This window comes from Paenibacillus sp. BJ-4 (assembly GCF_020404765.1).
Taxonomy (GTDB): Bacteria; Bacillota; Bacilli; order Paenibacillales; family Paenibacillaceae; genus Paenibacillus.
Genome location: NZ_JAIVEM010000030.1, coordinates 1 through 96,510, shown reverse-complemented (window position 1 = coordinate 96,510; position 96,510 = coordinate 1). Strand labels below are relative to the sequence as shown.

Sequence of the window (96,510 nt, the reverse complement as noted above, 5' to 3'; positions counted from 1 at the left end):
CAACGATTTCAGGCCAAACTCAAACAGCGCGCGCCGATTGAGTACCGGCACGCGCTGGCTGCTTAGCCTTTTTTCACTTGTCTACTTGACAGGGGTATGACCAGGGGATTGCCTTTTTCTATTTGTATGCCCTTATTTTCATGAAGACTGGGGCAAGTCTCAGGCACAAGTATCCCAAAGCTCCATTAATTTAGTTATGGCTGCATCAATGTTGTCTAGGGACACACCATCTCTGGCTTCCGTAGATATACCTTCCAGAAAGGTAACGAATAGCGTGGTTAACATGCTAACATTTGTGGATTCTTGAAGTTCTCCGTTCTTGGTAGCTCGCTCAATACGAGCATAGAACTTGTTCCTTGTCACTGCTCTTTGCCTGATCAATAGTTCTCGAATATGAGTGTTTTCCGGCGAACATGTATTTGCAGACAATATGACTAAACAACCCAAGGGGTGGGTCTGCTCAGTCTGCATGATTGCTGAACGTCTTAAGGCTAATTCAATAGCAGTGCGCGATGAAAGTGAATAGTCTGTAAGGCATGTCGATACTTGTCCGAATGTAGCCAAATACCGATCCAGCGCTTCTTTGAATAGTGCGTCTTTTGATTCAAAAGCTGCATAAAAGCTGGCGGAGGAGATGCCGCCCATCGCCTTTTTGAGTTGAGCCAAAGAGGTCGATTCAAATCCATGCTCCCAAAACAACATCATAGCTTGGGAGATCGCTTCATCACGACTGAATTTACGTGGTCTTCCGGTTCTAACCATGGAGTAGCCCCCTTTTACCTTGTACTTATATACTAATCGATCCAAAAGTAATTGACAAGACTGGAAGGTATCTTTAAAATATGGAATGATCGATCCATAAATAAAATAAAAGGAGGGCAAATCATTGGCATATGTGCTTGATTTTTCGCTTGAACTTGTTTTGAAATCGATATTAAGGAGCTGCGCTAATGTCCAGCAATAACTCTTCTACTACTACAAAGATTGCTTCTTCCGCCTCCTCTGAGCGCTTTCCCTGGCTTGGTCTGCTTGCTTTGGCTATGACAGGATTCATCTGTATTATGACGGAAACAATTCCGGCTGGTTTGCTTCCGCAAATAAGCAGGGGACTTTATATTTCAGAGGCAATGGCGGGTCAACTGGTCACTGTGTATGCCATCGGTTCCTTAGTGGCTGCCATCCCTGTAGCTATAGTTACCCGTCAATGGCGGAGGCGTCCGCTGTTACTTCTGGCTATCTGCGGGTTCCTAGTTTTTAACAGTGTGACTGCTATTTCTTCCAGCTATATACTGACGCTGGCTGCCCGCCTGCTGGCAGGAGTTTCGGCTGGAGTTCTATGGGGTATGATCGGCGGTTACGCTCTTCGCATGGTATCTGCTACATTGAAGGGGAGGGGGATGGCAGTTGCCATGGTTGGAACGCCCATCGCCTTGGCCATTGGTGTCCCTGCGGGAACGTTTCTGGGGAACCTCATGGGTTGGCGTTCCGTTTTTGGAATCATGTCGCTACTGACTGTTATACTGATCGCGTGGGTGCTTTGGAAGGTGCCGGACTATCCGGGACAGTCCTCCGATAAGCAAACTTCGATCTATGCAGTCTTCCTTACACCGGGTATTCGGCCCATACTTATGGTTGTTCTGACCTGGATGACAGCCCATAATATTCTCTATACTTATATTGCTCCATTTCTTACCTCCAATGGGATGGGTGAGAGAGTTGGTCTGGCGCTGGCTTTCTTTGGCATTGCTGCTCTCGTAGGTATATGGATAACTGGCGTATTCATCGACCGTTGGCTGCGTAAGCTTGTCCTTATTAGTCTTATTTCCTTCGTCTTAATTTCTATTGCCATGAGCTTTAGCAACTCCAATGTCTTTATGATCTATATCATTGTTACGGTATGGGGTTTAACTTTCGGCGGCGCAGCAACGCTATTGCAAACGGCGCTTGCTCAGGCTGCAGGGGAGAGCAAAGTGGATATGGTCATGCCGATTAACACGACCGTATGGAATCTGGCTATCGCCGGCGGCGGGATGGCTGGGGGTATTTTACTTGAAACTTTTGGTGTGGGATCATTTGCATGGGCATTATTCATACTCTTATTCCTTGCGCTTCTCGTGGCTTGGGGTGGCAAAAAGCATTCGTTCCCTCCACAGTAATCTGGTATTAGTGAGGAGTTTTTTAAAATTTCGCTTGCTATAACTTCTAACTTTAATGCACAGAAGATACTGTCCCAAGGGCAGTTGCAATAAAATAAAGAGCATTGTCTAAGCCGATGTTGTCGACAGAGCAATGCTCTTTGTGCTTGCATTCGATCTTACTATAAAAAAATGAAGTCCTGCTTATTTTCAGAGAAGGGCTGTATTCACTTCGTTTTCTAGTGAAATATTCGCTAAAAATCAATTTTGATTTTTTAATGAGATATTCTTGTTTTTGGGGGAACAAAAAGGTATTCTGCATTCAAAATTATGGAACTATAAGCATTTAACTCAAACCTTTATCTCTATTAAGAAGGAGAAGATGAATATGAGTATCTTAGAAGATTTATATTACGGAAAATGGTATCCAAGTGAAAGAACTAGACCGATAAACCCTGAGCTTGAATCAATCCATCAGAAAATAACCGCTTCTATGAAAACTCTAAAAGCAAGATTGTCGGAACACGATTATGAATTAATTGAAGAACTATCCGATTTAAATGATGTTTTAATTTCTATATTATCTGCCTCAGATTATATTTCTGGATACAAAGCAGGGGCTTTGACGATGGTTGAAATATTTGATGGAAAAATCATATAAACTAAGTATAAATCCATGTTTTTCATATAACAATTAGTAATGAATTTTGTGGAAAAAACGACTATTAGGTAAGTTAATAATGAGATTGTGGCTTACGAGCTTGGAAAACGTAATGACAATGAACTTGTACTCTAGACGTTTGCCAAAGCTTTTGCCAAAGCTTTTGCCAAAGCTTTTGCCAAGGCAAAAGACGTGACCGGGCTGATCGTTCATAACGACTAGGGGTTCCAGATACAAAAATAACAATTGTTTATTAAATATCTGAAATTTCCAAGCAGTAGTATTGTCACCATGTTGACGATAATACAGAATGCTGTTATTGTAATTATAGTCAACATGATGACAATAAAAAGAAGAGGATATATTTATGGAATATTCTAAAGCGCTTAGAGAGTTATATATAATGCAACAAACTTACGCTACTTTTTTTTCCGTTACTAATAAGTTGCAAATACAAGGCGATAACTATTTTGAGAATTTAACATCACGACAGTACATGATCATGCTGGCAATAGCTCATTTGCCAGAGGATGAAACAACACTTGTTAATATTGCAAGAAAGTTAGAAACAAGCAAACAAAGTGCACAAAAGCTTATAGTCAATTTAGAGAATAAAGGATACCTGATTACGACACCGAGCAAACGGGACAAACGTGCCATTAACGTAGAAATCACGGAATTAGGGAAAAGAGTCATGCTGGAATGTGGTGAGAAAGCAATATGCCTAATGGCAGATATTTTTAATGAATTCACAACTGAAGAATTAGAAGTGTTATGGAGTTTATTGAAAAGAATATATGGTACCAACAACGAAGAGTACGTTGGTTTTGAGGAAGATGTAAATTATAAATTTGAAGACTTGGAAGGGTTTCAAGAAGCACAAATTCGAGCTTTAGATAGTTTTATTTTACGGAGAAAACATATTTAAATGATGGGAATTGAAATAGATAACATTTTTCCATCAAAATTTTCTATACTATCTTTGGGGGTTGCGAGATGAAATTACAAGTACAACCAAGAGTTGCACTTATTGATGAAAAAATTGATTTTTGTGTCACAGGGTTACCACCAAGGGGCAAAATGAAAATAACTGCATCCATGCATTTTCCATGGGCTGTAAGTGAAAAGTATCAATCATTCGCTTGGTTTACTGCGGATTCAAACGGTAGTGTTGATTTATCAAAACACAAACCTGATTCTGGAACTTATGATTATATAGATAGTATGGGGCTTATTGCTTCTTTACAAAAGATTAGTAGTGAGGGAGGGAATATTGCTCTTAATATTTCAATAGATGATAGTGTATTTATTGACATAGTATGTGAAAATGGACAAGATCGAGAATACGTAAGACTAGAGCGTATGTTTAAGTTACCGGAAGTGAAAAGACAACAGATTACTGGTGAATTTGTGGGAGAGTTGTTTTACACTGAAAACTCAAATAATAAAACGATTGTAGTATTGGGTGGATCTGATGGTGAACGAAATGGTCTTTCGCTTTTGTCAGGACCATTGGCATCTAGAGGTTTTAATGTTTTAACCGTTGGATATTTCAATGAAAAGGGATTGCCTAAAAAACTCGAGGAAATTCCCCTTGAATATTTTGAGAAGGTGTTCTCTTGGCTTAAAAAGAATCCATTAACACATGCTACCGAAATATATGTACATGGTACATCTAAAGGTGGAGAATTGGCGTTACTTTTGGCTTCACGATATAATTTCATTTCTAAAGTTGTGGTTTCTGCACCTCATGCATATTGTTTTCAAGCTTTGGATGGTATGATGAGTGGTAAAAATGTTTCATCATGGTCATATGAAGGGAGATCATTACCATTTATACCAGTTGATAATGACATTTTTTATGAGCATCAGCGTGATTGCTTAGAAAAGAATATACCTTTTGGGTTTACTACTACATATAAAAAAAGTGTGGAAAGGGCAAGAAATAAAGAAGAGGCTCGAATAAAAATAGAGAATGCACATGCAAATTTACTGCTAATTGCAGGTCAGCGAGATAATGTTTGGAATACTTACGATGCATGTGTAGAAATGATGAGTATTTTGAAAAAAACCAATTATAAATACAGATACAATCTTTTAGACTATAAGGATTTAGGTCACTCATTACCAATACCGTATATTATCCCCTTAAGCGAAACATTGAACTTAAAAATGGGTTTAGGCGTGTTTACTTGTGGTGGTACGTTAAAAGGAAATTCTTATGGTCAATCAGATTCTTGGCAGAAAACAATAGAGTTTTTTATGAATTAATATAACAATTGATTAAAGGGAGATTTTTAGTTTAATTTAGTGCGTTATAATAGGGAATATTATGCTCATGAAGGCTGGTATAAGGAAAGTCCGTGGGAAGAAAGCTAAGATACTCGAAATTTGGAGGGTTAAGAATATGATTCAATCCATAGTTCATATCGCGTTGGTTGTAAAAGATTATGATGAAGCAATAGATTTTTATACTAAGAAGCTAAATTTTACATTAGTTGAAGATATCTATCAGCCAGAACAAGATAAACGATGGGTAGTAGTATCACCTCCCGGTTCAGTCGGTACTACAATATTGCTTGCAAGAGCATCTAAGCCTGAACAGGAGTCATTTATAGGTAATCAGTCGGGAGGTAGAGTGTTTCTATTCTTAAACACTGATGATTTTTGGAGAGATTATAATGAAATGATTTCAAGAGGAATAGAATTTGTGAGAGAACCCAAAAGTCAATCATATGGGATGGTTGCAGTATTTAAGGATTTATACGGGAATCTGTGGGATTTATTAGAGCTGAATGAAGATCATCCGATTTCTAAGCGAATAAAGTGAAATAATCTGAGTGATATTACACTAACTTCTAGCTGTGTAAAATTGCACAGAAACATACCTTCCAGTATAGATAGTAAATGTCCATAGAAATATTAGCATATCTAAAGTGATGTGAACCGAAACCGACCCTATAATTGGAGTCGGCTTGTATTTGATGAGCATGTTGCGGAGGAACACTATACTGCCCAGCTGTTATAGGAATTTCTTCATTTCATTAAATGCTAATTCCCTGTGACCTGCTTGGCAGTGTTGCTCACCCCCCGTTTCTTTAGTAAATACTTTGGTTGTAATGGACGCAGCATTTATTAATTCTTGTTGGATTTGTGCGAGTCGGCTAATAGGCACGTATTGATCATCTTCTCCAGCTAATAAAAGAACATCTTGATTAATGAATGCCCCAATGCCTTGCATCGTGTGCTTTTCGAAATTTTAGATCAAAAGGCGTTGCTTCACCGGTATTTTCCATCCCTTTGGTAATCTTCCAATGCAAATCAATATTGTGAGTCATCATCTGTTCGAATAATGAATTCACTTGATCCACTTCATTATGATCGACTAGCTGCATCATACTCTGATACGTTTCTTCTGGCATACCCATTCTTAATGCATCTAGACCACAATAGAAAATATTAAAAGCAACTACTTTATCGATTCTCTTTTCGAAGGCTGCAGCACGCATAGCCAAATATCCTCCCCAAGAAGCACCTAGGAGGCTTACACGATCTAATTTGAAATAATCGATCACAGCTGATATGGGCTTTTCCCAGTTGTGAATGAATTTAAGACCTTTTTTTAATGCAGTTCCTTGCCCTGGACCATCAAACACAACAATATTGTAATCAATTCCTTTCATAAATTTCATCATTTTAAGCATCTCTTCCATGTAAGAATCATACCCACCAAAGACAAGCAATGTTTTCGTAGCGCCAGGTGTCAATAATTTTACAGCAGGAAGATAGGAATCTTCATAGGGAATCTTGTAGGATTCATAATCAAAATCATGAAAGCCTTTATAGAAGGTTTCTCTATATTTTTGATACATTTTTTCTTTATTGGGGTCTGTGGGTGCAAGATAAAATTCTGCAGCTTGATAGTAGACTGAGGCTAAGTCATAGTCCTTGCTATCTTCACGTTTCTTTGCAAAATTGAGCCAAGCTTCATACCAGCCATGGGTGTCGATTAATTTCGGAATGATTATTTCCAAATCCGTTGCGGCTCGATCATCTTCTTGATAATAATCATTGATAAAACGGTTAATTTGAAGATTGAATTGCTCGTTATTTACATAGGGTTTAAACATATATTTTCCTCCTTCAATTTGGGTATGTGCTTACTATAGAGTATAGTTACTACATAAAAAATAATTAGTATCGCATCATCTGTAAGATATCTTACACGGTATATATGAAGTGTTCGAAAACTTACACATAAGGAGCAAGTGGTTAAATGAATGAAGATATCAGAATTTATAAAACAAAAATAGCTATTGAGCGAGCTTTCATTGAATTACTCCAACAGCAGGATTTTAAAGATATTACGATCAAAAAAATTTGTGATCAAGCTCTTATCGGACGTTCTACTTTTTATAGTCATTATTTGGATAAGTACGATTTGCTAGAAAAAATAGTTAAACAGTATGCTTCTGATTTTAAAGTTGAGGTTGAACATCGTTTTGATGCAATGAAAGATGGTAAGGTGGCTAATGCCATAGAACTTGTAACCGATCAAATGATTAAAAATAAGTTCGAAATTTCAACATTATTAGCCATTCATGAAGTAACGGCTGATCTACGTAAGGAGTTTGAACAAATTTTGTTTAGGACTTGCTTAGCTTATTTAAAGCAACAGAATTCTTCAACTTCGATCGCATTGGAGTATTTAGCAGAACTATATGCTGCTAACTCAATGATGTCTATTCATTGGGTTTTGAAAAATGGCAAAGATACTAACATCATTCTTCTTTTAGATCAAATGCAAGAATATATTTTTGGCCAGTTAAAGTCTGATCTATATAAAAATTAGTATGCGTGGATGAAGCTTTTATCGACATGTCATTGATGATGGGTGCAGGAATTTTTTACAAATATAATTCTTGACGAAATTAGTTGTTATAGCTATTATATTTATGACAACAAAAATAAGGCGGATTATTCAAATGACCAATCATAAATATGACTACACACAATTGATCGGATTTAAAATTATTAAGGGAGAAGTTCTCATAAAGAGAAAGCTTCTAAGCGCCTTCCTGGAAAAGGGATATGACATCACTTTTGAGCAATGGACAGTTCTTAATGTGCTGTACGCAGAACCGGGCCTGATTCAAAGTGAAATTGCAATTAAAACGTACAAAGACAAAACAAATCTGACCAGAATTTTGGACGTTCTTTCTAAAAAAGACTATATCGTAAGGGAGACCCATGACAAAGATAGGAGAAGCATCCGCATTTACCTGACTGATACAGGAAAAATGATGTTTCACGATCTGATTCCTTGTGCGAAGTCCATTAACGAACAATTTCGGGAAGGCATATCAGACGAAGAATTGAAAGTATTTATGAGCGTCCTTGAAAGAATAAGTGGCAATGCCGAGTAATTTTTTTAACCATATAGTTGCTATAGCTATTATAGTTAAAGCAAACAAAATTTTGAGGAGGAATTGCTTTGGTAAAGTTGTCCCTGCGAGAGAAGTTTGCCTTTAAGTTTATTTTTAATGAAAAGAATGTGTATCACAGATGGTACGGAAGATTCTTATCTTTCGGAATTGATTTGGGAAGATTGAAAAGAGTCGTCGCCAGAATTCCAAATTGGATGCAGTGGTGTGAAGAATGGACGAAGGAAGGGGATGAACTTTATAGAAAAGCCGAACAGGCTTTAAATGAAGGTTATCGTACTAAGGCCAAAGCATTATTTTATGCGGCAGTAGGTTGCTATCATGTTGGCCAACACATCTTCTTTATTGATTCCAGTCAGAAAGAAGGATCTCAAGAGAAAGCCAGAAGAAGCTACAAACAAGCCATCCGTTTATATGAAGACAAAGAAAAACCAATTCGGATTGAGATTCCGTTTCAAGGTGTAAAAATTCCAGCTTATTTACGGCTTTCAGGAATTCCGAACCAACCCTTGGTCATTTTTGTGAATGGAATGGATAACATTAAGGAAGCTGAAGGTCATTCCCACGGCAACATTTACAGGCGGCATGGATTCAATTTTATTGCTTTTGATGGCCCCGGGCAGGGAGAACTGTGGAAGGACATGAAATTTGAGGTCAAGGAATATCACAAAGCGGTTTCCGCAATTATCGACTGGTCGGAGATGCAGCAGGATTATCAAATGGATACTCAAAAAATCGCCTTGACAGGCTTTAGCTTAGGAGGATATTTAGCCCCGGTGTCTGCGGCATATGACAAACGAGTAAAATGCGTGGTAGGTAACAGTGGGCTGGTTTATACCGGGGGTCTCCAAGGTTTAAAGCAATTGAATCCAATCTGGCAGCGTGGCGTCACTTACATGACTGGATGTAAGACACTTGAAGCAGCTGTTCATCAATTTGATTGGGATATTGAAATGGCTCCGAATCTGCAAGTCCCTCTATTGTTTTATCATGTAGGGAAGGATGAAGTGATGCCCTCGCCAAAAATTCATTCAGAAAAGATGATGAGATGGGCACAGGGAGACAAGCAACTTAAATATTACGAAGACGGGGAACATTGCACCATGGATTATCTGGATGAGGTGTTCCCGGAAATGATAGACTGGCTTAAACACAACCTGGAAATGAACTAAACGAATACAATCGGGATGAATGAATCAAATGAAGAGGTGGTCAATGCTATGGATAAAAACCAGCAGGAGCTTCATGCTACGATTCGAACTGTACCCATAGACAGGGCAATTACTAATGGATTTGATTTAGTTGATTATTTGAAGCTTATGGAAGAATACCGGCAGGGGAGAGACTATGCTGACACATGCTTTAAGATTGCAGAAACTGCACAATCGCTTGCGGAAAAGGCTTTAAAAGATGGCCATATTTTTACTGCAAGGACATTCTTCTTAAATGCAACAGCAGCATATAGGGTTGGGCAATATACAATAATTCATGATACGGAAAAAAAGCTGGATATGTATCGCAAATTAATTACCTGCTACAGCGAAGCAGCAAAATTATATACTCCACAAATCGAAAAAGTTGAAATTCCATACAAGGGATCTCAAATGGTAGGTTGGTTAAGAATGCCTGAAAAAGTACGCGGTCGGGTACCTGTAGTTATTTCTATTGGTGGTGCTGATGGATGGCGTGAAGAGCATCACAATTACAGCCATTTTTATGCTGAGCGAGGAATAGCCTATCTCATGATGGATGGTCCCGGCCAAGGTGAAACAAGATTATTCAATAAACTGTATATGGAATTGAACAATGAAGAAGCTCTAAATGAAATCATTGAGTATGCATTCAAGGATCAACGTTTTGAGAAAATTGGGATGATCGGTTATAGCTTTGGAGGATACTTGGTTGCCAGAACTGCAGCAATTAGCGACAAACTAAATGCTTGTGTTATTAATGGAGGCTCATATTCTCCCAAAGAAATACTGTCCTTCTTGCCTCACTTTTCCAATGTATTTTCTGCTTTGACTAATAAAAAAGATCAGGATTTGGAACGGTTTATGAATGGCATGACCATGGAAGAATACGCTAACCGGATCAAATGTCCGCTTTTTTTGAACCACGGAAGGCTTGACCCCTTATTTTCAGCCTCCGGTATTCAAAGAATGTATGATGAGTCTACTTCTGTGAATAAAACAATTAAACTATGGAATGATGGCAACCACTGTGTAACCAATCATGCAACTGAAGTTATTACAATGATAACAGACTGGTTTATGGAAGTTTTTTAGAATTGTCTAGCGTTTATATTAAGATCGTAGATAGAGCCGTCTTCGTTGTATATATACTTCATAGTTACCTGATAAGCCAGTACCAACTAATTGTTCGAAATTCCTAGTTTTTTGTCTACTGACAGGCATAGTTGAGTCTCCGAAGTCCTCATCATTAACCTTTACATTGAGAAACTGACGAGGAACCATTATTTTTAACATATATATTCAAATTTTTACCGTTTTGAGGAGAAAGAGTGAAAGGGTATTGAAAAGCTCCTTTTCCTCTATGGTGAACAGAATTTATAGGTAAAAAATCCATAGGACTATTGGTTGGAGTATATTTAACTTCGTTTTCATTTATTTTACCATGGTCTTGAGTCGCAAATATCGACTGCTCCGCATTTGCTATGTAATTGTTATCTTCAAAAGACGCTCCTGACAAAGATAACATTAATGTAGTTGATAGTGAAAATGCAAAATAAAATCTATATTTTGTGAAATATAAAATAACACTTTTGTTAAAGTTTTTAATTTTGACAAAGTGTTATTTGAATATATTGTAGATATGTTATATCTAGTGGGTCTGTCAATAATTTTGTGTAAACTCTTTTAAGCATAGATTCCCCCGAGGGGGAAAACGCGAATCTAACGAAGTGTTGACCGACCCGATCAGTGAAAAAGACGGAAAACTGGAGGAGCATTTGTCCCCAGTTCTGGACACGTCCTGTCCATTTTCGAGTGACATCGGCGGTGGCCAGATAAAGCATCTTAAGCAGAGCTTCATCGGTAGGAAAGATACTTTTCCCCTTTGTCACTTTACGAAGCTGCCGGTGGTAATTCTCGATCATATTCGTCGTGTAGATGAGTTTGCGGATCTCAGGTGGGTACTTGAAAAAGGCAGCAAGTTCGTCCCAATGGGTCCGTCAGGAGCGGATAATGAGGGGATATTTCGTACCCCAGACTTCCTCGAAACGGTCGAGTTCAAGCAAAGCCCCTTCTTCGGTTGCTGCTTGTAAATGGGCTTTCAGTCGGCAGTTACTTTCTTAATATCCTTGTACGAAACGTACCGGGTGGAGCTGCGGATCTGGTGAATGATACACATTTGGATTTCGGTTTGGGGATAGCAGGCCGCAATCGCCTGAGAAAATCCAGACAGGTTATCTACGCAGATAATGAGTATGTCTTGAACCCCGCGATTCTTGAGTTCATTCAGGACACTCAGCCAGAACTTGGAGGATTCATTCTCGCCAATCCACATGCCTAAGACATCCTTATTTCCGTCCAGATCGATGCCAATGACCATGTAGGCTGCCTTATTAATAATGGCCCCGTCTTGCTTTACTTTGAAGTGAATGGCATCCAGATAAACGACTGCATAAACGCCTTGCAGAGGCCGACTCTTCCATTCTTTAATGAGAGGCACAATCTTATTCGTGACATTGGAAATGAGCGTAGGAGAGACCTCAATGCCGTACATCTGTCCCAAATGATCTTGGATTTCCCTGGTGCTGATCCCTTTGGCATACAGGGCAATAATTTGCTCTTCGATGCCGGTTACGTTCGATTGATGCTTCTTGACAACCAGGAGCTAAAACTCACCCAGGCGATCTCGAGGAATGCTGATTTCCTGTTCGCCGTACTCACTGACTACTGTTTTACGACCCTTTCCGTTGCGGCTGTTCGGGGTAAGCTTCGCCTTTACCTCATGCTTTCCATAGCCCAAATGGGTGTCCATTTCGGCTTCCAGCATCTCCTGAATCGTCTCTGCAAACAGGTCTTTTAACGCATTCTGTGCATCCTGTGCAGTGACTAAATTGTTCTCTTTAATGAATTCCCGAAGTTGCTGTTTTGACCAGAGTCCCATAGTGTTCCCCCCAACCTTTCTCTTACTTCCATTTTAATGGGTTTGAGAGTTTACACAATATATTTTACAGACTCTTTTGAGGCAATGGAAGACGGTAAGGTAGCTAATTCCAAGAACTTGTTACCGATCAAATGATCCTTGGGTAAGTCCTAATATCTGATCATTAACATCTGCATTACTTAATCCCCCGTGATAACAAACCACGGATGAAATGTCGAGATCAAAATACTTTTTCAATGAGAGACGAGCTGCATTCATATCCGGTGTGGTGGGACATGAATTCCAGCGAGAATCCCGTTTACACTGTACATCGAATCCCCCGCAATGAGAGTCTTACTTTGTCTTAAATAAAGGCTAATATGACCATGGGTATGCCCAAGGCGTATGGATGACTCGAATCCTACCGCAAAACGGCAGTTCCTGACCATCTGTTAAGGTATTGTCCACTCTGCCCTTCGGGGGATTCTCAAGGTGACTATCTTTTAAAAGAGGGATCTCCCCCTGAATATACGGCTTATCCAGTTCGTGTGCATATACTTTAATATGATTGCCACACTCCTGCAAAATCTCAGAAGACAACCTATATGATGCACATCCTGATGCGTCAAAATCACAGCTTTTAGTTTGTCGAACGACACGCCTCCCTTTTCCATGGCCACGCGTAAATCTTCAATTTGCCCTGGAAATCCTGTATCTATTAATACAGCCATTTCTCGATCCCACAAAAGAATGGGGTGAATTATATTCCCATGAAAATCTAGCTGAAGTATTTCTACTCCCTGTGAAATTTCCAATAATATCAGGCTACCGTAAAATGAAATTGCCACCCATACGGCTCGCCGATCCCACAAGTCACGAAAGGATCGCGTGACTTGTGGGATCGGCGAGTGCCTGTAATACTATAATTTGATCATGGGGCGAATCCAACTCTGTAGGGTTGCCGTTCTTTAATGTCTATGGATACGGTGCGAATGGACGTAATAGGAATAACAAGCGTCTGATATTGCGTAAGATATTTAACAAACTAGTCGTCAATCTGATCCAATATCCCGTCGCATGTATTTGTCCCATCTATGAATTGAATAGTTACTTCCTTGCCTTGTAAGCTTGCTAACATGATATCAACTCGTATTTTTTCTTGAAGTACGATCCTTTATAGTCTGGAATAGATATCGTACGATCTTTCATCTTGAGCGGTTTGCTCGACAATATAAGGAACATAAACACTCATTTTTATACCCCCAATTTCCTGTTTTCAGTTGATTTCTCCTTGTAAACGAACCTAGGCCGTAAAAAGATACGGAGGTTTCAATGGAAATACGATTTACGTAAATGGTGTAACTTTTACAACCACTTGTTCGTTTACGTTGAAGGTAGCAAAAGGCTTTGCTCTAGGAAAGGGCAGAATAAGACCGTGGAGGAGAGGACCTATGCGCATAAATGATTCTATACAAATGACAGATAATATAATAAACATCGAGAACTTGGAGGAATTACAGGCGGTCCTGAAACGTTACTGTCTGTCGCTTACGAAATCAAATTGGGATGCGGAAGAACTGGCTCAAGACACTGGATAAAAGCATTAGGTAAGCTAAATAGCTTCGAGCATACAAATCCCAAAGCGCTTTTGCTGCGGATTGCTAAGAACACCTGGATTGATGATATACGGAGAAAAGCAGTCTACACTCGGATATTGAATAGGGAACAAGCGAAAGTAATCGCACCGGATCATGGATCTTTTGAAATCGAGTTAGCGTTTCAGTCCTTATTGAATCATTTATCTCCGCTTCAGAGAACTGTTTTTTTGCTGCGAGATGTGTTTGGCTATTCGATTAGTGAAACATCTGACATGCTCGAAACAACGGTGGGAGCGGTAAAAGTTGCACTCCACCGGGCACGAAAATCGCTTGGAGCAGTCAAGGAGGATCTCCTCAAAGGAGAGTTATCCTTACCGGAAAGTGAAAACTCGAAAACATTTCTAAGGGCATTCACGGTGGCATATCAGATGGAGGATATTGCAACATTGGTTATGCTCTCCCATCAGGATGTAATGGAGCCGGACGTGGTGATCGGAATCGTCAATCATAAGCTGCTCCGGGGTCTCGCTTCAGTAAAACAAACGGATTGCCATACCATGAGTATGATGGCGGCGTAGTTTGCGAAGAGAAATGCGGAGCTGATCATAGAGGTTGTTTCTGATGAAACAAGTTCCAGCCAATCCAATTTACAGCTCTCGGCTGGGAATAAAATGAAGTATATTAAAGAAGGTCGAGGAAGGAGAATATATAAATAGGTGAGTTTAGAAAATTTGCTAGAAGATAAGAATCCCATAGTTTTATATCATGTAATAACACGTATTGGAAGATAAGCTGTTAGGTCATTATATGGTGGGAGACTTAGCAATAGCGACTTTGATAAAACTTGGAGAAAAGGAAGATGAAATATCTGGATTTAGAATTTTAGATGAATTTGAAAAAAAGATGGTCTGTGCCTCCACGTTCAGGGAAAAGTATTGAAGAGTGTTGGTTAATGGTGGCTGATCCCAGGTGAGCAGAAGTTATGCTATACTTGCAAGGTAAAAGGGGGTGCCTACTGATGGAGAATCTGTTAGGATTGTCTGTGACTTCTTACACTCATGCAAAGCCAATTATTGGGAAAGCGTTACTTTGTATGGGGCGAATCAATTTTTAACGCTGAACAAGCTTTTTTAATATTTTTGGCTTTGCACCTTATTTTACAAAATCAAAATAAGGGGCGAGTAAAATTGAGATATACGAATGCTACAAAAGTTTTACCTCAAAAACTAATTATGGAAATCCAAAAATATGTTCAAGGAGAGACTCTGTATATTCCTAAGCCAAAAACGGAATATATGGATTGGGGAAGTTTGAGTGGCGGGAGAAGATTGCTTGAACAGCGAAATGCCGCAATCAGAAATGCTTTTCAAAATAGCAGCAGTATCGAGCAATTAGCTAAGGAGTTTTTCCTCTCTACCGAAACCATTAAGAAAATTGTTTATTCACATAAAAAGTAGATGGACATAACGTGATGAGCTTAGGGCGCGACCGGATGATCGCTGTGAACGACCAATCCGGTCGCGTCTTTTTGTTTGGCAAAAGGTTTGATGTGTCTTCGCATTCCCACATCCAGATTCCGAAATACTTTTTTGACATTTCATTTTCTCACTATTTGTTTTTATGTCAAAAATGATTCTAAATCGTTGTTTTCATTTATAAAGCTTATTTTAATCTTTAAAATATGAATATAAACGACAGCAACAATTGAAGGGGAATATGTATTGATTCATTGTCTTTAAAACAAGAAAGTGAGGAAACGATTACTATGGGGGAGCAAAAAAGTAGAAGTAGACATCTAATTGATCCAGAAATTATCAGTGCAGTTGATTTAATACCAACAACCGATCTTACCGAATCTACACTAATGGAAGCACGTAAAAACCAATCTCAAATGATGCAACAAATAGATGTAACGCAGATGTTCCCCATTACATTAGAAAAAAAGATTGTGCCAAGTTATTTTAGTGGTCCAGATATTCAAATAGAAATCATTAAGCCCAAACAATCTAAGCAAAATAAGATGCCTCTATATTATTCGATACACGGAGGCGGGATGGTCTTAGGAAGTCCAGTCGTGGATCGTCCTGCTAATGCATCTCTTGCTGTACAACATGGTTTCTGTTGTGTATCTGTGTACTATCGCCTAGCACCAGAGCATGTACAGCCAAGTCAGTTACAGGATTGTTATTCGGGCCTAAAATGGTGTATTGAACATGCGGAAGAGTTAGGGATAGATACTCAGAAAGTTGCCGTAGGGGGCAGCAGCGCTGGCGGCGGTTTGGCGGCTGGCCTAGCCTTGTACATTCGTGATCAGAAGGAATTCGAAATCCATCATTTAAGATTAATGAGGCCAATGCTAGATGATCGCACAAGTACCGCACCAGAGCACCCATACGCAGGAGAGTTTATTTGGACAAAACAAAGTAATTATTTTGGCTGGAAATCTGTATTGGGGGATGAACCTGGTCAGGAGGAGGTAAGTGAGTATTATGTGCCGGCCCGTGCTAAGTCATTGGCCGGATTACCACCGACTTATATAAATATAGGTACCATTGATTTATTTATTGATGAAGCTTTGTTTTTTGCAAAACAACTGGCCTTTAATGGTGTCTTGGTGGAATTACATGTCTATCCCGGGTACCATCATATGTCGCCCGCGTTTCCGGATGCACATTTTTCAAAAGAAGGGGCCAGAACAAGTGAATACGCCTTACTGAAAGCTCTGGAGATATTTGATATAAATTCTAATGAGTATAATGCTAAACGCTAATAAGGTACGACTACAGTAAATAAAGCACTGATGGAGAATATCTATCAGTGCTTTTTCATACCTACTCATGATCTGAATAAAACAATTTATTGATAGATTCGGTTGATAGTCATTATCTTTTTTCATCCCTTCCGACTTTTACCACCCATTTAGGGTAAAATAATACCAAGCATAAAATCTAACTACGGAAGTGGTGATGCCCCATGTCAACGAGCAGCAAACCGAATAGATTAGCCAAGGAAAAATCACCGTATTTGTTACAACATGCCCACAATCCGGTAAACTGGTTCCCTTGGTCAGATGAGGCTTTTGAAATTGCTAAGCGTGATAACAAACCTATTTTCTTATCTATTGGCTATTCAACATGTCATTGGTGTCACGTAATGGAGAGAGAATCTTTCGAGGATGAAGAGGTTGCAGAGGTATTAAACCGGGATTACGTATCCATTAAGGTGGATCGGGAGGAACGTCCGGATGTGGATCATATCTATATGTCCATCTGTCAGACGATGACGGGGCATGGGGGCTGGCCACTGACGATATTGATGACCCCGGATCAGAAGCCTTTTTTTGCAGGTACGTATTTGCCCAAGGAGCAGAAGTTTGGCCGTGTCGGACTGCTGGAGCTGCTGAACAAAGTGGAAACCCGGTGGAAAGAACAACCGGAAGAGCTGGTGGAGCTGAGTGAGCAGGTGCTTACCGAACATGAGAGGCAGGACTTGCTTGCAGGTTATCGCGGTGAACTGGATGAACAGAGCTTGAATAAAGCTTTCCATGAATACAGCCACACCTTCGATAAGGAATATGGCGGCTTCGGGGAAGCTCCCAAGTTTCCTTCTCCGCATAACTTGGCTTTTTTGCTGCGATATGCACAGCATACGGGGAATCAACAGGCATTGGAAATGGCAGAGAAGACACTGGATGCGATGTCACGGGGGGGAATCTACGACCATGTAGGCATGGGATTCTCACGGTACTCCGTAGATGAGAAGTGGTTGGTGCCGCATTTTGAAAAAATGCTGTATGACAACGCATTGCTGGCTATCGCGTATACAGAGGCTTGGCAGATAACGGGCAAGAAAATGTACCGACGAATTACGGAGCAAATCTTTACATATATCGCAAGGGACATGACGGATGCAGGAGGCGCCTTTTATTCGGCAGAGGATGCGGATTCCGAAGGAGAAGAGGGGAGATTCTACGTCTGGGACGACTCCGAGGTAAGGGCTGTACTGGGTGATGAGAATGCCGCCTTTTTCAACGATTTGTACGGGATTACACCTTACGGCAATTTTGAAGGCCACAACATTCCAAACCTGATTGATATCAATCTGGAAGCCTACGGGATCAAGCATGACTTGACCGAGCAGGAACTAGAGCAGCGGGTTAGTGAGCTACGCGCCAAGCTGTTTGTTGCCAGGGAGAAGCGGGTTCATCCTCACAAGGATGACAAGATTTTGACCTCATGGAACGGGTTGATGATTGCTGCTTTGGCGAAGGCGGGGCAAGCTTTTGGAGACCCCAGATATACAGAGCAAGCTCAGAAGGCTGAGACGTTCTTGTGGAAGCATTTGAGACGAGAGGACGGACGGCTGTTGGCACGTTATCGTGACGGCCAGGCAGCTTACCCCGGCTATGTAGATGATTATGCTTTCTATGTGTGGGGCTTGATCGAGTTATACCAGGCGACCTTCGATGTACAATATCTGCAACGGGCGTTGACGCTCAATCAAAATATGATCGACTTGTTCTGGGATGAGGAACAGGACGGATTATTCTTTTACGGGTCAGATAGCGAGCAGTTGATTGCCAAGCCTAAAGAAATCTATGACGGTGCGATGCCGTCGGGTAACAGCATTGCGGCTCATAATTTTGTGCGGCTTGCACGACTAACGGGTGAATCTCGATTGGAGAACTATGCAGCCAAGCAGTTTAAGGCTTTTGGCGGCATGGTTGCTCATTATCCGTCAGGCTACTCCGCGTTGCTTAGCGCATTGTTGTATGCGACGGGAACGACGAAGGAGATTGTGATTGTGGGTCATAGGGACGATCCGCAGACCGTACAGTTCATTCAAGCGGTTCGAGCTGGGTTCAGGCCGAATACGGTCGTTATTTTGAAGGATGAAGGGCAGTCGGAGATTGCAGAGACGGTTCCTTATATCCGTGATTACGATCTTGTGGAAGGCAAACCAGCCGTATATGTGTGTAAGCATTTTACCTGTCAGGCACCTGTTACCAGGCTTGACGATCTAAAGGTGTTGTTGGATGGAACTGAATAAAGCGAATCGGACCTAATCCCCTTGGGAGTAGCAAACATATGGTGATTTTCGAAAATGACCCTATGTTTGCTACCTTCAAGGGGATTATTTTCATGTTAAGAGGTAGGTATAGTGAGTGAAACTAACATTTCCTTAACATGTGCCATGCATTTTTTTTAATACTTTTTAGGTATATTATATCAAAGAACCGGTTCCTATCAGCTTTGCTGTTTTCAAAAATAAGTACATATACCTATTTAACTAGCGTGTTTATATCTTTTATGTCCAAGCGTTTTAGCAGCAGATGTGAAAAATGTGAAAGAGAGTCTGTCGGGTGATTGTCGTCATCGGCAAGACGAAGAGGTTCGCCATAGGTTAGGAAATCCAGGTAATGAAATGGAGATGTTTATTAATGAAGAAGTTATCGGGGAAAAAGGGGCTAGTCGCAAGGATGCTCAGCAAAAATTTTAAAACGAAGCTAATGGTCGCCTTTATTGCATTTCTGATTTTACCGTCCATGATCGTGGGGGCTTTGTCGTTTATAAGCGCGAGTCAGCAGATTCGAAACCAGATTGAAGAAAGTGCCGAGCAGGCTATTGTCCGCACTAATTTTATTATTAATAGTACTATTGAACCCAAGGTACATGACGCAGAATATTTTGCAGAAAGACTAAAAGGCAATCGGGTAGAGACGGAGGAACAAGCGGCCAAACTGGAAGAGTTTTTCAAGCAATATGCTGCACTTCATCCTGAAGCAGAATCCATTTCTTATGGTACGAAGGACGGTAAATTTACAACCTATCCACAGAAGCAATTACCGGATAATTATGATCCACGAGTCAGACCTTGGTACGATAAAGCGATAAAGGAGCAAGCAAAGACAGCGATTAGTTCTCCCTATCTTTCGGCAAGCTCGAAGCAAATGACGGTTACGGTGTCCAAGGCAACGTTAGATGGATCGGGTGTTATTGGCATTGACCTGAAAATAAGTGGTATTAAAGAGACGTTGAACAATATTAAAGTAGGTCATGAGGGTTATGCTATATTGCTGGACAGCAACCATACTTACATTGTACATCCGACGAAGGAAGCAGGCACCAAAATTACAGATATTGAATCACGCATGTTTCAGAGCGATGCTGGTGAATACGAGTATGAGTATGAAGGACAGCCCAAATATATGAACTATGCGACTAACAAGCTAACTGGCTGGAAGATAGGCGGAACGCTATATTTGTCTGAAGTCGATGAGGCAGCAGGACCGATTTTGATCAGCACTTTACTAACCATCATCGGTTGTCTTGTGATTGGTATTTTCATCGTTTATTTCCTGATCCGTTCCATCATCAAACCGATTTTAAAGTTAAAAGAACAAGCGGTAAATGTGAGCGCAGGAGATCTGACACAGGACATTCAAGTAAAGAGCGAGGACGAGATCGGAGAATTAGGAGTGGCTTTTCAAAATATGCAGAATAACTTGCGATCAGTCATTCAGAACGTAGGGAACAGTGCAGATCATGTGGCAATTTCTTCGAATGAACTGACAATAAGCGCGGAACAAACCAGTGCTGCAAGTGAGCAGGTGTCCCAGGCTGTGCAAGAAATAGCCAGTGGTGCAGAGAAGCAGACTACAGGGCTGGAAAATAATTCGGTGGCCCTCGATGAAATTGCACAGGGGATCACCCAAATCGCTGAACGCTCGATTTCGGTAGCCGATTTGGCCAAACGATCTGCCTTGCAAGCCGAGGAAGGACGAAAGTCTGTTGAGCAGACAGGTGAGCAAATGAATTCCATTCATCAATCAGTAGAGCGTTCCAACCAGATGATTCAAACCTTGCAAGCCCGCTCTCATGAAATCGGTGAAATTACGAAGGTTATCGGCGATATCTCCAATCAGACAAACCTGCTGGCATTGAATGCAGCTATTGAGGCAGCTAGAGCGGGTGATCATGGAAAAGGCTTTGCCGTCGTTGCTGATGAGGTGCGCAAGCTGGCAGAGCAGTCTCAGACATCCGCCACACAGATTGCCACCTTGATTGCCGAAATTCAGCATGAAACCGAAACAACAGTGAAGACGATGGACAGGGTTACGACTGAGGTGCAGGATGGACTGCAGATTTCCAAAGCAACCATTGTCAAGCTGGGTCATGCGATGGAAGGCATTCGAGAGACAACACCTCAGGTAGAGGAGGTCGCTGCGATTGCACAGCAAATATCAGCCAGTGTACAAGAGATTGCAGCGACAGCCAACGAACTGGCGACGATTGCAACCGGTAATGCCGCCACATCTGAGGAAGTTGCCGCCTCCTCACAAGAGCAGCTGGCTTCCATGGAGGAAATATCAGCTTCTGCACAGTTGCTTTCAACCATGGCTACTGATTTGAAGGTGATGATCAGTCGTTTCAAATATTAAAACGAGCTTGAACCCTATGGAATCTATAGTACAATGAATGCTCGGGACAGTTCTTTAAGCCTTATGGCATAAGGAATCTGTCCTGAGTTTTTTTATATTTTCGATTTATCGTACAAAACATGGAAGATTATAAGGGGCGAACACTTGGTTCGAGATTTAATGCTATGTGCTATCGTGATATTATTGTTAGTTTTGTTTTTTCAGCGTCAACTTGTTCGTCAGACGATCACAGGTGTATTTTATGGAGTGGCGGGAATGTTGTTCTTATGTTTTGGCATAAGCGATAAAATACTGCTGACCTGCGTGCTGGAGCTAGGGATTGGCCTAATGTTCATGATTCTGTTTGTGCACACTTTAACCACCGCTAAGTATACATATGGACAACGTTTGTTAAACAAAGAGCGTGATCTGCTGAATTTACTTCGGGTCCAACCGGGCTTTATCTTCAGGCTGGAGAAAAGCGGTAATGAATTTTATTATAGGCTGCTTGAAGGTGAATTGCTGGAGCGCGTGGGTCTGAATCTGCAAGTCAACTACAATAAAAGGGAGCATGTGAAGCGCCTCGGGGACATTTTGGAGCTTTCCTCTGAAACGATGGAGCAGCTTAGTCAATACTACAAACAGGCCTGGTTCGGTGATCGAACCGTATTTGAATTGGAGTTTTGGGAATATTCGGCTCTCATTACCTTAAATCCGGTTAAGGAGGACGGGATTACTAGGTATGTTATCGGTCACGTGTTGGATATTACAGAGTATAAAGCCTCCGAGCAGAAGAGAATGGAGATGGACGAGGCTAACCATGCGAAAAGCATTTTTTTGGCTCATATGAGTCACGAAATCCGCACCCCGCTGAATGGAATCATCGGTCTGTCAAAGCTATTGAATAAGACTGAACTGACTGCCGTTCAAAGAGATTACCTCCACAAGCTTGTTGCCTCCTCGCGTACCCTTTCATCCATGCTCAGTAACGTATTGGATTTTTCCAAAATGGAAGCCGGCAGTCTGGAACTGGAAAAGGTAGAATTTGAGCCGGAAAAAATGCTTCGGCATCTCGCAGATACTGTTGGAACTTTGCTGGAAGATAAGGAAATAGAGATCGTATTTATAACGGACCTGACGTTACCGAAAAGGTTTAAGGGTGATCCGCTTCGAATAGAGCAGGTGCTTTCAAATCTTCTGACCAACGCCATCAAGTTTACGGATCAGGGACATGTATTGTTACAGGTAAAAATGCTCAGTCAGCAGGGCGGACGAGTAGGCGTTTCTTTTATGGTAGAAGATACGGGAATAGGAATTTCCGAGACGTGTATGGACAAGCTATTCGTCCCTTTTATCCAGGCGAGTACCTCAACCAGCCGCAGATATGGGGGCTCTGGGCTGGGTTTGGCCATTAGCAAGCATTTGGCTGAAGCTATGGGCGGGAAAGTAGAAGTGAAAAGCCGATTAGGAGAGTACAGTCAATTTTACTTTAATGTCGAGTTGGAAACCGGGGAATTGAATGCGGGAAGCACACGAATAGAAAAACCAATCGAAGGCAAAGCCTTAATTGTTGCACAGCATGAACTGGTGAGATACAACTTGAACGAACTACTGCAAGATTTGGGATTAAAAACATTCACTATTTCATCCTTCCAAGAAAGTGTGGACGCCCTTCAAAAGGGTGAGCATTTTGATTTTGTTATCATTGATATGGGGATGGAAGGTTTTAGAGAACTGGACTCCCGGAGGCAATGGCTTCAAATGCTGGATAGGCAGATAACTCAGAGCATTGGACTTACAACCGTGTTTGTGATGGAAGGGATAGCGGCCGGGGGTGCGGATAGCAGCGTCGATGCCTTTTTGTCCAAGCCCGTGACTCGGAATGCTCTATTGGAGGTTATCCGCTGGAGACTGGAAAAGGAAAATACAGTGTCTGTAAATGTTAATCCTCTGGATACACCTATGATGATAAGTTCTCGTTATGAAGGAGAGATTGCAGCGCAGAAGTATCAAATTCTTATAGCGGAGGACAATGAGATTAACCAGGTGGTGATTACCGAGTTCCTGAAAGAGCGCGGTTTTGAAGTAACGATGGTTGCCAACGGAAGAGAGCTGTTAGAGTCACTGGAGCTGCGTCCTTGGGATATGGTCATGCTTGATCTGCATATGCCGGAGATGGATGGCTTTGAGACGACTAGACATATTCGCAAAAAGAAAGCTTTTAACAGACTTCCAATTATCGCCTTTACGGCCGATGCCGCGCAGCATGAACAGGAAGTTTGTCTTCGTTCAGGCATTAATGCTGTGCTGCTCAAGCCTGTCCATGAACTGAATGCTGTAAAAATGTTAAACAGCTGGATTCATTTAGCGTGGCTGCAAAAATTACAAGGTGTTCACGCAGAACAGGCGATAGCTGGTATGGATGGAAAGGTATATATTTTTCAATTTGCCCTTTACAAATGGATTCAGGAATATCAGCATCTCGATAAAAGGGTAACGAGGAAAATGGACAACGGGCAGTTATCTGCCGCTCTCCGATTAATCCACTCGCTTAAGGGAGGAGCAGGGAACCTGTGCGCGTCTGAGCTGCTGACAAAGATCATCGAGCTGGAAGAGGGATTGAAGCGAAGCCATGAAACCTCAGCAGGGGAGTTGTATCCAGACTGGCGAGAGCAATTGAGGTTAGTTCAAAAGGAGATTAACTATATCAAGTCATCGGTTCCCTGGAGCTGATCGTGTTACTGCATAAATTTATAACCAATTCCCCAAATGGTCCTGATCAATTTTGGATTTTTAGGGTCTTTTTCGATTTTTCTGCGCAAATGGTTGATATGTACGTCTACAGCCCTCTCATTAATAAAGGAGTCTGTGCCACGAAGAGCTTGAATCAAGGCATATCTGCTGAATACAATTCCCCGGTTCAAATAAAAAAGCTTCATAAGCTCAAATTCCGAAAATGTCATCTCCACAATCTGCCCATTAACGGTAATCATTCTTCGAGCCAGATCCAAAACTATGTCCGTGTCAGGCTCGGCTTCAGGCGCAAGGCCTCTTCCCTGTAGCCGTGTAATTTTAATACGTCGGAAAAGAGCCTCGATTCGTGCCTTTAGCTCCTGCATACTAAAAGGCTTGCAAATATAATCGTCTGCTCCCAACGTAAGTGTACGAATGCGCTCTGAGATGTTGTTTTCTGAAGAAATCACGATGATTGGCACATCCGTATGCTTGCGTATCAGTGGGCAGGGATTCACGCCGTCTAGGTCTGGAAGCAACAGATCTAGCAAAATAATATCAGGCTGTACGATATCAAGCCGGGCAATCCCCTCAGTCGCTTGTGACACTCTGGTTACGTTATAGTCTTCTCCTGTCAAATATAAGGAAAGAGTGTCGCCCAGCATATTATCATCTTCAATAATTAAAACATTAGACATATTGATGTTTCCTTATCTTTTTTAAATTTGGCACGTTCTTTCTGAATAGAGTAAACTCCTTTGGACAGTCTGTCAAAAGATCAGGTAGGTTGTGGCAACCTTATAGTCAAGAAACTCGAATTTATATCTATTTGATATGGAAATGTACTATTTTCGAGATTTGTATCCATAATACGACAATTTTCGAATGGTTTTAACAATATACTGCAAGTCTATCGACCTCAATTACAAAAAATTAACAAATCACACCAGAAACATGCATTGACTTCAAAAAAATTCATGGTATTTTATTACATAGGAGTGACATCCACTGATAGGCCCCTTAGAAAACCCCACCACTCATCTTTTGAATGTAATCTACTCTCAACATGCTAATCTATATTTTATTTTTCGAACTCTAAACGTTTCCGTGATCGTACTTATGCATTCTTTGGTGTGGCAGCCCCATTGCGATTCAGACTGTCTTCTCTTTTTAGATTACATATTTACATTTTTTGCTTACCATGCTTGTATTTTTTCCAAATCAGGTCAGCGGGAGGACGAGAAATCAATGAACACATTCGAAGCACTTGAGTCCAATGTAAGATCGTATTGCAGAAGCTTTCCGGTTGTTTTCAACAAAGCCAAAAACGATGTGATGTACACGGAGGCTGGAGAGGGATATATCGACTTTTTTGCTGGAGCAGGGGCCTTGAACTACGGGCACAACAACGATTTTATGAAAAATCGGATTTTGGATTATTTAACCTCCGATCGGATCATGCACGGTCTGGACATGTATACGACGGCGAAGCAAGAGTTTATGGAGTCCTTTTCCGAGCGTATTCTCCAGCCTAAGGGCTTGAATTATAAGCTGCAATTTTGCGGACCAACGGGAACCAATGCAGTGGAGGCAGCACTGAAGCTTGCACGCAAGGTCAAAAAAAGAAATGGTATTTTTGCTTTTATGGGCGCGTTCCATGGCATGTCGCTTGGCAGTTTGTCTGTTACCAGTAACAATTCCATGCGTGAGAGCGCCGGTGTATCTTTGGATAACGTCACCTTTATTCCTTTTAACAGTACGTTTAATGGAATGGATACCATTTTGTATATGGAGCAGCTTTTAACGGATACCCATTCCGGGGTAGAAAAGCCAGCTGCGATCATTCTGGAAACGGTACAAGCTGAAGGCGGTATTAACATTGCAGATACCGAATGGTTGCGTGATTTGCGGCAGCTGTGCGATGATCATGATATTTTACTGATTATTGACGATATACAGGTCGGCTGCGGTCGAGTTGGCTCGTTCTTCTCGTTTGAGCGCGCAGGTATCGTTCCTGATATGGTTATTTTGTCCAAGTCGATCAGCGGATACGGACTGCCGATGTCTCTTTTGCTGCTCAAGTCGGAATTGGATATATGGAGTCCTGGTGAGCACAATGGCACCTTCCGTGGAAATCAACTTGCTTTTGTCGCTGCAAAGGCAGCGCTGGAGTTTAGGGATACGGTAGGGCTGGAAGCACAGGTGAAGGAAAAAGAGGCTTTTGTCCAGCACTTTTTGCGTGAACAAATTCAAACCATCGATCCTCTCATCGCAATTCGCGGCTTGGGTCTGATCTGGGGGATTGATGTATCACACCTGGGAGAAGCATTCGCCAAGGAAGTAGCTACTCTCTGCTTTAAAAATGGCCTTATTATTGAACGGGCTGGACGTAACGATACCGTCATTAAAATTATGCCTGCGTTAACAATAAGTTTGGAAAACTTGCGCAAAGGCTGCAACATTATTAAAGAATGTATGGTTCAGGTGTCCAGTACCTTAGTTACTTTATAATATTTTTTTGTAAACCATTGTAAAGTGATTAGTAAATCCCCTTGGCTGAAGCTGTTTGTCTGCTAAGAAGCAGAACATGTCAACTACGTCCAAGGGGATTTTAACGTAAAAATTAAGAAATAACTGTTTGTGCGTATTTCTGCGCGGATTGCTCGAGCTGCTCATCGGTCAGAACCGCGGCACCATATTGTACGAAATAAGGCAGCAACTTGGTACCAACCATATGGCCTGTAGCTTCCAGAGGTCTCAGCAACTCTTCAATCGTATATCTATTCCGTCCGTCATGTTGATAATTTTCCTCAACGCTGGCAGCAGACAAGGCGATCAGCAGCTCTTTGCCCTGCAGCTTGCCGCCTTCACTTCCATAGGCCCAGCCGTAGGTTAGAACCTTATCCTGCCATTTTTTCAGCAGAGAAGGAGTACTATACCAGTACAAAGGGAATTGTAGAACAATACGGTCATGCTGCTCCAACAGTTCCTGCTCCTGAGCGACGTTAATTTGCTCGTCCGGGTATACTTCATACAAGTTGTGAATCGTTACGCCGGGTTGCTTCTTGAGCTCTTGCACCCATCTTTTGTTAATGCGAGACTCCGCAAGATTAGGGTGGACGACAATTACGAGTGTTGACATTATAAAAAACATCTCCTTAAAACTAATTTTTTGTAAGTAAATTACCAATATATATGTAATCATTTTAGTTTCAACTAATAAGATTGTCAACTCTATAAATTTTTAAACACTACATACAAAAAAACTCCGGCAAGCTCATACCGGAGTCTCATCAAATGAATTATTTTTTTACTTTAAGCGATATGGTTAAGCTCAGCAACAATCTTATTTTTTCCAGAACGCTTGGCTTGATACAGATTGTCATCTGCTCCCTGAAAGAATGTATCTTTGTTCATTTCTTCCGAATAGCTTTTTAATCCGATGCTTACGGTCACGGAAACGCTTTGCATTTTCTCGACAAAGGTCATCTTCTCCACTTCACGACGGATGCGCTCGACAATCTGATAAGCTTCCTCAAAAGTATGCTCGAACATTAGAATAGCAAATTCCTCACCGCCATATCGGGCTGGAATGTCATTGGCTGTAATCTGTTCTGTAATGATTTGCGAGATGCTCTCCAAAATTTTATCTCCAAACTGATGTCCGTAAGTGTCATTAATTTTCTTGAAATTATCAATATCTACTACCGCTAAATGGATGATAGCACCTTGTTCAGCATATTCAAGTGCTTTCTCATAAAAAGTTTGAAACGATATATGATTATATAGCTTCGTCAGTCCATCAGTCATTGACATTTTGCTTATAATCGCGTTGCTGATCATTAGCTCCTGCTGGGCATGCTGTGTTTTATGCAAATCCACTAGCAGATCACGGCCACTGGCCTGAATTATAAGTGCAAGAAAGGTGGACATCGTCAAAAAAGCCGGAATGGCTACGATGTCAAAGTCCGACAAGTAGGTACGGAAGGAGCCATCAATTGCCAGTAAGGAAAAAAAGACCACAACTTGTAAGACAAAAGAAAGCCATATCAGGCGACGATTGAAAAACAGGATGGATGAGAAAATAGGCAACAAGCACAATGCAGTAATAATCCGGATATCATAGTTTAAACGAATAATGATCCAGCAAATAACTGTACTTGCTATAAACAGGATCACGAAAGAAAACCTGTTGCATTTATGATGAGCCAGCTCTGCAAGAAAGTTGGAACCACACATGATTAGCGTGGGAACAATAAGGATTCTCACGTAAAATTCATAAGGTGTAGCAGAATAATCGAGAAATAAATAACTGCCTAGCTGGGCAATGAAATGTACTGCTATAATCATCCAGTAAAGCAATAGCATTTTGCGTACCCAGCGGCCTTGCTTTGTAATATAATCCATTGTTTGAGTATCCCGTTTTGTCTTGTTCATGATGTCACCACACTTAATGTATCTTTAGCCATTCTCGTATTATAAGATACTATGTGATGAAGTTGAAGCTAATTTTTTAGAGGGTCACGCACTTGTCATCCCAGCAACACTTTTACCTGATGGACAGCACCGTCCCCTGCAACCGGCAAAATATGATCCATAAGGACAGTACCGTCTACAGTGATTGCAGCTACGCCCTTGGATACATGCTGTGGATTCATGATATGAATCACGTAGGTATCGCCGCGAAAGACGCGGGTGACCGTATATCCATCCCACCCCTTAGGAATGCATGGATCAATGCGCAGACCATTCCATTCCGGTTGGATACCAAGTATGGATTGGGTAATGGCTATAAAATTCCAGGCCGCTGTACCTGTCAGCCAAGAATTTTTGGCTTCTCCTTCACGAACTGCATCTTTGCCTGCAATCATTTGTGCGTATACATACGGCTCAGTGCGATGAATGTCGCTGATGTCCTCCAGATAGGCCGGAGCAATTTTGCTATACAGCTCAAAAGCACGATCTCCACGCCCAATGACAGCCTCTGCCATCATGATCCACGGGTTGTTGTGACAGAAAATCCCGGCATTTTCCTTATATCCCGGCGGGTAAGAAGAGATTTCGCCTAGATTGATGTAGTAGCGGGAATAAGGCGGATTTTGCAGTACAATACCACAGGGAGTTTCCAGCCGAGCATGTGTGGAATCGAGAGCTTTTTGGGCCAGACCTTCCTCGACGCCAATTCCTGCCATGACACAGAAGCCCTGAGGTTCAATGAAAATTTGGCCTTCCTCACAATCCGTACTGCCTATTTTATGTCCATGGTGGTCGTAAGCACGTAAGAACCATTCTCCGTCAAAACCATGCTCCAAAGTGGATGTCCGCATTCGATCCACATGTGCTTGAGCTGTTGCTGCTTCGTTATCCAACCCTCTGCGCTTGCAAAGCTCAACGAACTCTGGTCCTGTGTATACAAATAGTCCGGCGATGAACACCGACTCGGCTATGCGGCCCTCCAAATTTTGTGTCGTCTGATAGGACTCATCCGGTGTAGAGGAGAAACAGTTTAGATTTAGACAATCATTCCAATCAGCCCGGCCAATGAGTGGAAGACCATGCGGGCCGAGATTGCCCACAACATGGTAAAAAGATCGCTTCAAATGCTCAAATAGCGTTGCAGTATGATCTGCATTCCCGTCGAAAGGTACCTGTTCGTCCAATATATCAAAGTCTCCTGTTTCTTTGATGTATGCTGCAGTACCGACAATAAGCCATAACGGATCGTCGTTAAAGCCGCCGCCAACCTCGTGATTTCCTTTTTTGGTTAGAGGCTGATACTGATGATAAGCTCCGCCGTTTTCAAATTGAGTAGAGGCGATATCAATAATCCGTTCGCGTGCCCGCTCTGGTATTTGGTGAACGAAGCCAAGCAAATCCTGATTTGAATCCCGAAAGCCCATACCACGTCCGATTCCGGATTCGAAATACGAAGCGGAGCGTGACATATTGAACGTAACCATACATTGATACGGGTTCCATATGTTTACCATTCGATTCAGTTTATCATCGTGGGTTTGAACGGTGTATTTGGACAGGAGGTTGTTCCAATAGGCTCGCAGCTCGCTCAAGGCTCGTTCTACATCGGATTCATTCGCAAATTGCGCAATCATGGCATGGGCCTGTTTTTTGTTAATGACTCCAGGGGACTCCCATTTTTCATCCTCCGGATTTTCCACATAACCGAGTATAAAGTTATAACTGGTTTCCTCGCCCGGCTCCAGTATCACCTCGATACAATGTGACCCAATGGGGGACCAGCCGCTGGCAATAGAGTTGGAGGCCTGCCCCGCGATGACCGTCTGAGGTTGATCCAGACCGTTATAGAGTCCCAGAAAAGCTTCACGGTCTGTATCGAATCCTGCCAGCGGACAATTTGCAGAGAAAAAAGCATAGTGATTGCGGCGCTCACGGTATTCCGTTTTATGATAAATGACAGAGCCCTGTATTTCGACCTCGCCTGTGCTCAGGTTGCGCTGAAAGTTGGTCATATCGTCATAGGCGTTCCACAGGCAAAATTCTACAAAAGAGAAGAGTTTGATCTTTTTAGTCTGTGAAGCAGTGTTCTGAAGCTTGACTTGATGTACTTCACCGTCAAAGGATAACGGCACAAAAGCCAGTTGCGTAGCCCGCCATTATCGACAGGGATATTGTTGTATCGATACCGTGTTAACCGACGCAAGCGAGCATCCCGGTAAAATGCATAGCCGCCAGCTGTATTGGAGATCAGTCCAAAAAATCGTTCGTTGCCTAAATAATTAATCCAGGGATAGGGGGTTTGAGGGGTGTGGATGACATATTCTTGATGGGAATCATCAAAGAAACCGTACTTCATGCGTAGAACTCCTCTCGAATTGAAAAATAAGACCCAACACTTGATTATATTCAAACATAAAGCTGTTCTTCCTGAAAAAAGACATTTCCTGCCTAAAGCAAAAGGTACTTGATTTCCCCAACCCTTTTTCTGGAATTTGCAAAATATTTGAAATGGGTAAATATCCCTTTTTATGCTAAAATGAAAAAGTTAGGATTCAGTAAGGCGGGAGGTTGCAAAATGGCACCTATTACATTGTTTTTCATTCCATATGCAGGTGGATCGGCGTCAGTCAGCTTCAAATGGAAAAAGCTGTTGTTGCCACAGATTAAGCTTGTTCCACTGGAACTGGCGGGCAGAGGGGTTCGTTCCGGAGAACCGCTAAAGGATAGCATCGAGGAGATAAGCGATGATCTACTGCATAAGATCGGGCAAGAGATAGCCCACGGCGACCCTTATGCCATATATGGTCACAGTATGGGGACGATGATTGCCTTCGAGTTGTACTACAAGCTGGTGGCTGGCGGATATGGCGAGCCTGCTCATTTATTTGTTTCCGGTGGACGAGCACCGCATGTCCCAAGAAATTTCCCGTGGTCACATGATCTGCCAGCAGATCAGTTCAGGACGCATTTGCAGCGGTACGGGCAGCTTTCTGAGGCCATTTTTGATAATCGGGAATTGTACGACTATTTTATGCCGGTGTTAAGAGCAGATTTCAAAGCCGTCGAGACGTATAAGTTCACAGCCAAACCCGTGCCTTTACATTGCCCGATTACCGCTTTGACGGGACTGGCCGATAACACGATGACCTTGCAGGATGCGGAGGCATGGGCGCAGCATACGGATCAGGAATTCCGTATTTTCACCTTTGACGGAGGACACTTTTTTATTCATGATGAAATGGAACGAATTACACATATCATCAATGAGAATTTGGAACGTAGTGCAGTAGCAAACAGAATACAACATTAAAAAGAAGAGGTGATTTCTGTGACTGTAGGTGTATTGGCACATTTATTTGGCAAGTTGCCATATCGAGAGTTGGCTGCCAAGGTAGGCGCAGCGGGCTTTACCCATGTTCAGCTGGCTCCGTGGAGAGCGATCAGTGATGTGGATTTTAATAAACCGGGCAAGTTTAGCCCAGGATTGGCATTGTCTATCGCAGAAGAGTTTCGCAAGCATGGAGTATGCATATCGGTGCTCGGGTGCTATCTGCATTTTTTTGTACAGGATGAGGAATTGTTGCGTGAAAATGTAGAGCGCTTCAAAGAGCTGATTCGATACGCGAGTCTGTTAGGAGCACCCATCGTCGCAGCGGAAGTCGGACGCAATGAGGATGGCAGCGCATATACGGAACGTGACTGGAGAGTTGTCAAAGAGGTTGTGCGTGAATTGGCAGATGAAGCGGAAAAGTGGGGCGTATTCGTAGGATTGGAAGCCGCTAACGATCATTTGGTCGGAACAGCTGCAGAACTGGCAGCCTTGCTGGAGGAAGTACCTTCGTCACAGATCGGTGTTGTCATTGATCCGGGGAATCTGCTGAAGACGGAAAACCTGGCACAGCAGGATGAGATCATTCGCGAAGCTTTCCGACTGCTGGGACCTCGGATTATCGCAGCACACGCCAAAGACCGTCGGTTATCATCGTCAGGTGAGATCGAAACGGTACCGCCGGGGTTTGGTGACATGAACTACGGCCTCTATATGGAACTGCTGGAGCAGTATAAGCCGGGGGTTCACATCATTATGGAAGCTGCACAAGAACATCAAATGGCCGAATCCAAACGCTATATCGAAGGCCATCGGTTAACGACTCAGAAAACGCAGGAAGTACAGACGAAGTAATACTCTCCTTCCTATTACGGAAACTGTTCAAGAGACTTGGAAGCGCCTACTTTTCCAAGTCTCTTGTGTTTGGCAGGGCTTAGCCTTGCATAACCGCCACGATGACAAGCACCCAACTTGCCAAAAAAGCAAGCCCGCCAAACGGGGTGATCGCTCCAAGCTTTTTGACGCCAGACAAGCTAAGTGCATACAGACTGCCGGAGAACAGGAGAATGCCCACCAGCATAACCCAGCCTGCGGTTACAATGAGAGCGGAATGAACAAAATTCCCTGCAATCGCTCCAAGTAGAAGCAGACCCAGTCCATGAGCGATCTGATATTGAATGCCCGTCTGGAATATACTCATCATGTCTGCGGAAAGTCTCTTTTTCAAAGCATGAGCCCCAAACGCACCGAGAGCTACAGCTAAAAACATGATGATACAACCAAGCAACAGCAAAATTTTCATGTTTTAACCCTCCTTGTGAAATAGTACCGATTTGAACCGATTTCGTCAATTTCCTAGTTAAACTCCAAACATATTGAATTTTTCGACTCTCATTTGAGAGCTAATATGTTATATTTTTCCTAGGGCCAATGTGAAGCATTTGGAGCCATGGACAGCGCGTCCTCCACCTTTTTACGGAAGAAAGTGAGGTGATGGTGCTGTCTTTTTGTGCTGTCGTTTTTCGGAACAAAATCTTGTGTAGGGCCAAAATTGATAATGGAGAGGATGAATGCAAAAGTGATCAGAAGAAAATCTGTGTTAAGGAAATCTGTCTCTATGGTCATGTCAGCCATTTTGGTGCTTCCGCTAACCTTGGGCATATTTCAGGCCGAGCCTGATCGTGCATCGGCTGCAACACCGGAATCGACACGCTTCCTTCAATTGTATAAACAACTGAAGGACCCGGCCAGCGGATATTTTTCAAAGGAAGGCATTCCTTATCATTCCGTTGAAACACTCATGAGTGAGGCGCCGGACTACGGGCATTTAACGACCTCGGAAGCCTATAGCTACTGGATGTGGCTAGAAGTGCTGTATGGTCATTATACCGGGGATTGGGAGCACTTAGAATCCGCTTGGGACAACATGGAGAAATACATTATTCCAGTTAATGAAGGGGATGGCAAGGAAGAACAGCCTACGATGAGTAACTATAACCCCAACAGCCCCGCCACCTATGCCGCTGAGTATCCGCAGCCGGATCAATACCCAAGCCGTCTGAGTGGTCAGTACAGTGGTGGCAAGGACCCGCTGGATGCAGAGTTGAAGGCAACCTATGGCAACAATCAGACCTATCTGATGCATTGGCTGCTGGACGTGGATAATTGGTACGGTTTTGGCAACCTGCTGAATCCGTCGCACACGGCCACCTATGTGAACACCTTCCAACGCGGAGAACAGGAATCGGTTTGGGAAGCCGTCCCGCATCCATCGCAGGATAATCAAAAATTTGGTAAACCTAATGAAGGCTTCATGAGCCTGTTCACCAAGGAGAATAATGCTCCTGCACAGCAATGGCGCTATACGAATGCGACCGATGCGGACGCACGGGCGGTTCAAGCCATGTACTGGGCAAAAGAACTGGGATATGACAACCCGGTATATTTGGATAAAGCGAAAAAGATGGGAGACTACTTACGCTACGGTATGTACGATAAATACTTCCAAAAAATCGGAAGCGCTTCCAATGGGGCTCCAAGCGCTGGTTCCGGCAAGGACGCCAGCCATTATCTGATGGCATGGTATACGGCATGGGGCGGCGGACTGGGCCAAAGCGGCAACTGGGCTTGGCGGATTGGCGCAAGCCATGCGCACCAGGGCTATCAAAATGTCGTTGCTGCTTACGCGTTATCCGATAAGGATGGCGGATTAATACCCAATTCACCAACGGCAGGACAGGATTGGGCAACCTCGCTGAAGCGCCAACTGGAATTTTATACCTGGTTGCAATCCGATGAGGGAGCCATTGCAGGTGGAGCAACGAATAGCTGGGATGGTGCCTACAAGGCGTATCCGTCTGGCACAAGCACCTTCTATGGAATGGCTTATACAGGTGCTCCTGTATACCAAGATCCACCGTCCAACAACTGGTTCGGAATGCAGGCTTGGCCGGTCGAGCGGATTGCTGAGCTATACTACATTTTAGCCCAGAAGGGCGATACTTCGTCCGATCAGTTTAAAATGGCTAAGCAAGTGATTGAAAACTGGGTAGCGTGGTCCAAGAGCTATGTATTTGCCAATGAACGTCCTGTGACAGACGCGCAGGGATACTATTTGGACGCTCAAGGCAAGCGCATTCTGGGTGGTAAAAATCCGAAGGTAGCCACTAAAGCGGCTAAAGGCGAGTTCTGGGTGCCAGGCAATCTGGAATGGAGCGGGAAGCCAGAAACCTGGACCGGCTTTGCCAATCATAAAGGGAATGCGAATCTCCATGTCGTAACAAAGAACCCGGGACAGGATGCCGGAGTACTGGGCAGTTATGTTAAAGCGCTTACTTTCTTTGCTGCTGGCACGAAGGCTGAAAAAGGCGACTACACCGAACTGGGCAAGGAAGCCAAGGATTTGTCCAAAGCTTTGCTTGATGCTGCATGGGGCTATAACGATGGCGTAGGTATTACTACAAAGGAAGCACGCGAGGATTATTATCGCTATTTCACAAAAGAAGTGTATATTCCGAACGGCTGGAGTGGTAAAACGGGGCAAGGCAACACCATCCCAGGTACAGACGCGACTGCTTCTGACCCGTCTAAGGGTGGAAACGGCACATATTCCAGCTATACCGATATTCGGCCTAACATTACGAAGGACCCGCAATGGTCTTATTTGAAGGATAAATACACGACATCCTGGAATAATCAGACGAAAAAATGGGATAAGGGCGCTCCAGAATTTACGTATCATCGTTTCTGGTCCCAAGTTGATATGGCGACAGCTTATGCTGAATATGACCGTCTCATTAACGGCAGCGGACCAGCCGAGCCGACAGCTCCCAAAGCACCCGCGAATGTGAAGGCAAGTGCGGGGGATGCTCAGGTTACACTGACCTGGAGCAAAGCAACGGGCGTGGATAGCTACACAGTTAAGCGGTCAACAACCAGTGGGGGACCTTATACGACTGTAGCAACGGTAACAGACAGCACTTACAAAGATACAGGGGTGGTGAATGAAACCACTTATTATTATGTAGCAAGTGCAACTAATTCTTTAGGAACCAGCCCGGATTCTGCCGAGGTCAGCGCCAAGCCGACAGCAGCGCCGATGCCGGCAACGGGCGATGTAATTGCCCAATACCGTGTGGGTGATACGAACCCGGGAGATAATCAGATACGTCCGCTGTTCCGTGTGGTCAACAAGGGGAAAGAAGCAGTTGATCTGAAAAATGTCAAGCTGCGGTACTACCTTACTGTAGATGGTGATAAATCACAGGAATTCCATTGTGACTATGCACAGCTGGGTAGCGACAATGTCCAGGGACGCTTTGTCAAACTGGATAAGGCGGTTACGGGCGCAGATTATTATCTGGAAATTTCCTTTGGAGCTGGTGCGGGAAGTCTGGCAGCAGGGGCAAATACAGGGGATATTCAGATTCGCATGAACAAAACGGACTGGAGCAATTATAACGAAAGTGATGATTTTTCCTATGATGCAACCAAGACATCATATACGGATTGGGATAAGACACCTCTATACGTAAACGACAAGCGTGTCTGGGGTCTGGAGCCTTGAGTTTAAACTAATTGGAGTGAGACGGGTGGAGTGAGAGAGGGAATTGAGCTCATATTCCGCCCGTTTTTTTGTGGTTGGATTCGTGGTACACTAGGAACGTTACATATTATATACATGACCGAGGTGACCTGAGACATGAATGACAAATTGGCACAGGCTCTGAATGAGCAAATGAACTTTGAATTTTACTCCGCTCATGTGTATCTGGCGATGGCTGCTTATTGCTCCAGTGAAAGTCTGGATGGGTTCGCGAACTTCTTCCTGGTACAAGCGGAGGAGGAACGTTTTCATGCGATGAAGCTGTACAAATATATTAATGACCGCAGAGGACGCGCTACTTTGGCAGCATTACCGGAGCCAAACAATAGCTATGCTTCCATGCTGGACGTATTTGAGCACGGCTACAAGCATGAGCAGCAAAACACACAGAAATTTTACCATTTGGCTGATCTGGCTCTAGACGAGCGTGAGCATGCGACAATCCATTTCCTGAAATGGTTTATTGATGAGCAAGTGGAAGAGGAAGCCCTGTTCGACAGTGTTATCCAAAAGCTTAAGCGCATTGAAAGAGACAGCAACGCTTTTTATATGCTGGACAGCGAGTTTGCCAAACGCAGCTTTACAGTCCCTGCAGAATAATACAGACTGTACAAGTTTTATTTAAACTTGTACAGCCAGCTTCCCAAAGAGTATCGATGCCATTTACCGCCAAGATACAATTTACCACAGGAAGAGGACTGATGAACAACGTGAAATATAATCGTTTGGGAAACAGTGGGCTTCAGGTGTCCGCACTTGGCCTCGGCACCAATTCTTTCGGCAAGAGAGCGGATCAGCAGACTTCGATGGATATCATCCATGCTGCGCTCGACCAGGGAATTAATTTTATGGATACCGCCAATATTTACGCTGGTTCGGAATCGGAAAGAATCATCGGGCTAGCGTTGGAAGGTAGACGGCAATCTGTCGTTCTTGCCACCAAAGCGGGCCTACCGAAACACGAAGGACCGGGAGGGAGCGGATCTTCCCGCCATCACCTGATGCAGGAGCTTGAGGGCAGCCTGCGCCGTTTGAAGACGGATTATGTTGATCTGTACCAGATTCACACATTTGATCCCTACACCCCGCTGGAGGAAACGCTACGCACGCTTGACAATATGATCTCCGCAGGTAAAGTGCGTTATATCGGTGCTTCCAATTACGCGGCCTGGGAAATGATGAAGGCGCTCGGGATTAGCGAAGCGCAGAATCTGGTCAAGTACGTCTCGATTCAGTGCAGCTACTCCCTCGCCGACCGTACGCCAGAGAAAGAGTTACTTCCGCTCTGCCTCGATCAAGGAGTCGGAATCATTCCCTACTTCCCGCTTGCCGGTGGTATTCTCACCGGCAAATATGCCGGGGGTGGTGCCGTACCTGCTGGCTCCAGAGTCGAAACCGATCCAAACTTCAGCCGCTTCCTTACCCCCGAGCGAATTGAACTCGGCAACCAAGTAAATGAAATCGCTGAAGAGTTGGGCACTTCCCCCACGGCGCTGTCATTGGCCTGGCTGATAAGCAGACCTGCTGTTTCTACCGTTATTGTAGGAGCCACCCAGGTAGAGCAGGTGCAGCATAATCTGCACAGTGTTTCCATTCATCTGGATGCACCAACGCTGGACAAGCTGGAACAAGCCAGCCTTTCCTTCCGCAGTGGCGAGCCGTTCGCGTTCTATCGGCTGCCATAGCCGAATCCGTGTATATAAGCTATAAGCCGAAAGCGTTACCCCGAATAGCGGGTGTATCGCTCTCGGCTTTTTTAATGACTGTGTTACAAGATTATTGTTATTTTAAATGTAGTTATAGAAAAAATTAATTAGTCGCTGTGATAGTAAGCATGCTACAGTAATATTATTCTTTATATCTTATTAAATAGATGGGATTAATTCACTTGAGCGACTTACCACGTTATAAATGACAATATAGAGAGGCGGGTTAATATGAGCGAAATCTATCGTCTAGCACAACAGAAGGACGCCGAGAGATTGCAGTATGTGACGTATGAGGCATACGAAACGATTCGGCAGCTGGGACTTCAGTGGCCTGCCGCTCAGGTAAATGTTGCTCTTATTCAGGAAAACATTAAAAATAATGATTGCTATGTGCTGGAAGTGGATGGCGTCATCCAGGCTACGGTTAGCCATCTGAAAAATAGAGCTCTTGATTTTATAACCGATTTACCATTTGTGATGTGGTTCGCCGTAGACCCGGCTGCACAGGGTAAAGGATATGGGAGAAAACTGCTAAACTGGGTAGAGCAGGCGATTATTCGCAATCAGGTGGGTGCCCCTGCGGTGACACTGGCGACAGCGGAGAAGCATCCATATCTGCTATCTATGTACGAGCGCTGGGGATATAAACGTATTCATGCTTTTGACCGTGGAACAGGGGATGGGACGATGCATTTACTGCGTAAAGTAGTGAATCCTGAATTATTTGATGCCTACATTCGTGAAAAAAATGAAGCAGAGACAGCTAACCGAAATTAGACCCGATCACCGGGAACGAACGAAGCCGATTCGTTTGCCGAAAGGGGTTTGGATAAAATAAAGTTTGTATTGTTCAGTTATAATGATGTACTTCATTTTGGTGCTGGTGTTGCGTTACGGTTTGTGGTTATCATAATAGAAGATATCATTCACAGTTTACATACGCATGCAAAGGAGTTACAGAATGGCTGAGCCTTTAAAAAATATATACACAGAGGATTTTCTTCGCCTTTTCGGTGAAAGAGTGCAAACTGCTTATAGCTCGTTTGATACCAACGGGTTTATCCGTCAAGTTATGGATGAAAAATGGGACGAGCTGGAGCTAAAAGAACGAATGCGGCGTATTTCGTTAACATTGGGAGCATTTTTGCCCAGCCGTTATGAAGAAGCCTTGGATATCCTGTTTGCGATAGATGAGCATTGCAGCGGGTTTCCGTACTTATTTTTCCCCGATTTTGTAGAGGTGTATGGGCAGGGAGAAGAGCATTGGGACCTTTCCATGAAGGCACTGGAGCGTTTTACATCAAAATCCTCTGCAGAGTTTGCCGTGAGACCCTTTCTGCTCCGTGAACCGGAAAGAATGATGCGGCAGATGACGGCTTGGGCAGGACACCAAAGCGAGTACGTCCGTCGTCTTGCGAGTGAAGGATGCCGTCCAAGATTACCTTGGGGGCAGGCACTGCTCATGTTTAAACACGATCCCGCTCCAGTATTGAACGTATTGGAATTACTAAAAGCCGATCCGTCACTGTATGTACGTAAAAGTGTAGCCAATAACCTGAATGACATCGCCAAGGACCATCCTGATACGATTATAGCTACGGCTAGGCGGTGGAAAGGCACACACCCTTATACGGACTGGATTGTGCGTCACGGCTGCCGGACTTTGATTCGCAAATCCGTCCCCGAGGTGATGGCATTGTTCGGCTATGCTGATGAAATGGATGGGGTCTCATTGGTCACGCAAGCCTCTTTTGCCACGGACACAGCCGTGTTGAAGCTCGGCGATAGCTGCGAGTTGAGCTATTCTATTCAGCTTCGAGAAGGTGAACCGGTGCGGGTCCGTATCGAATACGGCATCGATTTTGTGAAAGCGAGAGGACAAGTTTCACGTAAATTGTTTTTGCTCTCTGACAAAACCGTTCCCGGAGGAACACGTCTTACAGGTACGCGCACACACCGGTTTTCAGATTTGACAACTCGCCGTCATTATCCGGGAACGCACCGGATTGCATTGCTCGTAAACGGGCAGGAAGCTACTTATACAGTGTTGGAACTCCAACTTCAAAGTCTTTAGCAGCAAAAAGAAAGAGTCTGACCGCAGGCTCTTTCTTTTTGTCGTATGTTCATAAAATTTATTTTTTTCCAAAAAAATTGATTCTGGTATTAGAACCTGGTACTAGGACGTGGTATACTACAATAAGATCACGGCTCTCATCTTATGTACAAAGGGGAAGATATAATTTGGCAGATCAGCAGCAGTGGCTTGCGCCTGAATATTACAATATAACTTCGGAAATGGAACACCATAATGCTGGTAAAACAGCACTCAAGTGGTTGAGCGAAACAGGAGAATACGAGGAGATCACCTACGGAGAGTTGTTAAAAAAGGCTAATCGACTGGCTGGTGGACTCACGAGTCTGGGATTTAATAAAGGAGACAGAGTTTTGGTCGTAGTACCACGGCGTATTATTGCATATGTGATTTACCTGGCGTGCTTGAAGTTGGGACTCGCCGTTATTCCTTCTTCGGAAATGCTGCGGGCTAAGGATATTGCGTATCGTCTTCGCCATTCACAAGCACGCGGAATTGTTGCATGGACCGGAGTAACTGGTGAAGTGGACAAAATAAATGATGATTTGCCTGCCCTGGATTATCGGATCATGGTTTCCGGTGACAACCCGGCACCTGCACCCGGCTGGCTTGCGCTGGATGAACTGATGGACGGACAGCACGATACTTTTGAAGCTGTGAAGACACATCGGGACGATATGGCGATTCTGGCCTATACCTCAGGTACTACAGGGAATCCTAAAGGTGTTGTACATAGCCATGGCTGGGGGTATGCTCATCTGCGTATAACATCCCCATGGCTGGATATCCAAGCTTCGGATGTAGTATGGGCTACAGCAGCACCGGGGTGGCAAAAATGGATTTGGAGTCCTTTTTTATCCGTACTGGGGAATGGAGCGACCGGATTCGTATATAATGGTCCGTTTCGTCCAGGTCGTTATTTGCACTTCCTGCAGGAGTATGGGATTCAGGTATTATGCTGCACGCCTACGGAGTATCGGATTATGGCGAAGACGGATGGTTTGGATAAGTACGATCTGTCTCAATTGCGCAGCGCTGTTTCTGCGGGAGAACCTCTTAATCAGGAGGTCATTAACAAGTTTCAGGAGCAGTTCAACATTACGATTCGTGACGGTTACGGACAGACGGAAAGCACATTAATTATTGGTAACTTGAAGGACGAACCTCTGCGTACAGGCTCGATGGGTAAATCCATTGCGCCAGGACTTGTTGAGGTCATAGACGAGGATGGCATTCCACTGGCGCCAGGTCAAGTCGGTGATATTGCAGTGCGTGCTGATCTACCGGCATTATTTCATACGTATTATCTTGATCCGGAACGCAAAGCAACCAGTCTCCGAGGTGACTATTTTGTGACAGGAGATCGGGCTCGCAAAGACGAGGATGGATACTTCTGGTTTGAAGGACGCGGTGATGATATCATTATTAGCTCTGGTTATACCATTGGCCCTTTTGAAGTAGAGGAAGCGCTTATGAAGCATGACTCCGTACAGGAATGTGCTGTCGTAGCAAGTCCTGACCCAATGCGTGGACATATCGTAAAGGCATTCATTGTACTTAAAGCCGGAGTAGAAGGATCACCGGAACTGGTGAAGGAACTGCAGCAGCATGTTAAAGTATGGACTGCACCCTATAAGTATCCACGAAAAATAGAGTTTATTCAGGAACTTCCCAAAACCAGCTCGGGCAAAATTCGAAGAGTGGTGCTGCGTGAATTGGAAAAGCAATCTGTACTGTAATTATAAAATTAAATATGATGAAAATGGAACAGGAGCGTGGGAACATGAGTACATTCGAAACATTGCTGGAGCAATATGCAGAGCTTGTCGTGAGAGTAGGGGTCAACATTCAGCCCGGACAGGTATTTTTGGTTACAGCACCGCTGGAAACCATTGATTTTACGCGCTTGATTGTCAGTAAAGCTTATGAAGCAGGGGCCAAATACGTACAGGTAGAGTTTGAGGACGATCAAATTACACGCAGTCGCTTTGAACAGGGTGACGAAGCTTGCTTTGATTATTACCCGGCATGGAAGGCGGAAATGATGGAAAAACTCGCGGAAGAGGGTGGAGCCACGCTAACCATCAAGGTACCGAATCCCGATCTGTATCAAGACATTGATCCACAAAAGGTTTCACGTGCGACGAAGGCGGCAGTCACGGCGAGAGAAGGCTTTTCCCAATATACCCGGAATCATAAAATTAGCTGGTGTCTGATTAAAGCGCCAACGAAGGCTTGGGCCGATAAAGTATTTGCCGATGTGGTAGCAGAGGATCGCATTCGTGTCATGTGGGATACGATTTTCCAAATGAACCGTGTAGACGGCTCAGATCCTGTTCAAAATTGGCAGGAGCATTTGAAGAATCTTGAACAGCTGCAAAACAAGCTGAATCATAAAAAATATAAAAGCTTGCATTACCGTGCACCCGGAACAGATTTAAAAATTGAACTAGCTGACGGGCATATCTGGCGCAGTGGTGGTGGTGAAAACGAACGTGGGGATTATTTTGTGGCCAATATGCCGACAGAAGAAGTGTTCACGATGCCTAAGCGCACAGGTGTGAATGGTTATGTTACCAGCACCATGCCGTTAAATTTGAACGGGCAGCTAGTGGATCGCATTACTTTTACCTTTAAGGACGGCAAAGTCACCGAGTATACAGCGGAATCCGGCGAGCAGCATCTGACTCATTTGCTCGCTACGGATGAAGGGGCCAGCTATTTGGGTGAAGTTGCATTGGTTCCGCACGATTCACCAATTTCAAATCTCAATCGTATTTTTTACAATACGGGAATTGACGAAAATTCCTCCTGTCATGTGGCTCTGGGCAGTGCGTATCCTTTTAATATGGAAAAAGGAACACAAATGAGTCGGGAGGAATTGTTGAAGAACGGTGCTAATGTCAGCCTGACTCATGTTGATTTTATGATCGGTTCAGCCGAGCTGGATATTGACGGCGAGTTGCAAGACGGAAGCAAAGAAGCTGTGTTTCGCAAAGGAAATTGGGCCATTTAGTCTTTTTCTCAATCTCAATTCAAGCAACCCGCAAACGATCCTATTCGTTTTGCGGGTTTTTCTGTATCCCAAATGTAAAATTGTCCCTTGTATTGTGAAGTCTAAAGTGCTAAACTCAATTTAAACAATGTTTTAAACGTTGTTTAAATTGATGTTTGATTAAGGAATTCAGTACCTTTGATTGGCACTGAGTGGACTAAATAAGAGGAGGAGAAGCATGCATGAATCAGGCAGACAAAAAACAACAAACCAAAGAAAAGATATTAGAAGCTGCGTTGGAATTCATTAAAAAAGAAGGTTTTGAAGCGGTTACTATCAGAAAAATTGCTGACCTATCGGCCACTAATATTTCTCTAGTTAATTATTATTTTGGTTCAAAAGAAAATCTGCTGAGTGAAGCTATTGAAGTCATTTTAAATGGCTTTCAACACACGTTTTCTATCTTGGATAATACAGCAATACCGCCTCAGGATAGACTGAAACAATTTTTGTTTGATTATTTACAGGTCATTCGCCAATATCCGGAGCTTCTCTCGCGGATTATTGCCATGGGTAGTACGCCCTTTACATCTCAGCAGGAATACGGAAGGTTTTTAAGTATAATGGGGTTTCCGAAGGTTCAGGGTACGATTAAGGAGCTGACAGGTGAGGAACAGCCAGAACGGTTACTGGCGATGATGCTGCAATTATTCGGAGCAATTTTTCTACCTGCGCTAATGAGCCCGATACTTGAATCCGGAGCTGTTGCGAAAGTACCGTCAATTGAGGAACAATTAAACCTGTTTTTTGAAAGATATTTTGATCAAAAATAAATCAATCATAGGAGTGACCATTATGAATTTTTTGAGAAAATATTGGCAAGATGCAGGCGCAATTATTGGTTTGGTTATATGCATTGGGCTACTTATGAACAGAGCTATCTTTTTTGATATCACGGGGATACTCTGGCTAAGCTTTGTAGCTATACTGTTCCATCAATTTGAGGAGTACCGCTGGCCTGGATATTTTCCCGGTTTATTTAATAGTACGATGTTTAAAAGTGAAGCACCGGATCATTATCCCTTAAATACCCATTCAGCCATGATCATTAATGTAGCGATCGCCTATATATTTTATTTGCTCCCCGTATGTTTTCCAGAAGTAATCTGGCTTGGACTCGCTCCCGTTTTTATGGGATTCTTCCAGGTCGTCTGGCACGGCATTGTTGTTAATATCAAAGCAAAAACCTTATATAATCCTGGCTTGGTTACAGCGCTATTCATCCACGTTCCCGTCGGGATTTGGTATATTCATGATGTTATGAAGCGCGACATGTCATCTGGAACGGACTGGATATTGGGAACAATCTACTTTGTTCTTGCTGTATATATTTTCATCGTTAAAGGGAATATGTGGTTGAAGAGAGAGGACTCCCCTTACTCTTTTTCTAAACAACAATTGGGAGCTTACATTCGTAAATAGTGTCTACAAGAAAGTCGTTTTCGTCACAATGACGGAAGCGACTTTTTACAATGGCGTTGCATTTTTATGACATGCTGTTTATACTTATATTAGTAATTGATTAATCACTTATTGAAAATTCGTGATAAATAAAGGATGAACAAGTCATGGCTAAAGCTACATCAATATCAATAAATCGCCCAAACGAAATCATATCCGCTGCTATTGAAGTGTTTGCGGAGATGGGCTACTATCGAGCTACAACAGCTAAAGTAGCAGAACGGGCCAACATTTCCCAGCCGTATATTTTCCGTTTTTTTGCTACCAAGGAAGCATTGCTTGTCGAAGCTCTGAAGGTTTCCTTTGCGCGCATCCTGGAATCTTTTCAACAGGTCATCCATTCAGCCCCGTCTGAACAGTTAGAGCAGGAGCTGATTGCGGCTTATTCGCAAATTATGACGGATTATCGCAATGAAATACTTTTACAAATGCAGGCGCAGACCATCGGGGAGGATGTGGTTGTAAGCGTGATGCAGCAGGGATTCCGTGATATTCATTCGACCGTATATGATGCTTTTCGTCATGCAGGTATTGAACAGGCATCGCAAAGAACGATGCTCTTCCTCGCCAGAGGGATGCTCTGTAACATCTCGATGTCTCTGAATCTGCCGGAACTGATGAAAATAGACGAATAATTTTTGTTTATTCAAATAAGAGTCGCGCCTTTGCGCGGCTTTTTTCTTTTACTTGTGAGCATAAACCGCTAAATAGGTTGACAATAGGAGTGTGCTTCGTTATCTTTATACATATAGGGGTATATGTATACAAGAATCAAATCGATACCCGTTCAAAAAATAGTTGGAGGTATGAACAATGTCATCAAATAACATCCAAGCAGACTATTTTCTCGATTGCAAAGGGCTAGCTTGTCCCATGCCTATTGTAAAAACAAAACGGGCTATGCGTGAGCTCAATGCAGGGCAGGTTATGGAAATTCAAGCGACTGACAAGGGTTCATTAGCCGATTTTCAGAGCTGGGCACAGAACACCGGGCATCAATATTTAGGCACGCTTCAAAAAGGAGATGTAATGCATCATTATCTGCGTAAAGCGTACCCTGCTGAAGTGGAGATAGAACCCCTACTTCCTTCAACGATAAGCCACGAAGAGCTGCAGACGAAATTGTCCGGAAAGCAGAACATATTACTGCTGGATGTTCGGGAACCCGCGGAATTTGCACTTAAACATATCCCTGGATCAAAACTCATCCCTCTCGGAGAATTGGAGAATAGGCTCGACGAGCTAAATCTGGATGAAGAAATTGCAGTGATTTGCCAAGCTGGGGGACGCAGTGAAAGAGCTTGCCAGTTATTAGCAGCTAAAGGTGCTAATAACGTCAAATCTGTGCTTTTAGGCATATCCGAATGGACAGGAGAGACTAAGGGGAGCCAATCCTTATGATTACAACAGCAGGAAATGTTGCGATAAATCAAGAGCATGCCCAGCAAAAAACAACGATTGTATTATTCAGTGGGGAGCTGGATAAGGCGATTGCTGCATTCATTATTGCGAATGGCGCGGCGGCATATGACCAAGAAGTAACCATATTTTTTACGTTTTGGGGTCTAAACATGCTACGTAAAGATGAACTCGTGCAAACGAAAAAGGGATTGCTCGAAAAAGCCTTTGGCTGGATGATGCCCCGTGGCCCTCAAAAACTTGCATTGTCCAAAATGAATTTTGCTGGACTCGGCCCATGGATGGTTAAACATGTCATGAAAAGGCACAATGCGCTATCCCTTCCACAGCTTATAGAGCTGGCTCGAGAGCAGGGGATTAAGCTCATAGCCTGTACCATGACAATGGATCTGTTAGGACTGCAACAAGAAGAGCTAATTGACGGTTTGGAATATGCCGGAGTTGCCGCCTACTTGGGTGAGGCTTCGCAGGGGAAGGTAAATCTATTTATCTAGGGTGTGCTATTTATTTTTTTGGTTTATAATATACCTATACATGTATATGGTAAGTCAAAAAAGGAGTGCATTGCTTATGGATTACAATTACAGTGATGAACTGAAAACGCGCCTGAGAAGGATTGAGGGTCAAGTACGTGGAGTACTTCGTTTAATGGATGAGGGAAAGTCATGCAAGGATGTAGTCAGCCAGCTATCAGCTGTACGCAATGCATCAGATAAAGCGATTGCTCAAATTGTGGCAGAGAATCTGCAACGTTGTATATTGGAAGAGCAAGAGACTGGAGGAGATACGGATAAGCTGGTTAAAGAAGCCATTCAGCTGCTTGTAAAAAGCCGCTAATCACAATAAAAGTGTTTATTTGTGATTTTAAAAAGAAAGAAAAATCTATGTTTTTTAAATTGTGTTGACAAAAAAGATCCGTTGTAAATATAACTTTACAACGGAAGGTGGTTTGAATGCAAATTAGCAGCCGATTTTCAATTGCAGTTCATATGCTATCCCTTATACACGTACGTGCTGATTATCTTTCTTCTGACCAAATTGCCGATAGCGTAAATACAAACCCGGTGATTATACGGTTTACCTGCGAGATCCAAATAAACTTCTGTTTATGTAGAAGTAGACAGGTGTAATAACCCATAAGGAAAATAACTTCTTTCCGGGAGGCATATTTATGGAGGTATTTGTCACGATTGGTGTCAAATTGATCATCAGCTTTTTTGGCTTGTGGATAATTACTTTTGTTACAGGCCGGAAAACAATCAGTCAGCTAACACCGCTCGATTTCTTGACATCATTGGTTTTAAGCGAAATTGTAGGGAATACATTATACGACGATAAGGTAAGCATTTGGCAGCTTTTGTTTGCTTTGGTGTTATGGTGTACGCTGTCCTACCTTTTCGAGAAAGCGACGACTCATTTTGTGAAATTTGGATATATGGCGGAGGGCCGGGCAGTGCTGCTCATCGATCAGGGCAAGGTCAATCAAGAAATGCTGGAGAAATATGATATAGAATTTACTCAGCTGCTTGCTATGCTACGTCAGCAAAATATTTTTTCTCTTCGTGAGGTCTGGTATGCGACATTAGAGACAAACGGTTCATTGTCGGTTATGCGCAAGCCTGAATACGAGCCACCGACTGCCCAGGATTTAGGGGTAAATACGCAGTCTGATCTTTTTTCTGTTACTGTTATTGACAAAGGAAGGCTGTTGAACGAATCAATGCGGGGCAAGCAAATTGATAAAGAGCAGACTATGAAAAAGGTTCGGGAACAGGGGTATGACAGCATTGACGAGATCGCCTATGCAGAGTATGGCGAGGATGGAACGCTCCATATCGTGCCGATGAAGGAGAACAAGCATCAATAAAAGAGGCCGACTTTCGTAGATTTGATGGAACACAATAAAGCTGCTTGGAATATCGTTACATAGGGCTTGGATAAGCTTCAAACATGTCGCAGATATATGGGTAACTACTCGAAAGCATGGATACAATATATCGGATGCATGCTTTCGTTGTTCTTTTTGTATCTTCATGCTAAGTAACTATGAGTAGGGCCTATTCTTTCTTGTTTGTTTGTAAACCATATTAAAAAGCTCATTGTAATTCCGGTCTTTAGTAGAAGAGGAGGAAGATAGAATTTTAAGCTGCCTTGCTATTCCTTCACAAATGCTCCATCTAATACGAGGGTTTTGACATTCGTCCAGAATAAAGTCGATTAACTCTTGTTCTTCAGAAGCTCGATCCGTATCTTCATGACCCAATAGATTTCTAATATGTGCTACAACTACCTCTTGATCTTCATCGTTATTTTCAATATTAAATGGAAAAAGTACATGCTTATGCTGCTTAGTTATTTCTATATTTTTTTCTAACCGAACGATATTGTAAGCCAGTATATCTGAACTATTCGTGTCCAAGTTCATTTGATTGGAATACCTGAACTGGTATCCGATTCCCCCAATAAAATGAGTGGATAAATCCATAGCATTAGCTTCAATTTCAACACCATAAACTTCGATTAAACGTCTGGCTAACCAGTTTAACTCCCTATAATGGCTTGTCGCCATATATTTTTTTAACGCTTCATCATTCTCAGCCATCGAAATATTATAAAGCTCCAGGATATTTTCACGACGATAGACAAAATGCTTTAGTCCCAACTGTGAATATAAAATTTCTTTATTATGAGAGTCTCCCTCTATCAGTAACTGGTTTTGTTGCTCTTCCACTTTCGCGTCGACATCTTGAATTATAGAAAGTATCAATTGGGATTTAGAAGAAAAATGATTATAAAAAGTGCCTTTCGAGACACCCGATTTCTCTAATATATCCTGAATAGAAGTATGGTGATAACCAATGTCGCGGAATAAGGACTTGGCAGCTTCAATAATTTGTTCTTTTTTGGTCATATATCTTTTTCTCCTACCAAACAATTTGACAGTAATTTTATATCGCTTTATTATAACATTAAAATAAATAAACTTAAGTACAAAAAAATATACATAAGTACATTTTGTTTTTATATCACGCAACGGAACTATTAATGATGAAAGAAGAGGACATCATCGTGTGTAACATGGAACAGGAATTCAATAGAGCGCAGCGGGGTGATCGTGAGGCATTGATTCAGCTATGCCGGAGACTGGAGCTTGAACTTTACGGCTTGGCAAAAGCTATTGTCAAACATGACGAAGATTTTGTGATTGCTTTTGAAAAAACGATCCTTCAAGTCTATAGAAGCATGCATACTTTACGGGAAACAGAGCATTTCAAAACACAGGTAATCCGTATCCTGATTCATGAATGTAATCAAATTATGCACAGCAGGAGGGGAATAGATACTATTAAAGAATCACCCCACGGCTTCGAAAAATCTACTCAAGATTTGAATGTCCAACAGATGAAATTGCGAGAGGCGATCAACCAGCTGGAAAAGGATTTTCGGATTGTAATTCATCTTTCTTATTTTCAAAAGTTATCGATCAAACAAATCTCTTATGTACTTAATATAGATGAAGCTGAAGTTAAAATACGGATTGCACAAAGCACGTGAACTATTAACAGAATGGAGTTTTAATTCAAGGTTGATGATCAGTAGCCCAGTGTACAGTTTAGTGCATTAGCATAATATGTTAAACTTACTCGATAAAGCCTAACTTTTAGAGGTGAGTTGGAATGTTGGAACGTTCTATGGAGAATACAAGGGAATTGAACATAGGAAAGGGAGTGATATTTTAATTAGAAAAGAGGACTATTAAAATGAGCAATTATCAAACAGTTTTAAGTGATGGATTTGAGCTAAAGTATTCTATAAGAGGTAGTGGAAAGCCGATATTGGTAATTGGAAGTAGTGTATATTATCCACGCTTATTTTCATACGATTTATATTCAAAGTTCCAGTTCATTTTCCTAGATCATAGGGGATTTGGAAAACCAACCAGAGCTTTAAAAGCGGAAGACTATACTTTGGATAAAGTCATCAATGATATAGAAACAGCAAGACAATGCCTTCATTTGGATCACTTTATTATATTAGGCCATTCCGGGCACGCTTTTATGGCCTTGGAATATGCCAAACAATACCCTGATCATGTTCACAAAGTGGTGTTATTAAATTCAGCACCTACGAACAGCGAAGAGAGACAGCGCAAAAGCTTTTCGTTTTTTAATGAGACAGCCTGTTCAGAAAGAAAGGCACGTTTTGAAAAGGATATTGTTTTATTGGAGGAAGATATCAAGAGAGATCCTGATAGACGATTTGTTCATATGTGTATACGTATGGGAGCGCAAAGCTTTTATGATTATACCATTGATGCGGCTTACATGTGGAATGATGTCTATACGAATATGCCCATAATCGATTATTTATGGGGAGAAGCATTCGGACAGCTTAATCTGATACAATCCTTGGCTGATATTCATAAACCAGTTTTTATAGGTTTAGGAAGGTATGATTATTTGGTCGCGCCTGTTTCATTATGGGATTCGATTGACTACTCCTATAAAAACGTGAAGAAAGTTATTTTTGAGCATAGTGGTCATAACCCGATGTTTGAAGAACCTCATCATTTTGACCCTACATTATCCGAATGGTTGAATGAAGATTTATTTTACCCCTTCAACTGACATCTTCCGGCCTGTTAATTATAAACTGGCAGAAAATGAGGACGGGAGTACAGCAGCATGGGTCAGCGAGACTGACCGGATGTATGGTACAAAAATGGCAGCTGGTCTCATACTGCACCCGAACAAAGCATATATCGAGATCAAGGTTCAATTGTATAACCCTTCATCAGAATCGCAAACGTTTTTGTGGTGGAGCAATCCGGCCATGGCAGTAAACGATCACACTCAATCCGTGTTTCCTCCGGACGTTACTGCTGGTTCGATCACGGGAAGCCTGATGTGTATATTTTCCCAGGCAAAAAACAGTGGTTAATAGTCATACAGCAATGGCAGGCTGGAATGAGAAGGCAGAGCAGCCCATAGCTGATATCATGTCTGTTAGCCTCGTTCCCGTGTATGAAATTTCCATCCGTTTTATGAAATAAACTAAAACACTAGAGGATAGCATTTCTTAGGCTAATGAAGAATTGCTATCCTTTGATTTTCATCATTCCGCTCTAATTCCTTGAAAGGCAGTGTCCACTAAATTTTGTATATACACATTGTCCAATAAACCACCGGTGACCAGCAATCGATAGAAAATCGGTCCGTATATGAGATCAATACTTAATTCGATATCAAGGTCCCTCTTTAATTCCCCGCTCTGAACTCCTCGTTCCAGAAGCTGCCGGGCCTCAAGGCGGCGTGGATGAATATATCGAGTTCGATATGCCTCAGCCAGTCCTGCATCAAATTGTCCTTCACCAATCAGCTCCGCAATGATTTTCCCCTCACGACTGATCATAAATTGAGTTACATTGGTAGCATGGATGAGTATGTCCTGGAAAGCCGAGCCCGTATCGGGTATGGGCAGCCTGTCCGCAGCCGCAGCCAGGAAGCCATCCATGACCACAGCGGCCTTATTAGGCCACCATTTATAAATTGTCGCTTTGCTAACTCCTGCACGTTCCGCAATTTTCTCTACAGTGACCGCGCCAAAGCCATTTTCCAACAACAAATCATAGGAAGCGGACAGTATAGACTTGTGCGTTTCAACATTCCGTGGCCGTCCTCTTTTGCGCTGCATAAAATTCCTCCTCTCTAATAAAAACGATACGTTCAGTATACTAAAATTCGAACGAAAATAAAATAAATCAAAATTATCTATTTACAAAACGATACGTTCAGTATATTATTTATTTATCGAATTACTGAACTTAACGTTTAGTAAATAATTGTTGGAATGACGGCAAGATTAAACATGTTATTCTGTCGTCATTCGGAAACAAAAAGAGGAGAATGATGGTCATGCAAAAAAGTTCATTCAACGAGAGTAAAGGGATTTCTAAGTGGATGATGTTCCTGTTGGCATCAGCATGCGGCCTTATCGTTGCCAATTTGTATTATGCCCAAACATTGGTCGGTCCTATTGGTGCCGCGATGGGGCTTTCTTCTGCAGTAGCTGGATTAATTGTGACCTTGACCCAAATCGGTTATGTTGCAGGATTGCTGTTTATTGTGCCGCTTAGTGATATCATTGAGAATCGGCGTCTGGCAGTTGTGTCTCTAATAGTGGTGGTATGTGCTTTGCTGGCAGCAACATTTGCCCCTGGAGGAGCGTTATTTCTGATTGCGTCACTGTTTATTGGACTGGGTTCAGTCGTAGCCCAAATCCTGGTGCCTTATGCCACCTATTTGGCAGCTGAGGAGCAGCGTGGGCGTGTGGTAGGGAATGTAATGAGCGGACTTTTGCTCGGAATCATGTTTGCCCGGCCGGTAGCCAGCTTAATCACCAGCATCTGGGGCTGGCAGGCTGTATTTTCCTTATCAGCCATTGTTATCACACTGCTGGCGATTCTGTTGTCGCGCACTCTTCCGGAGCGTAAGCCTACGCCTACAATGAACTACGGTGAATTAATTTTCTCATTGGGAGCTCTTTTCAAACAAACACCTGTGCTTCGTCGTCGTGCTTTTTATCAAGCTTGTTTATTCGGCTCCTTTAGCCTTTTTTGGACGACAGTCCCTTTACGATTGGCGGATGACTTCGGGATGTCTCAGCAGGGTATTGCATTGTTTGCTTTAGTTGGCGTGGGTGGGGCAGTCGCAGCACCAATTGCCGGTAAACTGGCGGATAAGGGCTGGACCACATTTTTAACTGGATTGGCTATGGTCATAGCTACGATCTCCTTTTTGCTGATTTATCTTTTTCAAGACCATTCGATCGTTGCCCTCGTGATACTGTTTATATCAGCCATTACACTGGATATGGCCGTATCGGGTAATCTTGTACTTGGACAACGTGCCATTTATTCATTGGGAAGTGAGGCAAGAGGTCGTCTGAACGGTCTGTTCATGTCCATATTCTTTATTGGCGGAGCTGTTGGTTCCTCTTTGGGAGGATGGGCCTATGCCTATAACGGCTGGAGTTTCACAGCACTTCTTGGGGTCGCTTTACCACTGTTATCTCTGCTGTACTTCTTCACTGAAAAAAAACATTGAGGAGGTCGATTGCAGCATGGACTGTATTGTCAGGTAATTATGGAAATATTCTGGTTCTGCTGTCCGTGACTTGACGCCTCAATCAGGTTCTGTATAATAACCGGGAGATCAAACTACACTTCTAGTTTACTCCCGGTTTTTGATGCTTCCAGCTGGAACAGCTCTAAGGGACGGTAACTGAATAATATAGTAAGGATAATATAATGAGGGAATGGCATGGAGGTAATCATGAAATACGAAGTTATTTTGTTTGATGTGGATGATACACTATTTGATTTTAAAAAAGCAGAGCGTCATGCACTACAGAACACTTTTACCCAATTCGGCTTGCCGGAAGGGGCCACTGAGTATAAGGCCAGCTATGATGAAATCAATAGTGCGCTGTGGCGGGAAGCAGAGGAAGGACATATTAGCCCGGCGGAGCTGCGAGTGGAGAGATTCAAGCGATTGTTTGCTGTTCATGAGCTGGATTTCAATCCGGATGCCTTTAGTGCTGCTTATTTACGTTATTTGGGTGAAGGAGCCTTTTTGATTGATGGAGCGGTTGAAATATGTGAGAAGCTGTCCGACCGTCGCTTGGCAATCATTACGAACGGAATCAAAGAGGTGCAAACCTCCCGAATTCAGCTCTCGCCACTGCGTAATGTGTTTGAACAGGTGATTATTTCAGAGGAAGTGGGTTGCCAAAAACCACAAGCCGCTATTTTTGATTATACATTTACCAAGCTGGCCATTTCGGATAAAAGTAACGTTCTTATGATCGGTGATTCTCTGACTTCGGATATCCAGGGAGGGAACAGTTTCGGAATTGATAGCTGCTGGTTCAACCCTAGCGGGAAAACAAACACATCTGGAATTCAACCAACCTATGAGATAAAAAGTCTGATGGAGCTAGAGAATATTATACTTTCAGAAGGTCATGTGTTGAAGAATTTCAAATATATATAATGGAATGCCACTGAATATTCTGGATAATGAAGAGCCTGACAACACATATTCAGTGGGGTCAAGCTCTACTTATTACATAAGACCTTTTAAACGAATGTTTGAGCTCACAAAAACGCTTAAGAGGCGTGATAAACTATATCAAGCGAGTTGAAGTGGCTAGTGGCATCCCCAACCCTTTGGAGGATACAGTTCTACGGGTCTACTTCATCACAGCCTTTTTACGAGCAATAACCTAACACCTCGAAAGCTATGATTGAAAGTTAGAACCGCTGTATTGATGCAGGCATGAATCGACATTTGAACAAGAAGCACTTACGGGGCACCACCTTTGTAACGATTAAAAGAGAGATTAGTCAAAACGCTCATTTTTAATCGTAGTTATCAATTGCTCCATAAATATACGGCTAGCCGCACATAAATATTTGTTTCTTCGGTAAACAACACCGATTTGTGTGGTTAATGCTGGGTTCTGAATCGGAATTGTTTGAATATGCTGATTGTCAATGTAATCGAGATATGCCTTCGGTAGAATAGTGACGCCAACACCTTTGCTGACCATATTGATGATCGATTCCATCGTTGTCATTTCCATGACCGGTTGGGGCGTGAAATCATACGAGCGACATTTTTCATTAATCAGTTGTCTCATAAAATATGTACCTGGCAATAGGACGGAAGGAACTCGCTTCAGAATATCAAGCGTCACAAAAGGTTGCTGGGCAACGGGATAATCGACAGGAGACGCAAGGGCAAGATCTTCTTTGTAGAGAGGGATCGATTCCAGGCCATCATGCTCCATCGGTAACATTACGATACCTAAATCAAGCTCGTTTTGAAGCAGCGCGTTGTATATATCTCCAGTTCGTAGGCCAAAGACAGACAGCTCGATATTAGGATATTTACGGTGAAACTCAATAACTGTCGGCGGAAGCAAATAATTGACAACCGTCAGTAGAGCACCAATTTTCAACGTACCTCTTTCTAGTCCCTGTAGTTCGCTTATCGCGGCACGTGCCTGCAAAAGTTCATGAAAAATGTTATAACCATGATGCTGCAACGTTTTTCCTGCTTCTGTTATAACGGTCTTCTTACCTATACGATCAAATAGAGGAGTTCCAATTTCGTGCTCCAGTAAACGAATTTGTTGGCTTAGAGAGGGCTGGGCAATGCCGAGTTTCTCGGCCGCGCGGGTAAAATGCAGTTCCTTGCATACGGCCATAAAGTACTCCAACTGTTTCAGTTCCAAGGGTCTTCCTCCTTCACGTTCTATAACAATAGGCTATTTGAATCATTGTAAGATAAATCATTTAAAATATCTAATGGAATTGGATTACACAAATTCAATAGTGGTAGCGATTCCATAGGTAAAACCAATCATTATCAGTAAAAATATGAAATTGAACAGGCTTAGGCAAGTAGATAAGATAGGGAAAGACTAACTTTCCCTCTGAAGAAATGAGGAATAAAATGAGTAATTTAACGATTGAAGATAGAATAAAAGAAATTAGAAAAAGAATGGATTCGGCTTGTCAGTCTGTCGGGAGAAATCCTGAAGAAGTGAGGCTCTTGTTAGCCGTAAAAACCGTTCCTGCAGAGAAAATTATTCAAGCCCTAGACTTTGGCGAAACGTTGCTCGGTGAGAATAAAGTCCAGGAATTACAGCAAAAGTATACTGGATTGAAATGAGAGGATATACCGCCGGATATTCAAGAGTTTATGCTGGTGAAAAACTCCCAAAATCCGCAGATGAAATCGATTTATTAATTGTTCTAGGTTGCCCTCAAGATCCGAGTACAACCATGGAAGAGTGCTCTCACTTTAATGCTGCTGCAGAAATAGCACTGATCAATAAGTGCATTAAAGCAGGAAAGGCAGTACTGGGAGTTTGCTTGGGAGCACAGCTCATCGGGGAGGCTCTGGGAGCGAAGCATGAGCATAGTCCAGAAAAGGAAATAGGCTGTTTCCCCATAACCTTCACAGATGAAGGCAAGCGGAATGATAAATTTTCCCATTTTGGTGATACCAGTATTGTTGGGCACTGGCATAATGATATGCCTGGATTAACTGAAAATTGCAAAATAATAGCTTACAGTGAAGCTTGCCCGAGGCAGATTATAGAATACGGGAAGCTTGTCTACGGTTTCCAATGCCATTTGGAGCAACCACAGATTCATTCAGCAACCAGAATTACTGAGACATAGTGACTACAATGTAATGAATGAAAATCTGTTCTTATTTTTGGATAAATTCGTAATCGAGTATTTAGAAAGCGACAATATATGAGTATGCGGAAGAAGTAGTTGAATCAACTTAAAAACGGTAGTCCTTACTTAATAAAGTACAGGACTACCGTTTTTTGTGGAGAGAATTCATTCCCCAAAATAAAATGTCCCTTTTGTTCCTTATTATTATATTAACTTACACTTATATTATATTTAAAGGCGAAACTTAAGCAATTATAATGACATTATATTTATAGTAAGGTCTAGTTAATTCAAATGGAGGAGTGCATATGAGTGATAATTTGTTTCAGCCAAAAGTAAGAGAAAAATTGAGGTGGATGAACGAACCTGAGCACTGGGAGTACACCAAAGAGGATGGATTGATCATTGATGCACCGGCTAAAGTTGATTTTTTCAAGGATCCTGGTGGAAAACATGTAGCCGATTCGGCTCCTTTTCTACATCTCCAAGTTGATTCGTCATTTCAGCTTACGACACAGCTTCAGGTAGCCATGCATCATCTTTATGATTCAGGGTGCTTGATGTTGATGGCTGACGCGAACAATTGGGCTAAACTTTGTTATGAATTTAACGGCGATTACGCCACGATTGTATCTGTTGTAACCAAGAATGGCTCCTCTGATGATTGTAATTCTGAGCGTGTTGTGGTCGATAACCCACATTTGAGGATCACGAAGATTGGAAGGACTATTTCTTTTTACTATTCACCCGATGGTGAGGATTGGAAGTTAATCCGTTACTTTGGAATGGAACATTCAGCTGAGTTTATTGCGGGTGTAGTGGCCCAGTCACCGACGGGATCAGGTTGCAGTGTCAATTTTAAATATTTAAACTTAACACTTCCTGATGAGGATAGCAGGTTTTAAGCATATAAGAAGTCGCCATATCGGCGGCTTTTTTTGTTTTAACGATATAAGTTTATTCTCCAAACTTGAGGAAAGAGTTTCAATTCATCAAAAAAACTTGACATGTAATGCGTTACACAAATTACAGTGTAATTGTAGAACATAACAACAACCACCTCATTAATACATCATTTGTTGAAACAAGGGAGACAGCACACTAATGGATAGAGTTAATCAGTAAATTGTGTTTATCGATATAGACGGGACACTTGTTGGTGATGACGGCATGGTGCCTGAATCGGCACAGAAAGCCTGCAAAATAGCACGCGAGAATGGTCATCTGCTATATCTGTGCACAGGTCGTTCGAAAGCCGAAATCTATGACACCATTTGGGATATCGGATTTGATGGTCTCATAGGTGCAGGAGGGGGATATGTAGAATCCGGTGATGAGATTCTTTATCATAAAAAAGTCACACCTGAGGGTGTTCGGCACATGGTAGATTTCTTTAATACGCATGGGATCGACTTCTATCTGGAGTCCAATTCGGCACTCTATGCTAGCCAGAATTTAAGAACTCATCTGGAGAGACGGATCTATGGAGATGTTGAGAACGACCCTGTGGCCAGAGAAAAAATGGAGCGTTCCCCTCACCCATTTATTGTGGGCTTGACATATGGAGAGACGGATCTCTATAAAGACGATGTCAATAAGGTTTGCTTTCTGGAAAGTGCTGTACCCTTTGAACGTATTAAGGCTGAATTCCAGGGAAAATTTGAGGTCATCCAGTGCACCGTTCCGATTTTTGGTAAGGACAGCGGGGAAATGATGATTCCTGGCATTCACAAGGCAATTGCCATTGCTGATTTGCTAAATCATTTGAGTCTACCTCAGAAACAGACGATTGCCATTGGAGACGGAATGAACGATACCGAGATGCTCGAATATTGCGCTGTAGGCATTGCTATGGGCAATGCAAAACCGGGTTTGATGGAAATTGCAGATGATATTACAGACCACGTTGAGGAAGATGGACTATATAAAAGCTTTGTAAAATACGGTTTAATATCTGAATAATATCTGTTACCTCTTTGCAAGTGATGATTATGCACAATTGGGACATGGGCAGGCGCCTTTAATCCGTAATTGCTAGTGAATTATGATACAATCAAGATGTGGAAGGGAATGGAAAAGGAGGATTTGGCACGTGACCAAAAACATAACGAATTGGGAGACAGGCAAGTGGATTAACCAGCCTTTGTCAGTGCGGCAAGAGGGCAACCATCTAAAGGTTGTACCGGAAAAGGGAAGAGATTTTTGGAAAAAGACATTATACGGTTTTGAATTTGAAGATGGTGCTGCTCTGTTAGCTGATTGGGAAACGGACAACGCGGTGGAGGTGTCATTTCTGCTGACATCCTTTACAGAGCTTTATGATCAAGCAGGTATTTTATTATATCACGGACCAGAGCAGTGGATTAAAGCAGGAGTTGAAATCAATGATGGAGTTCCTCAGCTGTCTGCAGTGGTAACGGACGGTTATTCCGACTGGTCTTTGACTGCTGTACCGGAATGGAAGGGGGAAGAGGTTACCATTCGCGCCTCCATTATGAAAGATGCCGTGATTATTCGGGCACGCACGGAGCACCACGGATGGAGAACCATTCGTGTAGCCCGTTTCCCGTATACTTCCGGTAATCAAGCAGGTCCCTTTACTTGTTCGCCGACCCGAGACGGCCTGGAAGTTACTTTTACCCGCTGGGCTTTCACTGAAGCGGATCAGGATTTGCATGTGAACCCTCTAGTGTAAGTAGTGGGTTGATTACCTTGGTTGTTAATGAAAGGATTAATTAAACGCATATGTTGTTCCGTGAAGCTTGAGGGTAAGTCCTCGAGCTTTTTTAGCAATTTCGGAATGTTCGTGTGTTAGCAGAAAAACAACTGTTAAGAGCCTGTAGGGACTACAGCTAGTATTTTGATATTATTCTTGCAGATTACACTCGGACTATTTATAATATATGAATAAGTGCTCATATATTAGTTTTAAATGTGTATTACCAAAATTTCATAAAGGAGAGGGGCATGTAGATGAATAAGAAGACTCACCCACACAACCATAATACGGTATGCAAACATGATTCCAACCAGCATCATCAACACAATCATTCTAAAGGCAGTAAGCATTCAGATGCTCACGGACATGGGCACTCCCATAGCCACGGGCATTCTCATGGACATGGAGCGAACAAAAATGCTTTGAAGTTATCATTCTTTCTAATTGCTGGTTATATGATCATTGAATTTATTGGTGGATTACTGACTAATAGCCTGGCGCTGTTATCTGATGCGGGGCATATGTTGAGTGATGCGGGTGCATTGGGGTTAAGTTATCTGGCGATGACCTGGGGACAACGGCAAGCGAGCAAGTCAAAGACGTTTGGCTACAGACGCTTTGAAGTACTGGCCGCTTTTATCAATGGCTTAGCGCTTGCCCTGATATCGATTTATATTTTCTGGGAAGCTTTCGAACGGCTTTCTGCCCCACCTGGAGTCATGACTTCAGGAATGCTGACAATTGCAGTGCTTGGCCTGCTCGTCAATGTAGCTGCTGCTTTTATCCTAATGAGAGGAGATACATCTGAAAATCTCAATATTCGCAGTGCTTTTTTACATGTAATAGGGGATTTGTTAGGCTCTGTAGGTGCGATTGTGGCTGCACTGTTGATTATGTTCTTTGGCTGGAATTTGGCTGATCCGATTGCCAGTATATTGGTGGCGATTCTGGTAATTATCAGTGCTTATCGGGTGACTCGGGACTCCATTCATATTTTGATGGAAGGTACGCCGCTGAATATGAACACAGATCAAATTAAGCAATCCCTGCTTGATCTTGAGCATGTTGTTGAAGTACACGATCTTCATGTATGGGCGTTATCATCGGATGTTCCGTTGCTGAGTTGCCATATTATCATTCAAGATCAGATCTACAGTAGCGTTGTGATGGAACAGGCACAGAGGTTGTTGAATGAACAATACGAGATCAAGCATATTACAATACAGATTGATAGACCGGGATTCCAGTGTCATATTGAACATCATTAACAAAAAAGTCAAACAGCTTCTTCGAAAGGCTTCTTGACAGCACGGTAGTATAATAGTTTTCATGGATACATTAGATCTGTAATACATTTCCGTAAATAAGTCCGTAGCTTTAGAATGCTTGAGCTTACGGATCAAGCTGCATGGTCCTTGTGCTTGCAAAGGACCATGCCAAGCTTTGGTTATTTGTAGATAACATGTATCTGCAAAGTCTTTATAATATTTGTGTAAAAGGAGACTGAAACTATGTGCAGCAAACCCTCTACCAATCACTGGAATACGGGAACGAATGATGATAGGCTGCATTTAGTAGCCGGCCTGGGACCCGGGCTCTTGTCCTTACTGCAGCCCCGAGCCGGAGAACGAATCCTGGATGTAGGCTGCGGGAATGGGGACTTGACCGCCGAGATTGCAGCCGCCGGAGCAATACCCACAGGTCTCGACCTGTCGGAGGAGATGGTGATGCGGGCTAAACAGAAGTACCCTTTTCTGAATGTCCAGGTGGAAGACGCTTGTCATTACCGGACAGATGTCCCCTTTGACGCTGTGTTCTCGAATGCAGTTTTGCACTGGATCAAGGATGCTGAAGCTGTCGCCCGCTCCATCTGGCTGGCCCTCCGGGAGGGTGGGCGATTCGTGGCCGAATTCGCGGGCAACGGCAATGTCGCCATGCTGACTACTGCCATGCAGCAGGCGCTGGAGGCGCATGGTTATGCATGGGCGGGACGGAATCCGTGGTATTTTCCCACCATTGGGGAATACGCCAGCCTGCTGGAGCAGACCGGCTTCCGTGTCACGTTGGCACAACACTTCGACAGACCCACTCCGCTCAAGGCAGATACTGGGCTCCGGGACTGGCTGGACAAGTTTGCTGATTATTTCTTCTCGGACGTCACCTCCGCCGACAAAGCATCCATCTATCGCGCCATTGAGGCAAAGGTTAAGCCACCACTTGACCAGGGAGGTCAATGGATGGCCGACACCCGTCGATTGCGCATCGTAGCCATCAAACAAACAGAGGTCACCGCTTTTACTTAATGATTGCGGTCCCATTCGCTTGCTGTGAACGGCCCTTAAGCCTGTGCGTACTCATTGCCCCTGCCGATTGAAGAAAGATGTACGCAGCAGGTTTCGGGTTGCCATCCATGTTGGTAGCGACATCGATGAAGGGTATCCTCTCTATATGTATTAGCCAGTTCATGTAACTTGAAAAAAGGTACGATGCATTCCAAATTTGATATTATCCATAATTATATTTGCCACATCTTTTGGAGTCATATTGGGTGAATATTCATACCACCATTTAACCGTTGTCATTGCAGATGATGCAAACAAGCGAGTTAATAGCTCCTGTTTTTCTGAAAGTTCCTTCCTCGTAATTTCTGTTCCATTGCTATTTTCACGAAGACATTCCCCGGTTCTCCTTTCAAATATACGTGCCATATCTTCATAGACATATAACTCCATATTTTTATTCCACAATATGAGGTACCAGTCTTTATGATCATACATAAATTGGAGTTGTTTTCTTAACGCCTCCAAAGATTCATTTAATTTATTATTTTCCAAATTAAAAGATGCAAGATTGATATTGTTTGAAAGTTCCTCTAAGGTCGATTTTATCAGTGATTCTCTTAGTTGATATTTATCCTCGTAATATTTGTAGAATGTAGAACGATTAATTCTCGCCGCAGTAGTAATATCTTTTACGGAAATAGATGAGAAGGTTTTTTGACTAATACATTTAGTAAACCCATGTTTTATATTTTCGAGTGTTTTCACAACACGTAAGTCTGTTATCTCATTCAATATTTGTCACACTCCAATTCATTCATTTAATTAGTATTCATTTATTTGAAAACAACAAAAGCTATTGGAGCTGTTGTTTAAGCAACATTCAGGGTAAAGCTTACTGATATTCTGGGTCTTTTTTCTTTATTATAATCTTAATATAAAAAGTATTTTGTTTAAAATGGTATCCACGTTGATCACAAGATACTGTCGACACTCTAACGCCAAAAAAGAAAACATAGTATGAAAAGGAGAATCTTTCATGTCAAACAATCGTTTATGTAAAGTTTTAGGGATTGAAAAACCAATTATTCAAGGACCTATGGCTTGGGTTTCAACAGCACCATTAGTTGCAGCGGTTTCTGAAAGTGGAGGTCTTGGTGTATTAGGAGTAGGATTTGCTCCATTAGATTTTATAAGGGACCAGATTATTGCTACAAGAAATATGACGAATAAACCCTTTGCAATCAATGTAATTATGACTTCTGAATTATTAGATCATGTAACAAAAGTTGCTTCAGAGGAAAAGCCACCAGTCATTTATGCAGATACGCTCGTGGGCCTTGATTTAGAGTTATCCCAAAAATACTTTTCTATATGGCATGAATTAGGAATAAAAGTAATCGTTAAAGCAAGTACAATTCAAGATGCCATTACTGCGGAGAAGGCTGGTGCAGATGCAGTTATTGTAAAAGGCTGGGAAGGTGGCGGACATACTACTTATGAAGCAACAACGGTTCTTGTTCCACAAGCAGCGAACTGCTTATCTGTACCAGTGATCGCCTCTGGTGGTATTGCAGATGGAAGAGGAATGGCAGCAGCTATCGCTCTTGGTGCTGATGGCATTGAAATGGGAACCATTTTTATGTGCGCAGAGGAAACAGTAGTACATGCAAATGTAAAAGATGCCATGTTAAAAGCTGGTGATATGGAGACTGTCATAACAGGATATTCTACTGATGAGCCATGCAGACAATTGAAGAACAAGCTTTCGGAGGAAATGACTGAAATTGAAAACAAATATAGCAAAAGAGAGGCCGCAGTAAAACTAAAAGAAGTTGCTGAAAGTTCTTTAAAAAAGGCAATGCTGGAGGGCGACGTTGAAGAGAAGGGCGCTGTTATGGTGGGGCAAATAGTACCACTAATAACTGAGATTAAGAGTGTAAAAGATATCATAAATGACGTATTAGAAGGCTACCATGAAACAATTTCTAAGATAACTAAGTTTGAAGTTTAATATTAAACATAAAGGGCATAAAGATAAAAATTATGAAGATTCCGAGTATAGGAGAGGGCCATAAATCTTTGAAATAGGAGGAGAATGATGATAAAACTATCGAAGAGATTGTGAATCATCTATATAACGTTGGTCGTATTTAGCGTGAAGTCGTGACCCAAGCCTTTTTCTAAGCTGAGGAATCAACTGAGGAACGTATTCGATTCAGTCAGACCAATTCGATGTAAAGCACGCCCCTTAGAGTACACACAGGGCAGGATAAATGATATTCTCCAGTGTGTATTCCAAGGGGCATTATTTATTGCCCTCAAACATATTAAAGATTGGACGATTCCATATGATTATAAAGGGGATATGCCATCTGGAACATTTCGACTCTTGTTTTTGGCAGGCAGCTGCTCCTCGAATGGCAGGCCCTCTTTAATCGCCCACAGGTCGTCATAGCTGAGAATTCGGCGATCGGCTCTGGACAGGTCCTGCTGGCCCGATCCCGGGTTATGGAAGCCGATACAGCGCATGCCCGCACTCTTGGCTGCCTGGACACCGTTCCGTGAATCCTCAATAACGATGCAATGGGCCGGGGCAATGCCAAGCTGCTCGGCGGCATGTAGGAAAATATCCGGGGCCGGCTTACCCTGCGACACTTCTTCTCCAGTGATTCGAATATTGAAGTAACGGCCAAGCCCTGTCTTTTCTATGATGAGATCAATCAGTACCCGCGGAGAGGAAGAGGCCACCGCGACCGGAATCCCATTCTCCTGCAGCCAGTCCAGCCACCGCTCCAGTCCGTCGATCGCCACAAGGCCTTCGTGTGCAATCATCGTCTGCATCACATTTTTCCGGTGATAGGACAGCACCTCTTCCACTGAATTGGTGAGACAATGTCTGTCCAGTACTTGACGCCACATGGATTCGAGTGTCACTCCGACATAGGTGTGGTGCTCTTCTTCCGTCATGGGCGCACCGAAATGGGCAAAGGAACTGCGCTCGATCTCAAAATATATCGGTTCGCTGTCTACCAGCACCCCGTCCATGTCGAAAATGACCGCCTTGATCGGAACGGATGCTGATGGGCTTCTTACGGATTCGTTATTCGGCTGTGCATCATGATGAATGGTTGTCATGTCCAATATCCCCCTTGTTAGTACCCGGATTAGTTACCGGAGCCGTTCGATTGCAGCACAACCTTGATCGCCTGTGAAGAAGGTTGAAGTGTCCGCTCGTTGATATTGCATCCGAGGGTTAAAAAGGCCTCCTGGTAGTCTTCCAGCGGATAGGAGTGGGTAATGATTTTTTTGGCAGGAACGATTTGCTGCTCAATCAGGTAATGAGCAGTGGAGAACGTGCCCAGGGAGTCAATCGAACCGATGATTTTAAGGCTGCGGTCAACTACCTCCTTCGGATTAAACGAGCTTGTCCCGTCTCTTAGTCCCACCAGCATCAGATATCCGCCGCTCGTAAGGCGGGATAGTACCTGGGTGCCAACTACGCCTGTGGTATCTACAATCATATCTACCTGATTCTTTAGCGGTGCCAGCTCATGAATGGCTGACTCCAGTGTGGCGTGCACGGACCACCGCTCGGGGGCAACGGAATCTGCTATGGCGAGCCGCTCCTTCGAGATGTCAACGAGGCAGCCAGTTACGCCTTTGGAAGCAAGAGCATAACTGTACAGAATCCCAATCGGTCCTGCGCCCAAAATGACGGTTGTAAAGTTTGGCAGCAGGTGAATCTGGTTGATTCCGGTTAGCATGCAGCTCAGCGGTTCGGTCAGTGTCGCTTCTTCGTAGCTGATATGATCCTTCAGCTTGTAGAGAAACCGATCCTCGGTCACATAATAATCAGTGAACGTGCCGTCGGCGCTAACTCCAGTCTCCGTTACGGATTTATGTGTACAATGGTTCTGTCTTCCTGTCCGGCACATATCGCATTGACCGCAGTAGTACGTCGGATCAATCACCACCCGGTCCCCAGGCTTCATTGAACTGACGGCTGATCCTACAGCGATCACTTCCCCCGCTGATTCGTGGCCCAGGATAGTGGATGGCACGGCATGATATTTGCCGCTGATGATGCCTAGATCCGTACCGCATACACCTGTCGCCCGAATCCGGACGAGAACATGGTTATCCTTGGTAATTTCCGGGACGGGTCTTTCCTCAAGAGCCACATCCCAAGCTGATTTGTATACCAGTGCAAGCATGAATAGTCCTCCTTTTGCCTGTTCGGCAGATAGTTAGTGAAGGGTGGCCAGAACGGCGTCAAGTCGCTTGACAATTTCGACAATCTCGTCTTCCGTAGCCGTGAGAGAAGGTCTAACTTTGACCACATTGCCGTAACCGTAACGGGAACCTCTGAGAATCAGCTGTTGTTCTGCAAAAGCTCGGTCGATAATCCCATTACTCTTGACTGCATCCGGGGCATCATCCTCATCTACAATTTCCAATCCCCACATCAGTCCGACGCCGCGAGCCTCCCCGATGCAATCATGCTTGTCGGCCAGCTTTGTCAGTAGGGTCCCGAGCAGGCTTCCTTTCGAGCGGACGTCTTCCAGAAAACCGGGCTCGGATACAACCTCTAGCGTGGATTTGGCTGCCGTGACTGAGATCAGATTGCTGCCCGAGGTGAATGAGTGCTCGTGTTTCTCCAGAACATTGAGACGAGACTGCATCAGTACTGCTGCAACCGGAACACCGATGCCGCCCAGACCCTTAGCAAGGGTAATGATATCCGGCTGGATATCAAACAGCTCGCTTGCGAACATGTAGCCTGTCCGCCCAATCCCTGTCTGCACCTCGTCAGCGATCAGAATCAGTCCGTACTCGTTGCACAGCTGACGGAGGCGCTTGAAATATCCTTCAGGCGGGATGATATTGCCTCCGTTGCCCAGGATGGGTTCAATAATCATGCAGGCCACAGAGCCTGAGCTTGCATATTCAATGGCATCCGATATGGCTTCGACGCATTGATAGCCACATTTGTCAGGTGAAGAATTAAACGGGCAGCGATAGCAGTAGGGAGCAGGCACATGCAGGGAATTTGCTGCAGACGAGTTGGGAAATTTCCTCCGCCGGAAGGCGTTACCGGATATGCCTGTTGCGAACTGGGTCTGCCCATGATGAGAAAGATACAGGCTGATTATATCCAATGCTCCGGTATATTTTTGGGCCAGCTTCACAGCGCATTCGTTCGCCGTGGAGCCGGTAATATCTCTCATCCATCCCGCGTCGATGCCGTTCGGCGTATACTGGATCAGATGATCCAGGACTTCCTCGACGTAAGGCTCGGTAAAGGATGAGGACATATGGGCAAGATTGGCGACTTGTTCCTGTACTTTGGTAACGACATGAGGGTGATTATAACCGAGCGACAGATTGAAGGTGCCGGATACACCATCCAAATACTCCTTACCTGAATCGTCAATCAGAGTAATGCCCTTTCCGTATCTGAAGCGTTCTTTGGTTAAGGTTTGCACAATACTTTCCCTCCATATCAGATATACATTTCTCATTAAGTACATCTTTATAAAGTACAGCCCCTGTTGCAGCGAAACGCGGCAGACATCACCTCCCCCAATAATAAAGCGATCTCAGCCTTTGTAGCAGTATGACGAGGCAGGCCTCACCTCCTCCAAGATAAAGTGATCTCATCCTTCCTTGCCCTGATGGCCAAGGGAGCCAACTACCCGGCTGCTCCTGCCATTCCACAGATGTGAAAGAATAACCGCCAGCAGCAGAATTAGACTAAAAGCCCCTAGAATCCAGAGGGTAACCGTCACCGGCCATTCGCTCATGCTCCAGCCTATTACATATTGAAGCACCGAGCCGCCAATTCCGCCCGAAGCAATCAGAATGCTGGTCGTTCGTTCGGTCATTCCGGGAATCAGCACGTTCGCATAGACAAGCGCGATACAGAAGAGACCGGACATGAATAACCCTGCACCGAAAATCAGAAGGTATGTAGCCCACTGGTTGGTTACAAACACCATGGCAACTAAAAAGCAGAAAGTTCCGATTACGCTCCACAGCAGGAAAGGAATATATCCTGATGACTCTGCAATCCTTCCTGAGAACATGCGGCCGATGATCATCGCAATCCAGAGCATGCTGACACCCAGCGAGGCTACGGATTCCCGAAGCTGCAGCGTCTCGATCAGAATAGAAGGCAGGAAGTTCATGAGCCCTAGTTCAAGACCCATATATACAAAGAAGAATACAATGAAGATGCCCAGCAACAGACGATGCTGTCCCGAGTACCGGGCTTGTTCGACAGAACGTTCAGAGGTTTGGAGATCTGCTTGGGTAAGATGGGAAGAGGAGGAAGCAGGCATAGTAAGCCAGAACAGCGCTATGATAAGCGTCAGAAGGGAGATGGTGTAGAAGGTCAGATACCACATTCCAAGCCAGATATACAGGCTTACTATTGCCGGAATGAGCAGTGCACCAAGTGCAAAATAGACATCCAGCTTGGACATGGCTACGGCTTTCTGCTCCTCGGTGAACTCAATCGTGAACGCTCCGATAGACGATTCAATGATACCTGAGCCGAAGCCAACCCAGATGGTCATCACGATGGCCCAGGTCCATGAGGGCAGTAGACCGAGGATGGCACAAGCTACTAAGATACTGACCAAAGCAATGGAAAGCATCGACTTGCGACCGATATGCAGAGCCATCAAAGGGGATAGGAGAACGCCGACAAGAAATCCGAAAAACTGCAGAAACAACAGTAATCCGCCATCACTGTACCCCCGTCCATAGTGAGGCAGCAGAACCGGCAGTAATGCTCCTAGAAACACGCTGGTGACGCCGATTAACAGATAGAAAGCACAACTTAAAGCGAATAGTCTCTTCAAGGCCTGTCCCTCCATAGCGTTATAATTAATGAATGCTGTTTCCTTACTAGATTATACCATTAATATGGGAATGTATATATTTATTTATATAAAAAATGTAAAAAAATAATCATGATCTTACGGATACTCGTTTGTTCCATATCTGCTTCTTTTCTACTCGATTTAGTAACAATTGTTTTTGCTTGATAGTAACTGTAACTATTGTGATAGAAAAAAGAATGTTAAACGCTTACAATTAAAAGGGAAGAGGATTTTTTTAAAATAATTATTGATAGTTATGTGTGCGTTTTTTTTGAATTTTACAACAAAAGGAGTCTACCAAAATGAATTTGTATTTAGAAATCCCGGAGCTTGATAGACATTTTCCTTTCCGGAGTTTTATTAATAAAGGCGACGTGCTATGTGATCCTCATTGGCATAAAGAAATTGAAATTATTTATGTCACTCAGGGAACCTTGGATCTGGGAATTAACGATATTTCGATACGTATGAAACAAGGTGAAGTACAATTTATAAATGGTGGTGATGTTCATTATTTCTTGGCTTCTCCTGACAGCGAACGGGTGGTTATTCAATTTGATTTGAGCTTTTTTCAAGAGGTATCCACATTAAGGGATCAGAAGCGCTCACTTAGATCTATATTTACGGAGATGGAACAATCAAGCTGGAGATGGTCAAAAGAAACAGCAGCTAAAATGCTTCCGCTGATTCAAAGCATTTATGATGAGAATGTCCACCGCCGAGAAGGTTATGCCTATATGATCAAAGCCAAACTGTTTGAGATGTTGACTCTTATTTTGCGGGAAGTGCCGAGAAGCATGACAAGACTTCCCGAAATCTCTGAAAGAACCATAACACAATCCAAGGACATGCTTTATAAACTGGAACGTATTTTTGAATATGTGGAATGCCATTTTCATGAAACTATTACGCTGAGGAATGTAGCTGAATATATGGGTTTCAGTCCCCATTATTTCGCCAGACTGTTTAAGAAGAATACAGGGATGACCTTTGTATCATTTTTGAATGAATACAGACTGAATAAGGCCAAATGGATTTTGCTGAATGAAAATAATCCGATCACCGAGGTCGCAGAGGCTGCAGGTTTCAGCAGTGTGAAGACATTTCATCATATCTTTAAGGAGGCAACAGGCACATCACCATTGAAATACCGCAGGACAATATTCGGGAATAAAACGGCAAGAAATGAGGAAGAAAGCTTTTCATGAGATTTGTATGATAGAGCTATCCAACGAAGTGAAGGGAGAGCTACGATGACATAATCAAAGCTTTGCGGATTTATGGGCAACTGCTTGATGTCTGGTGAGCTTAAATCAGGAGTGAAAGGAAAATGAAAATGGACAATCGGATATATAATGTAGTCATTATCGGTTATGGAGGCATGGGAAGCTACCATGTTCAATTGATCGAACCTATTCAGCAACTTGCCATTGGCGGTGTATATGATATTGTCGATTACCGTATGGAACTGGCTGCGGCTGCCGGCTATAAAACCTACGCCAGTCTGGACGCCGTTCTGACCGATCAGGCCGTGGATATTGTTTTGATAGCAACGCCTAATGACGTGCATAAAGAAATTGCAATCCAGGCACTGCAAGCCGGAAAACATGTCATCTGTGAAAAGCCGGTTACGATAACGAGCGCCGATTTCATGGATATTGTCGAGGTGGCGAAAAAAGAAAACCGCGTGTTTACGGTACATCAGAACCGCCGATGGGATGAAGACTTCCGGACTATCAAAGATATAATCAATAAGAAGACCGTGGGCGAGCTTTTCCATCTGGAATCACGGGTTCAGGGGGCTAATGGCATTCCAGGGGATTGGCGGCAACTAAAGGCCTATGGAGGAGGAATGTTGCTGGATTGGGGAGTGCATCTGTTGGACCAGCTGCTTCTGATTACAGATAGCCAAATAGAAAGCGTAGCTGCTACCTTAAGCTATATTTTGGGGACTGAAGTGGATGACGGCTTTACCAGCTTTATTGAGTTCAAGGACGGTCTGACAGCAGTCATTGAAGTGGGTACGACCAATTACGTAAAACTGCCGCGTTGGTATATTAAAGGAACCGAAGGTACCGCAGTGATCAGGGATTGGGACTTAAGTGGAGAAATCGTCACCCGAAATCCGGATGTTGCTCATGTGGAACCAAAACCGATTCGAGCAGGTCAAGGATTGACAAAAACGATGGCGCCACCGTCTGAGGAATCCACCCTTAAGTTCCCGATCGAGGAAATAGCTGCTGCAGCAGAAAGCTTTTATGAAAATTTTGTCTCCTCCATCGAAGGAAAAGCGGAGCTTGCGATCAAATGCGAAGAAGTGCACCGTGTGCTGGTACTGATTGAAACGATTTTTGAGGCGGCAGCAACCAAAAGCGTGATTCGAAGAACTATTTAAATCAGCTCTATTTTTCGTTCTGCCACAAGAGAGATATATAGGATCCTATATTTTGAGAGCCTGTGAAAAACATTGAATCCTAAAGTTTCTCATAGGTTCTCTTCAGGATTGCCTTTCGTTCTATAAGCGGGAGAGACAATACATACTTGTCCTTGAACTGCGGACACCTGTTAGGAAAGTGCTGAAGGAGCATGCCGCATTTTCGTTCGTTACAGGGATATAACAAAGAGATCGATATTTTCCACCAAAACAGATAATAACATCCTCCTTTTTTGGATTTTTTCTCTTTATAATGAAAACACATCCATAACAATTAAAGGAGTTGATATGTTTTGACACGCAACAAACGCTTAAGAAAATTGTCCACCTCTCTGTTGACGGTACCTATGCTCATGATGTTCGCTTCAGGTGCAATGGCCGAGCAGGAAAAGCCCCCCGTTTCTACTGGAGGCGGCGTGTTTTATGAAATTTATATTAATTCTTTTTATGATTCGAATGGAGACGGTCACGGTGATTTGAAAGGGATTACACAAAAGCTTGATTACCTAAACGACGGCAAACCACGTTCGAGCCAGGATCTGCAGGTCAACGGTCTCTGGCTTATGCCCCTCAATCCGTCTCCAAGCTACCATAAATACGATGTAACCGACTACTACCAAGTGGATCCTCAGTATGGAAATCTGAATGATTTCCGCACCTTGATGAAAGAAGCGCACCGAAAGGGCATCAAGCTAATCATGGACCTTGTTATCAATCATTCGAGCAGCGATCATCCTTGGTTCAAGGAGGCCAGCGCCAACCCGCAAAGCAAATATCGCGACTATTACGTATGGGCAGATAAGAACACAGATCTGGATGAAAAAGGCTCGTGGGGACAACAGGTATGTCATAAGAATCCGAATGGTGAAGGGTATTTCTACGGCACGTTCTGGTCGGGAATGCCGGATTTAAACTTCGACAATCCCGAGGTTCGCGAAGAAATGATCAAGGTCGGCAAGTATTGGCTGCAGCAGGGTGCAGACGGGTTCCGACTTGACGCAGCGATGCATATTTTTAAAGGACAGACAAAGGAGGGGGCTGATAAAAACATCGCCTGGTGGAATGAGTTCCGCTCCGAGATGGAGAAGGTAAATCCAGATGTATATCTGGCAGGGGAGGTATGGGACAAACCGGAGACGATAGCTCCTTACTACGGACCGCTTCACTCCCTCTTTAATTTTGACTTGGGCGGAACGATTTTGAATTCCATAAAAAATGGCCGGGATCAGGGGATTGCGACATTCACCGAGAAAACGCTGAAATTGTACAAATCGTACAATAAGGCGGCACTCGATGCTCCATTCCTGAGTAACCATGATCAGACCCGTGTGATGAGTGAACTGGGCGGGGATGTGCGAAAAGCCAAGCTGGCCGCTTCGATTCTTTTGACGTTGCCAGGGCAGCCGTTTCTTTATTACGGGGAAGAAATCGGGATGAAGGGTGAAAAGCCCGATGAGTACTTACGGGAGCCTATGCGCTGGTACAAGGGAGATGGCCCCGGCCAAACGACGTGGGAGAAACCCAAATACAACACAGGCGAAGTATCGGTTGAAGCGCAGCTGCGGGACGATGATTCCCTGCTGGAAAGCTACCGCACGCTCATCCGTCTGAGGGAAGAACATGAAGCTCTCCGCAGCGACAGTCTGGAACCGGTCCAAACAGGGTATGCCAGCGTAACCGCATTTAAACGCACTTCAGGCAAAGAAACATTATATGTATATCATAACCTGTCCGGAGAGCCGGTTACCCTGCAGATTAAAGATTCGGATAAGGGCAAGTGGAAGGTGGTCTTTTCTACCTCGAAGGATGTGAAGGTGAAGAAAGGAACAGTCATGATTCCAGCCTACAGCTCTCTGATTACCAAAGAAGATAGAAAGAGCTGAACATCAATTTGGGATAATGTCGTACTGTTTAAAGTAAATTTATATCCCTACTAAAAAAGACTAGCTAGTCCAAAAAGTGGCTTATCGTTACAAAGGAGAACACAAAAAAAGATATTCATACCCTGTATATCTTTTTTGCGTTCTCCTTTTTGTGTGCCCTAAAACAAGGAGAGATAAAAATGGGAAAAGAAACACGATCACGTTAAGGTCAAAAACATACAAAAAAAGAACGGGAAGATGGTCAACGAGTATCTTTAGGATTGACAGAGGGATGGCTGCATGAGAAAATGTACGCGCGTACATTAAATAACTGGAGGTGGGCAATATCGCATCGCGCAAGGAAGTAGCAGAGTTCGCCGGCGTGTCTGAAGCAACGGTTTCGCGGGTATTGAACGCGGCCGGTCCCATCAAGGAAGAGACACGGAGAAGGGTCCTGGACGCCGCCAATCAGCTTGGATATGTTCCCAGTGCGCTGGCCCGCAACTTTGCTCGAAGCAAGAGCGGTCATCTTGGTGTGGTTATGCCCTATGTACCGAAGGCGCACCTGTTCTCAGCCTATTTTTTCTCCGAGATGCTGAGTGGCATCGGAAGCAAGGCCAGGGACAGCGGGCACGATCTGCTACTATTGTTCCGGAAGCCAGGGGAAGGGATGGATTACAGCGGTCTTTTCCGCCAGCAAAAGGTCGATGCTTGTATCATCCTTGGAGCTAGGGATGACCACGATGAATTGGAAGCGCTTAAGAGACTTCAGGAAGAAGGTCGTCCGTTCTGCGTCATGAATCATCATTTTACAGGACAGTCGTTCTGTGAAGTGGATGCAGACCATGTGGAGGGAAGCCGGACGGCTGTTAGTCACCTCATTGAGCAGGGGTGCAAGCGGATTGCCTTTCTCAACGGGCCGGATATCTATTCCAACAGTACTGAACGATTGAAGGGGTACCGCACCGCGCTTCAGGAGGCCGGTGTTGAATATGATCACGAGCTGCTTCTGGAGGGCAATTACAGCCGTCGAAGCGGGCTCGAAGCGTCGGCTACAATCGCAGGCAGGCTGAATGATATTGATGCCGTATTTGCAGCGAACGACCGGATGGCAATCGGAGTGATGCAGGGTCTGCGCGAGCGCGGACTGGGAGTTGACCGGTTCCCGGCGTTCGTGGGCTATGACGATTCGGATGCCGCCGATATGTCCGTTCCGCCGCTGAGCAGTGTCCGCGTTCCCTTTTATGAGATGGGGGAGCTTGCGGCCTCAAAGCTTATACCGGATTCTCTGGACCGCATTCCAGCCCTGGACCGGACCGGGTGCGCCTCAATAAGAGAGCTTCTGTCCACGGAGCTGATTATCAGGGCGTCATCCGTTCGTCAATAACCGTATCGTCAACAATCCGTTGTGACTCAGCTCAGATCCATAAGGAGGATACCGACATGTCTAATCGTCTTCGTATCGGAATGGTTGGCTATAAATTTATGGGCAAGGCTCACAGCAACGCTTACCGCAGTCTGCCCATGTTCTTCCCAAGTGCCCCGCTACAGCCGGAGATGTCTGTCATCTGTGGGCGCAACGAACAGGGGGTTCAGGCGGCCGCCCGCCAGTTTGGCTGGATCGATAGTGTTAACGATTGGCGTGATCTTGTGAAACGTAATGATATTGATCTCATTGATATCAACGCCCCGAGTGATGTTCATAAGGAAATTGTCATTGAGGCTGCCCTCCATGGTAAGCATCTGTTCTGTGAGAAGCCGCTTGCACTCTCGCTGGCGGATTCCCGCGACATGCTGCAGGCAGCGGAGAAAGCGGGTGTCAGACATATGATCGGCTTTAATTACCGCTTCTCCCCGGCTGTCCAGCTGGCGAAGCAGCTAGTCGAGAGTGGTCGCCTAGGAAAAATCTATCATTTCCGTGCCTTTTTCCTTCAGGACTGGATCATGGACCCGTCCTTCCCGCTGGTCTGGCGATTGCAAAAGGAAGTGGCCGGTTCTGGCTCTCATGGTGATCTTGGCGCCCATCTGATTGATCTCGCCCGTTTCCTGGTCGGCGAGTTCCATGAAGTGATCGGCATGAGCGAGACGTTCATCAAACAGCGCCCGCTGGCTTTGGAGATGACCGGATTGAGCGCCAAGGGCAGCGCCGGGGCGAATGCGCCGATGGGGGAAGTAAAGGTCGATGATGCCACGCTGTTCCTGGCACGTTTCGCCGGAGGTGCGCTGGGCAGCTTCGAGGCCACACGGTTTGCGGCCGGACACCGGAGCACAAATTCATTCGAGATCAACGGTAGTCTTGGCAGTGTGCGGTTTGACTTTGAACGGATGAACGAACTGGAAGTGTATTTCACGCAGGATGAGGAGGGTGTTCAGGGCTTCCGCCGCGTACTCGCCACCGATCCGGCACATAAGTACTCCGAGGCCTGGTGGCCTGCGGGACATACGATCGGATTCGAGCATACCTTCACCCACGAGATGCTTGAGATGTTGAATGCCATCTCCGAAGGACGGCAACCTGTGCCGAACTTCCACGACGGGGTCGCATGCCAGGCCGTGCTTGAAGCAGTGGAACGATCCATAGCGGAACGCCGCTGGGTATCCATTGAAGAAATGTAAGATAACATCACATTCTGAAAGGTGAGTGGATTACAGATGAGCAAGGCACTGATTGTATGGGGCGGATGGGACGGACATGAGCCGGAGCAGGTGGCGGCCATTTTTGAACGGATTCTGAAGGAAGAGCAGTTCGAGGTGGAGATGTCGGATACCCTTAACGCCTATCAGAATACGGAGAAACTGCTTGGCCTGGATCTGATTGTTCCGTTGTGGACCATGGGACAGATTGAGCAGGAACTGGTCAATAATGTTTCGGCAGCGGTTCAGAGCGGCGTAGGCCTGGCAGGCTGCCATGGCGGCATGTGTGATGCCTTCCGGAACAATGTGGACTGGCAGTTCATGACAGGCGGGCAATGGGTTGCACATCCTGGCAATGACGGAGTGGAGTATATGGTGAACATGAAGCGCGGCTCCAGCCCGCTGCTGGACCATATTGAGGATTTTCAAGTCAAAAGCGAGCAGTACTATCTCCACATAGACCCGGCAGTTGAAGTGCTGGCAACCACACGCTTCCCGGTCGTACCGGGGCCACATTCGGCCAATGGGCCGGTGGATATTCCCGTTGTATGGACGAAGCGCTGGGGGAACGGTCGCGTTTTCTATAATTCGCTGGGACACCACGCGGATATCATAGATATGCCTCAAGTGAGGGAGATGATGCGTAGCGGGTTCCTGTGGGCTGCGGCAGGCAAACAAACCGCGGCTGCCCGGGGCAGCTCTCTGGCAAAGGCTTATACGGCATGGCAGACAGCCAGCAGCGGTAGCGCGGACAGGATGGTGTCGGATGCAGTAAGGGATGTGCATTACCCATTTTTCTGAAGATGAAGGGAGTCCAGGCATGAACAAAATGAAAGTGGGCATTATCGGTTGTGGTAAAATCAGCGGAATTTACATGGAAAATTGCCATCGCTTCAACATTCTGGAGTTGTCCGCAGTAGCGGATCTGGACCAGGGCCGAGCAGAGGAGCAGGCGGCAGCGTACAACGTTCCAAACGTATATTCGGTAGACGAGATTCTGGCTGATCCGGAGATCGAACTCATCATTAATTTGACCATTCCGGCTGTTCACGCCGACGTAAGCCTCAGAGCCCTTGAGGCAGGCAAGCATGTCTATGTGGAGAAGCCGCTTGCGGTCACCCGTGAACAGGGTCGGTCTGTCTTGGAGCTGGCCCGCCGCAAGGGACTACTTGTCGGCTGCGCACCGGAGACCTTCTTCGGCTCCGGCATACAGACGTCATTGAAGCTGATTGAGGACGGGATCATTGGCAGTCCGGTAGCCGCTACGGCCTTCATGATGAGCCGTGGACATGAACATTGGCATCCTGATCCTGAATTTTATTATGCTGTCGGCGGTGGCCCGATGTTTGATATGGGGCCATATTATTTGACGGCTTTGGTGCAATTGCTTGGTCCGATTGCCACCATTTCAGGCATGACAAGCAAGTCGATGGATCAGCGAACGATTACGAGCGAGAAAAAAAGAGGTCAGACCATTCCGGTCGACATTCCGACGCATGTGGCCGGATTGCTGCGCTTCGAGCAGGGGGCTGTCGGCACGCTGATTACCAGCTTTGACATCTTTGGTGGAAGCACTTTGCCACCGATCGAGGTATATGGTACTCATGGCACGCTGCAGGTGCCTGACCCGAACACGTTCGGAGGGCCGGTTCGCTACAGGCTGCTCGGCGAGCAGAAATGGACAGAGGCACCGCTGCTGCCGGGCTATCAGGAGAACACACGGGGCATCGGCGTTGCCGATATGGCCTACGCTGTCCGTAGCGGACGGCCTCATCGCGCCAGCGGTGAATTGGCCTACCATGTGCTGGAGGCGATGTGGGCGTTCCATGATTCCTCCGATGAGCAGACATTCTATCCGATGCAGAGCACATGCCTGCGCCCGGCGGCTTTGCCGGATAACCTGCCCTTGTATACGTTGGATGCGTAAAGTAGTGTCAGCCTGATACTGATCCGCGGCATCAAAACTTAAGACTGAAAGGGCTGTTCCAAAAGTCGTTTTTTGAATTTTTTACATCCCGCTTTGAATGTTCATTCCTAAGAAAAAGAAGACTCCAGCTCCGCTTTGACCATGGTTTTGGAGTCTTCTTAGTAGGGGACTTTGTTTCGATGTACAAGGAGTGCATTCGGGCTATTTTCAAATCAAGCCTGTCTGTCGGGCGGCATCAAGTGCCTAAACATAAGCCCCAGCTTTAACAGCAGCAGGTGGTCGGTATTCTTCAAATCCAGATTCAGCAGCCCCGAAATTTTCTCCAGCCTGTATAACACCGTGTTGCGATGGATAAACAGCTCACGCGCGGTTTCATTCACCTGGCCGTTGTTAACGAAATAGGTTTCAAGCGTGTGCATCATCTCGCCGGCGTATTCCTCGTCCTTGTCCAGCAATGGACGGAACAAATAAGAGCAGTACCTGCTCATAACCTCCTGCGGAATATGCTTGAAGAGATAAATGAATTCCAGGTCGATAAACATGACAACCGGTTCGCTTAAACCGAGCTCCGTGCTGATTCTCTCGGCCTCGGCGCACTCCCGGAAGCCGTCTATGAACTCCTCCATACCCATTCTGACTTTGCTGATAAAACATGTCCCTGCTCCTACTCCGTGGTCCCATGCATGCATCAAATCCGCATACAAACGTGCAGAATTCTCATACTGCCTGCGCTCCTTGGCCTCCTCTTCCGGTATGGGAAAGAGGGAATATACGCGGTTCATCACGTAGAAATGATGTGATTCCAAGGAGGCCGTCTTCGGATGGTCCTGTAGCTTATCCTGAATCTCCCTCAGTCTGCGGCGCTGACTCTCATGGTCCCATGCATCAGCTCTTGTGGAAGATACCATGCATACGTAGGGAGTGCTCCAAAATGTGCTTCCCAACGCTTCGGCAAATTCGAGCACCGTTTTTCGGGAGGCGTTTCCCTTCAAGTAACGTTCCATGGCCGTGCCAAGACGACTGCCTACCGCAGAAGCCTCCTGATTCCGGATGACCTCCAAATGATAGGAAAGAATAACGGCAGCCTGGTGAAAAATGCCCTCCATATCATGGGCTTCCAGCAGATTTTCGGTCTGAACAAGCAAGTAACCGTATGATTTTCCGTTTTTCAGCAGGGGGACCCGATACAACAGGTTGTTGGCCGCCTTATAAAACCGATTGTCCTGATGCCAGGGCCAGTCGCTCAACAGCTCCATTTCGGAACAGCGTGTCACGTTATACAAGGTCTGTCCCTCAGAGGTGACGATGGCTACAGGACGCCCCAAAATGCTTGTGATGCTTTGGAAATAATTGGTGTACTCATCCGCCTGCATGGCGAAATCAACCAGCTTCTTCTGCGTTTCAAGTAATTCATTCAGCCTGCGGGTATCGCGTTGGAACTCGGATTGGAAGAGAGCGGTGATCTGCTCGGAGAAGGTGAATTCAAAAGGGAGCTCAATTAGGGGGAAGCCCAACCGATCGGCTTCAACCAGGGCAATCTCTGGAATTTCCACCCAGTAACGGCCAAGCTTGATACCAAGCCCGGAGGCTCCCCGTTCATTCAGCTTTTGCAGCAGATTGACAAATTCCTCGGGTGAATCCCTGATCGCATAAGCTGTAGTCAGCAGCAGTTCCCCTTCTTTCATCCAGTTGATCACATCCGGCGCATCCATCAAATTGATAGAGCTGATCGTTCGGGAAATTCCTTTTTCACCGGCTGCCAACTTCCCTTCCGATAACGGATAGACCGTCAAGGCATCTTCTACAGTTAAATGCATATTAAATCACTCCCATGATGCGTATATGATTCAGGTCCCGGATATAGCGTGACTTTTAAGCAATTATATAGGCTTTCGTCGAATTTCTGCAATCCTTTTTGTTTCTTTAATGTTATATAAGTTAACACAAATTACTGATGATTCTGTTTTAAAACCAATAAGAAGCCCATCTTGTTAGATTAAAAGCTAAAAATGTGTAAGGAATATTTACATAAATATTTTTTAGCTTTATGATAGGACACAACTTCAAAGAGAAGAGGGGGATTCAGATGCAGCTTACCCAAAATCAACAGGTTGCGGCCGAAAAGGACAGCCGTTCCATGCTTGTTATCGATGATGTCGGCAAAATCTACCCCAATGGCACTGTAGCCGTGCAGCATGCGGATCTGCATGTGGGGGAAGGGGAATTTCTCTGTTTTGTCGGCCCTTCCGGTTGCGGTAAATCGACCATTTTTAATATGATTGCCGGTTTGACGGAACCGACCTCCGGTCATCTGACCGTGTTGGGCACCTCGCCGAAGGAAGCGCGCAAACAGAATGAGATTGCCTTTGTATTTCAGGAGCATACCCTGCTGCCATGGGCCAAGCTGATCGATAATGTCACCATGCCTCTTACTTTGCGCGGCGTATCCAGGAAGGAGCGTATTACCGAAGGGGAGCGGGTTCTTGAGCTGGTAGGCCTGAAGAATTATATGAAGGTGCTGCCCCGTGAGTTGTCAGGCGGAATGAAGATGAGAGTATCGATTGCACGAGCGTTGATATCCAGACCCAAGTTGCTGTTAATGGATGAACCGTTTGGCGCCCTTGATGAAATTACCAGGCAGACGCTGCAGGATGAACTGCTGAATATTTGGGAACAGGACAAAAAGATGTCGGTTCTGTTCATTACGCATAACGTGTTTGAAAGTGTGTTCCTATCGACAAAAGTAGTGGTGATGACGCCCCGTCCCGGTAAAATTTCGGATTTCATCGATATTCCGTTTGCTTATCCGAGGGATGATGAATTCCGGACCCGTCCTGAATTCGGTGAATATGTACGCAGCGTGTCCGCTGTGCTGAAGCATTGATAGCCAGAAATGAGAGGAGAGGGAAGGAAAATGGAAGAGATGGCAGCTAATCCAGCCGTTGAAACGGCAGCAGGTATCCGGGCCTCTGGGAAGGGAAATGCCCGCAGCAGTTATCCGGCAGGCGAGAATCAGGTCCTGGGCCTGCTGAAGAAAATTCTGCCGCCATTAGTCGTGTTTGTCCTGTTTATCGGCGGATGGGAGATGATCGTGCGGATGATCGGAATGCCTCCGTATATTTTGCCCAAGCCATCCGATATTGCGGCAGCCGCCGCCGAGAACAGCACGAATCTGATTACGTCGGTAAGCACAACCATTGTAGAGGCGTTGATCGGTTTTGCGATCAGTGTAGTGCTCGGTATTTCATTAGCCATTCTGCTGGCGCTATCCAAAACGGTGGAAAAAAGTGTATATCCGTACGCCATTATCCTGCAAACTATTCCGGTCGTAGCGGTAGCGCCAATCATTGTGATCTGGTTCGGAGCGGGAATTAATGCCATTGTGATCATCTCATTCCTAATCAGCTTTTTCCCGATTTTATCGAATACGCTGATCGGATTGAACTCAACGGATCAGAACATGAAAAATTTATTCTATTTGTATAATGCGAGCAAGCTGCAAACAATCTGGAAGCTGCGATTTCCGGCGGCACTCCCGTACATCATGGCAGGGCTGAAAATTTCATGCTCCAGTTCGGTTGTCGGAGCGATCGTGGGTGAATACATTGCAGGCATTGGTGGCGGACAGGGTGGACTCGGATACGGGATTACCGTTGCGGCAACCCGCCTGCAAACTCCTTACCTGTTCGCCTGCGGTTTAGCGGCATCGGCCTTGGGAATAGCATTTTTCCTGATCATCAACATGGTGTCGAACAAGCTTTTGAAGTCCTGGCATGAGTCGGCAATGAAATGATACCAGAACCGGGAGAGGGATCCAACATGTCCAAACATCATATGAACTTACGTTACAAGAAGTGGCTGCTGTCGGCTGCAGCTTTGATCATGCTGCTTCTGAGCGCATGCTCCAATTCCTTCGCTCCAGAATCCTCCGCCCCGGCGAAAGGGGAAGCCGGAACAGATCTGAAGCAGGTGAGACTGATCGAGGGCTGGTACTCCAAAGGTGAAGATGGAGGCTATTTTGCGGCATTGCAGCAGAACTACTATAAGGACAAGGGGATCGGCATGACGATTCAGCCGGGAGGTCCCGAGGTGTCAACCATGCAGCTTGTCGCTGCAGGCAAAGCTGAATTCGGCATCTCTTATGCGGATGAAATTTTGAAGGCGCGGGAACAGGGAATCCCTGTTGTCGGTATCCTTGCCGGCTTTCAGAGCACACCGCAGGTTCTTATGTACCACAAAGGGAAAAACATCCAGGATTTCACAGACCTGAACGGCAAAACCGTATACATCGGTACAGCGGTGCCTTACTGGGAATATATTAAGAGCCAATACAATCTGACAGATGTAAAAGAAATGAAGTATAACGGACAGCTTGTCAATTTTATCAATGACCCCAATTCGCTCAATCAGGGTTACATCACGAACGAGCCTTACGCGCTTTCCCAGCAGGGGGTTGAGGTGGACTATCTGAAAATCGCCGATTCCGGTTATGCGAACTATGCAGATGTTCTTTTCACAACCGAAGATTACCTTAAAGAGCACCCTGATGTCGTAGAGGCTGTGGTGCAGGCAAGTCAGAAGGGTTGGAGCTATTATCTTGACAACTATAAAAAGGTAAACCCGTTCATTCAGACCTACAATCCGGATATGACGGTAGAAGCAATGAATTATGAGGCAGTGCAGGAAAAAACCTTTATTCTTAACAAGGAATCCGAGGCAAACGGTATCGGTTACATGACAAAGGAACGCTGGAACACCCTGCAGGATCAGATGATCAAGGGCAGAGGATTAACGAAGGCACAGGATGTTGCCAAGGCGTTCACGACCGAATATCTGATGAAACCATGAACGTGAACCAAAAGTATTTAAAGCCTCAAACCAGAATTTTTAGAAAAATGAGGGAATTTTATATGTTCAAACTTGGAAATCGAAAGAGCTATTGGCAAGTGTCCGAAACGCTGGTGGATCTAAGACGGACGCAAAAGCACGGCAAGTCCGTAACCCTTCCTGCACAGCCGCAGGAACTCATATTTGATCTGGAGCATACGGCGGTCATTGTCATCGATATGCAGAATGATTTCTGCACACCGGGAGGCTGGCTGGATTCCATCGGAGCAGATACATCACCGCTCCTGAACCCGGTCAGTCGGCTGAACCGGCTGCTGCCTGAGCTGCGTAAAGCGGGTGTGCCTGTCATCTGGGTGAACTGGGGCAACCGGGAAGACCGGATGAACGTGCCGCCATCCGTGCTTCATGTATACAATCCAGACGGACGTGGCAACGGCATCGGGGACCCGCTGCCGGGGAACGGCTCTAAGGTGCTAGAGAAAGGCAGTTGGGGAGCGGCAATTGTCGACGATCTGGATTCGGCCCCTGATGATATCTATGTGGATAAATACCGCATGAGCGGGTTTTGGGACACACCACTGGATAGCATTCTGCGCAATCTGAATATTCAGACGGTGTTATTTGCCGGGGTAAATCTTGATCAGTGTGTTATGCATACACTGCAGGACGCGGCTTGTCTCGGATATGACGGCATACTTCTGGAGGACTGCTCGGCAACAAGCTCCCCAGCTTTCTGCATAGAAGCCACTTTATACAATATTAAGCAATGCTATGGCTTCGTCGCCAATTCCAACTGGCTGGTGAAAGAGCTGAACGGGGCAGCGGCCCGTAAAGAGGGAAATACAGCGGAAGAGCTGGCCCCTCTGGAAGGGTGATCGGAAAGGATGGGATGACTCGATGAAAGATCAATGGAACGCCGTTGTCAATCAGGTGACGGTTGAACCGACAGGACAGGGAACGCTGAGTGGACTCAGCTTTATGGTCAAGGATGTGTTTGCTGTACGTGATTATACAAACGGCGCGGGCAATCCATGTTGGCTCCAGACGCACGGCCCGGCGGTGGAGCACGCGGAAGCGCTCAGCCTGCTGCTGCTGGAGGGGGCGCGACTAACGGGTACGACACATACGGATGAGCTGATGTTCAGCCTGAACGGTGAAAATGTCCATTACGGAACACCGGTGAATCCGAAGGCCCGGGACCGTATCCCTGGTGGTTCATCCAGCGGATCAGCGGTTGCCGTCGCCGCAGGGCTTGCCGACTTTGCCCTTGGAACGGATACGGGAGGATCGGTACGTGTGCCGTCTTCGTACTGCGGAGTTTATGGAATGCGTCCGACGCATGGCATTGTCTCCGAGAAAGGCGTTATTCCGCTCGCCGCCAGCTTCGACACCGTTGGCTGGATGGCACGCGATCCCGAGACGCTGCGTCGGGTAGGTAAAGTGCTTTTGCCACAGATAGCCTCGGTTTCTGACTTTAGCACGGTGCTAATCGGTGAAGATGCCTGGGAGCTGGCTGACACTGAGAGCAAAGAGGCGCTTGCCCCTTGCCTGGAGTTGCTGTGCGGCCTAGCTGCGAGCCATGAAACTGTTTGCATCGCCCCGCAGGGTCTACCTGAATGGATGACCATGTTCAGGACGATCCAAGGCTACGAAATATGGCAGGAGCATAGGGACTGGATTGAACGTGAGCAGCCGGCCTTCGGATCGGATATAGCCGGGCGATTCTCCTGGGCAGGCACCATTGAACGTGCCGATCAGGAGAAGGAAGCAGAACGCCGGCTTGAGGTGTGCAAGCACATGACTGACCTGCTCGGAACGGATACGGTGCTTGTGATACCGACGACTACTGGAGCGGCCCCGAAGCTGGGACTGGGCGGACCTTTAATTGAAGAACGAAGAGTGAAAACGATGCGTTTGACCTGCATTGCCGGCTTGTCGGGATTGCCGCAGCTTACGATCCCCGCTGCCGAGGTACTGGGATGCCCAGTCGGTATTTCTCTCATCGCCGGCCCGGGACAGGATCAGCGTCTGCTGGAATGGGCCACATCCCTTTTTCCGGCAGTAAAAGGATAAGAGCATCACTCAATATATAAGGACATTAAGCAACGCGAAAAGAACATCAAAGCCGCAGGAGAAAGGGTGTCAGTTATGTTTCAACGATATGAAGGAACAGCATGGGAGGAGCGCTTTTTGCCCCGTCTGACAAGCAAACAGGTCAAAGAACTGCCGAAGGATAAGGCGCTGGTTATTCTGCCGGTCGGAGCTGTGGAGCAGCATGGACCCCATCTGCCTGTATATACGGACACTTTGATTGGGGAAGCGACATTAACACAAACGCTGGAGCGCGTGCGGCCGGATAAGGAGATTTGGCTACTGCCTCCAGTCTCGTATGGTAAAAGCAATGAGCATATCGGGCTACCGGGCACCATTTCCTTGTCTGCAAGCACGCTGCATGCCATAATGCTGGACATTGCAGAAAGTCTGAAGACCAGCGGTTTTCGCAAGCTGCTGTTGTTTAATACACATGGCGGCAACGTGGATTTGCTGAATACCGTATCACGGGAAATCCGGATTAGAACAGGGATGATGGTTTTCTATCTCAGTCCCAGCAGTCTGAATGTGGCGGAGGACCTCCTGTCTTCCGAGGAACTGGAATACGGTATTCACGGCGGCGATTATGAGACTTCTTTGGTGATGTCCATCAAACCGGATTGGGTGCAGAAGGAGCTCCTTGTCAAAGAGCTTCCTGATATGTCCTCTTACCGCTTTCTTACATTAGAAGGGAAAATCCGCTTCGCCTGGAAGATGGCTGATATCTCCGCTACCGGCATTGCCGGGGATGCTACGACGGCCACGCCTGAGAAAGGCACAATCATTCAGGACAGAATCTCGGCGATTCTGTCGGAGGCGCTGGAGGAACTGTGTGATTTTGAAATCACCGATGTTCGCGGGACTGAACCGGTTCAGCAGCCGGCAGGAAGCCGCCCGTGAAGCTCGTCAGTCTAAAACACGGCGATGGTGAACGGGCCGCGATTGAGCATGGAGAACGATTCTTCCTTCTGGAGGAGATCAATAGGGCGGAAGGAAGTGCATGGGGCACCTCCATTATGGAAATATTGCAGCAGGGTCAGCTAGAGGAGCTTGTCCAGTGGTATCAGAGGTACGGGAACAGAACATGGTCATCGATCCCTTTCATACCTGTGGAGGTGGCCATACGTGCTCCTCTCTTCCGCCACCCCCGCAAAGTATGGGGAATTGGCATGAATTATGTACAGAAAGCGATCGATCTCGCATCCACTCCTCCAGAGCTTGAGCCGGTCTGCTTCATGAAGCCGGACTCAAGCCTGATCGGGCCCGAAGAGTATATTCGACTGCCGACTCAGGCTGTGAATGTGACATCAGAAGCGGAGCTTGGCATTATTATCGGTCGAAGCTGCAAAAATGTGCCGGAAGAACGCGTGCGGGACGTCATCGCCGGCTTTGCCACAACACTGGATATGACAAGCCAGGACATTCACGCAAGGAATCCCAGATTCCTGCAGCGATCCAAGGTATTCGATACATTTTTCAGTCTTGGACCACAGCTAATAACACCTGACGAAATAAGCGATCTGCAGAGCCTCGCCGTTGAAACTGTGTTGAACGGTGAGGTTATTCATAGCAATACTGTGTCTCGCATGATTTATCATCCATGGTTCATTGTTTCGTATTTTTCACAGATGATGACTCTCTATCCGGGCGATGTGATCATGACGGGCACACCGGGGTCTGTCCAGATTCAGCACGGAGATGTCGCCGAATGCAGAATCAGCGGCTTTACGACGCTTCGTAATCCTGTAGCGGATGTAGAATACAATCATCAGTAATTTTCCTTGGGGAGTGGTAATGAGATGAACAAGTACAGACAAAAGGGATTTGCTGTTTTACTGGCAGCAATGCTTTCCTTATCAACATTGCTGGCGGCTTGCGGCAATCAGCCAACCTCTCAGAATGCCGCTGCCGAGACATCGGGCTCCACGGGGGGAAGCGGGGAAATCACGGCAGTCACACAGGTGACGAACTGGTTTGCACAGGCGGAGCACGGCGGTCTGTATGCGGCAAAGGAGCAGGGGTATTACAAAGAGGCTGGTCTAGATATGACCATCCAGGCAGGAGGGCCGCAGGTGTCTCCAACACAGATCGTGGCTTCCGGAAAGGCGCAGTTCGGACTTGCTACGGCGGATCAATTGTTGGTTGCCCGTGAAGAAGGAATCCCCCTTGTAGCGATTGCGACGATTTTCCAGAAAAGCCCGCAGGGACTTATGGTTCATGCCAACCAGAACATTTCCTCCCTTGCCGATTTGAACAACCGCGCCGTTTACGTGGGGACAGGCTCGGTGTTCTGGGATTTTGTGAAGAGTAAATACCAATTGGATAATGTGAAGGAAATGGCTTATACCGGTTCTCTGGCTCCTTTTGTAGCCGATGAAAAGGTTGCCATTCAGGGATATGTAACTAGTGAGCCGTACGAGATGAAGCAGCAGAATGTGGACATTAATTTCCTACTACTGGCGGATGCCGGTTATAACCCGTATTCCAATGTGCTGTTTACGACAGAGAAGTATATTCAGGATCATCCTGATATTGTGCGTGCTTATGTCGAGGCTTCGATGAAGGGCTGGGATTATTACAAGACCAATTATGATACCGTGAATGATGTCATTTTAAAGGAAAACCCGGATTTTACGAAAGAAAAGCTGAATTATGCGGCGAAAACGCTTATCCCGTTCGTATATGAAGGTGATGCGGTGAAACACGGTGTTGGTTATATGACAGAGGAGCGCTGGACGGAGCTCGGACGGCAGCTAACAGAGATTGGAGCATTGAAATCAGAGCCCGATGTCAGCAAGGTATTCACGGATAAGTTTCTGCCGCATTCTTAGGTCGATGAACCTTTAGGCAGGCTGAATGAAAACATATGGAGGGGAACTGAATGAGTGAACATTGGACAGCCATTCTGAAAGAACGTATCGAACCTGAGCTGCTGCAGTGGGAGGAGCCAGCAATCGCCAAATATTCGATGGATTATCATCACTTCTCTCCTGTGCTGACCAGTCAGCTGCAGGGCAAGGTTGCCGAGTGCATCGCCAGTCCTCGCACCGAGGAGGAGCTTGACTCTCTGCTCTCCATTGCTGCGGAACTGGGGATTCCACTTACCGTCCGGGGTAACGGTACCGGCAACTATGGCCAATGTGTCCCGGTCACTGGCGGAATCGTGCTGAATCTGGCCAAGTACAATAAGGTGCTCGAAACGGGAGAAGGTAAAATGCGGGTTCAGGCTGGAGCAAGGCTGGGCAAAATGGAATCTACTGCCCGCAAGGTGGGCTATGAGCTGCGAACGATGCCCTCTACCTTTCAAACTGCGACGATCGGTGGTTTTTTGTGCGGTGGTTTTGGGGGCATCGGTTCGATCAGTTGGGGGACCATCTGGGACGGGCTGGTACGTTCCCTGAAAATCAAGACCGTCGAGGTTCAGCCCCGTACCATTGAGCTCCAAGGAGAAGAAGTGCAGCCTTACCTGCATACCTACGGTACAATCGGCATTCTGTCTGAGGTGGAAATCAATCTGGCCCCGCGGGTGGAATGGATGCAGTGGGCAGTAACCTTTGACAGCTTTGAACAAGCTTTTCGCTTCGGGCAGTTGGTTGCTGAAGATACGTCTCTTGTAAAGAGGCTCATTTCTATTCATGAATGGCCGATTTCATCCTATTTTGTACCTCTCGATATTCCCGAAGGGCGTACCGCAGTACTACTTGAAATGGATACGGCCTGTGAATCGCGACTGGAGCGTACCATAGCGGAAAACGACGGGCAAACGTCTAAAAAGGTCTCCGCCGATCAGTATCATAAAGGCGTCGGTGTATCCGACTTTACGTGGAACCATACAACCCTGTGGGCGCGCAAGACAGACCCGGGCTTGACCTATCTGCAGCTGAATTTTGATCCTGCCTGTGCCATTGAGCAAATCTGGGCTATGAAAAAGGAATATCCGGAAGTGATGAATCATATAGAATTTGCCCGGCAAAACGGAAACTTGCTGATCTCCGGCCTGCCGCTTGTTCCCTTCACAACGGAGGAACGTCTGGATCAGCTGATGGAGCGTTACGAGGAAAACGGGGTTGTAGTCAATAACCCGCATACCTGGGATTTGAAGGAAGGCGGACGATCATACACCCACGACCGTTTGTGGGAGATCAAACACCACAACGACCCGAAGGGAATTCTGAATCAGGAGAAATTAAAGCGTCCGGCTGTCAGCGGTGTCTGATCAACGGGTGACGGGGGATTGGCCCACACAGCAGCAGCTAGCGTACCATACGGATTTTTATAGTAAATCCGTATCTACAGCAAAGGAGCGAGTCGCATGAAATTTGGAAATGTGGTCATCCGCTGCCAGGTTCCTTGCACGATGCGTGACGGTATAACGTTGTATTCAGATATATACATGCCTGACGAGACGGGAGAATATCCTGTGCTGCTGATGCGCCAGCCTTACGGCCGGTCGATTGCCTCTACCGTTACGCATGCCCATCCCGTCTGGTATGCCAGTAAGGGATACATCGTGGTGATCCAGGATGTCAGGGGACGGGGAGAGTCGGAAGGCGAATTTGATCCGTTTGTACAGGAAGCAGAGGATGGGTTTGATACCATCGAATGGGCAGCAGGTCTGCCCGGCTCGACCGGGAAAGTAGGCATGTACGGTTTCTCTTATCAAGGGCTCACACAATGGGCTGCGGCTTCCCTTCACCCGCCTGCGCTCAGGGCGATTGCCCCGAGCATGTGCCCGGCAGACATGTACCACGGCTTATTTTACCCGCATGGCTCCTTCGCACTTGGCAATCATCTGCCGTGGGCTTTCCAGCTGGCTCGTGACACCGCGCAAAGGGCGGGTGACTTCGAGACGGCCGAGCAATACTCACGGTTTATGCGCAGCCCCGAGGAGATGCTCTGGAAAATGCCGCTGAATGAAAGACATCCGATTCTGGAGCGATACTTTCCCGCATTTTATGATTGGATCGATCATATAGCGTACGATGAATATTGGGAGCGGATGAACTGGATCAACGAGATCGTCGCGGAGCCGGTGCCGGCTTTGCATATTGGGGGCTGGTATGACGGTTTTCTAATGGGCACGCTGCAGTCGTTCGAGGCTCTGCAAGCTACTGCCACGTCGGATTGCTTTCATCGGCTCATTGTCGGCCCGTGGGCCCACATTCCATGGGGGCGCAAGGCGGGCGGAATCGATCATGGCGAGCAGGCGGACGGTGGTCATCATCTGGAGCAGCTGCGCTGGTTTGATTATTGGCTGAAGGGCAAGGAAGACACGGAATTGTCTGGAGAACTACCGATCCGTTATTTTGACCAATTGAATCATGAATGGCATACAGCGGAACAGCTGCCTTCTGTACTTGAGGATGAACCCTCTCCGTCCGAATGGTTCTATCTATCGGGGTCACAGACCCCGGCAAACGGTGCTGCGGGAGGCGGAAGACTCGAAAGGCGTAAGGAAGACGTGGAGGCGGCTGTGCCGGATGTATTCGTATACGACTCGCGTCTGCCGATGCGTCTGGACTCTTATCTGCCGTCCGACCGCATTGCCATTCAGGAACGGCAAGAGATTCTGGTGTATACAGGAGGACCGCTTGCAGAGGATATCCCGATTTTTGGGCGCCCGGAGTTGTCCGTGCAGTACCAGACACTGGGAGGCCCGACGGATCTAGTGGCCGTCCTGACGACCGTATCCGAGAATGGAACGGCCCGGCTGCTCAGCGTGGGCCGTACGGAAATCTGCAGTGAAGGAGCAGAAGCCTCCAATGAATGGAGAACGGCACGGATCCGGCTGCGTCCCTTGGCGGCCACCCTGCCGGCAGGCACGTATGTCCGGCTTGAATTGACAGGCAGCGCCTTCCCGTTGTTCGCCCGGCATCCGAATGGTGTCAGGGGCGAGACGAACAGCACGGGAACAGGAGGGCTGAAGATTGCCACCACGGCTGTTCGCAGTACAGAACAGGACATATCTTGTTTGAAGCTACCGGTGAAAAGATGAAAAGCGAGGCATAAATTCAAATCCATCAAAGTGAGGTTGAATGTATATGGCGAACATTCCAGGATTGGTTGCTGGTAACTTTGAGAATTGTCCCGTCCACAAAATTTCCATAAAGGATACGAACAAGTTCATACTGCTGTGCGACAGGGAGCAGGTACCTTTCACTTCATTTGTGGAGATCTTCGAGGTGGGAGGCAGAACTCCATCCAATGAACACCGGGAAGCTTATGAATATTTTTATGTGCTTAAAGGGGAGGGGATTGCCAAAGTTGGCAGCGAATATGAGACTCTGATCCGTCAAGGCTCATTCATTATTATTCCGCCGGGCAACCATCACGATATTATCAACACGGGCAGCACACGCCTGTACTGTCTGACGACCATGGTACCGGACGAATTGTTCTCGGATATGATCAAAGCGGGTCCTGTCGTCGAGCTGGATGAGGAGGATCTGGCCGTGCTTCAAGCGCTGGCTACCGCGCAATGAGTACAAGGCTACATTTCATTAATGTACACCTTCCGCAACGGGAAGACTCCTGTCTGTACGAACTAAAGGCGGAGGGTGGAAAATGGGTTAGCATCCGGCGGCAAGACCATTTCCTTGAAACGGAGGATAACGGCGCTTCTCGTCTGATTGCCCCGCAGCAGGCCGGATCGGACTTGAAACGGCTGGAGAACGTGGATTGCATCGATCTGCGAGGTGGCATTATGCTTCCCGGATTGGTCGACTGTCATATGCATCTGGACAAAGCCTTTTCGCTCGTGCAGGTGCCAAACCGATCCGGCACGCTTCAGGAAGCCATTCATAATTACAGCCAGGCCGTACAGAGCTTCAGCAAGGAGGAGGTGGCGGAACACATGCTGACGGCCGCCAGAATGGCACTGAGCTACGGGACAACGACCATTAGGAGCCACCTTGACTTCCCTGTTCATCTGGGGAGAGAGGTGGCCTTTCGGACAATTGACGCAGCCTTGGAGGTACGTGAGAAGCTAAAGGGCAGTATGGTGATCCAATATGCGTTGATGGTTCCGTTTCGCGGCAATCAAGAAGCTGCGGATGAGGCGGTCGAGGAAGCGCTGCGGATGGGGATTGATGTACTGGGTGGAGCCCCCCATCTGGCAGACGACCCTGAAGGGGAGATTGGCAGGGTTTTCCGGTTGGCGGAACGTTTCGGGGTACCCATTGATCTGCATGCGGATGAAAGTGACCATCCCGGAAAAAGAACCGTGCTGAGCATAGCAGATCATACGATTTGTTGCGGTTATCAGGGCAGGGTGACGGCAGATCATCTGTGCTCGTTGTCCGCGATGACGGAAAAGGATGCACAGCATGTGATGGCGAAGATGAAGGAATCCGGTCTTAACGCGGTAACGCTGCCTGCGGTGAACCTGTATCTTCAGGGACGGGAAGATCGTGGCCTGGTAAGACGGGGCACAACACGAATTCGCGATCTGCTTGCGGAAGGCATTCCGCTGGCGGCGGCCTCCGACAATATTCAAGACCCGTTCCATCCGTTCGGCCGCGGGGATCTGATACAGATCGCCCAAATCACATCGTATGCGGCCCATATGGGCAGTGAACGGGATTTAGTACAGCTGCTGCGGATGATCACGGATATACCTGCTGATATTACAGGCTGCGAAGGGTACGGAATAGAAGAAGGGCATGCCTGCAACTTTGTTGTAACGGATGCGGCTGATATGACGCAGCTGCTGTCAGGCACAAAAATGAGCCGTTGGGTGTATGCCTGCGGCGGTTGGCAGTCCGCTCTGCATGCAGCTCAGGCATATGCGTAAGGCCGTATAAAGTAATGTTCATCTAACAGAATTGATTTGTCAGTTATAAAGGGGAGAGGAAGTGGGGGCATAATGGTTGCACCGATTACAGGAACACAGACGATGGTTGTCAGCCCCCATTATTTGGCAAGCGTGGCCGGATCGCGTATTTTGGAGCAGGGAGGCAACGCCTTTGATGCCGCCGTGGCGGTGAGCGCCTGTCTTGCCGTCGTATACCCACATATGACGGGACTGGGAGGCGATTCCTTTTGGCTGACCTATAGCACCAGAGAGGGAAAAGTCAGGGCATATAACGCGAGTGGACGTTCGGGCAGCCGGGTTACAGCTGCCTGCTTTGCGGGCGAATCCGCCATCCCACAGCGGGGACCCCGTAGCGTCATTACCGTGCCGGGCATGGTGGACGGCTGGGATGCCATATTGCAGGAATACGGCTCGAAGACGCTGGCAGAGGTGCTTGAGCCCGCGATCCGTTATGCGCTGAAAGGGTTCCCGCTGTCGCCGGACCAGCATGTCAATACGGCCGAGCGTTTCGAGGTGCTGGCGGCTTATCCGCAGACGGCCGCCATCTATCTGCCCGGAGGAAAGGTCCCGGAGCAGGGCAGCCGCTTTGTGCAGTCTGCTTTGGGAAGAAGCCTGCTGCAGATTGCGGACCACGGCCGGGACGTATTTTATTCAGGCAGTGTTGGCCAGGAGATTGTTCGCTCACTTGCGGAGCAGGGCGGTCTGCTGACGCTGGAGGATTTTGCGAGACACAGAGGTGAATGGGTGGAGTCGCTCAAAGGGAGCTATCGTGGTCTTGACCTTTACCAGATTCCGCCGAGCTCACAGGGATTCACCGGCATCATGGCGCTTCATATTCTCGAACAGTTTGATTTGGGTAGTATAGAGCATGGTTCCTATGAGTACTATCACCTGCTTGTGGAGGCGCTGAAGCTGAGCTTCCGTGACCGCAACCGGTATTTGACAGACCCACGATTTTCCTCTATCCCTCTGGACCGTCTGCTGTCCAAGTCCTACACCGCGGATTTGGCAGCCTGCATCGATATGGAACGATCCCTGCCGATGGATACCCAGCCAGTAGGCAATGATACGGCATATGCGGCTGTAGTAGACGGAGAGGGCAATGCCGTCTCCTTTATCCAAAGCCTGTATTTTGAATTCGGCTCGGCCGTGATAGGAGGAGACACTGGCATTCTGCTGCAGAACCGTGGCTCTTTCTTTTCCCTTGATTCTTCGCATGTGAACAGGCTTGAACCGGACAAAAGAACGTTTCATACACTGATGCCGGCGATGGCCTGTCGCAATGGGAAGCCGTATATTTTATACGGCACCCAGGGAGGCGAAGGCCAGCCGCAGACGCAGACCGCGCTGCTAACCCGCATGGTCGATTACGGTATGGACCCACAGACCGCCGTGCATGAACCGCGCTGGGTGTGGGGTCGAACATGGGGAGAAGAAACGCAGGAGCTGAGACTGGAAGGACGGATTAATAAAGAAGTGCAGCGGCGTTTGAAGCTGGCCGGGCACGCCGTAAAACCGGTTGAGGATTTTGCCGGAGCCATGGGGCACGCGCATGCTATTTTGATCGATGACAGCGGCTTCCGGATCGGCGGCACGGACCCCCGCTGCGATGGAGCAGCCATCGGCTGGTGATCCAGGAACGGGACAATGACCTTAATAGTACACATTAGAAACGCCCTGATCGGGAAGACAACTGTTTTTATTCCTTGATCAGGGTGTTTTTTACTGTTTCTTTACAGCCTACGTGAAAATTTTGCTCTTTCGGCTCATTCCATCAGGACTCGATTCCCTTTCGCTTTCCACGCGACTTCGGTAAAGAATTCGATTTTGGTATCGAAGAGAAAATTATTAAACAAAACTTGCACAAGAATCCCGCGCTTGTACAGGTTTTAAAAAAATTACGATTACATCGAGTGAACGCGATTTGGTTATACATAAGTTTAAGTTTAGCCGATTAGATGATTGCTTCCGTTCAGACGGATTATACCAACCAGACTCTTATGGCGATTTCCAGGACCAAAAGGCAGAAGCATTCTACACCCTGACCGAGATGGGCGTCCTTACCGCTGATAAAGGATACCTTCGCCCAAAAGCGCTAGTCACACGGGCTGAAGCAGTTACTCTTTTACAGCGTTTGTACGAAGCCACAAGCAAGTGATGTTAAGTAGACAGAACTAAAAGGACATCTTTTAATCAGCAGCCGTCTCTCGGTATTCTACTGGGGAACGGTTGTTTTGAGTATCTCCTTAAGGTTTGCTTTTGATAATAAATTTTTAAGCCGCTGATTAGTAACGTGAAGATCCGCGGCTTTTTATTATGGAAAAAGCAAGGAAGAATCGGCTTAATCACATTATAGAGATATCGCTTTATTTGCCATGGAAATATCGTTATTGAGGAGCTTGGAAAGATCATAGGACGGATAAAGTCCCCGTTCCAGCAAAAAGTAAAACACTTTACCATGCAGTTGGATGGCATTATTCAATTGTTTTTTTAATACTTCACGTAGTTGTGGAGATGCAGTTTCAGTGATCCCAATTGAATAACTACGAACAGATGTTTTGGCAAATCCCAACAACTGTCCGGTGTAAAACGTAGTCACATCCAATTTATTTCCACTATTTCTGATTCCACCCGGCGCCAGTGAATAATAATGAAGAAGCTCCTTTAAATTTTGTTCTGGATTCTTTACATCACTCACGACCATTTTAAAATGTGTTAACTGATTACTCTGAAAGGCGTTAATTCGTGAATCTCTAGCGTCTCATGCCAAGCTAGATGCTGCGTTTTCCGATCTGGTTCATAGGTATACAATTAAATCCCTCCTAAATGTTATGCATTAGCCTATGCACGGCGCATATAATAAGGATTACTGTAAAAGGGACGTATTCCACATCAATTTGAGACAGGTGGTATTCAACAGGTTTTTAAACGTCAAAATTGAAATAATAAAATTTATTCTGAATATCTTGGATTCATAAAATTAATAATAACCCCAGAGAGCGAAACATGGAGCCATCTCTTGCAGCTTCTTTACAATGTCAAGTCAATGTGTAAAAGAGTTAAGGAACTAAAGGAACCCCCTAAACTGATAATTAAAACCAAACCAATAGGAGGTAATACAAGATGCAGCTGAAAAACCATCAAAACATTGAAACAGGTATTGTTCCACCACAACTGAACCATGGCGGACATGAGATGTTTGATGTCCACGAAGTATTGGCAGGATCAATCAATACAATGGATATGTATACCATGCTGAGTGAACACGTAAAGGACCCAGAGCTTCGGGATATATTGCAACGTCAGAAGCAATTTATGGCTGATGAATATAACATCACATTGGAATGCTTTAAAACTGGGCAAGATCCTGCAAAACCGACACAAAGCTATAAAATGAGTCAAGGTAATGATTTTACTTACGGCATGAAACCAAGTCAACCGAAAAAGCCTATGCAATCTGCAAGTGAGATTTCTGATCAAACCATATCCCTTAGTATGCTAAATGCAGTAAAAGCGGGGGCTGTAATGAAAACAACAGCAGCAATGGAAACAACAAATCCAGTAGTACGCCGCGTACTTGCAGATTCTTTACCAAATTGTATTGAGATGGCTTATGAGATCTCGATTTACCAAAATAAGCATGGTTTTTATCAAGTGCCGCAGCTTGCCCAGCAGGACATGCAGCAAATGCAAAATGGTTATGCTCCTACTCCGGTTCAGCCGCAAATGCCTAGTAACCTTCAACACTAAAATTAAAGTGCCGTTTCTCTTTTCGGCATGCAGCTGCACTATAAATATTGTCGGGGGATAAGAACATATGTGGCCTTGAAGTTTTGTCTAGGCAAGAAGCTTTCAAAGTAATGGATTATGGAATTTAAGGGTGTCCATTAGGACGCCCTTAAATTTTTTTCATATGTGATAATGGACCCACACTAATCATCTCGCAAAGCCTGCATCAAATCCATCTTCGTCAGCCATTACGAAGGCGATAAAGCTGAAAGAACACCAATGATTGGACTTGTACAGAGTCCGATTATTTCTTCATAGAAAACGAAAAAAGGAACAAATTCCATGTAGAATTTATTTGCTGTACGTGTTAAAGTGCTAATCCAGCCAATAAAGTGTTGACCAAAACGGTTGAAAAAAGATCAAAGATTTTTTAAGTTTGAACAACCTGGTATTATTTACAGCTAGACTTTATCGGATCAAATTGATATATTATTAGTCCGGCCGTAAGATTGGCTTAATTAAATAGTTACTTGACTTCAACAAATAGAGAATCATCTCATGTGGTATTATTTACAAGTAGCATGGGCGACTAAAATATGATAAGATATTAATCCGGTCGAATAAATGGTCGGAAATGTTTGATCTTTGAAAACTGAACAACGAGTGAGTAATGTTTTTGTTCGCAAAATCAACAATGAGATATTTTATCTCGTCAGTTTCAACATGAGCTAATCGCTCTTTCTATAACCAACTTCGGTTGGTCTTTATTGGAGAGTTTG

At 45.1% G+C, this 96,510-nt stretch carries 80 protein-coding genes and 9 pseudogenes; 69 read left to right on the top strand and 20 right to left on the bottom strand.

What is annotated here, in order from left to right; translation table 11 throughout:
* Positions 1-159 precede the first annotated feature (159 nt).
* Positions 160-762: a TetR/AcrR family transcriptional regulator gene (locus tag LCF57_RS07320; RefSeq protein ID WP_226000116.1), complete on the bottom strand. Its 603-nt coding sequence runs from the start codon at positions 760-762 to the stop codon at positions 160-162.
* A gap of 188 nt (positions 763-950) precedes the next feature.
* Here LCF57_RS07320 and LCF57_RS07315 point away from each other — a divergent pair, with 188 nt between their 5' ends.
* The 5 genes from LCF57_RS07315 (at position 951) to LCF57_RS07295 (ending at position 5,626) form a co-directional block, all read left to right on the top strand.
* Entirely contained in the window at positions 951-2,156 is a 1,206-nt protein-coding gene (locus LCF57_RS07315; protein ID WP_226000115.1) for an MFS transporter, read from the top strand.
* A 367-nt stretch (positions 2,157-2,523) separates the two neighbouring features.
* Positions 2,524-2,796 carry a DUF6809 family protein gene (locus tag LCF57_RS07310; protein ID WP_226000114.1) on the top strand — a complete coding sequence of 91 codons (273 nt, stop codon included), beginning with the start codon at positions 2,524-2,526 and terminating at the stop codon, positions 2,794-2,796.
* 367 nt (positions 2,797-3,163) lie between these two features.
* Positions 3,164-3,724 carry a MarR family winged helix-turn-helix transcriptional regulator gene (locus tag LCF57_RS07305; RefSeq protein ID WP_226000113.1) on the top strand — a complete coding sequence of 187 codons (561 nt, stop codon included), beginning with the start codon at positions 3,164-3,166 and terminating at the stop codon, positions 3,722-3,724.
* A gap of 68 nt (positions 3,725-3,792) precedes the next feature.
* The gene (locus tag LCF57_RS07300) at positions 3,793-5,067 is read left to right on the top strand and encodes an acyl-CoA thioesterase/bile acid-CoA:amino acid N-acyltransferase family protein (protein ID WP_226000112.1); all 1,275 of its coding nucleotides are present in this window, start codon (positions 3,793-3,795) and stop codon (positions 5,065-5,067) included.
* 136 nt (positions 5,068-5,203) lie between these two features.
* Positions 5,204-5,626, top strand: coding sequence for a VOC family protein (locus LCF57_RS07295; protein WP_226000111.1), 423 nt, complete (start codon positions 5,204-5,206; stop codon positions 5,624-5,626).
* Positions 5,627-5,818: 192 nt separating this feature from the next.
* Here the strand turns inward: LCF57_RS07295 and LCF57_RS07290 are convergent.
* Positions 5,819-6,926, bottom strand: a pseudogene (locus LCF57_RS07290) (alpha/beta fold hydrolase).
* 146 nt (positions 6,927-7,072) lie between these two features.
* On the opposite strand from LCF57_RS07290, the gene LCF57_RS07285 reads away from it, so the two are divergent.
* The 4 genes from LCF57_RS07285 (at position 7,073) to LCF57_RS07270 (ending at position 10,525) form a co-directional block, all read left to right on the top strand.
* The gene (locus LCF57_RS07285) at positions 7,073-7,648 is read left to right on the top strand and encodes a TetR/AcrR family transcriptional regulator (protein ID WP_226000110.1); all 576 of its coding nucleotides are present in this window, start codon (positions 7,073-7,075) and stop codon (positions 7,646-7,648) included.
* A 70-nt stretch (positions 7,649-7,718) separates the two neighbouring features.
* Positions 7,719-8,222 (top strand): MarR family winged helix-turn-helix transcriptional regulator, encoded by a 504-nt coding sequence (locus LCF57_RS07280; protein ID WP_226000109.1) that lies wholly within the window; start codon positions 7,719-7,721, stop codon positions 8,220-8,222.
* A 68-nt stretch (positions 8,223-8,290) separates the two neighbouring features.
* On the top strand, positions 8,291-9,412 hold the full coding sequence (locus LCF57_RS07275; RefSeq protein WP_226000108.1) for an alpha/beta hydrolase family protein: 1,122 nt from the start codon (positions 8,291-8,293) through the stop codon (positions 9,410-9,412).
* Between the two features lie 48 nt (positions 9,413-9,460).
* Positions 9,461-10,525, top strand: a complete 1,065-nt coding sequence (locus LCF57_RS07270) for an alpha/beta hydrolase family protein (protein ID WP_226000107.1) — start codon at positions 9,461-9,463, stop codon at positions 10,523-10,525.
* A gap of 154 nt (positions 10,526-10,679) precedes the next feature.
* Here LCF57_RS07270 and LCF57_RS07265 read toward each other — a convergent pair whose 3' ends face one another.
* The 3 genes and pseudogenes from LCF57_RS07265 to LCF57_RS07255 all read right to left on the bottom strand — a co-directional run bounded on the left by LCF57_RS07265 (position 10,680) and on the right by LCF57_RS07255 (position 13,165).
* Positions 10,680-10,958, bottom strand: a complete 279-nt coding sequence (locus LCF57_RS07265) for a hypothetical protein (RefSeq protein ID WP_226000106.1) — start codon at positions 10,956-10,958, stop codon at positions 10,680-10,682.
* A gap of 211 nt (positions 10,959-11,169) precedes the next feature.
* A pseudogene (locus tag LCF57_RS07260) lies at positions 11,170-12,371 on the bottom strand (IS256 family transposase); the annotation flags it as partial.
* Positions 12,372-12,491: 120 nt separating this feature from the next.
* Positions 12,492-13,165, bottom strand: a pseudogene (locus tag LCF57_RS07255) (MBL fold metallo-hydrolase).
* 636 nt (positions 13,166-13,801) lie between these two features.
* Here LCF57_RS07255 and LCF57_RS07245 point away from each other — a divergent pair.
* The 7 genes from LCF57_RS07245 to LCF57_RS07215 all read left to right on the top strand — a co-directional run bounded on the left by LCF57_RS07245 (position 13,802) and on the right by LCF57_RS07215 (position 24,101).
* Positions 13,802-13,948, top strand: a complete 147-nt coding sequence (locus tag LCF57_RS07245; RefSeq protein WP_226000105.1) for a hypothetical protein — start codon at positions 13,802-13,804, stop codon at positions 13,946-13,948.
* Positions 13,949-14,064: 116 nt separating this feature from the next.
* A complete protein-coding gene (locus LCF57_RS07240) occupies positions 14,065-14,526 on the top strand; it encodes a sigma factor-like helix-turn-helix DNA-binding protein (RefSeq protein ID WP_226000104.1) in 462 nt (153 codons plus the stop codon).
* 609 nt (positions 14,527-15,135) lie between these two features.
* Positions 15,136-15,405 carry a CD3324 family protein gene (locus LCF57_RS07235; RefSeq protein WP_226000119.1) on the top strand — a complete coding sequence of 90 codons (270 nt, stop codon included), beginning with the start codon at positions 15,136-15,138 and terminating at the stop codon, positions 15,403-15,405.
* A gap of 308 nt (positions 15,406-15,713) precedes the next feature.
* Entirely contained in the window at positions 15,714-16,718 is a 1,005-nt protein-coding gene (locus tag LCF57_RS07230) for an alpha/beta hydrolase fold domain-containing protein (protein ID WP_226000118.1), read from the top strand.
* Positions 16,719-16,921: 203 nt separating this feature from the next.
* Positions 16,922-18,997: a thioredoxin domain-containing protein gene (locus LCF57_RS07225; protein WP_226000103.1), complete on the top strand. Its 2,076-nt coding sequence runs from the start codon at positions 16,922-16,924 to the stop codon at positions 18,995-18,997.
* 391 nt (positions 18,998-19,388) lie between these two features.
* The gene (locus LCF57_RS07220; RefSeq protein ID WP_226000102.1) at positions 19,389-21,389 is read left to right on the top strand and encodes a methyl-accepting chemotaxis protein; all 2,001 of its coding nucleotides are present in this window, start codon (positions 19,389-19,391) and stop codon (positions 21,387-21,389) included.
* Between the two features lie 144 nt (positions 21,390-21,533).
* The gene (locus LCF57_RS07215; RefSeq protein WP_226000101.1) at positions 21,534-24,101 is read left to right on the top strand and encodes a hybrid sensor histidine kinase/response regulator; all 2,568 of its coding nucleotides are present in this window, start codon (positions 21,534-21,536) and stop codon (positions 24,099-24,101) included.
* Positions 24,102-24,106: 5 nt separating this feature from the next.
* Here the strand turns inward: LCF57_RS07215 and LCF57_RS07210 are convergent, their stop codons facing one another.
* A complete protein-coding gene (locus LCF57_RS07210; RefSeq protein ID WP_226000100.1) occupies positions 24,107-24,799 on the bottom strand; it encodes a response regulator transcription factor in 693 nt (230 codons plus the stop codon).
* 550 nt (positions 24,800-25,349) lie between these two features.
* Between LCF57_RS07210 and ectB the strand changes: the two genes are divergently transcribed.
* Positions 25,350-26,612: a diaminobutyrate--2-oxoglutarate transaminase gene (ectB, locus tag LCF57_RS07205; protein ID WP_226000099.1), complete on the top strand. Its 1,263-nt coding sequence runs from the start codon at positions 25,350-25,352 to the stop codon at positions 26,610-26,612.
* A gap of 112 nt (positions 26,613-26,724) precedes the next feature.
* On the opposite strand, the gene LCF57_RS07200 is transcribed toward ectB, so the two are convergent.
* The 3 genes and pseudogenes from LCF57_RS07200 to LCF57_RS07190 all read right to left on the bottom strand — a co-directional run bounded on the left by LCF57_RS07200 (position 26,725) and on the right by LCF57_RS07190 (position 30,933).
* Positions 26,725-27,243, bottom strand: a complete 519-nt coding sequence (locus LCF57_RS07200; protein ID WP_226000098.1) for an NAD(P)H-dependent oxidoreductase — start codon at positions 27,241-27,243, stop codon at positions 26,725-26,727.
* Between the two features lie 173 nt (positions 27,244-27,416).
* Positions 27,417-28,538: a GGDEF domain-containing protein gene (locus LCF57_RS07195; RefSeq protein WP_226000097.1), complete on the bottom strand. Its 1,122-nt coding sequence runs from the start codon at positions 28,536-28,538 to the stop codon at positions 27,417-27,419.
* A gap of 95 nt (positions 28,539-28,633) precedes the next feature.
* Positions 28,634-30,933, bottom strand: a pseudogene (locus tag LCF57_RS07190) (GH36-type glycosyl hydrolase domain-containing protein).
* A 219-nt stretch (positions 30,934-31,152) separates the two neighbouring features.
* Here LCF57_RS07190 and LCF57_RS07185 point away from each other — a divergent pair.
* Together LCF57_RS07185 and LCF57_RS07180 are read left to right on the top strand one after the other, a co-directional pair.
* The gene (locus tag LCF57_RS07185) at positions 31,153-31,887 is read left to right on the top strand and encodes a thioesterase II family protein (protein ID WP_226000096.1); all 735 of its coding nucleotides are present in this window, start codon (positions 31,153-31,155) and stop codon (positions 31,885-31,887) included.
* Between the two features lie 18 nt (positions 31,888-31,905).
* Positions 31,906-32,760: a sugar phosphate isomerase/epimerase family protein gene (locus LCF57_RS07180; RefSeq protein ID WP_226000095.1), complete on the top strand. Its 855-nt coding sequence runs from the start codon at positions 31,906-31,908 to the stop codon at positions 32,758-32,760.
* Between the two features lie 79 nt (positions 32,761-32,839).
* On the opposite strand, the gene LCF57_RS07175 is transcribed toward LCF57_RS07180, so the two are convergent.
* The gene (locus tag LCF57_RS07175; RefSeq protein ID WP_226000094.1) at positions 32,840-33,208 is read right to left on the bottom strand and encodes a DUF423 domain-containing protein; all 369 of its coding nucleotides are present in this window, start codon (positions 33,206-33,208) and stop codon (positions 32,840-32,842) included.
* A gap of 315 nt (positions 33,209-33,523) precedes the next feature.
* Here LCF57_RS07175 and LCF57_RS07170 point away from each other — a divergent pair, with 315 nt between their 5' ends.
* From LCF57_RS07170 to LCF57_RS07100, 15 genes and pseudogenes are all read left to right on the top strand, one after another.
* A complete protein-coding gene (locus LCF57_RS07170) occupies positions 33,524-36,472 on the top strand; it encodes a glycoside hydrolase family 48 protein (protein WP_264083521.1) in 2,949 nt (982 codons plus the stop codon).
* Between the two features lie 135 nt (positions 36,473-36,607).
* Positions 36,608-37,111, top strand: coding sequence for a ferritin (locus LCF57_RS07165; RefSeq protein ID WP_025717340.1), 504 nt, complete (start codon positions 36,608-36,610; stop codon positions 37,109-37,111).
* Positions 37,112-37,221: 110 nt separating this feature from the next.
* On the top strand, positions 37,222-38,196 hold the full coding sequence (locus LCF57_RS07160) for an aldo/keto reductase (RefSeq protein ID WP_226000117.1): 975 nt from the start codon (positions 37,222-37,224) through the stop codon (positions 38,194-38,196).
* A 252-nt stretch (positions 38,197-38,448) separates the two neighbouring features.
* Positions 38,449-38,997: a GNAT family N-acetyltransferase gene (locus LCF57_RS07155; protein WP_226000092.1), complete on the top strand. Its 549-nt coding sequence runs from the start codon at positions 38,449-38,451 to the stop codon at positions 38,995-38,997.
* Positions 38,998-39,181: 184 nt separating this feature from the next.
* Positions 39,182-40,294 carry a DNA alkylation repair protein gene (locus tag LCF57_RS07150; protein WP_226000091.1) on the top strand — a complete coding sequence of 371 codons (1,113 nt, stop codon included), beginning with the start codon at positions 39,182-39,184 and terminating at the stop codon, positions 40,292-40,294.
* A 167-nt stretch (positions 40,295-40,461) separates the two neighbouring features.
* Positions 40,462-42,051 (top strand): acyl-CoA synthetase, encoded by a 1,590-nt coding sequence (locus LCF57_RS07145; RefSeq protein ID WP_226000090.1) that lies wholly within the window; start codon positions 40,462-40,464, stop codon positions 42,049-42,051.
* Between the two features lie 44 nt (positions 42,052-42,095).
* Positions 42,096-43,328 carry an aminopeptidase gene (locus LCF57_RS07140; RefSeq protein ID WP_226000089.1) on the top strand — a complete coding sequence of 411 codons (1,233 nt, stop codon included), beginning with the start codon at positions 42,096-42,098 and terminating at the stop codon, positions 43,326-43,328.
* A gap of 221 nt (positions 43,329-43,549) precedes the next feature.
* Positions 43,550-44,140, top strand: a complete 591-nt coding sequence (locus tag LCF57_RS07135) for a TetR/AcrR family transcriptional regulator (protein WP_226000088.1) — start codon at positions 43,550-43,552, stop codon at positions 44,138-44,140.
* 22 nt (positions 44,141-44,162) lie between these two features.
* Positions 44,163-44,789, top strand: coding sequence for an HXXEE domain-containing protein (locus LCF57_RS07130; RefSeq protein WP_226000087.1), 627 nt, complete (start codon positions 44,163-44,165; stop codon positions 44,787-44,789).
* 146 nt (positions 44,790-44,935) lie between these two features.
* Positions 44,936-45,463 carry a TetR/AcrR family transcriptional regulator gene (locus LCF57_RS07125; protein WP_226000086.1) on the top strand — a complete coding sequence of 176 codons (528 nt, stop codon included), beginning with the start codon at positions 44,936-44,938 and terminating at the stop codon, positions 45,461-45,463.
* A 178-nt stretch (positions 45,464-45,641) separates the two neighbouring features.
* Positions 45,642-46,229, top strand: coding sequence for a sulfurtransferase TusA family protein (locus LCF57_RS07120; protein ID WP_226000085.1), 588 nt, complete (start codon positions 45,642-45,644; stop codon positions 46,227-46,229).
* Positions 46,226-46,741: a DsrE/DsrF/DrsH-like family protein gene (locus tag LCF57_RS07115; RefSeq protein WP_226000084.1), complete on the top strand. Its 516-nt coding sequence runs from the start codon at positions 46,226-46,228 to the stop codon at positions 46,739-46,741. The genes LCF57_RS07120 and LCF57_RS07115 overlap by 4 nt, the downstream gene beginning before the upstream one ends.
* A gap of 76 nt (positions 46,742-46,817) precedes the next feature.
* Complete coding sequence (locus tag LCF57_RS07110) at positions 46,818-47,084, top strand: metal-sensitive transcriptional regulator (RefSeq protein WP_226000083.1); 267 nt, start codon at positions 46,818-46,820, stop codon at positions 47,082-47,084.
* A gap of 116 nt (positions 47,085-47,200) precedes the next feature.
* Positions 47,201-47,323 (top strand): annotated as a pseudogene (locus LCF57_RS07105) (transcriptional regulator); the annotation flags it as partial.
* Positions 47,324-47,418: 95 nt separating this feature from the next.
* A complete protein-coding gene (locus LCF57_RS07100; RefSeq protein WP_226000082.1) occupies positions 47,419-48,114 on the top strand; it encodes a DUF421 domain-containing protein in 696 nt (231 codons plus the stop codon).
* Positions 48,115-48,291: 177 nt separating this feature from the next.
* Here the strand turns inward: LCF57_RS07100 and LCF57_RS07095 are convergent, their stop codons facing one another.
* Positions 48,292-49,158: a TetR/AcrR family transcriptional regulator gene (locus LCF57_RS07095; protein WP_226000081.1), complete on the bottom strand. Its 867-nt coding sequence runs from the start codon at positions 49,156-49,158 to the stop codon at positions 48,292-48,294.
* 167 nt (positions 49,159-49,325) lie between these two features.
* Here LCF57_RS07095 and LCF57_RS07090 point away from each other — a divergent pair, with 167 nt between their 5' ends.
* From LCF57_RS07090 to LCF57_RS07080, 3 genes and pseudogenes are all read left to right on the top strand, one after another.
* Positions 49,326-49,802, top strand: a complete 477-nt coding sequence (locus LCF57_RS07090; protein ID WP_226000080.1) for an RNA polymerase sigma factor — start codon at positions 49,326-49,328, stop codon at positions 49,800-49,802.
* Positions 49,803-50,008: 206 nt separating this feature from the next.
* Entirely contained in the window at positions 50,009-50,875 is an 867-nt protein-coding gene (locus LCF57_RS07085; protein ID WP_226000079.1) for an alpha/beta fold hydrolase, read from the top strand.
* A 4-nt stretch (positions 50,876-50,879) separates the two neighbouring features.
* Positions 50,880-51,169 (top strand): annotated as a pseudogene (locus LCF57_RS07080) (DUF5107 domain-containing protein); the annotation flags it as partial.
* A 193-nt stretch (positions 51,170-51,362) separates the two neighbouring features.
* Here LCF57_RS07080 and LCF57_RS07075 read toward each other — a convergent pair.
* Positions 51,363-51,941, bottom strand: coding sequence for a TetR/AcrR family transcriptional regulator (locus LCF57_RS07075; protein ID WP_226000078.1), 579 nt, complete (start codon positions 51,939-51,941; stop codon positions 51,363-51,365).
* Between the two features lie 221 nt (positions 51,942-52,162).
* On the opposite strand from LCF57_RS07075, the gene LCF57_RS07070 reads away from it, so the two are divergent.
* Both LCF57_RS07070 and LCF57_RS07065 read left to right on the top strand, forming a co-directional pair.
* The gene (locus LCF57_RS07070; RefSeq protein WP_226000077.1) at positions 52,163-53,353 is read left to right on the top strand and encodes an MFS transporter; all 1,191 of its coding nucleotides are present in this window, start codon (positions 52,163-52,165) and stop codon (positions 53,351-53,353) included.
* A gap of 228 nt (positions 53,354-53,581) precedes the next feature.
* The gene (locus tag LCF57_RS07065; RefSeq protein ID WP_226000076.1) at positions 53,582-54,301 is read left to right on the top strand and encodes a YjjG family noncanonical pyrimidine nucleotidase; all 720 of its coding nucleotides are present in this window, start codon (positions 53,582-53,584) and stop codon (positions 54,299-54,301) included.
* Positions 54,302-54,650: 349 nt separating this feature from the next.
* Here LCF57_RS07065 and LCF57_RS07060 read toward each other — a convergent pair whose 3' ends face one another.
* Positions 54,651-55,547, bottom strand: a complete 897-nt coding sequence (locus LCF57_RS07060; protein WP_226000075.1) for a LysR family transcriptional regulator — start codon at positions 55,545-55,547, stop codon at positions 54,651-54,653.
* Positions 55,548-55,768: 221 nt separating this feature from the next.
* Here LCF57_RS07060 and LCF57_RS07055 point away from each other — a divergent pair, with 221 nt between their 5' ends.
* From LCF57_RS07055 to LCF57_RS07025, 7 genes are all read left to right on the top strand, one after another.
* Positions 55,769-55,987: a hypothetical protein gene (locus LCF57_RS07055; RefSeq protein WP_226000074.1), complete on the top strand. Its 219-nt coding sequence runs from the start codon at positions 55,769-55,771 to the stop codon at positions 55,985-55,987.
* Positions 55,984-56,502 (top strand): glutamine amidotransferase-related protein, encoded by a 519-nt coding sequence (locus LCF57_RS07050; RefSeq protein ID WP_226000073.1) that lies wholly within the window; start codon positions 55,984-55,986, stop codon positions 56,500-56,502. Before LCF57_RS07055 ends, LCF57_RS07050 begins: the two co-directional genes overlap by 4 nt.
* A 311-nt stretch (positions 56,503-56,813) precedes the next feature.
* A complete protein-coding gene (locus LCF57_RS07045; protein ID WP_226000072.1) occupies positions 56,814-57,410 on the top strand; it encodes a DUF1349 domain-containing protein in 597 nt (198 codons plus the stop codon).
* Positions 57,411-57,630: 220 nt separating this feature from the next.
* Positions 57,631-58,467 (top strand): Cof-type HAD-IIB family hydrolase, encoded by an 837-nt coding sequence (locus LCF57_RS07040; RefSeq protein ID WP_318840634.1) that lies wholly within the window; start codon positions 57,631-57,633, stop codon positions 58,465-58,467.
* 130 nt (positions 58,468-58,597) lie between these two features.
* Complete coding sequence (locus LCF57_RS07035) at positions 58,598-59,200, top strand: DUF1349 domain-containing protein (RefSeq protein ID WP_226000070.1); 603 nt, start codon at positions 58,598-58,600, stop codon at positions 59,198-59,200.
* Between the two features lie 278 nt (positions 59,201-59,478).
* The gene (locus LCF57_RS07030; protein ID WP_226000069.1) at positions 59,479-60,492 is read left to right on the top strand and encodes a cation diffusion facilitator family transporter; all 1,014 of its coding nucleotides are present in this window, start codon (positions 59,479-59,481) and stop codon (positions 60,490-60,492) included.
* 243 nt (positions 60,493-60,735) lie between these two features.
* A complete protein-coding gene (locus tag LCF57_RS07025) occupies positions 60,736-61,527 on the top strand; it encodes a class I SAM-dependent methyltransferase (RefSeq protein ID WP_226000068.1) in 792 nt (263 codons plus the stop codon).
* 159 nt (positions 61,528-61,686) lie between these two features.
* On the opposite strand, the gene LCF57_RS07020 is transcribed toward LCF57_RS07025, so the two are convergent.
* Positions 61,687-62,298: a TetR/AcrR family transcriptional regulator C-terminal domain-containing protein gene (locus tag LCF57_RS07020; RefSeq protein ID WP_226000067.1), complete on the bottom strand. Its 612-nt coding sequence runs from the start codon at positions 62,296-62,298 to the stop codon at positions 61,687-61,689.
* 244 nt (positions 62,299-62,542) lie between these two features.
* Here LCF57_RS07020 and LCF57_RS07015 point away from each other — a divergent pair, with 244 nt between their 5' ends.
* Complete coding sequence (locus LCF57_RS07015) at positions 62,543-63,517, top strand: nitronate monooxygenase (protein ID WP_226000066.1); 975 nt, start codon at positions 62,543-62,545, stop codon at positions 63,515-63,517.
* 341 nt (positions 63,518-63,858) lie between these two features.
* Here LCF57_RS07015 and LCF57_RS07010 read toward each other — a convergent pair whose 3' ends face one another.
* From LCF57_RS07010 to LCF57_RS06995, 4 genes are all read right to left on the bottom strand, one after another.
* Positions 63,859-64,641 (bottom strand): HAD family hydrolase, encoded by a 783-nt coding sequence (locus LCF57_RS07010; RefSeq protein ID WP_226000065.1) that lies wholly within the window; start codon positions 64,639-64,641, stop codon positions 63,859-63,861.
* 29 nt (positions 64,642-64,670) lie between these two features.
* A complete protein-coding gene (locus LCF57_RS07005) occupies positions 64,671-65,720 on the bottom strand; it encodes a zinc-dependent alcohol dehydrogenase (protein WP_025717630.1) in 1,050 nt (349 codons plus the stop codon).
* Positions 65,721-65,753: 33 nt separating this feature from the next.
* On the bottom strand, positions 65,754-66,992 hold the full coding sequence (locus LCF57_RS07000; RefSeq protein ID WP_226000064.1) for an aspartate aminotransferase family protein: 1,239 nt from the start codon (positions 66,990-66,992) through the stop codon (positions 65,754-65,756).
* A 171-nt stretch (positions 66,993-67,163) separates the two neighbouring features.
* Positions 67,164-68,372, bottom strand: a complete 1,209-nt coding sequence (locus LCF57_RS06995) for an MFS transporter (RefSeq protein ID WP_226000063.1) — start codon at positions 68,370-68,372, stop codon at positions 67,164-67,166.
* Between the two features lie 323 nt (positions 68,373-68,695).
* On the opposite strand from LCF57_RS06995, the gene LCF57_RS06990 reads away from it, so the two are divergent.
* The 7 genes and pseudogenes from LCF57_RS06990 to LCF57_RS06960 all read left to right on the top strand — a co-directional run bounded on the left by LCF57_RS06990 (position 68,696) and on the right by LCF57_RS06960 (position 77,250).
* Positions 68,696-69,601 carry a helix-turn-helix domain-containing protein gene (locus LCF57_RS06990; RefSeq protein ID WP_226000062.1) on the top strand — a complete coding sequence of 302 codons (906 nt, stop codon included), beginning with the start codon at positions 68,696-68,698 and terminating at the stop codon, positions 69,599-69,601.
* Positions 69,602-69,723: 122 nt separating this feature from the next.
* Entirely contained in the window at positions 69,724-70,788 is a 1,065-nt protein-coding gene (locus LCF57_RS06985; protein WP_226000061.1) for a Gfo/Idh/MocA family protein, read from the top strand.
* A 332-nt stretch (positions 70,789-71,120) separates the two neighbouring features.
* Positions 71,121-72,710, top strand: coding sequence for an alpha-amylase family glycosyl hydrolase (locus tag LCF57_RS06980; RefSeq protein ID WP_226000060.1), 1,590 nt, complete (start codon positions 71,121-71,123; stop codon positions 72,708-72,710).
* 310 nt (positions 72,711-73,020) lie between these two features.
* Positions 73,021-74,076 (top strand): LacI family DNA-binding transcriptional regulator, encoded by a 1,056-nt coding sequence (locus LCF57_RS06975; protein ID WP_264083520.1) that lies wholly within the window; start codon positions 73,021-73,023, stop codon positions 74,074-74,076.
* A gap of 56 nt (positions 74,077-74,132) precedes the next feature.
* Positions 74,133-75,305, top strand: coding sequence for a Gfo/Idh/MocA family protein (locus LCF57_RS06970; RefSeq protein ID WP_226000058.1), 1,173 nt, complete (start codon positions 74,133-74,135; stop codon positions 75,303-75,305).
* Positions 75,306-75,341: 36 nt separating this feature from the next.
* Positions 75,342-76,069: pseudogene (locus LCF57_RS06965) on the top strand (ThuA domain-containing protein).
* 74 nt (positions 76,070-76,143) lie between these two features.
* Positions 76,144-77,250, top strand: coding sequence for a Gfo/Idh/MocA family protein (locus LCF57_RS06960; RefSeq protein ID WP_226000056.1), 1,107 nt, complete (start codon positions 76,144-76,146; stop codon positions 77,248-77,250).
* Positions 77,251-77,462: 212 nt separating this feature from the next.
* Here the strand turns inward: LCF57_RS06960 and LCF57_RS06955 are convergent, their stop codons facing one another.
* Positions 77,463-79,067 (bottom strand): PucR family transcriptional regulator, encoded by a 1,605-nt coding sequence (locus LCF57_RS06955; RefSeq protein ID WP_226000055.1) that lies wholly within the window; start codon positions 79,065-79,067, stop codon positions 77,463-77,465.
* Positions 79,068-79,336: 269 nt separating this feature from the next.
* Here LCF57_RS06955 and LCF57_RS06950 point away from each other — a divergent pair, with 269 nt between their 5' ends.
* From LCF57_RS06950 to LCF57_RS27840, 14 genes and pseudogenes are all read left to right on the top strand, one after another.
* Positions 79,337-80,134: an ABC transporter ATP-binding protein gene (locus LCF57_RS06950; RefSeq protein ID WP_226000054.1), complete on the top strand. Its 798-nt coding sequence runs from the start codon at positions 79,337-79,339 to the stop codon at positions 80,132-80,134.
* A gap of 30 nt (positions 80,135-80,164) precedes the next feature.
* Positions 80,165-81,043, top strand: coding sequence for an ABC transporter permease (locus tag LCF57_RS06945; RefSeq protein WP_226000053.1), 879 nt, complete (start codon positions 80,165-80,167; stop codon positions 81,041-81,043).
* Between the two features lie 26 nt (positions 81,044-81,069).
* Positions 81,070-82,098 carry an ABC transporter substrate-binding protein gene (locus tag LCF57_RS06940; RefSeq protein ID WP_226000052.1) on the top strand — a complete coding sequence of 343 codons (1,029 nt, stop codon included), beginning with the start codon at positions 81,070-81,072 and terminating at the stop codon, positions 82,096-82,098.
* A 62-nt stretch (positions 82,099-82,160) separates the two neighbouring features.
* Positions 82,161-82,973: a cysteine hydrolase family protein gene (locus tag LCF57_RS06935; RefSeq protein ID WP_226000051.1), complete on the top strand. Its 813-nt coding sequence runs from the start codon at positions 82,161-82,163 to the stop codon at positions 82,971-82,973.
* Between the two features lie 22 nt (positions 82,974-82,995).
* Entirely contained in the window at positions 82,996-84,171 is a 1,176-nt protein-coding gene (locus LCF57_RS06930; RefSeq protein WP_226000050.1) for an amidase, read from the top strand.
* Positions 84,172-84,246: 75 nt separating this feature from the next.
* Entirely contained in the window at positions 84,247-85,089 is an 843-nt protein-coding gene (locus LCF57_RS06925) for a creatininase family protein (RefSeq protein WP_226000049.1), read from the top strand.
* Positions 85,086-85,964 carry a fumarylacetoacetate hydrolase family protein gene (locus LCF57_RS06920; protein ID WP_226000048.1) on the top strand — a complete coding sequence of 293 codons (879 nt, stop codon included), beginning with the start codon at positions 85,086-85,088 and terminating at the stop codon, positions 85,962-85,964. The genes LCF57_RS06925 and LCF57_RS06920 overlap by 4 nt, the downstream gene beginning before the upstream one ends.
* A gap of 24 nt (positions 85,965-85,988) precedes the next feature.
* Positions 85,989-87,020, top strand: coding sequence for an ABC transporter substrate-binding protein (locus tag LCF57_RS06915; protein ID WP_226000047.1), 1,032 nt, complete (start codon positions 85,989-85,991; stop codon positions 87,018-87,020).
* A gap of 50 nt (positions 87,021-87,070) precedes the next feature.
* Positions 87,071-88,405 carry an FAD-binding oxidoreductase gene (locus LCF57_RS06910; RefSeq protein ID WP_226000046.1) on the top strand — a complete coding sequence of 445 codons (1,335 nt, stop codon included), beginning with the start codon at positions 87,071-87,073 and terminating at the stop codon, positions 88,403-88,405.
* Between the two features lie 96 nt (positions 88,406-88,501).
* Positions 88,502-90,184: a CocE/NonD family hydrolase gene (locus LCF57_RS06905; RefSeq protein WP_226000045.1), complete on the top strand. Its 1,683-nt coding sequence runs from the start codon at positions 88,502-88,504 to the stop codon at positions 90,182-90,184.
* Positions 90,185-90,230: 46 nt separating this feature from the next.
* Positions 90,231-90,671 (top strand): cupin domain-containing protein, encoded by a 441-nt coding sequence (locus LCF57_RS06900; protein WP_226000044.1) that lies wholly within the window; start codon positions 90,231-90,233, stop codon positions 90,669-90,671.
* Positions 90,668-91,981, top strand: a complete 1,314-nt coding sequence (locus LCF57_RS06895; protein ID WP_226000043.1) for an amidohydrolase family protein — start codon at positions 90,668-90,670, stop codon at positions 91,979-91,981. Before LCF57_RS06900 ends, LCF57_RS06895 begins: the two co-directional genes overlap by 4 nt.
* 72 nt (positions 91,982-92,053) lie before the next feature.
* A complete protein-coding gene (gene ggt / locus LCF57_RS06890; RefSeq protein WP_226000042.1) occupies positions 92,054-93,634 on the top strand; it encodes a gamma-glutamyltransferase in 1,581 nt (526 codons plus the stop codon).
* Between the two features lie 370 nt (positions 93,635-94,004).
* Positions 94,005-94,160 (top strand): annotated as a pseudogene (locus tag LCF57_RS27840) (S-layer homology domain-containing protein); the annotation flags it as partial.
* Positions 94,161-94,352: 192 nt separating this feature from the next.
* On the opposite strand, the pseudogene LCF57_RS06885 reads toward LCF57_RS27840, so the two are convergent.
* Positions 94,353-94,813, bottom strand: a pseudogene (locus LCF57_RS06885) (spore coat protein).
* A gap of 312 nt (positions 94,814-95,125) precedes the next feature.
* Here LCF57_RS06885 and LCF57_RS06880 point away from each other — a divergent pair.
* Complete coding sequence (locus tag LCF57_RS06880; RefSeq protein WP_226000041.1) at positions 95,126-95,752, top strand: spore coat protein; 627 nt, start codon at positions 95,126-95,128, stop codon at positions 95,750-95,752.
* Positions 95,753-96,510: the final 758 nt, after the last annotated feature.

Coding starts and splice junctions, on each gene's coding strand:
- LCF57_RS07320 (WP_226000116.1), bottom strand. CDS start 762: ATGGTTAGAACCGGAAGACCACGTAAATTCAGTCGTGATGAAGCGATC.
- LCF57_RS07315 (WP_226000115.1), top strand. CDS start 951: ATGTCCAGCAATAACTCTTCTACTACTACAAAGATTGCTTCTTCCGCC.
- LCF57_RS07310 (WP_226000114.1), top strand. CDS start 2,524: ATGAGTATCTTAGAAGATTTATATTACGGAAAATGGTATCCAAGTGAA.
- LCF57_RS07305 (WP_226000113.1), top strand. CDS start 3,164: ATGGAATATTCTAAAGCGCTTAGAGAGTTATATATAATGCAACAAACT.
- LCF57_RS07300 (WP_226000112.1), top strand. CDS start 3,793: ATGAAATTACAAGTACAACCAAGAGTTGCACTTATTGATGAAAAAATT.
- LCF57_RS07295 (WP_226000111.1), top strand. CDS start 5,204: ATGATTCAATCCATAGTTCATATCGCGTTGGTTGTAAAAGATTATGAT.
- LCF57_RS07285 (WP_226000110.1), top strand. CDS start 7,073: ATGAATGAAGATATCAGAATTTATAAAACAAAAATAGCTATTGAGCGA.
- LCF57_RS07270 (WP_226000107.1), top strand. CDS start 9,461: ATGGATAAAAACCAGCAGGAGCTTCATGCTACGATTCGAACTGTACCC.
- LCF57_RS07265 (WP_226000106.1), bottom strand. CDS start 10,958: ATGTTATCTTTGTCAGGAGCGTCTTTTGAAGATAACAATTACATAGCA.
- LCF57_RS07245 (WP_226000105.1), top strand. CDS start 13,802: ATGCGCATAAATGATTCTATACAAATGACAGATAATATAATAAACATC.
- LCF57_RS07230 (WP_226000118.1), top strand. CDS start 15,714: ATGGGGGAGCAAAAAAGTAGAAGTAGACATCTAATTGATCCAGAAATT.
- LCF57_RS07225 (WP_226000103.1), top strand. CDS start 16,922: ATGTCAACGAGCAGCAAACCGAATAGATTAGCCAAGGAAAAATCACCG.
- LCF57_RS07220 (WP_226000102.1), top strand. CDS start 19,389: ATGAAGAAGTTATCGGGGAAAAAGGGGCTAGTCGCAAGGATGCTCAGC.
- LCF57_RS07210 (WP_226000100.1), bottom strand. CDS start 24,799: ATGTCTAATGTTTTAATTATTGAAGATGATAATATGCTGGGCGACACT.
- ectB (WP_226000099.1), top strand. CDS start 25,350: ATGAACACATTCGAAGCACTTGAGTCCAATGTAAGATCGTATTGCAGA.
- LCF57_RS07200 (WP_226000098.1), bottom strand. CDS start 27,243: ATGTCAACACTCGTAATTGTCGTCCACCCTAATCTTGCGGAGTCTCGC.
- LCF57_RS07195 (WP_226000097.1), bottom strand. CDS start 28,538: ATGAACAAGACAAAACGGGATACTCAAACAATGGATTATATTACAAAG.
- LCF57_RS07185 (WP_226000096.1), top strand. CDS start 31,153: ATGGCACCTATTACATTGTTTTTCATTCCATATGCAGGTGGATCGGCG.
- LCF57_RS07175 (WP_226000094.1), bottom strand. CDS start 33,208: ATGAAAATTTTGCTGTTGCTTGGTTGTATCATCATGTTTTTAGCTGTA.
- LCF57_RS07170 (WP_264083521.1), top strand. CDS start 33,524: ATGGTCATGTCAGCCATTTTGGTGCTTCCGCTAACCTTGGGCATATTT.
- LCF57_RS07165 (WP_025717340.1), top strand. CDS start 36,608: ATGAATGACAAATTGGCACAGGCTCTGAATGAGCAAATGAACTTTGAA.
- LCF57_RS07155 (WP_226000092.1), top strand. CDS start 38,449: ATGAGCGAAATCTATCGTCTAGCACAACAGAAGGACGCCGAGAGATTG.
- LCF57_RS07150 (WP_226000091.1), top strand. CDS start 39,182: ATGGCTGAGCCTTTAAAAAATATATACACAGAGGATTTTCTTCGCCTT.
- LCF57_RS07140 (WP_226000089.1), top strand. CDS start 42,096: ATGAGTACATTCGAAACATTGCTGGAGCAATATGCAGAGCTTGTCGTG.
- LCF57_RS07135 (WP_226000088.1), top strand. CDS start 43,550: ATGAATCAGGCAGACAAAAAACAACAAACCAAAGAAAAGATATTAGAA.
- LCF57_RS07130 (WP_226000087.1), top strand. CDS start 44,163: ATGAATTTTTTGAGAAAATATTGGCAAGATGCAGGCGCAATTATTGGT.
- LCF57_RS07125 (WP_226000086.1), top strand. CDS start 44,936: ATGGCTAAAGCTACATCAATATCAATAAATCGCCCAAACGAAATCATA.
- LCF57_RS07120 (WP_226000085.1), top strand. CDS start 45,642: ATGTCATCAAATAACATCCAAGCAGACTATTTTCTCGATTGCAAAGGG.
- LCF57_RS07115 (WP_226000084.1), top strand. CDS start 46,226: ATGATTACAACAGCAGGAAATGTTGCGATAAATCAAGAGCATGCCCAG.
- LCF57_RS07110 (WP_226000083.1), top strand. CDS start 46,818: ATGGATTACAATTACAGTGATGAACTGAAAACGCGCCTGAGAAGGATT.
- LCF57_RS07100 (WP_226000082.1), top strand. CDS start 47,419: ATGGAGGTATTTGTCACGATTGGTGTCAAATTGATCATCAGCTTTTTT.
- LCF57_RS07095 (WP_226000081.1), bottom strand. CDS start 49,158: ATGACCAAAAAAGAACAAATTATTGAAGCTGCCAAGTCCTTATTCCGC.
- LCF57_RS07090 (WP_226000080.1), top strand. CDS start 49,326: ATGGAACAGGAATTCAATAGAGCGCAGCGGGGTGATCGTGAGGCATTG.
- LCF57_RS07085 (WP_226000079.1), top strand. CDS start 50,009: ATGAGCAATTATCAAACAGTTTTAAGTGATGGATTTGAGCTAAAGTAT.
- LCF57_RS07075 (WP_226000078.1), bottom strand. CDS start 51,941: ATGCAGCGCAAAAGAGGACGGCCACGGAATGTTGAAACGCACAAGTCT.
- LCF57_RS07070 (WP_226000077.1), top strand. CDS start 52,163: ATGCAAAAAAGTTCATTCAACGAGAGTAAAGGGATTTCTAAGTGGATG.
- LCF57_RS07065 (WP_226000076.1), top strand. CDS start 53,582: ATGAAATACGAAGTTATTTTGTTTGATGTGGATGATACACTATTTGAT.
- LCF57_RS07055 (WP_226000074.1), top strand. CDS start 55,769: ATGAGTAATTTAACGATTGAAGATAGAATAAAAGAAATTAGAAAAAGA.
- LCF57_RS07050 (WP_226000073.1), top strand. CDS start 55,984: ATGAGAGGATATACCGCCGGATATTCAAGAGTTTATGCTGGTGAAAAA.
- LCF57_RS07045 (WP_226000072.1), top strand. CDS start 56,814: ATGAGTGATAATTTGTTTCAGCCAAAAGTAAGAGAAAAATTGAGGTGG.
- LCF57_RS07030 (WP_226000069.1), top strand. CDS start 59,479: ATGAATAAGAAGACTCACCCACACAACCATAATACGGTATGCAAACAT.
- LCF57_RS07025 (WP_226000068.1), top strand. CDS start 60,736: ATGTGCAGCAAACCCTCTACCAATCACTGGAATACGGGAACGAATGAT.
- LCF57_RS07015 (WP_226000066.1), top strand. CDS start 62,543: ATGTCAAACAATCGTTTATGTAAAGTTTTAGGGATTGAAAAACCAATT.
- LCF57_RS07010 (WP_226000065.1), bottom strand. CDS start 64,641: ATGACAACCATTCATCATGATGCACAGCCGAATAACGAATCCGTAAGA.
- LCF57_RS07005 (WP_025717630.1), bottom strand. CDS start 65,720: ATGCTTGCACTGGTATACAAATCAGCTTGGGATGTGGCTCTTGAGGAA.
- LCF57_RS06990 (WP_226000062.1), top strand. CDS start 68,696: ATGAATTTGTATTTAGAAATCCCGGAGCTTGATAGACATTTTCCTTTC.
- LCF57_RS06985 (WP_226000061.1), top strand. CDS start 69,724: ATGAAAATGGACAATCGGATATATAATGTAGTCATTATCGGTTATGGA.
- LCF57_RS06970 (WP_226000058.1), top strand. CDS start 74,133: ATGTCTAATCGTCTTCGTATCGGAATGGTTGGCTATAAATTTATGGGC.
- LCF57_RS06960 (WP_226000056.1), top strand. CDS start 76,144: ATGAACAAAATGAAAGTGGGCATTATCGGTTGTGGTAAAATCAGCGGA.
- LCF57_RS06955 (WP_226000055.1), bottom strand. CDS start 79,067: ATGCATTTAACTGTAGAAGATGCCTTGACGGTCTATCCGTTATCGGAA.
- LCF57_RS06950 (WP_226000054.1), top strand. CDS start 79,337: ATGCAGCTTACCCAAAATCAACAGGTTGCGGCCGAAAAGGACAGCCGT.
- LCF57_RS06945 (WP_226000053.1), top strand. CDS start 80,165: ATGGAAGAGATGGCAGCTAATCCAGCCGTTGAAACGGCAGCAGGTATC.
- LCF57_RS06940 (WP_226000052.1), top strand. CDS start 81,070: ATGTCCAAACATCATATGAACTTACGTTACAAGAAGTGGCTGCTGTCG.
- LCF57_RS06935 (WP_226000051.1), top strand. CDS start 82,161: ATGTTCAAACTTGGAAATCGAAAGAGCTATTGGCAAGTGTCCGAAACG.
- LCF57_RS06930 (WP_226000050.1), top strand. CDS start 82,996: ATGAAAGATCAATGGAACGCCGTTGTCAATCAGGTGACGGTTGAACCG.
- LCF57_RS06925 (WP_226000049.1), top strand. CDS start 84,247: ATGTTTCAACGATATGAAGGAACAGCATGGGAGGAGCGCTTTTTGCCC.
- LCF57_RS06915 (WP_226000047.1), top strand. CDS start 85,989: ATGAACAAGTACAGACAAAAGGGATTTGCTGTTTTACTGGCAGCAATG.
- LCF57_RS06910 (WP_226000046.1), top strand. CDS start 87,071: ATGAGTGAACATTGGACAGCCATTCTGAAAGAACGTATCGAACCTGAG.
- LCF57_RS06905 (WP_226000045.1), top strand. CDS start 88,502: ATGAAATTTGGAAATGTGGTCATCCGCTGCCAGGTTCCTTGCACGATG.
- LCF57_RS06900 (WP_226000044.1), top strand. CDS start 90,231: ATGGCGAACATTCCAGGATTGGTTGCTGGTAACTTTGAGAATTGTCCC.
- LCF57_RS06895 (WP_226000043.1), top strand. CDS start 90,668: ATGAGTACAAGGCTACATTTCATTAATGTACACCTTCCGCAACGGGAA.
- ggt (WP_226000042.1), top strand. CDS start 92,054: ATGGTTGCACCGATTACAGGAACACAGACGATGGTTGTCAGCCCCCAT.
- LCF57_RS06880 (WP_226000041.1), top strand. CDS start 95,126: ATGCAGCTGAAAAACCATCAAAACATTGAAACAGGTATTGTTCCACCA.